95 protein-coding genes and 2 pseudogenes (1 of these 97 only partly in view) are annotated in these 101,090 nt (G+C 70.9%); 49 read left to right on the forward strand and 48 right to left on the reverse strand.

All coding sequences use genetic code 11. The annotated features are described in order from the left end of the window. Window positions 1–676 carry the 5' portion of a hypothetical protein gene (locus H4N64_RS17020; protein WP_186283171.1) on the reverse strand. 107 nt of this gene lie to the left of the window's left edge, so 676 of the gene's 783 nt are visible here — the first part of the coding sequence; its start codon is at window positions 674–676; its stop codon lies off the left edge, out of view. A gap of 541 nt (window positions 677–1,217) precedes the next feature. Here H4N64_RS17020 and H4N64_RS17025 point away from each other — a divergent pair. Both H4N64_RS17025 and H4N64_RS17030 read left to right on the forward strand, forming a co-directional pair. Next, a complete protein-coding gene (locus H4N64_RS17025; protein WP_186283173.1) occupies window positions 1,218–1,835 on the forward strand; it encodes a LysM peptidoglycan-binding domain-containing protein in 618 nt (205 codons plus the stop codon). A 119-nt stretch (window positions 1,836–1,954) separates the two neighbouring features. Next, entirely contained in the window at window positions 1,955–2,569 is a 615-nt protein-coding gene (locus H4N64_RS17030; RefSeq protein ID WP_186283175.1) for a LysM peptidoglycan-binding domain-containing protein, read from the forward strand. Here the strand turns inward: H4N64_RS17030 and H4N64_RS17035 are convergent. Genes H4N64_RS17035 through H4N64_RS17045 form a run of 3 tightly spaced genes read right to left on the reverse strand, consistent with a single transcriptional unit; the run spans window position 2,487 to window position 6,345 of the window. Continuing rightward, window positions 2,487–3,176, reverse strand: a complete 690-nt coding sequence (locus tag H4N64_RS17035) for an ABC transporter ATP-binding protein (RefSeq protein WP_186283176.1) — start codon at window positions 3,174–3,176, stop codon at window positions 2,487–2,489. The genes H4N64_RS17030 and H4N64_RS17035 overlap by 83 nt on opposite strands. Further along, window positions 3,173–5,869, reverse strand: coding sequence for an ABC transporter permease subunit (locus H4N64_RS17040; protein WP_186283178.1), 2,697 nt, complete (start codon window positions 5,867–5,869; stop codon window positions 3,173–3,175). The genes H4N64_RS17035 and H4N64_RS17040 overlap by 4 nt, the downstream gene beginning before the upstream one ends. Continuing rightward, window positions 5,869–6,345: a hypothetical protein gene (locus H4N64_RS17045; protein WP_186283179.1), complete on the reverse strand. Its 477-nt coding sequence runs from the start codon at window positions 6,343–6,345 to the stop codon at window positions 5,869–5,871. The genes H4N64_RS17040 and H4N64_RS17045 overlap by 1 nt, the downstream gene beginning before the upstream one ends. 141 nt (window positions 6,346–6,486) lie before the next feature. Between H4N64_RS17045 and H4N64_RS17050 the strand changes: the two genes are divergently transcribed. The 3 genes from H4N64_RS17050 to H4N64_RS17060 all read left to right on the forward strand — a co-directional run bounded on the left by H4N64_RS17050 (window position 6,487) and on the right by H4N64_RS17060 (window position 9,429). Next, a complete protein-coding gene (locus H4N64_RS17050) occupies window positions 6,487–7,038 on the forward strand; it encodes an MTB12 C-terminal domain-containing protein (protein WP_186283181.1) in 552 nt (183 codons plus the stop codon). Further along, complete coding sequence (locus tag H4N64_RS17055) at window positions 7,007–8,299, forward strand: ABC transporter substrate-binding protein (RefSeq protein ID WP_186283183.1); 1,293 nt, start codon at window positions 7,007–7,009, stop codon at window positions 8,297–8,299. Before H4N64_RS17050 ends, H4N64_RS17055 begins: the two co-directional genes overlap by 32 nt. A 104-nt stretch (window positions 8,300–8,403) precedes the next feature. Continuing rightward, window positions 8,404–9,429, forward strand: a complete 1,026-nt coding sequence (locus tag H4N64_RS17060; protein ID WP_186283185.1) for a helix-turn-helix transcriptional regulator — start codon at window positions 8,404–8,406, stop codon at window positions 9,427–9,429. Here the strand turns inward: H4N64_RS17060 and ctaD are convergent. Then, window positions 9,320–10,999 carry an aa3-type cytochrome oxidase subunit I gene (gene ctaD / locus H4N64_RS17065; protein ID WP_186283186.1) on the reverse strand — a complete coding sequence of 560 codons (1,680 nt, stop codon included), beginning with the start codon at window positions 10,997–10,999 and terminating at the stop codon, window positions 9,320–9,322. The two genes, H4N64_RS17060 and ctaD, sit on opposite strands and share 110 nt — an antisense overlap. Window positions 11,000–11,451: 452 nt before the next feature. On the opposite strand from ctaD, the gene H4N64_RS17070 reads away from it, so the two are divergent. Next, window positions 11,452–11,667 carry an I78 family peptidase inhibitor gene (locus tag H4N64_RS17070; protein ID WP_186283187.1) on the forward strand — a complete coding sequence of 72 codons (216 nt, stop codon included), beginning with the start codon at window positions 11,452–11,454 and terminating at the stop codon, window positions 11,665–11,667. Window positions 11,668–11,754: 87 nt separating this feature from the next. Here the strand turns inward: H4N64_RS17070 and H4N64_RS17075 are convergent, their stop codons facing one another. Beyond that, entirely contained in the window at window positions 11,755–12,768 is a 1,014-nt protein-coding gene (locus H4N64_RS17075; protein WP_186283188.1) for a phosphatase PAP2 family protein, read from the reverse strand. Window positions 12,769–13,007: 239 nt separating this feature from the next. Beyond that, window positions 13,008–14,204 carry a glycosyltransferase family 39 protein gene (locus H4N64_RS17080; protein WP_336246720.1) on the reverse strand — a complete coding sequence of 399 codons (1,197 nt, stop codon included), beginning with the start codon at window positions 14,202–14,204 and terminating at the stop codon, window positions 13,008–13,010. A 261-nt stretch (window positions 14,205–14,465) separates the two neighbouring features. On the opposite strand from H4N64_RS17080, the gene H4N64_RS17085 reads away from it, so the two are divergent. Together H4N64_RS17085 and H4N64_RS17090 are read left to right on the forward strand one after the other, a co-directional pair. Beyond that, window positions 14,466–16,064, forward strand: a complete 1,599-nt coding sequence (locus H4N64_RS17085) for an MFS transporter (protein WP_186283189.1) — start codon at window positions 14,466–14,468, stop codon at window positions 16,062–16,064. A gap of 87 nt (window positions 16,065–16,151) precedes the next feature. Continuing rightward, window positions 16,152–17,330, forward strand: coding sequence for an acyl-CoA dehydrogenase family protein (locus H4N64_RS17090; protein WP_186283190.1), 1,179 nt, complete (start codon window positions 16,152–16,154; stop codon window positions 17,328–17,330). Window positions 17,331–17,365: 35 nt separating this feature from the next. On the opposite strand, the gene H4N64_RS17095 is transcribed toward H4N64_RS17090, so the two are convergent. Next, window positions 17,366–17,803 carry a cell division protein SepF gene (locus tag H4N64_RS17095; RefSeq protein WP_186283191.1) on the reverse strand — a complete coding sequence of 146 codons (438 nt, stop codon included), beginning with the start codon at window positions 17,801–17,803 and terminating at the stop codon, window positions 17,366–17,368. Window positions 17,804–18,117: 314 nt separating this feature from the next. Here H4N64_RS17095 and H4N64_RS17100 point away from each other — a divergent pair, with 314 nt between their 5' ends. The 6 genes from H4N64_RS17100 (at window position 18,118) to H4N64_RS17125 (ending at window position 27,404) form a co-directional block, all read left to right on the forward strand. Then, window positions 18,118–19,287, forward strand: a complete 1,170-nt coding sequence (locus tag H4N64_RS17100; protein WP_186283192.1) for a DUF5685 family protein — start codon at window positions 18,118–18,120, stop codon at window positions 19,285–19,287. A 221-nt stretch (window positions 19,288–19,508) separates the two neighbouring features. Next, complete coding sequence (locus tag H4N64_RS17105) at window positions 19,509–20,417, forward strand: alpha-lytic protease prodomain-containing protein (RefSeq protein ID WP_186283193.1); 909 nt, start codon at window positions 19,509–19,511, stop codon at window positions 20,415–20,417. 155 nt (window positions 20,418–20,572) lie between these two features. Beyond that, a complete protein-coding gene (locus H4N64_RS17110; RefSeq protein WP_186283269.1) occupies window positions 20,573–21,442 on the forward strand; it encodes a slipin family protein in 870 nt (289 codons plus the stop codon). A 277-nt stretch (window positions 21,443–21,719) separates the two neighbouring features. Then, the gene (locus H4N64_RS17115) at window positions 21,720–22,802 is read left to right on the forward strand and encodes a S1 family peptidase (protein ID WP_186283194.1); all 1,083 of its coding nucleotides are present in this window, start codon (window positions 21,720–21,722) and stop codon (window positions 22,800–22,802) included. A 208-nt stretch (window positions 22,803–23,010) separates the two neighbouring features. Continuing rightward, entirely contained in the window at window positions 23,011–26,433 is a 3,423-nt protein-coding gene (locus H4N64_RS17120) for a DNA polymerase III subunit alpha (protein ID WP_186283195.1), read from the forward strand. Further along, on the forward strand, window positions 26,430–27,404 hold the full coding sequence (locus tag H4N64_RS17125; protein WP_186283196.1) for a DNA polymerase Y family protein: 975 nt from the start codon (window positions 26,430–26,432) through the stop codon (window positions 27,402–27,404). Before H4N64_RS17120 ends, H4N64_RS17125 begins: the two co-directional genes overlap by 4 nt. A gap of 10 nt (window positions 27,405–27,414) precedes the next feature. Here the strand turns inward: H4N64_RS17125 and H4N64_RS17130 are convergent, their stop codons facing one another. Then, the gene (locus H4N64_RS17130) at window positions 27,415–27,789 is read right to left on the reverse strand and encodes a cupin domain-containing protein (RefSeq protein WP_186283197.1); all 375 of its coding nucleotides are present in this window, start codon (window positions 27,787–27,789) and stop codon (window positions 27,415–27,417) included. A 98-nt stretch (window positions 27,790–27,887) separates the two neighbouring features. Here H4N64_RS17130 and H4N64_RS17135 point away from each other — a divergent pair, with 98 nt between their 5' ends. Both H4N64_RS17135 and H4N64_RS17140 read left to right on the forward strand, forming a co-directional pair. Next, the gene (locus tag H4N64_RS17135) at window positions 27,888–28,331 is read left to right on the forward strand and encodes a MarR family transcriptional regulator (protein ID WP_186283198.1); all 444 of its coding nucleotides are present in this window, start codon (window positions 27,888–27,890) and stop codon (window positions 28,329–28,331) included. Between the two features lie 184 nt (window positions 28,332–28,515). Continuing rightward, on the forward strand, window positions 28,516–29,388 hold the full coding sequence (locus tag H4N64_RS17140) for an esterase/lipase family protein (RefSeq protein ID WP_186283199.1): 873 nt from the start codon (window positions 28,516–28,518) through the stop codon (window positions 29,386–29,388). A 55-nt stretch (window positions 29,389–29,443) separates the two neighbouring features. Here H4N64_RS17140 and H4N64_RS17145 read toward each other — a convergent pair whose 3' ends face one another. Then, a complete protein-coding gene (locus H4N64_RS17145; protein ID WP_186283200.1) occupies window positions 29,444–30,421 on the reverse strand; it encodes a lytic polysaccharide monooxygenase auxiliary activity family 9 protein in 978 nt (325 codons plus the stop codon). 169 nt (window positions 30,422–30,590) lie between these two features. Here H4N64_RS17145 and H4N64_RS17150 point away from each other — a divergent pair, with 169 nt between their 5' ends. Then, window positions 30,591–31,040, forward strand: a complete 450-nt coding sequence (locus H4N64_RS17150) for a GNAT family N-acetyltransferase (RefSeq protein ID WP_186283201.1) — start codon at window positions 30,591–30,593, stop codon at window positions 31,038–31,040. A gap of 8 nt (window positions 31,041–31,048) precedes the next feature. On the opposite strand, the gene H4N64_RS17155 is transcribed toward H4N64_RS17150, so the two are convergent. Then, the gene (locus tag H4N64_RS17155; RefSeq protein ID WP_186283202.1) at window positions 31,049–31,186 is read right to left on the reverse strand and encodes a hypothetical protein; all 138 of its coding nucleotides are present in this window, start codon (window positions 31,184–31,186) and stop codon (window positions 31,049–31,051) included. Window positions 31,187–31,325: 139 nt separating this feature from the next. Here H4N64_RS17155 and H4N64_RS17160 point away from each other — a divergent pair, with 139 nt between their 5' ends. After that, window positions 31,326–31,937 carry a class I SAM-dependent methyltransferase gene (locus tag H4N64_RS17160; RefSeq protein ID WP_186283203.1) on the forward strand — a complete coding sequence of 204 codons (612 nt, stop codon included), beginning with the start codon at window positions 31,326–31,328 and terminating at the stop codon, window positions 31,935–31,937. Between the two features lie 5 nt (window positions 31,938–31,942). Here the strand turns inward: H4N64_RS17160 and H4N64_RS17165 are convergent, their stop codons facing one another. Both H4N64_RS17165 and H4N64_RS17170 read right to left on the reverse strand, forming a co-directional pair. Beyond that, window positions 31,943–32,443, reverse strand: coding sequence for a ribonuclease FAU-1 family protein (locus H4N64_RS17165; RefSeq protein ID WP_186283204.1), 501 nt, complete (start codon window positions 32,441–32,443; stop codon window positions 31,943–31,945). Further along, window positions 32,424–33,356, reverse strand: a complete 933-nt coding sequence (locus H4N64_RS17170; protein WP_186283205.1) for a GNAT family N-acetyltransferase — start codon at window positions 33,354–33,356, stop codon at window positions 32,424–32,426. The genes H4N64_RS17165 and H4N64_RS17170 overlap by 20 nt, the downstream gene beginning before the upstream one ends. Window positions 33,357–33,426: 70 nt before the next feature. Between H4N64_RS17170 and H4N64_RS17175 the strand changes: the two genes are divergently transcribed. After that, window positions 33,427–33,795 (forward strand): GntR family transcriptional regulator, encoded by a 369-nt coding sequence (locus tag H4N64_RS17175; RefSeq protein WP_186283206.1) that lies wholly within the window; start codon window positions 33,427–33,429, stop codon window positions 33,793–33,795. Between the two features lie 4 nt (window positions 33,796–33,799). On the opposite strand, the gene H4N64_RS17180 is transcribed toward H4N64_RS17175, so the two are convergent. Then, window positions 33,800–34,570 (reverse strand): DUF72 domain-containing protein, encoded by a 771-nt coding sequence (locus H4N64_RS17180; RefSeq protein ID WP_186283207.1) that lies wholly within the window; start codon window positions 34,568–34,570, stop codon window positions 33,800–33,802. 15 nt (window positions 34,571–34,585) lie between these two features. Beyond that, the gene (locus H4N64_RS17185; RefSeq protein WP_186283208.1) at window positions 34,586–35,680 is read right to left on the reverse strand and encodes a DUF5925 domain-containing protein; all 1,095 of its coding nucleotides are present in this window, start codon (window positions 35,678–35,680) and stop codon (window positions 34,586–34,588) included. Between the two features lie 132 nt (window positions 35,681–35,812). On the opposite strand from H4N64_RS17185, the gene H4N64_RS17190 reads away from it, so the two are divergent. Next, window positions 35,813–37,228, forward strand: coding sequence for a GH39 family glycosyl hydrolase (locus tag H4N64_RS17190; RefSeq protein ID WP_186283209.1), 1,416 nt, complete (start codon window positions 35,813–35,815; stop codon window positions 37,226–37,228). A 15-nt stretch (window positions 37,229–37,243) separates the two neighbouring features. Here H4N64_RS17190 and H4N64_RS17195 read toward each other — a convergent pair whose 3' ends face one another. The 7 genes from H4N64_RS17195 to H4N64_RS17225 form a co-directional block, all read right to left on the reverse strand. Then, a complete protein-coding gene (locus tag H4N64_RS17195) occupies window positions 37,244–40,942 on the reverse strand; it encodes a polysaccharide biosynthesis protein (protein ID WP_186283210.1) in 3,699 nt (1,232 codons plus the stop codon). Further along, window positions 40,935–41,735, reverse strand: coding sequence for a polysaccharide deacetylase family protein (locus tag H4N64_RS17200; protein ID WP_186283211.1), 801 nt, complete (start codon window positions 41,733–41,735; stop codon window positions 40,935–40,937). Before H4N64_RS17200 ends, H4N64_RS17195 begins: the two co-directional genes overlap by 8 nt. Window positions 41,736–41,745: 10 nt before the next feature. After that, window positions 41,746–42,735 (reverse strand): glycosyltransferase family 2 protein, encoded by a 990-nt coding sequence (locus H4N64_RS17205; protein ID WP_186283212.1) that lies wholly within the window; start codon window positions 42,733–42,735, stop codon window positions 41,746–41,748. Next, window positions 42,732–43,553 (reverse strand): glycosyltransferase family 2 protein, encoded by an 822-nt coding sequence (locus tag H4N64_RS17210; RefSeq protein ID WP_186283213.1) that lies wholly within the window; start codon window positions 43,551–43,553, stop codon window positions 42,732–42,734. The genes H4N64_RS17205 and H4N64_RS17210 overlap by 4 nt, the downstream gene beginning before the upstream one ends. Before the next feature lie 335 nt (window positions 43,554–43,888). Then, on the reverse strand, window positions 43,889–44,986 hold the full coding sequence (locus H4N64_RS17215; RefSeq protein ID WP_186283214.1) for a GNAT family N-acetyltransferase: 1,098 nt from the start codon (window positions 44,984–44,986) through the stop codon (window positions 43,889–43,891). Window position 44,987: 1 nt separating this feature from the next. Beyond that, the gene (locus tag H4N64_RS17220) at window positions 44,988–45,410 is read right to left on the reverse strand and encodes a hypothetical protein (protein ID WP_222109049.1); all 423 of its coding nucleotides are present in this window, start codon (window positions 45,408–45,410) and stop codon (window positions 44,988–44,990) included. Window positions 45,411–45,552: 142 nt separating this feature from the next. Next, window positions 45,553–46,761 (reverse strand): S8 family peptidase, encoded by a 1,209-nt coding sequence (locus tag H4N64_RS17225; protein ID WP_186283215.1) that lies wholly within the window; start codon window positions 46,759–46,761, stop codon window positions 45,553–45,555. Window positions 46,762–47,022: 261 nt separating this feature from the next. Between H4N64_RS17225 and H4N64_RS17230 the strand changes: the two genes are divergently transcribed. Continuing rightward, entirely contained in the window at window positions 47,023–47,817 is a 795-nt protein-coding gene (locus H4N64_RS17230) for an SGNH/GDSL hydrolase family protein (RefSeq protein ID WP_186283216.1), read from the forward strand. An 18-nt stretch (window positions 47,818–47,835) separates the two neighbouring features. On the opposite strand, the gene H4N64_RS17235 is transcribed toward H4N64_RS17230, so the two are convergent. The 4 genes from H4N64_RS17235 to H4N64_RS17250 all read right to left on the reverse strand — a co-directional run bounded on the left by H4N64_RS17235 (window position 47,836) and on the right by H4N64_RS17250 (window position 53,972). Beyond that, window positions 47,836–49,440 (reverse strand): serine/threonine-protein kinase, encoded by a 1,605-nt coding sequence (locus H4N64_RS17235; RefSeq protein WP_186283217.1) that lies wholly within the window; start codon window positions 49,438–49,440, stop codon window positions 47,836–47,838. Between the two features lie 33 nt (window positions 49,441–49,473). Continuing rightward, the gene (locus tag H4N64_RS17240) at window positions 49,474–50,982 is read right to left on the reverse strand and encodes a nickel transporter (protein ID WP_186283218.1); all 1,509 of its coding nucleotides are present in this window, start codon (window positions 50,980–50,982) and stop codon (window positions 49,474–49,476) included. Next, complete coding sequence (locus tag H4N64_RS17245) at window positions 50,979–52,289, reverse strand: tetratricopeptide repeat protein (RefSeq protein ID WP_186283219.1); 1,311 nt, start codon at window positions 52,287–52,289, stop codon at window positions 50,979–50,981. Before H4N64_RS17245 ends, H4N64_RS17240 begins: the two co-directional genes overlap by 4 nt. Before the next feature lie 147 nt (window positions 52,290–52,436). Further along, entirely contained in the window at window positions 52,437–53,972 is a 1,536-nt protein-coding gene (locus tag H4N64_RS17250; protein ID WP_186283220.1) for a DUF4331 domain-containing protein, read from the reverse strand. Window positions 53,973–54,180: 208 nt separating this feature from the next. Between H4N64_RS17250 and H4N64_RS17255 the strand changes: the two genes are divergently transcribed. From H4N64_RS17255 to H4N64_RS17265, 3 genes are all read left to right on the forward strand, one after another. After that, complete coding sequence (locus H4N64_RS17255) at window positions 54,181–54,723, forward strand: sigma-70 family RNA polymerase sigma factor (RefSeq protein WP_186283221.1); 543 nt, start codon at window positions 54,181–54,183, stop codon at window positions 54,721–54,723. After that, window positions 54,720–55,508: an anti-sigma factor gene (locus tag H4N64_RS17260; protein WP_186283222.1), complete on the forward strand. Its 789-nt coding sequence runs from the start codon at window positions 54,720–54,722 to the stop codon at window positions 55,506–55,508. The genes H4N64_RS17255 and H4N64_RS17260 overlap by 4 nt, the downstream gene beginning before the upstream one ends. A gap of 126 nt (window positions 55,509–55,634) precedes the next feature. Further along, on the forward strand, window positions 55,635–55,904 hold the full coding sequence (locus tag H4N64_RS17265) for a hypothetical protein (RefSeq protein WP_186283223.1): 270 nt from the start codon (window positions 55,635–55,637) through the stop codon (window positions 55,902–55,904). An 81-nt stretch (window positions 55,905–55,985) separates the two neighbouring features. Here the strand turns inward: H4N64_RS17265 and H4N64_RS17270 are convergent, their stop codons facing one another. Next, on the reverse strand, window positions 55,986–57,182 hold the full coding sequence (locus H4N64_RS17270; RefSeq protein WP_260859767.1) for a CaiB/BaiF CoA transferase family protein: 1,197 nt from the start codon (window positions 57,180–57,182) through the stop codon (window positions 55,986–55,988). Window positions 57,183–57,192: 10 nt separating this feature from the next. Here H4N64_RS17270 and H4N64_RS17275 point away from each other — a divergent pair, with 10 nt between their 5' ends. Continuing rightward, window positions 57,193–57,717 carry a TetR/AcrR family transcriptional regulator gene (locus tag H4N64_RS17275; protein ID WP_222109050.1) on the forward strand — a complete coding sequence of 175 codons (525 nt, stop codon included), beginning with the start codon at window positions 57,193–57,195 and terminating at the stop codon, window positions 57,715–57,717. Here H4N64_RS17275 and H4N64_RS17280 read toward each other — a convergent pair. The 3 genes from H4N64_RS17280 to hmgA are packed head-to-tail and all read right to left on the reverse strand — an operon-like array spanning window position 57,678 to window position 60,972. Next, entirely contained in the window at window positions 57,678–58,826 is a 1,149-nt protein-coding gene (locus H4N64_RS17280; RefSeq protein ID WP_186283225.1) for a type ISP restriction/modification enzyme, read from the reverse strand. The two genes, H4N64_RS17275 and H4N64_RS17280, sit on opposite strands and share 40 nt — an antisense overlap. 16 nt (window positions 58,827–58,842) lie before the next feature. After that, on the reverse strand, window positions 58,843–59,592 hold the full coding sequence (locus tag H4N64_RS17285; RefSeq protein WP_186283226.1) for a UTRA domain-containing protein: 750 nt from the start codon (window positions 59,590–59,592) through the stop codon (window positions 58,843–58,845). A gap of 27 nt (window positions 59,593–59,619) precedes the next feature. Next, entirely contained in the window at window positions 59,620–60,972 is a 1,353-nt protein-coding gene (gene hmgA, locus H4N64_RS17290) for a homogentisate 1,2-dioxygenase (protein WP_186283227.1), read from the reverse strand. A 162-nt stretch (window positions 60,973–61,134) separates the two neighbouring features. On the opposite strand from hmgA, the gene H4N64_RS17295 reads away from it, so the two are divergent. The 9 genes from H4N64_RS17295 to H4N64_RS17335 all read left to right on the forward strand — a co-directional run bounded on the left by H4N64_RS17295 (window position 61,135) and on the right by H4N64_RS17335 (window position 71,945). Continuing rightward, window positions 61,135–61,713 carry a hypothetical protein gene (locus H4N64_RS17295; RefSeq protein WP_186283228.1) on the forward strand — a complete coding sequence of 193 codons (579 nt, stop codon included), beginning with the start codon at window positions 61,135–61,137 and terminating at the stop codon, window positions 61,711–61,713. After that, complete coding sequence (locus tag H4N64_RS17300; RefSeq protein ID WP_186283229.1) at window positions 61,710–62,327, forward strand: TetR/AcrR family transcriptional regulator; 618 nt, start codon at window positions 61,710–61,712, stop codon at window positions 62,325–62,327. The genes H4N64_RS17295 and H4N64_RS17300 overlap by 4 nt, the downstream gene beginning before the upstream one ends. A 111-nt stretch (window positions 62,328–62,438) precedes the next feature. After that, a complete protein-coding gene (locus H4N64_RS17305) occupies window positions 62,439–64,691 on the forward strand; it encodes a molybdopterin-dependent oxidoreductase (RefSeq protein WP_186283230.1) in 2,253 nt (750 codons plus the stop codon). A gap of 136 nt (window positions 64,692–64,827) precedes the next feature. Continuing rightward, window positions 64,828–66,228 (forward strand): CitMHS family transporter, encoded by a 1,401-nt coding sequence (locus H4N64_RS17310; protein ID WP_186283231.1) that lies wholly within the window; start codon window positions 64,828–64,830, stop codon window positions 66,226–66,228. Window positions 66,229–66,250: 22 nt separating this feature from the next. After that, entirely contained in the window at window positions 66,251–67,492 is a 1,242-nt protein-coding gene (locus H4N64_RS17315) for an MFS transporter (protein WP_186283272.1), read from the forward strand. A 142-nt stretch (window positions 67,493–67,634) separates the two neighbouring features. Continuing rightward, on the forward strand, window positions 67,635–67,781 hold the full coding sequence (locus tag H4N64_RS45125; protein WP_260859768.1) for a hypothetical protein: 147 nt from the start codon (window positions 67,635–67,637) through the stop codon (window positions 67,779–67,781). Window positions 67,782–67,956: 175 nt separating this feature from the next. Continuing rightward, window positions 67,957–69,306: an ABC transporter ATP-binding protein gene (locus tag H4N64_RS17325; RefSeq protein ID WP_186283232.1), complete on the forward strand. Its 1,350-nt coding sequence runs from the start codon at window positions 67,957–67,959 to the stop codon at window positions 69,304–69,306. Between the two features lie 153 nt (window positions 69,307–69,459). Further along, window positions 69,460–70,848 (forward strand): aldehyde dehydrogenase family protein, encoded by a 1,389-nt coding sequence (locus H4N64_RS17330; RefSeq protein WP_186283233.1) that lies wholly within the window; start codon window positions 69,460–69,462, stop codon window positions 70,846–70,848. A gap of 14 nt (window positions 70,849–70,862) precedes the next feature. After that, window positions 70,863–71,945: a Zn-dependent alcohol dehydrogenase gene (locus tag H4N64_RS17335; RefSeq protein WP_186283234.1), complete on the forward strand. Its 1,083-nt coding sequence runs from the start codon at window positions 70,863–70,865 to the stop codon at window positions 71,943–71,945. 21 nt (window positions 71,946–71,966) lie between these two features. Here the strand turns inward: H4N64_RS17335 and H4N64_RS17340 are convergent, their stop codons facing one another. The 3 genes from H4N64_RS17340 to H4N64_RS17350 are packed head-to-tail and all read right to left on the reverse strand — an operon-like array spanning window position 71,967 to window position 74,412. Continuing rightward, complete coding sequence (locus H4N64_RS17340; RefSeq protein WP_418896270.1) at window positions 71,967–72,962, reverse strand: DMT family transporter; 996 nt, start codon at window positions 72,960–72,962, stop codon at window positions 71,967–71,969. A gap of 51 nt (window positions 72,963–73,013) precedes the next feature. Further along, window positions 73,014–73,724: an ArsR/SmtB family transcription factor gene (locus tag H4N64_RS17345; RefSeq protein ID WP_418896271.1), complete on the reverse strand. Its 711-nt coding sequence runs from the start codon at window positions 73,722–73,724 to the stop codon at window positions 73,014–73,016. Between the two features lie 46 nt (window positions 73,725–73,770). Further along, complete coding sequence (locus H4N64_RS17350; protein ID WP_186283236.1) at window positions 73,771–74,412, reverse strand: TetR/AcrR family transcriptional regulator; 642 nt, start codon at window positions 74,410–74,412, stop codon at window positions 73,771–73,773. Window positions 74,413–74,489: 77 nt separating this feature from the next. On the opposite strand from H4N64_RS17350, the gene H4N64_RS17355 reads away from it, so the two are divergent. The 3 genes from H4N64_RS17355 to H4N64_RS17365 all read left to right on the forward strand — a co-directional run bounded on the left by H4N64_RS17355 (window position 74,490) and on the right by H4N64_RS17365 (window position 76,657). Beyond that, complete coding sequence (locus tag H4N64_RS17355) at window positions 74,490–75,641, forward strand: acyl-CoA dehydrogenase family protein (protein WP_186283237.1); 1,152 nt, start codon at window positions 74,490–74,492, stop codon at window positions 75,639–75,641. Window positions 75,642–75,702: 61 nt separating this feature from the next. After that, entirely contained in the window at window positions 75,703–75,948 is a 246-nt protein-coding gene (locus H4N64_RS17360) for a YiaA/YiaB family inner membrane protein (RefSeq protein ID WP_186283238.1), read from the forward strand. Between the two features lie 85 nt (window positions 75,949–76,033). Then, entirely contained in the window at window positions 76,034–76,657 is a 624-nt protein-coding gene (locus tag H4N64_RS17365) for a TetR/AcrR family transcriptional regulator (RefSeq protein ID WP_186283239.1), read from the forward strand. A 9-nt stretch (window positions 76,658–76,666) separates the two neighbouring features. Here the strand turns inward: H4N64_RS17365 and H4N64_RS17370 are convergent, their stop codons facing one another. After that, window positions 76,667–77,128, reverse strand: coding sequence for a MaoC family dehydratase (locus H4N64_RS17370; protein WP_186283240.1), 462 nt, complete (start codon window positions 77,126–77,128; stop codon window positions 76,667–76,669). A 101-nt stretch (window positions 77,129–77,229) separates the two neighbouring features. On the opposite strand from H4N64_RS17370, the gene soxR reads away from it, so the two are divergent. After that, on the forward strand, window positions 77,230–77,697 hold the full coding sequence (gene soxR, locus H4N64_RS17375) for a redox-sensitive transcriptional activator SoxR (protein WP_186283241.1): 468 nt from the start codon (window positions 77,230–77,232) through the stop codon (window positions 77,695–77,697). A 45-nt stretch (window positions 77,698–77,742) separates the two neighbouring features. Here the strand turns inward: soxR and H4N64_RS17380 are convergent, their stop codons facing one another. From H4N64_RS17380 to H4N64_RS17390, 3 genes are all read right to left on the reverse strand, one after another. Further along, on the reverse strand, window positions 77,743–78,810 hold the full coding sequence (locus H4N64_RS17380) for an RNA ligase (ATP) (RefSeq protein ID WP_186283242.1): 1,068 nt from the start codon (window positions 78,808–78,810) through the stop codon (window positions 77,743–77,745). A gap of 80 nt (window positions 78,811–78,890) precedes the next feature. Continuing rightward, window positions 78,891–79,625: a 3-keto-5-aminohexanoate cleavage protein gene (locus tag H4N64_RS17385; protein WP_186283243.1), complete on the reverse strand. Its 735-nt coding sequence runs from the start codon at window positions 79,623–79,625 to the stop codon at window positions 78,891–78,893. Between the two features lie 57 nt (window positions 79,626–79,682). After that, on the reverse strand, window positions 79,683–80,288 hold the full coding sequence (locus H4N64_RS17390) for a hypothetical protein (protein WP_186283244.1): 606 nt from the start codon (window positions 80,286–80,288) through the stop codon (window positions 79,683–79,685). A gap of 243 nt (window positions 80,289–80,531) precedes the next feature. Between H4N64_RS17390 and H4N64_RS17395 the strand changes: the two genes are divergently transcribed. After that, window positions 80,532–83,327 carry a penicillin acylase family protein gene (locus tag H4N64_RS17395; RefSeq protein ID WP_186283245.1) on the forward strand — a complete coding sequence of 932 codons (2,796 nt, stop codon included), beginning with the start codon at window positions 80,532–80,534 and terminating at the stop codon, window positions 83,325–83,327. A gap of 19 nt (window positions 83,328–83,346) precedes the next feature. On the opposite strand, the gene H4N64_RS17400 is transcribed toward H4N64_RS17395, so the two are convergent. Both H4N64_RS17400 and H4N64_RS17405 read right to left on the reverse strand, forming a co-directional pair. After that, window positions 83,347–84,669, reverse strand: a complete 1,323-nt coding sequence (locus H4N64_RS17400) for a serine-threonine protein kinase (protein ID WP_186283246.1) — start codon at window positions 84,667–84,669, stop codon at window positions 83,347–83,349. A gap of 81 nt (window positions 84,670–84,750) precedes the next feature. Next, on the reverse strand, window positions 84,751–85,986 hold the full coding sequence (locus tag H4N64_RS17405) for an exo-beta-N-acetylmuramidase NamZ family protein (protein WP_186283247.1): 1,236 nt from the start codon (window positions 85,984–85,986) through the stop codon (window positions 84,751–84,753). A gap of 135 nt (window positions 85,987–86,121) precedes the next feature. Here H4N64_RS17405 and H4N64_RS17410 point away from each other — a divergent pair, with 135 nt between their 5' ends. The 3 genes and pseudogenes from H4N64_RS17410 to H4N64_RS17420 all read left to right on the forward strand — a co-directional run bounded on the left by H4N64_RS17410 (window position 86,122) and on the right by H4N64_RS17420 (window position 87,679). After that, entirely contained in the window at window positions 86,122–86,886 is a 765-nt protein-coding gene (locus H4N64_RS17410) for an SDR family oxidoreductase (RefSeq protein ID WP_186283248.1), read from the forward strand. A gap of 23 nt (window positions 86,887–86,909) precedes the next feature. Next, window positions 86,910–87,059: pseudogene (locus H4N64_RS17415) on the forward strand (AMP-binding enzyme); the annotation flags it as partial. Between the two features lie 26 nt (window positions 87,060–87,085). Next, on the forward strand, window positions 87,086–87,679 hold the full coding sequence (locus tag H4N64_RS17420) for a TetR-type transcription factor C-terminal domain-containing protein (protein WP_186283249.1): 594 nt from the start codon (window positions 87,086–87,088) through the stop codon (window positions 87,677–87,679). Between the two features lie 73 nt (window positions 87,680–87,752). Here H4N64_RS17420 and H4N64_RS17425 read toward each other — a convergent pair whose 3' ends face one another. From H4N64_RS17425 to H4N64_RS17435, 3 genes are all read right to left on the reverse strand, one after another. Continuing rightward, window positions 87,753–88,967 carry an acyl-CoA dehydrogenase family protein gene (locus H4N64_RS17425; protein WP_186283250.1) on the reverse strand — a complete coding sequence of 405 codons (1,215 nt, stop codon included), beginning with the start codon at window positions 88,965–88,967 and terminating at the stop codon, window positions 87,753–87,755. A 6-nt stretch (window positions 88,968–88,973) separates the two neighbouring features. Beyond that, entirely contained in the window at window positions 88,974–89,996 is a 1,023-nt protein-coding gene (locus H4N64_RS17430) for a phosphotransferase family protein (protein WP_186283251.1), read from the reverse strand. A gap of 166 nt (window positions 89,997–90,162) precedes the next feature. Further along, entirely contained in the window at window positions 90,163–90,459 is a 297-nt protein-coding gene (locus H4N64_RS17435; RefSeq protein ID WP_186283252.1) for a hypothetical protein, read from the reverse strand. Between the two features lie 250 nt (window positions 90,460–90,709). On the opposite strand from H4N64_RS17435, the pseudogene H4N64_RS46755 reads away from it, so the two are divergent. Then, window positions 90,710–90,873: pseudogene (locus H4N64_RS46755) on the forward strand (NADP-dependent oxidoreductase); the annotation flags it as partial. 5 nt (window positions 90,874–90,878) lie between these two features. On the opposite strand, the gene H4N64_RS17445 reads toward H4N64_RS46755, so the two are convergent. From H4N64_RS17445 to H4N64_RS17460, 4 genes are read right to left on the reverse strand one after another with little or no spacing between them, the layout of a single operon-like run. Next, on the reverse strand, window positions 90,879–91,196 hold the full coding sequence (locus tag H4N64_RS17445; protein WP_186283253.1) for a DUF202 domain-containing protein: 318 nt from the start codon (window positions 91,194–91,196) through the stop codon (window positions 90,879–90,881). Beyond that, entirely contained in the window at window positions 91,193–91,585 is a 393-nt protein-coding gene (locus H4N64_RS17450) for a DUF202 domain-containing protein (protein WP_186283254.1), read from the reverse strand. The genes H4N64_RS17445 and H4N64_RS17450 overlap by 4 nt, the downstream gene beginning before the upstream one ends. Before the next feature lie 10 nt (window positions 91,586–91,595). Further along, the gene (locus H4N64_RS17455) at window positions 91,596–92,105 is read right to left on the reverse strand and encodes an NUDIX domain-containing protein (protein ID WP_186283255.1); all 510 of its coding nucleotides are present in this window, start codon (window positions 92,103–92,105) and stop codon (window positions 91,596–91,598) included. A 39-nt stretch (window positions 92,106–92,144) separates the two neighbouring features. Then, entirely contained in the window at window positions 92,145–93,041 is an 897-nt protein-coding gene (locus H4N64_RS17460; protein ID WP_186283256.1) for a DMT family transporter, read from the reverse strand. Between the two features lie 350 nt (window positions 93,042–93,391). Between H4N64_RS17460 and H4N64_RS17465 the strand changes: the two genes are divergently transcribed. From H4N64_RS17465 to H4N64_RS17480, 4 genes are all read left to right on the forward strand, one after another. Next, the gene (locus H4N64_RS17465; protein WP_186283257.1) at window positions 93,392–94,342 is read left to right on the forward strand and encodes a hypothetical protein; all 951 of its coding nucleotides are present in this window, start codon (window positions 93,392–93,394) and stop codon (window positions 94,340–94,342) included. 48 nt (window positions 94,343–94,390) lie between these two features. Then, complete coding sequence (locus H4N64_RS17470) at window positions 94,391–95,938, forward strand: APC family permease (protein ID WP_186283258.1); 1,548 nt, start codon at window positions 94,391–94,393, stop codon at window positions 95,936–95,938. Between the two features lie 68 nt (window positions 95,939–96,006). Next, a complete protein-coding gene (locus tag H4N64_RS17475; RefSeq protein ID WP_186283259.1) occupies window positions 96,007–96,732 on the forward strand; it encodes a molybdopterin-dependent oxidoreductase in 726 nt (241 codons plus the stop codon). Continuing rightward, on the forward strand, window positions 96,716–97,336 hold the full coding sequence (locus tag H4N64_RS17480; protein ID WP_186283260.1) for a cytochrome b/b6 domain-containing protein: 621 nt from the start codon (window positions 96,716–96,718) through the stop codon (window positions 97,334–97,336). Before H4N64_RS17475 ends, H4N64_RS17480 begins: the two co-directional genes overlap by 17 nt. Before the next feature lie 133 nt (window positions 97,337–97,469). Here H4N64_RS17480 and H4N64_RS17485 read toward each other — a convergent pair whose 3' ends face one another. Together H4N64_RS17485 and H4N64_RS17490 are read right to left on the reverse strand one after the other, a co-directional pair. Further along, window positions 97,470–98,867: a GntT/GntP/DsdX family permease gene (locus tag H4N64_RS17485; RefSeq protein ID WP_186283261.1), complete on the reverse strand. Its 1,398-nt coding sequence runs from the start codon at window positions 98,865–98,867 to the stop codon at window positions 97,470–97,472. A gap of 49 nt (window positions 98,868–98,916) precedes the next feature. Further along, window positions 98,917–99,444 (reverse strand): gluconokinase, encoded by a 528-nt coding sequence (locus H4N64_RS17490; protein WP_186283262.1) that lies wholly within the window; start codon window positions 99,442–99,444, stop codon window positions 98,917–98,919. Between the two features lie 146 nt (window positions 99,445–99,590). Between H4N64_RS17490 and H4N64_RS17495 the strand changes: the two genes are divergently transcribed. Then, window positions 99,591–100,298, forward strand: a complete 708-nt coding sequence (locus H4N64_RS17495) for a FadR/GntR family transcriptional regulator (RefSeq protein ID WP_186283263.1) — start codon at window positions 99,591–99,593, stop codon at window positions 100,296–100,298. Between the two features lie 38 nt (window positions 100,299–100,336). Then, complete coding sequence (locus tag H4N64_RS17500; RefSeq protein ID WP_186283264.1) at window positions 100,337–101,077, forward strand: methyltransferase domain-containing protein; 741 nt, start codon at window positions 100,337–100,339, stop codon at window positions 101,075–101,077. Window positions 101,078–101,090 lie beyond the last annotated feature (13 nt).

Raw genomic sequence — 101,090 nt, forward strand, 5'->3', positions numbered from 1 at the left:
CCACCGGCGCCGCGAACATCAGCACCTGCTGGTGCTTGTTGGCCGCCGCCCGCCACCCCTCGGTCACCTGGAGCGGCTGGTGCGCCTGCCACCAGGCCACCGGCTGACGGCCGTTGGTCCCCGGCTGGAGCACCGCGTGCAGCTGCCCCATGGCGAGCAGCACCGACCATCCGTGCAGCACGGGCGGCACCGACTCGATCGCCGTCACCGGCATGAACCCCTGCTCGATGAGGAGCGGCAGGAAGTCGTCGCCGAGGGCGGTGGACCCGGGCCGGACGATGGGCCCGGTCGGCTCCACGACCAGCGCCGGGTGCAACTCCCCGGCGATCAGGACGAGTCCGCTGGTGACCCCGAGGACCGCCTGCTCGGGTACGACCTTCTCCGGCTCCAGGTCGACCGTGTCGCCGGTGATGGAGCGCACCGCCCCCTGGAGCTGCTCCTCGGTGACCTGGACGACCTGCGAGGGCAGGCAGGTGGCGTGGGCGAAGGCGAGGACGGCGGTCTCGTCCCCGATGAACAGGACGGTGCTGGTGCGCTCCTGTTCGGAGTCGCCCGGGGTGCGACAGGACGTGCAGTCGTAACTGCCGGGGGCGTTCTCTCCGGCGAGCAGCCGGTCGGCTTCTTCGTCGCCGATCTCGGCACGTACCTCGTCGCTGACGTCGAGCATGCGCGGCACGGGTGGCTCCCTCGGGATGTGGTACATGGCGCGGCCGGGTGGCTCCCGGCCCGTGAACCGGGTGGGTCCCGGGCTCATGAAGAAGACAACGGGTGATCTGTGGTGGGAGTCACGCACCAGGGCGAACGGAATCGAACCATCCGTCGCGCAGGGTCACCTCGGGTGCGGAATCGAGTACTCCAGGTCAAGTCCTTGGTTCGTCAAGGTAGTTGGTTCCGTGAAGTGAGTCACAGATCGCCGAGGTGACTGGTCGACAAATCAGGAAATCAGCGAATGAAGTGGGTGGCTGGAAATCGCCGATACCCGCGGTAACGGTGAACTGGCCAGGAATGACGAGGAGTTGGTTGATAACGGGCAGTCACCCTCCCTACATTCCTCCGCCGTGTGCACAGAGCACCGCTCGGGTACGTCCGCCGGCCGCACCACAGCCAGTTCGCAGCACCAACCCCACCGGCGGACGGGGCGGAGCGCGGCCACCGCGACCCAGTGCGCGGAACGCGCCCCGGCTTGGGGGAGCCCGGGTCAGTCGGGAGGGAACTTCATGTCCGAATGTGCCGATACCACTCGCGACAACGCCCGTAAGACGCGTACGACGGCGGTCCTCGCCGGGGCCGCCCTGCTCGCCCCGCTCGGACTGCTGGCCGCGACCGGCAACGCCACCGCGGCGGACGGCGGAGTGTGGGACCGCATCGCCCAGTGCGAGAGCGGCGGCAACTGGCACATCAACACCGGCAACGGCTACTACGGAGGACTCCAGTTCTCCGCGAGCACCTGGCGCGCGTACGGCGGCACCGCCTACGCGTCGACCGCCGACCAGGCGAGCAAGGACCAGCAGATCGCCGTAGCCACCAAGGTCCAGCAGTCCCAGGGCTGGGGCGCCTGGCCCACGTGCTCGGCGCGCGCCGGGGCGTACGGCAGCGCACCCGCCGCCGGTTCGGCGACGACGAAGGCGGCCCCGACGCAGAAGACGCCGGAGCGTTCCTCGGGCCACACCGACCGCGGCTCGTCCCGCGGCGAGCACGTCGTCCGCCAGGGCGACACCCTCAGCGGCATCGCCGCCACGCACGGGACCACCTGGCAGCGGCTCTACGCCGCCAACAAGGCCGTCATCGGCGGTGATCCCGATGTGATCGTGCCCGGTCAGCGCCTCGACATCTGAGCGCGGCTCCCCCTCGCCGGGCACGGGGCCCCGCCCGTCGGTCCGCCGACCGGGTGGGGCCCCTCGGCGCACCGACGCGCCGGAACGGCCCCGCGCGCCGCGCTGCTTAGCGTGGGCCGATGTTGCGCACGCCGATCACGCTCGCCCTCACGGCCGCCCTGCTCCCCGTCCTCGCCCCCGGCGCCGCCCACGCGGCACCACCGCCGCCGACGGTCCCCGGAACGACCGCCATGCGCGTGCCCTACGACTGCGCCGAGGACCAGTGGCCCTGGGGCTGTATCGCCGAGTGCGAGAGCAGCGGCAACTGGCACATCAACACCGGCAACGGCTTCTACGGCGGACTGCAGTTCTGGCAGCCCACCTGGGAGGAGTTCGGCGGTCTGAAGTACGCCCCGCGCGCGGACCTCGCCACCCGCGAACAGCAGATCGCGGTCGCGCAGGAGGTGTTGGCCGTGCAGGGGTGGGAGGCCTGGCCCGTGTGTTCGAAGCGGTACGGGCTCAAGGGCCGGATGCACACGGTGAAGCCCGGTGACACGCTCTCGTCGATCGCCCGCAAGTACCGGATCCCGGGCGGCTGGCAGGCCCTCTACCAGGCCAACAAGCAGACGGTCGGCCACGATCCGAACCGGGTGCAGCCGGGCATGCTGCTGGTCATTCCGAAGGGTTCGGCCCGGTTCGCCGCGCTCTTCGGGCCGCCTCTGCCGAAGCTCGCAGCTCTGCCGCCTCGCCGCTGAACACGACAGCGCCGCGGCGCAGTTCGTACACCAGCACCGGGCGGTCGCGCAGTACGGGCGGCAGCCGCTGCTCGGCGAGGACCACGCACGCGTCCAGCTCGGCCAGGAGTTCGTACGTCCGGGTCGCCACCGCCGGCGACATGCCCTGCGCCGGCTCGTCCACGAGCACCACGCGTGGACGGGCCAGCAGGGCCCGGGAGAGGGCCAGCATGCGCTGCTCCCCGCCGGAGAGGGTGCCGGCGCGGCGGGGGAGCAGTCGCTCCAGGCGAGGGTAGGCGTCCAGGGCCAGTTCGTAGGCGGGGGCGGTGAGTTCGAGGTTCTCGCGCACGGTGAGGGAGCCGAACACCGCCTGCCGTTCCGGGACCAGGCACAGGCCCCGGCGGGCTCGTTCGTACGCCGGTACACGGGTCACGTCGACGCCGTCCCACACCACCGCGCCGCCGGACAACGGCACTGTTCCGGCCAGGGCGCGCAGGGCGGTCGTACGGCCTGATCCGTTGCGGCCGAGGAGGACGGTGAGGCCAGGGGCGGACGCCGCGAGGGTGATGCCGTGCAGGGCCTCCAGGGGGCCGTAGCGCACGCGCGCGTGGCGCAGGGAGATGGTCATACGGGGGTCCCCTGGGCGCCCAGTGTGTCGAGGACGTGGGCCGGGGGGCCCGAGGCGACGATGCGGCCCGCCGTCATGACGTGCACGACGTCGGCGAGGTCGGCCACCAGATCCAGGTCGTGTTCCACGACGAGGAGGGCCGTGCCGTCGGCGGCGAGGGCCTTCAGGATGCGGGCCAGTGCGGTGACCTCGGCGGTGTCCAGGCCTGCCGCGGGTTCGTCCAGGAGCAGTACGCGGGGGCTGCCGGCCAGGGCTCTCGCGAGCTCGACTCGGCGGAGGGTGCCGGTGGGGAGGTCGGCGGCGGGGGCGTCTCTTACCGCGGTCAGGCCCAGCAGGTCGAGGGTTCTGTCCACGGCTTCGGGGTCGGTGATGTGGCCCTGTTCCGCGCCTACGCGGATGTTCTCCGCCACGGTGAGGGAGGGGAAGACGGCCAGTTCCTGGAAGGTGCGGGCGATGCCGAGGCGGGTGCGGGTGTGGGCGGGGAGTCTGGTGATGTCCCGGTCGCCGTAGCGGACTTGGCCCTGGGTGGGGTGGAGGGTGCCTGCCAGACAGTGGAAGAGGGTGCTCTTTCCTGCGCCGTTGGGGCCGACGACGGCGGTGATCCGGCCGGGGGGTACATGCAGGTCCACGCCGTCGAGGGCCCTGAAGCCGCCGTAGGTTGCCTGGAGGGCCCGGGTGGTGAGGGCGGGCACCCGGCCTTCGGCCGGGTGGGCGGGGCTTGTTGGGGCGGCTGCCTCGCGCCGCCGCTCCGTCGGCCGTAGGCTCCTCGTCTCCGTCGTCTCCGGCTCTTGGCCCCGGCCCAGGCTCTCCTGTACTCCCCGCGCGGTCAGCGGCTGACCTCGTCGCAGCATCGCCCGCACAGCCACCCCCCGTTGCGTCAGGCTCGCCCTTCCCCCCAGCCGTAGCCGCGTTGCCGCGCTGCGCAGTGCCTCGTACGGTCCGCCGGGGAAGCGGCCCACCAGTACCGCCAGTACGCCGATCAGGGCCGCCGCCACGCCGCCTCGGGCGCCCGCGTCCAGGCCCACCAGAAGGGCCGCCGCTGCCAGTGCGCCCAGGGTGCTGTCCGCGCCCAGGACCACTACCGCCGCGAACCAGAGCAGACCACGGACGGGGTCGTACGCGGCGTGGTCGAAGGCTCGCAGGCCCATGCCGAGCATGCCGCCGCCCAGGGCGGCCAGGGCTGCGCCCGAGACGAAGGCGAGGAGTTTCAGGGTCGGGACCCGCACTCCTGAGGCCGACGCGCCCGACTCGTGGTCCCGCATGGCCGCCAGGGCCCGGCCTGTGCGGCCCGTGCGCAGGGCGCGAGTCGTCAGCAGGGCCGCTCCCAGCAGGGCCAGCTCCAGGACGTAGTACGCGCGGTCGCCCTCGAAGCCCGCCGGGCGGCCCAGGGAGAGGCCCGCGGTCGCGTACGGCTGGGCGAAGACGAAGCGGCTCACGCCCACGCCCACAGCGAATGTCGCCAGCGCCAGTGCCAATCCCCTGCGGCTGATCGCCGGCCAGCCTGTCAGGAGGCCCAGGGGGGCCACCAGGACCACCGCCAGCGCCAGTGCCGCCAGTTCCGGCAGGTGGGGGAGGCCGGGGAAGCGGCCCGCTGCGAGGAGGGCCGTGAAGAGGGCGCCCAGGCCCGCGTATGCGGCCTGGCCCAGGGAGATCTGGCCGCCTCGGCCGGTGACCACCACCAGGGAGAGGAGGACCACTCCCAGCGCCGGTACCTGGACCGAGGTGTGCAGGTCCGAGCCCGCGAAGCCCAGCGGCAGCAGGAACAGCACGACCGCCACGATCCAGGCGCCCGGCGGCGTCGGCACGCGCGCGGTGGCCGTGCGGGGAAGCGCGTCGCGCGTGCCGATGCGGGGGAGGGCCAGTGCCGCGATCAGCAGGGCCACCACGAAGAGGTTCGCGCCCACCGCCTGGAGCAGCGGTTCGCCCCAGCCCTGCGGGTGCAGGCGCGTCAACTGGCTCTGTGCCACGCCGATGCCGAGCGCCGTCACCACCGCCACCGGCAGGCTCCGCATGCGCGCGGCCACCGCTACGGCCACCACCTCCATCACCAGCAGCGGCAGTCCGTACGGGTCAAGACGGACGTAGGGAGCCAGCAGTACGCCTGTCAGGCCCGCCGTGAACGAGCCGAACGCCCAGCCCGCCGCGGCCACCCGGTCCGCGTCGATCCCGCCGAGCACGGCGAGCCGCCGGTCGTCCACGACCGCTCGCAGCTCCCGCCCGAACCGGGTCCACCGGATGACCGAACCGACCGCGGCCGCCAGCACGACGGCCACCGCCAGCTGCCCCCAGGGGTCCGCCGCCACCAGCAGCTCCGGCGCGTCGTCCCGCGCCCCCTGTCCCCACAGCAGTGCCGCCCCGCCCACCAGCAGCACGAACACCCCGATCGACGCCACCAGCGTCTGCGCCGGGTCACTGCCGAGGACGGACAGCGGACGGAAGACGAACCGTTCCAGCGCCATCCCGATCGCGGGCGCCAGGACCAGCAGGGTCAGCGCGGCCCCGGCCCACAGCGGCCAGCCCCACTCCACCACGCACTGCCGCAGCACGTACGCGCACACCATCGCGATGGCCCCGTGCGCGAAGTTGAGCACGCCGGTCGCGCGGTAGGTGACGACCAGACCGATCCCGGTGAGCGCGGCGGCGCTGCCGACCGAGAGGCCGGCCAGGGTGAGGTCGTAGGTCAGCGCGGACATCAGTCGTCCGCTTCGGCGGGCTCACAGATCGGGCACGGGTCCAGTTCGCCGCTCCTCACCAGCTTCGCGTCCACCGGCACCGCCTCCGCCTTCCCGGCCACCAGCGGACAGTCCGCCCGGTGGAACAGCGTGCCGCCCGGCACCATCAGCCGGTCCCCGCTGACCGCGAGCGGCGCCGTCACCGACTGCCCCGAGGCCTCGGCGTCGGCCGGTTCGGCGGTCACGAGAAGGCCGTACAACTCCTCCACGCGCGCGGCGGCGAGCGCGTTGCGGCCATGGGTGAGCAGCACCGCCCCCGCGACGATCAGCGCGGCGCCGGGGACCGTGCAGGACGCGAGGTAGGGCAGCTGCCGTTCGGCGAACCGCTCGCCCGAGACGCCGTACCAGCCGACGACGCACAGCACCGCGCCCGCGGCGAGGGCGGCCCAGCCGGCCCACAGGACCGGATGCACGGACCGCGGTCGGGCTGTCCCCATGTCTGGCTCCTCTGGCTTCACACGTGCATGTGCCTGGCCCAGCTTCCAAGTCCGCCGATGGACTTGCACTATGCCTTCTGTCAGCTGACCCTGAAAGCACCGGGCGCGCACGGCCCGGACCGACACCCGGTGGTGAGCCAGATGGTTCTCGGGAGCGACCTCGGTCGGCGGAGCACGGGACGCGGTACGGCACTGGCCGCCGCCCTGCTGCTCTTCCTCGCCCCGGCCCTCGCGGCCTGCAGCGACGACGAGGGAGGCGGTGGCGACGCCACCCCGCCCACCCCCACGGCCGAGCAGACGACCAGTGCCCCCGCGGCGACAGCGCCCGCCGACGCCGGGGCGGCCGAGCAGGAGATCAAGCAGAACTGGCAGAAGTTCTTCAACCCCGAGACCTCCCTTGAGGACAAGCAGACCGTCCTGGAGAACGGCGAGCAGATGGCCCCGGTGCTCCAGGCGTTCAGCGGGGACGAGCGCGGCGGACAGGTCGGGGCGCAGGTCACCGAGGTCGCCTTCACCTCGCCCACCGAGGCGGACGTGACGTACACGCTCACCCTGAAGGGCGCCACCGCACTGCCCGACGCGGCGGGGACGGCCGTCGAACAGGACGGCACCTGGAAGGTGTCCGCCAAGACGCTGTGCGCTCTGGTGCAACTGAGCGGCCATGGTCCGGCCTCGCCGGTCCCGGGCTGCTGAGGCCGCGGTCGCGGTGCTGCTGCTCGTCCTGAGCGCGGCCTGCGGCAGCCGGCTGCCGGAGAGCGACTTCGAGGACCGTGGGCGCGGTACGCCTGTGCGGGACAGCGCGCCGATTCGGGTCGGCATCATCACCAGCGCCACCAGCCCGGTCGGCGGCGACGCCTTCACCGGGCCGCGCGACGGGGCGAAGGCGTACTTCGAGCGGCTCAACGTGCGCGGGGGCATCGACGGGCGGCCCGTCGAGGTGCGGCTGTGCGACGACGGCGGCAGCGGCGTCGGCAACAACGAGTGTGTGCACCGGCTGATCGACGAGGACCGGGTCGTCGCCCTGGTCGCCACCACGGTCCTCGACTACGCGGGAGCCTCCCGCGTCTCACGCGCGCGTGTGCCCGACATCGGCGGTCAGCCCATCGGCGCCGCGTACGACACCTGGCCGCACCTGTACGGCATCTACGGCAGCCTCGCACCGAGGAACGGCACGGTCGGCTGGGACGGCAAGCTGTACGGCGGCACCGAGGTCTACCGGTACTTCAAGCGCGAGCACGGCGCCCGCACCGCCGCCGTCGTCTCCTACAACCAGGCCGCGTCCGCCGCCTACGCACGGCTCGTCGAGCGGGGCCTGAAGGCCGAGGGGTACGAGGTCGTCACCGAACAGGTCGACTTCGCGCTGCCCAACTTCCGTGCCGTCGCGGCCGATCTGAAGGATCAGGGCGCCGATCTCGTCTTCGACGCCATCGACAGCCACGGCAACGCCCGGCTGTGCGCGGCCATGGACGACGCCGGCGTCGAGATCACCGCCAAGGTGACGAACGTGCAGAACTGGACGTCCACGGTGGCGGACGACTACAAGGACGCCCCGCGCTGCCGCAACGCCCTGTGGGCGACGGGGTCCAGCCGTAACTTCGAGGACACCGACCACAAGGCCGTACGGGAGTTCCGGGACGCCACAGAGGGCCTGAAGACGCATGCGCAGTGGCAGTTGGAGGGGTGGGCGGCCGCGCGGTGGTTCACGGAGGCCGCGCGGTCCTGCGCGGAAACGGGCGTCACGCGCGCGTGCGTCGACGGCTGGATGAGCCGCAGCCAGGGCTACACCGCCGACGGCCTGCTGCTCCCCGTCCGCTTCGAGCGGCTGGCCGAGCCGCCCGCGACCCGCCGGACGTGTCTGTCGGTGGCCCGGTGGGAGGACGGCCGGGGCTGGGTCTCGCAGGGCGACATGGACAGCACATGCTTCGAGGTTCAGCAGTTGTCCTACACGCCCTGAGCCGGGGACGACCATGACCGGTGTGACAATGAGTTGTCTATTTCTATCTGCGAGTTGAGCATTGCGGACCGTTACTGTCCGGTTGCGCTGGCAGACTCGGCGGTATGTTGGAGACCTCGGCACGACTGCTGCGTCTGCTCTCGCTCCTCCAGGCCCACCGGGACTGGTCCGGCGCTCAACTCGCCGACCGTCTCGGTGTCACCGCCCGCACGGTCCGGCGGGACGTGGAGCGGCTGCGCGAGCTGGGCTACCCGGTCAACGCCAGCCCGGGCACCGGCGGCGGGTACCAGCTGGGCGCCGGCGCCGAGTTGCCGCCGCTGCTCCTGGACGACGACGAGGCGGTCGCCGTCGCCGTGGGGCTGCGCACGGCCGCGGGACAGGGCATCGAGGGCATCGGGGAGACCTCCGTACGGGCCCTCACCAAGCTGGAACAGGTCCTGCCGAACCGGCTGCGCCGCAGGGTCAGCGCCCTGAACGCCTTCACCGTGCCGATGCTGCGCGACCAGCCCGCCACTGTGGACCCCGGCGTCCTGACCGAACTGGCCCATCTGTGCCGGGACACCGAGCGGCTGCGCTTCGAGTACCGGGGCCACGACGGCACGCTGACCCGCCGCAGAGCCGAACCGCACCGCCTGGTGTGCACCGAGCGCCGCTGGTACCTGGTCGCCTGGGACCTCGACCGGGACGACTGGCGCATCTTCCGCGTCGACCGCATCACGCCCAAGCCCCCGCACGGCCCCCGCTTCACCCCGCGCCGCCCGCCCGCCGACGACCTCGCCGCCTACGTCTCCCAGGGCGTCTCCACGCGCGCGTACGCCACCCACGCCCTCATCCGGCTGCTGGTGCCCCTGGAGGAAGCCGCCGAGCGCATCTCGCCCTCGGCCGGCGTGCTGGAGCCCGAGGGACCACGCAGGTGTCTGCTGCGCACCGGGGCCGCCGGCCTCGATGTGATGGTGATCCATGTGATGCTGCTGGGCTTCGAGTTCGAGGTGCTGGAGCCCGTCGAGCTCACGGACGCGCTCAGGACCGCTCGGGACCGGCTTTCCCGGGCTCTGGAGAGAGTTCCGCGAACGTGGGATGGTGCAGATCGAACGCCGGGGACTCCGAGCGGATCCGGGGCAGAGTGGTGAAGTTGTGCCGCGGCGGCGGGCAGGACGTCGCCCACTCCAGCGAACGGCCGTAGCCCCAGGGGTCGTCGACCTCCACCTTCTCGCCGTACTTCGCCGTCTTCCAGACGTTGTAGAGGAACGGCAGCGTCGAGATGCCTAGCAGGAACGCGCCGATCGTCGAGATCGTGTTCAGCGCCGTGAAGCCGTCGGCGGCCAGATAGTCGGCGTACCGGCGGGGCATGCCCTCCGCGCCCAGCCAGTGCTGCACCAGGAACGTGGTGTGGAAGCCGACGAACAGCGTCCAGAACTGGATCTTCCCGAGCCGCTCGTCGAGCATCTTCCCGGTGAGCTTGGGCCACCAGAAGTAGAACCCGGCGAAGATCGCGAAGACGACGGTGCCGAACACGACGTAGTGGAAGTGCGCGACGACGAAGTAGGTGTCGGTGACGTGGAAGTCCATCGGCGGGGAGGCCAGGATCACCCCGGTCAGCCCGCCGAACAGGAACGTCACCAGGAAGCCCACCGACCACAGCATCGGTGTCTCGAAGGACAGCGAGCCCTTGAGCATGGTGCCGGTCCAGTTGAAGAACTTGACGCCCGTCGGCACCGCGATCAGGAAGCTCATGAAGGAGAAGAACGGCAGCAACACCGCGCCGGTGGCGAACATATGGTGCGCCCACACCACCACCGACAGACCGGTGATCGCCATCGTCGCCGCGACCAGCGTCAGATAGCCGAACATGGGCTTGCGGGAGAAGACCGGGATGATCTCGCTGACGATGCCGAAGAACGGCAGCGCGATGATGTACACCTCGGGATGGCCGAAGAACCAGAACAGGTGCTGCCACAGCAGCGCACCGCCGTTGGCCGCGTCGAAGATGTGCGAGCCGAAGCGCCGGTCGGCCTCCAGACACAGCAACGCCGCCGCGAGCACCGGGAACGCCATCAGGATCAGGATCGACGTGAACAGCGTGTTCCACACGAAGATCGGCATTCGGAACATCGTCATGCCCGGTGCGCGCATCCCGATGATGGTGGTGATGAAGTTGACCGCGCCGAGGATCGTGCCGAACCCGGACAGCGCGAGCCCCATGATCCACAGGTCGCCCCCGACACCCGGGGAACGCTCCAGGCTGTTGAGCGGCGCGTAGGCGAACCAGCCGAAGTCGGCGGGCCCGGACGGCACCGCGAGGGAGCCGATCACGATCAGGCCGCCGAACAGATAGAACCAGTACGACAGCATGTTCAGCCGCGGGAAGGCGACGTCGGGGGAGCCGATCTGCAACGGCATCAGCTCGTTGGCGAAGCCCGCGAACGCCGGGGTCGCGAAGAGCAGCAGCATGATCGTGCCGTGCAGCGTGAAGAGCTGGTTGAACTGCTGGTTGTCGATGAGCTGAAGCCCCGGCCGCGCCAGCTCCGCGCGCATCAGCAGCGCCATCACCCCGCCGAGCAGGAAGAACAGGAACGACGTGATCAGATACAGATGGCCGATCTTCTTGTGGTCGGTGGTGGTCAGCCAGTCGACGATCACCCGGCCCTTCCGCTTGGGCCGCACGGGTCGTACCGGCGTCTGCACGGTCTGAGTGCCCATCGCTCGCTCGCCCCTTCGCTCGCCTGCCCCGGGCCCGCTGAAGCCCGCGCCACGCGTGCCCGCGAGCCCACGCCATGATGCTCGTTCCGCAGCGCGCTCCGACAGGGGGCGTGCGAGGGGTCTGTGCCGTGGTGAGGCAATTCCTGTGTGGCGTCAGTTCCCTGGGACCCACGCGGAATCGAGGCGAGAAAGGAGTCCGGGGGGAGTTCTCACGGAACTTTCCGTTGGGCTATTTGGAACAGCCGCCGCGACACGCGGGAATTACGTTCGAATACCTGCGAAAGGCGTAGGGAACCGCTCGTACGTGTGACGGCCCGCTGCGGAGCAGTTGATGTCACTGCGCGGGAAACGCGTGTCGTGATCCTGTGACAAAAGTGTGACCGGAGAGGGACGAGTGACCAAGGTGCCCTCTCGTCTGGCCCCGGCCGCCCGACAGGGCCTAGCGTGGCCGCATGGCACCGATTCCGACACCCCCCGCCGAGCCCCAGGACCAGCCGGACAGCTATGTCGGCCTGCCGGCCGAACACGCCGAGCGGCAGGCCCGCGAACGCGGCTGGTCGACCGTACGGTCGCTGCCGCCGGGCGCGATCATCACCATGGAGTACCGCGTGGGACGGCTGAACTTCGAGGTGCGGGACGGTCTGGTGATCCGGGCCTGGAAGGGCTGAGCCGGTACGACGACGGCCCCGGATCCTCACGAGGAGGATCCGGGGCCGTCGCTGCGGGGGTGGGTGGTGCGTACCGAGCCCGCTGTCCTACGGCAGCTGGCCGCCCGTCAGAGGGCGGGCTGTCGAGGTCGTACCGCGTGTGACGCGGTCGGTCTGCGGTGGTCTGCGGCTGCCGACCGGGGTGACCGGAGTGCGCTCCGAGCGGGCCGTGTGCGGACCCGGCGCCAGATAGACCGGCGCCCGGGGCGAACGGGCCGTGGGGGAGACGTCCTGCGCCGACTCGCGCGGCTTGAGCAGCACCGGGACCTCGACCGGAGCGGTCGGCACGGGAGCCGTACCGGCGCGGCGGGCCCGCATGCGGTCGCGCAGATCGAAGATCCCGGACTCGGCGCGGGCGATCAGCGGCTCGAACCAGGGCAGCGCGAGCAGGATCAGCAGGCCCGCGGCCCAGCCGAGGAGCACATCGCTCAGCCAGTGCGTACCGAGATAGACCGTGGACAGGCCGACGCCCAGCGAGGTCACCGCCGACAGGGCGGACAGCCAGCGGCGGGCCGCCGGGGTCGAGGCCAGATAGGCCAGGATTCCCCAGGTCACCACGGCGTTGGCGGTGTGGCCGCTGGGAAATATATCGCCGCCCAGCCACATCTCGTTGGAGCCGACGGTGGTCGCGTAGTGCGGTCCGAGCCGGCCCATGCCGAGCTTGGCGGCACCGACCGTGACGTTCAGCAGCAGCAGCGAGGTGGCGAGCGCGAGCAGCGGCCGCAGCGTGTGCTGCCGCCAGGAACGCCAGCCCAGCCAGGCCGCGATCATCACGGCGGTGGGGCCGCGCTGGCCGAGCACCACGTAGTAGTCGACGAATGCGTGGATCTCCGACCACTGCTGGTACGGCCGGAAGAACATGACCTGCCAGTCGAGCCGGACCAGCCACGAGGTGATGACCACGGCCCACACGATGGCCCCGTAGAAGGCCAGGGTCGCCGCCAAAAGGGCGACCCGGTGCCGGCTCATCTTCGGCACATCGATGTGGGCCGGCCGTTCCGGCTCACGGTCCAGCCTCGCGAACACCCGGTCCAGACGGGTGAGGTTTCGTTCGGTACGCACCCAATCGACGTTACAGCGAGTGAGCTCAGAACCCCGTCGATTCCGCCGGTTTGTGATGACGATGTGATGTGGGATTCCTCTCAGGGAGCGGCCAATTCCCTACGACTTCACAATCAGCGGACGCCACGCCCTTCAATTCCTTTGATCATTCCAGCGCACGGTTTTATGTGGTTTATGAATTCGTTCACCGAAATCTGGCCCTGAATTTTCTTGGCGATCACCGGGCGTATCTGAACGGGTCACGGCGGACCGGAGCCGTTCAGCCAGAACGCCCCGTAGATCGCCGACGCCACCGCGATCAGCGCCAGCACCACGGCCGACCTGCGCGGTCGCAGCCGGGCCAGGGCCAGGGCGAGGGGCAGCAGCAGCGGGAAGGCGGGCAGCAGCAGGCGCGGTTTCGAGCCGAAGTAGCTCGACGCGCACAGGGCGAGGGCGAGGACGACACCCGCGTACACCAGCAGGGGGAGCGGTTGGCCCTGCCGGACGCAGACGACGTACAGCCACACCACGAGTCCGACGCCGACGATCAGCGCGAGCCCGGCGAGCGCGGAGGGAAACGACGTGAACTTGTCGGCGACGAAACCGGCGAAGGCGTAGCCGCCGTCGAAGCCGTTGCGCCAGCCGGCCTGGACGTCGAGATAGCCGAGCGGGCCCCTGCTGGTGTGGTGGCCGACCCACAGGACGTAACCGGCGGCTCCCAGGGGCGCGAGCAGCATGCCCAGGGCGCGCCGGGTGACGGACGCGCCGTGCGCGCTCGGACCGCCCGTGGGGGAGGGGGCGCGTCCTGACCCGTGCGCGCGGTCGGCGCGCGCGGTGCTTCGATCCCGCACGAACGAGGCAATCCCGGCCGCCCACACCGCCGCCACGACGGCGAGCCCGACCGGGCGGGTCAGCCCGGCCAGCAGGGCCAGGGTGCCGGCGGTCACCCAGCGGCCGGTCAGTACCGCGTACAGCGACCAGGCCGCCAGTGCCGTGAACAGTGACTCGCTGTACGCCATCGACTGCACGACGCCGACCGGCAGCACCGCCCACAGCAGTACCGCGCAGACCCCCACGCGGCGGCCGTACACATGGTCGGCGACCGCGAAGATCCCCCAGGCCGCGGCGAGCGAGGCGAGCGCGGCGACCAGGAACCCGGCGTCCGCGTACGACAGCGGGGTGATCGCCGCGAACAGCCGCTCCAGCCAGGGCAGCAGCGGGAAGAACGCCAGGTTCGAGTGCACGTCGCCATTGGGCAGCCGCACCTCGTAGCCGTACCCCAGCTCGGCGACCCTGGTGTACCAGAGCGAGTCCCAGCGGGCCGTCAGCAGGGTGTACGCGCTCTTGTCGCGCGCCGCGCTCCACAGGGCCAGCGTGAGCAGGCCGAGAGCGCGCACGGCCGCGAACCCGAGCAGGGCCGGCGCCGCACGGTGCACGCGCGTAGAAAGATCGGTCACGGGCTCGATTATCTGGGGCACGCGGAACCGGACGGCCCGCCGGGGCGTACTCGACGAGGGGAGGGAAGTGGCGTACGCCACACGTGTTCAGTCCGGAGTCTGAGAGGTCCGCCACTCGGCACCGGCGCGGACTCGCGTACGCTGACGAGTCACTCGCTTCGTTGCGCGGGCCGGGGACCACCGCTCCTCCCCGGCCGAGTCACGGGGAGTCCCCATCCCGTGAGCCCGCCGAACGCGAGGGAACATCTGGGAGGTACGTACATGTCCGGGACGACCACGGCCGCTGCGCTGCGCCGTCGGGCGGCCGGGGCCGGTGCCAACCGCTGGGTCGTCCTCGTGGTCCTCTGCGCCAGCCTGCTGCTGGTCGCCGTCGACGCCACCGTGCTGCATGTGGCGGTGCCCGCCGTCACCGAGGATCTCAGGCCGGGCGGCATAGAACTGCTCTGGATCGTCGACGTCTACCCGCTCGTCTGCGCCTCGCTGCTGATCCTCTTCGGCACGCTCGGCGACCGGGTCGGCCGCAGACGGATCCTGCTTCTCGGATACGGCCTGTTCGGCGTCGCCTCCGCCATGGCCGCCCTCGCCGACACCGCCCAGGTGCTGATCGTGGCGCGGGCGCTGCTCGGCGTCGGCGGCGCGATGATCATGCCGGCCACCCTCTCGATCCTCCGCCAGGTCTTCCCCGACCGGCGCGAGCGCGCGCTCGCCATCGGTATCTGGAGCGCGGTCGCCGCGGTCGGCGCGGCGGTCGGACCGCTGCTCGGCGGCTTCCTGCTGGAGCACTTCTGGTGGGGCTCGGTCTTCCTCGTCAACATCCCTCTGATGCTGGTCAGCCTGCCCGTGGGCCGGCTGCTGCTGCCCGAGTCCAAGGGCGACGGCCGCGGCCCCTGGGACGTGGTCGGCGCACTGATGGCGGCGGCCGGTCTGTTCGGCGTCGTGCTGGGCGTCAAGCGGCTCGGCGGCGGTCACCTCGACGGCGCCTCCGCGCTGCCCGTGCTGGTGGGCGCGGCCCTGCTGGTCCTGTTCGTACGACGCCAGCGGCGCCGCGAGCACCCCCTGGTGGACCTGCGGATGTTCGCCCGTCCCGCGTTCAGCACCTCGGTGGGCTGCATCGTGCTGGCGATGCTCGCGCTGGTCGGCCTGGAGCTGATCGCCGCGCAGTATCTGCAACTGGTCCTCGGCCTGTCGCCATTGGAGACGGGGCTGCGGCTGCTGCCGCTGACGTTCGCGGCGATGGGGGCGGGGCTCGCCGGAGCGCGGATGCTGCGCCGGTTCGGGCCGCGGCGGATGGTGTGCTCGGGGTTCTGTCTGACGGCGTTCGCCGTGGTGCTGCTGACGGCGATGGGCGGGACGGACGATCCCGCGCTGATGCTGTCCGGGTTCGTGCTGCTGGGCTTCGGTCTGGAGACCACGCTGTTCGGGGCGTACGAGTCGATGCTGAGCGAGGCACCGCCGGAGCAGGCGGGCGGCGCGGCGGCGATCGGTGAGACGTCGTACCAGCTCGGCGCCGGTATCGGCATCGCACTGCTGGGCACCGTGATGAACGCGGCGTACACACCCGGACTCTCCTCCGTGCCCGGCGTGCCCGCCTCGGCGTCCGCCGCCGCGGGGCACTCGCTGGGCGAGGCCTACGAGGTGGCCGGACAGCTGGGCGGCACCGCCGGGGAGACCCTGCGCGATGTGGCGCGGAACTGCTTCGTCCACGGGCTGCATGTGACGCTGCTGGTCAGCGCCGGACTGCTGCTGCTCGGCGCGGTGATGGCGCTGAGGCTGCCGCGGACGATGAGCTGCGAGGCGGCGGCCGGTCCGGTGGAGGTCCCGGCGCCGCGCGAGGTGGCGGACTCCAGGGTGACGGCCTGACCCTGGACGTGGTGGAGACTTGCGTCGTAACGTCGGCCTTCAACCCGTGACTAGCACTGCTAGTTTTGAGCTGCCGGAGGGTCTCCCATGCCGTTGCCCCCGTTCGATCCCGCCGATCCGCTCGGGATCGACGACCTCCTTCAGCCCGAGGACCTCGCGGTCCGTGACACCGTCCGCCGCTGGGCCGCCGACCGCGTCCTGCCGTATGTCGCCGAGTGGTACGAGACCGGCGAGCTGCCCGGCATCCGCGAACTCGCCCGTGAGCTCGGCTCCATCGGCGCCCTCGGGATGTCGCTGAGCGGCTACGGCTGCGCCGGCGCCTCCGCCGTCCAGTACGGGCTCGCCTGTCTGGAGCTGGAGGCCGCCGACTCCGGCATCCGGTCCCTGGTCTCCGTGCAGGGTTCCCTCGCCATGTACGCCATCCACCGCTACGGCAGCGAGGAACAGAAGCAGAACTGGCTGCCCCGGATGGCCGCCGGCGAGGTCATCGGCTGCTTCGGGCTCACCGAGCCGGACCACGGCTCCGACCCCGCCTCCATGCGGACGCACGCCAAACGCGACGGCGGCGACTGGGTGCTGACGGGCCGGAAGATGTGGATCACCAACGGGTCCGTCGCCGGGGTCGCCGTCGTCTGGGCACAGACCGAGGACGGCATCCGCGGCTTCGTCGTGCCCACCGAGAGCCCCGGCTTCTCCGCCCCCGAGATCAAGCACAAGCTGTCCCTGCGCGCCTCCGTCACCAGCGAACTCGTCCTCGACGAGGTACGGCTGCCCGCCGACGCGGTCCTTCCCGAGGTCACCGGCCTGCGCGGACCGCTCAGTTGTCTCTCGCACGCCCGCTACGGCATCGTCTGGGGCTCCATGGGCGCGGCCCGCTCCTGCTTCGAGGCCGCCGTCGACTACGCGAAGTCGCGGGAGCAGTTCGGGCGGCCGATCGGGGGCTTCCAGCTCACCCAGGCCAAGCTCGCCGACATGGCGGTCGAACTGCACAAGGGGATTCTGCTCGCCCACCATCTGGGGCGGCGCATGGACGCCGGCCGCCTGCGTCCCGAGCAGGTCAGCTTCGGCAAGCTCAACAATGTCCGCGAGGCCATCGACATCTGCCGTACGGCTCGGACGATCCTCGGTGCCAACGGGATCTCGCTGGAGTACCCGATCATGCGGCACTCGACGAACCTCGAATCGGTGCTGACGTACGAGGGCACCGTCGAGATGCACCAGCTCGTGCTGGGCAAGGCGCTCACCGGGCTCGACGCCTTCCGGTGAACCCCGAGGGGGCAGGGCCGACGATCGGCCCTGCCTCAGCTCTGGTTGAAGAAACCGTCCGTCCGGTGCGCGGCCGGCTCGCCGTTGATGATCTGCGTGTCGGCCGGGGTCAGCAGGAACACCCGGGTGGAGACGCGCTCGATCGAACCGCGCAGACCGAAGATCAGGCCGGCCGCGAAGTCGACGACGCGCTTGGCGTCGGCGGCCTCCATGGCCGTGAGGTTCATGATGACCGGGACACCGTCCCGGAACAGCTCGCCGATGGCGCGGGCGTCCCGGAAACTGTCCGGGGTGACCGTGCCGATCCGGCGGCCCTTCTCCTCGGCGACGTCGGCCGCCACCTTGACCCTCGGGTCGGTGACCCAGGCATCCCCGGACTCGGTCCCTTCGGAGTAGTCGTCGTCGTAGTAACGCTCGTCATCGTTGTCGTCAACGAGGCCCAGCCAGGCACTCGCCTTGCGCACCGATCCCATGGACGCCTCCTCTCACAGCGGTCTTTTTTGCTTTTCGCATCCCTATGGTCATCCATGATGCGGACGGTGCGCCAAGTGGATAGGCGCCGCGCGGGGGGTTTGTGACGGTACTGGTGCACAGCGAAAACGTCGAGAGCCCAAGTGTGCCAAGGGGCGTGCCCCACACGGCTGCTGACTGTGAGTGAAATATGATTCTTCGCGGCGTATGGGTGATCCACGGGGCGTACGGGTGAAGCGGGAGGGAGCGGAAGGGGCCACAGAGGCGGCCGATACGATGCGGCGGCTCAATGTCGTACGAACCACGGGGGAGCGTCGTGTTCGGAATAGTCAGGCCCTGTCGGCATCGGCTGGGGGAGCGTCTCGCCGGTCAGTGGATGGCTCATCTGTGCGGTCTGTGCCTGGCGTTGCGCGGGGACCACGGGCAGTTCGCGCGGGTGGTGACGAACTACGACGGGCTGCTGATCTCCGTTCTGACGGAGGCTCAGGCCGTCGCGGACGAAGGGCTGCGGCGTACGGCCGGGCCATGCCCGCTGCGCGGGATGCGGACCGCGTCCGTCGCGCAGGGGGAGGGGGCGCGGCTGGCGGCGGCGGTGTCGCTGGTGCTGGCCTCCGCGAAGGTGCGGGACCATCTCGCCGACGGGGACGGCCTGCTGGCGCGCAAGCCGGTGGCGCTCGCCGCGCGCCGGGTCGCCTCCAGTTGGGGTGCCGCGGGGGCCCGTAGTGGTTCCGCCGTGGGGTTCGACACCGGGTTGCTGGTCGACGCGGTGGAGCGGCAGGTCGGGATCGAGGCGCTGGCGGGACCGGGGACGTCGCTGCTGGTGGTGACCGAGCCGACCGAGACGGCGACCGCGGCGGCCTTCGCACATACGGCGGTGCTGGCCGGGCGTCCGCTCAACGCCGAGCCGCTCGCCGAGGCGGGGCGGCTGTTCGGGCGGCTTGCGCATCTGCTGGACGCCGTGGAGGACAAGGAAGCTGACGCTGCGTCGGGTGCGTGGAATCCGCTGACCGCGACGGGGACGTCCCTGTCGGAGGCGCGGCGGCTGGCCGATGACGCGGTGCACGGAATACGGCTGGCGCTGCGGGAGGTGTCCTTCACCGATCCGAAGCTGGTGCATCTGTTGTTGGTGCATGAGCTGCGGCGGTCGGTGGACCGGGCGTTCGGGTCGGTGTCGTGCTCGCACATGGCGGGTCCCTACGCTCCGCCCGGGGGTCCGGGCGGCCCGCCGCTGCCTCCGGATCCGCCTCGGCGGGATCGACGGGGGTTGCTTGCGGGGTGCGCGGTATGGCTGGGATTGGCTTGTACCTGCCAGATGTGCTGCGGGGAGTTCGAGGATCCCTGGTCGCGGCAGCGGCGGGAGGGGCTGTGCACCAGTTGCGATTGCAGTGGATGCGGGGACTGCTGTAGCTGCTGCGACTGTTGCGGGAATTGCTGCGGCGACGACGGCTGTGGTTGCGACGGCTGCGACTGCGGGTGCAGCTGCTGAGGTGGGCTGAGGGTGTTCGGTGCCCGTCAGATCTCAGGTCGTTCAAAGCTTGACGGCCGAAAGGCGCTCTTGCGCCCATCGGGTGGTCGGCCGAATACTCCCCCACAGCGCTTGTCAGGGGCACGGCGTGTTCGGAATCCGGATGACGCCGGCTCCTGGCTGCGCCTCACGGGCCCGAAACCCCACGAGGGCCCCCGACTTCCCATGTGGAGGAACGAAAAGTGAGGATCAAGCGCACCACCCCCCGCAGTGGCATCACGAGACGGGCACGGCTGATCGCCGTATCGACCGGCCTCGTGGCCGCGGCGGCCATCGCGATCCCCAGCGCGACCGCGGCCGACACCCCCACCACCTTCAGCTCCGCCGAGCTGAAGAGTGCGAGCAGTTCTGTGCTCAAGGCCGACGTGCCGGGTACTGCCTGGGCCGTCGACAGCAAGACCAACCGTGTCGTCGTCACCGTCGACAGCACGGTCTCCAAGGCCGAGATCGCCAAGATCCGGCAGCAGGCGGGCGCCGACGCAGACGCCCTCACCATCAAGCACACCCCGGGCAAGTTCCAGAAGTACATCGCAGGCGGCGACGCCATCTATGCGAGTAGCTGGCGCTGCTCCCTCGGCTTCAACGTCCGCAACAGCGCGGGCGCCTACTACTTCCTGACCGCCGGTCACTGCACCGACGGCGCGGGTACGTGGTACTCCAACTCCGCACGTACGACGGTCCTCGGACCGACCTCCGGCTCCAGCTTCCCGACGAACGACTACGGTCTGGTGCGGTACACCAACACCTCGATCACCAAGTCGGGCACCGCGGGCAACACGGACATCGTCCGCGCGGCCAACCCGAGCGTGGGCACCAGCGTCATCCGTGACGGCTCCACCACCGGTATCCACACCGGCAGGGTCACCGCTCTCAACGCGACCGTCAACTACGGCGGCGGTGACATCGTCTACGGCATGATCCAGACCAACGTCTGTGCCGAGCCCGGCGACTCCGGTGGCCCGCTCTACGGCAGCAACGGCACCGCGTACGGTCTGACCTCCGGCGGCAGTGGCAACTGCTCCTCCGGCGGCACGACCTTCTTCCAGCCCGTCGTGGAGGCCCTGAACGCCTACGGGATGAGCGTCTTCTAGAGACACCCCGCTCCACAGCCAGCAGCAAACGAGCCCCCGTACGCAAGTGTCGTGCGGGGGCTCGCCCTTGTCCGTAGCGCGGAGTTACGGTCGAAGGAGACACCAGGTAGGCACCTGACAACCTGATGCGTCCACTTCGGACCCTGGGGGCCGTGATGGTCGAGGAGCTGGTGGCGACGGGAGCGGTGCTCGCGTCGGTCGGAGCGGTGTACGTGATGGCCGCGGCGCGGGTCGTCAAGCAGTACGAGCGCGGGGTCGTCTTCCGGCTCGGCAAACTCCGTTCCGAGGTGCGGGGGCCGGGGTTCACCCTGGTCGTCCCCGTCGTGGACCGGCTGCACAAGGTGAACATGCAGATCGTGACGATGCCGGTGCCGGCCCAGGAGGGGATCACCCGGGACAACGTCACGGTGCGCGTCGACGCGGTCGTGTACTTCAAGGTCGTGGACGCGGCCGACGCCCTGGTGCGGGTCGAGGACTACCGGTTCGCGGTCTCGCAGATGGCGCAGACCTCGCTGCGGTCGATCATCGGCAAGAGCGATCTGGACGATCTGCTGTCCGACCGGGAGAAGCTCAATCAGGGCCTGGAGCTGATGATCGACAGTCCGGCCATCGGCTGGGGTGTGCAGATCGACCGGGTCGAGATCAAGGACGTCTCCCTGCCGGACACGATGAAGCGCTCCATGGCCCGCCAGGCGGAGGCCGACCGGGAGCGGCGGGCCCGGGTCATCAACGCCGACGCGGAACTCCAGGCGTCGAAGAAGCTCGCCGAGGCCGCGCAGCAGATGGCGGACACACCCGCCGCGCTCCAACTGAGGCTGCTCCAGACGGTGGTGGCGGTCGCGGCCGAGAAGAACTCGACGCTGGTGCTGCCGTTCCCGGTGGAGCTGCTGAGGTTCCTGGAGCGGGCGGCGCAGCCCACATATGCGGCTCCGCAGCAAGCGCGTTCTGCAGCGGGCGAGCAACTCCCGCCCGCCGAGCCGGTCTTGGATCCGGACCCCGAAGAGCCTGTTTCAGGACAGGAGTAGACCTTACGCGCCGCATACGAGTTACTCACGCGTAGCGTTTGCACTGCGAACACACCTGGGGTGACTGTGCATGGTCAAGCCCAGGAGAACGAGTCGTGGCGGCCGTGTGTACGTCCTGAAGTCGACCTTGTGTGCCCCCTGTGAGGATCGGAATAGTAGGCGCCGATCAACCGGCACGGACGCGGCTTTTTGCTGTGCGCCGCCTCCGTGTCCGTACGCCTTCCGGTCCGCGAGGTCCCCACAACCTCCGGGCCGACCCCCCACAGGAGGACGTGAGTTGAAGCACCGACGCATACCCAAGCGGTGGGCCGCCGCGGCAGGTGCGGGCATCGCCGCACTGGTGGCCGCGGGAGTCACCTTCCAGACTGCGAACGCCAGCGAGCCCTCGACGACCGCCACGCCCGAGACCCTGTCGGTCACGGCGGCCGGAAAGCTCGCCTCGACGCTGGTCAAGGATCTCGGTACCGACGCGGCCGGCACGTACTACGACGCGCAGAGCAAGAACCTCATCGTGAACGTGCTGGACAAGGCCGCGGCCGACACCGTCGAGGCGGCCGGCGCCAAGGCGCGGGTCGTGGCGAACTCCCTCGCGGAGCTCAAGAGCGCGCGCGGCACGCTCAAGCAGGACGCGACCATTCCGGGCACCTCCTGGGTGACCGACCCGACGACCAACAGAATCGTCGTCACGGCCGACCGTACGGTCTCCGACGCCGAGTGGGCCACGCTGAGCAAGGTCGTCGACGGGCTCGGGGCCACGGCGGAACTCCAGCGCACCAAGGGGGAGTTCAAGCCGTTCATCGCGGGCGGTGACGCCATCACCGACGGCAGCGGCCGCTGCTCCCTCGGCTTCAACGTGGTCAAGGGCGGCGAGCCGTACTTCCTGACCGCGGGTCACTGCACCGAGTCCATCACCGACTGGCAGGACTCGGACGGGAACGAGCTCGGCACCAATGAGGTGTCCAGCTTCCCCGACAACGACTACGGCCTGGTCAAGTACACCGCCGACGTCGAGCACCCGAGCGAGGTCAACCTCTACGACGGTTCCTCGCAGGCGATCTCCGGTGCGGCCGACGCGACCGTCGGCATGGCGGTCACGCGCAGCGGCTCGACGACCCAGGTGCACGAGGGCACGGTCACCGGCCTCGACGCCACCGTGAACTACGGCAACGGCGACATCGTCAACGGCCTGATCCAGACCGACGTCTGCGCCGAGCCCGGCGACAGCGGCGGCTCCCTGTTCTCCGGCGACAAGGCGGTCGGCCTCACCTCCGGCGGCAGCGGCGACTGCACCTCCGGCGGGGAGACGTTCTTCCAGCCGGTGACGGAGGCCCTGTCGGCGACGGGCACCGAGATCGGCTGAACCCCGGCTGTGTGAAGTCCCGCCCCGCGCGCGAGGGGCGGGACTTTTCGCTGTCACGGCACCGTTCTTTGTCATGTCCTCACAGTCCGAGGCGGCGGACGTTTCCGCAGGTGGGAGAGGGTTGAACGGTCATCGTACAGATGTTCGAGTTTTGGTCTATGGTGGGGGTGAGGCAGTCGGGAACTGATGTTCGATATCGGAGGTGTGGATGCCCGGGTTCACGCATCTGCACACCGTCTCCGGGTTCTCCCTGCGCTACGGCGCCTCGCATCCGGAGCGGCTGGCCGAGCGCGCCGCCGAACGGGGCATGGACGCCCTGGCCCTCACCGACCGCGACACCCTCGCGGGCACGGTCCGCTTCGCCAAGGCCTGCGCGAAGGCGGGGGTGCGCCCGCTGTTCGGCACGGAGCTGGCGGTGGAGCGCTTCGAGCCCGTGCGGCCCATGCGAGAGGAAAAGCGCCGCGCCCCCGTCCGTGGAGGCGCCTTCATCGATGAGTCGACACCCCGTGTCGCCTTCCTCGCCCGGGACGGCGCCCGCGGCTGGGCCGACCTCTGCAGAATCGTCACGGCATCGCATACCGGCGAGGGCTCACCGCTGCTGCCCTGGGCCGCCAACCGGGGCGACGGCCTGACCGTCCTGCTCGGCCCCGACTCCGACGTCGGCCGCGCCCTCGCCGCCGGCCGCCCCGACCGCGCGGCCCGGCTGCTGGCCCCCTGGCGGGAGGTCTACGGCGACGCGCTGCGCCTGGAAGCCGTCTGGCACGGTCGCAAGGGCACCGGACCCGGCTCCCTGCGGCTGGCCGCCCGTACCGTCGGTTTCGCCGCCGAGCAGCGAATCCGGCCGGTGCTCAGCAACGCCGTCCGCTACGCCGACCCCGGCCAGGGCCCGGTCGCCGACGTCCTGGACGCCGCCCGCCGGCTCGTCCCCATCGACCCCACCAAGGAACTGGACTCCGGCGAGGCCTGGCTCAAGGACACCGGCGCCATGCTGGGCGCCGCCGAGCGGATCGTGGAGGCCGCGGGCTTCAGGCGCGACACCGCCCACCGGCTGCTGGAGCAGACGCGGGCGACGGCCGCCGAGTGCCTGGTCGACCCCGAGGACGACCTCGGCATCGGCACCGTCCACTTCCCCGAACCGCACCTCGTCGGCGCCGGGCGCCGCACCGCCCAGCGGGTGCTCGCCTCGCGGGCGGCGGCGGGGATGGTGCTGAAGGGGTACGCCGACCAGCGCGCCTACTGGGAGCGGATGCACCGGGAGCTGGACATCATCGCCCACCACGGCTTCGCCACCTACTTTCTGACAGTCGCTCAAGTAGTCGACGACGTACGGGACATGGGCATCCGGGTGGCCGCGCGCGGCTCCGGCGCCGGCTCGCTCGTCAACCACCTCCTCGGCATCGCCCACGCCGACCCCGTCGAACACGGGCTGCTGATGGAGCGCTTCCTGTCCAAGCGCCGGCTGGTGCTGCCCGACATCGACATCGACGTGGAGTCCGCGCGCCGCCTGGAGGTCTACCGCGCGATCATCGACCGGTTCGGCACCGAGCGGGTGGCGACGGTCGCGATGCCGGAGACGTACCGGGTGCGCCATGCGATCCGGGACGTGGGCGCGGCCCTGTCCATGGACCCCGCCGACATCGACCGCATCGCCAAGTCCTTCCCGCACATCCGCGCCCGCGACGCCCGGGCCGCGCTGGAGGAGCTGCCCGAGCTCAAGGCTCTGGCGGGGGAGAAGGAGAAGTACGGGCGGCTGTGGGAGCTGACCGAAGCCCTCGACGCCCTTCCGCGCGGAGTCGCCATGCACCCCTGCGGAGTGCTCCTCTCCGACGCCTCCCTGCTCGCCCGTACGCCGGTCATGCCGACCAGCGGCGAGGGGTTCCCCATGTCGCAGTTCGACAAGGACGACGTCGAGGACCTCGGGCTGCTCAAGCTGGATGTGCTCGGGGTGCGGATGCAGTCGGCGATGGCGCACGCGGTCGCGGAGGTGGAGCGGGCGACCGGGGAGCGGATCGACCTGGACGGGGTGGCGCCGGGCGATCCGGCGACGTACGAACTCATCCGCTCCACCGAGACGTTGGGCTGCTTCCAGATCGAGTCGCCAGGGCAGCGGGATCTGGTCGGGCGGCTTCAGCCGGCCACCTTTCACGATCTCGTCGTCGACATCTCGCTCTTCCGGCCCGGTCCGGTCGCCGCCGACATGGTGCGGCCGTTCATCGAGGCCCGGCACGGGCGGGCGCCGGTCCGCTATCCGCACCCGGACCTGGAGGAGCCGCTGAAGGGGACGTACGGAGTCGTCGTCTTCCACGAGCAGATCATCGACATCGTCGACATCATGACCGGCTGCGGACGCGCCGAGGCGGACCAGGTGCGGCGCGGTCTCTCCGACCCGGAGTCGCAGGGGCGGATCCGGTTCTGGTTCGCGCAGCACGCGGCGGCCAAGGGGTACGACGCGGAGGCGATCCAGCGGACCTGGGAGATCGTCGAGGCCTTCGGGTCGTACGGCTTCTGCAAGGCGCACGCGGTCGCCTTCGCCGTGCCGACGTACCAGTCGGCCTGGCTGAAGGCGCACCACCCGGCCGCCTTCTACGCCGGGCTGCTCACGCACGACCCCGGGATGTACCCGAAGCGGCTGCTGCTGGCCGATGCGCGGCGGCGGGGGGTGCCGATCCTGCCGTTGGACGTGAACCGGTCGGCGGTCGCGCACCGTATCGAACTGGTGTCTGAATCCCCTTCGGTGTGGGGGCTGCGGCTGGCTCTCTCCGATGTGCACGGCATCAGTGAGGCCGAGGCGGCGCGGGTCGCGGACGGGCAGCCGTACGCCTCGCTGCTGGACTTCTGGGAGCGGGCGCGGCCGAGTCGCCCGCTCGCCCAAAGGCTGGCGCAGGTAGGTGCGTTGGACGAATTCGGCGCCAACCGGCGCGATCTGCAACTGCACTTGACCGAGCTGCACCGGGGAGCGCGGGGTGCGGGCGGCGGCCAACTCCCTCTGGCGGGCGGGCGGAAGACCGCGCCCGCCGGACTGCCCGATCTGTCCTCCGCCGAGAAGCTCAGCGCCGAGCTGGGTGTGCTGTCCATGGACGCCTCGCGCAATCTGATGGACGACCACCGGGAGTTCCTGGCGGAGTTGGGCGTGGTCAGCGCGCGCCGGCTGCGTGAGGCGCGGCACGGGGAGACGGTGCTGGTCGCGGGCGCCAAGGCGGCCACCCAGACGCCGCCGATCCGGTCCGGCAAGAGGGTTATCTTCTCCACCTTGGACGACGGTACGGGCCTGGTCGACCTCGCCTTCTTCGACGACTCCCACGACGCCTGCGCGCACACCGTCTTCCACTCCTGGCTGCTGCTGGTGCGCGGGGTCGTCCAGCGGCGCGGGCCGCGCAGCCTCAGCGTGGTGGGTTCCGCCGCCTGGAACCTTGCCGAGCTGGTCGAACTGCGTGCGGAGGGCGGCCTCGACGTGGTCGCGGCGCGGCTCGCGGAGCCGGTGCCCGAAGGGAGCGGCGACTCCACCGGCGGTCGGCGCATCCATATGCCGACGGGATACGAAATGCATCCGTGGGCCGATCTGCGTCCTGCGGGTCAGGAGCCCTCGCAGATACGGAAGTTGTGGCATCAGAGTCCGGGGAGTGCGGGATGACCATTCTCTGCGTACGTTTCCAACTGCCGCCGATGTACGAGGCGGCGCTGCCCGGGCTGCTCGGGTTGCTGGAGGAGTTCACGCCCGTCGTCGAGGCGTTGCCGCCGGACGGGGCGCTGGTCGATCTGCGGGGCGCCGAGCGGTACTTCGGGCGCAGCGCGGTGGAGCTGGCCTCCGTGATCCGGGTGCGGGCGCTCGCCCTGTACGGCGTGGACTGTGTGATCGGGGCCGGGCCGGGGACGATGCTGGCGCGGATGGCGCTGCGGGAGGCTCGGCCCGGGGTGACGTGTGTCGTGCCCGAGGAGCGGGACGGCGTGGTGGAGTTCCTCGCGGACAAGCCTGTCACCGCGCTTCCGGGGGTCGGGGCGGCCACGGCTCGCATTCTGTGCGAGTACGGGCTCGACAGCCTCGGTCGGGTCGCCTCGGCGCCGCTTTCCACGCTTCAGCGGCTGGTCGGGGCGAAGGCGGGGCGCGAGCTGCATGAGAAGGCGAGCGGGGCGGATCGTGGGCGGGTGGTGCCGAACGGCGTTGCCCGGTCTCTTGTCACCGAACGGCCCTTTGAGCGGGACGAGTTGGATCCCGATCGGCATCGGCGTGCGCTGGTCTCGGCGGCGGAGGAGCTGGGGGCTCGGCTGCGGGCGCTGGACAAGGTGTGCGGGACGCTGACGCTCACCGTGCGGTACGCGGATCGCTCCGCGACCTCGCGCAGCCGGGTGCTGAAGGAACCCACCGCGCACTCGGCTGCGCTGACTCGGGTGGCGTACGGCATGTATGAGGGACTGGGGCTGCAACGGGCCCGGGTGCGGGCGCTCGTGCTTCGGGCGGAGGGGCTCGATCCTGCGGAGCAGGCCTCCTACCAGCTCAGCCTTGATCCGGTCGATGAGAAGGTGCGCAGGATCGAGGAGGTCGCGGACCGGGTGCGGGCGAAGTTCGGGCCTCGGGCGGTCGTGCCCGGGGTGCTGGCGGCATGAGCCTCACGGGTCAGTTCGCCCACGGGGGAGCGATACGGGTGCCGTCGGCCAGGTCCGCCGTCAGGCCGATGGATGTGGTGACCCAGGTGAGCGCCGTCTGATCGGTCGGGTTCTCGACGGCCAGCGTCGAACCGGCGTTGATGATGAGTGTGTCTCCCGCCGCGAGGTCGTCCGTGCGGTCGTCCAGAGTGACGCGCAGGTTGCCGATCAGGACGTGCAGGATCTCCTCCTTGTTGACCGTGTGCGCGGGCGCCTTCGTACCCGGCGGGACCTCGCCGCGCCAGGCGCACAGCTCCTTGCTGCCGCTGCGGGGTGTGGCGTACGAGACGAATCGGGCGCCGTGGATCTCGTGGGTGACGGCATCGGACGAGCGGATCACGGGCATGGCTCTCCCCCAGAAAAATGGTCAAGTAGGTTGACTAGTTCGGCCCTCCCTATGGTCAAGCAGCTTGACCGAATCGTCAAGGGTGTTTGAATGCCCCCGTGCAGAACTCCGAGGCCCTCTCCCTGTCCTTCGCCCTGCTCGCCACCGCGGGTGAGCTGGTGCGACGCATCAACGACGGTGTGGTCGCGCGCGGTTTCGAGGGGAGGTCCGCCTACGGGTTCGCGTTCACGCGGATCGCGGCGGGCGGGGCCACCGTCTCCGACCTCGCCGGGCATCTCGGTGTCACCAAGCAGGCCGCGAGCCAGCTCGTGGACGAGCTCGTGCGCAAGGGGTACGTCGAGCGGCGGCCCCATCCGCGGGACGCGCGCGCCCGGCTCCTCGTGCTGACCGAGCGCGGGTGGGCCAATACGCGGGCCGCGGAGGAGGCGGCGGCGGACGTCGTGCGGGAGTGGAGCGCGCTGGTGGGGGAGGAAGAACTGCGGGCGCTGGGGCGGCAGTTGCTGCGCATCGCCCCCAATGGCCCCATCCGTCCCTCCTGGTGACAGGTCATCACTTGCGTAGCAGACCATGGTCGGATGTCACTAACTATCACTGGAAGTTTTACTGACGCGTAACTTCCCCCTTGAACTACTCGTCCGTAACTTGACAAGTGAACCAGCATCCCGTGATCCGGATCACAGGGCGTAAGGCCATCGCAACTCCCTTGAGCCGCAAGGAGATCACCCGATGCTGCCCTGGAAGAGACTGTTCAGACCCCTGACCGCGCTGCTGCTGACCGCCGCGATCGCCGTCGTCCCCGCCGCCACGGGCGCCCAGGCCGCCGAGGCCACTGTGACCTCGGAAAGCGGCTGGAACGACTACTCCTGCAAGCCGTCCGCCGCCCATCCCCGCCCCGTCGTCCTGGTGCACGGCACCCTCGGCAACTCCGTCGACAACTGGCTGGGCCTCGCGCCGTATCTGACCAAGCGCGGCTACTGCGTCTTCTCGCTCGACTACGGCCAACTGCCGGGCGTGCCGTTCTTTTACGGCCTCGGCCCGATCGACAAATCGGCGGAGCAACTGGACGCCTTCGTCGACAAGGTGCTCGCCGCGACCGGCGCCGCCGAGGCCGACCTCGTCGGTCATTCGCAGGGCGGCATGATGCCCCGCTACTACCTGAGGTTCCTCGGCGGAGCGGCCGAGGTGAACGCCCTCGTCGGCCTCGCGCCGGACAACCACGGGACGAACCTGTCCGGCCTGACCAACCTGCTGCCGTACTTCCCGGGCGCCGAGGACCTGCTCTCCACCGCCACGCCCGGACTCGCCGACCAGATCGCCGGCTCCGCCTTCCTCACCAAGCTGAACGAGGGCGGCGACACCGTCCCCGGCGTCCGCTACACGGTCATCGCCACCAAGTACGACCAGGTGGTCACGCCGTACCGCAGCCAGTTCCTTGAGGGGGCGAACGTGCGCAATGTCCTGCTCCAGGACCTGTGCCCGGTGGACCTGTCCGAGCATCTGGCGATCGGGCTGTTCGACCGGATCGCCTTCCATGAGGTGGCCAACGCCCTCGATCCAGCGCGGGCGACGCCCACCACCTGCGCATCGGTGTTCAGTTGAACGCCGCCGGGGCCTGACCGGCCTGAGCCGCCGCTCAGGCCCCGGAGTTCCGGGGTCAGCGGCCGTGTCGGTCGCCGTTCACCGCACGCCGCCGGACCGACATGAACAGGGTCGCCGCGCCGAGCGCCAGCGCCGCCGCGCCGCCCATCGCGATGTACGGGGTGCTGCTGTCACCGCCGGTCTCGGCGAGGTTCTCCGTGACACCGGCCGCCTTGGGCCGGTTGGCGGCGGTCGGCTCCGCCGATGTGCCGGCGTCCTGGTCGCCGTGGCCGTGGTGCTCGATCGTCGACTCGTCGGCGCCGTCCTCGATCTGCTCCTCGGAGGGCGCGGAGGCGGTGGGCGCGGCGGAGTCGCCGGGGGTGGGTCCGGTGCCGCTGCCGCCGCTCGCGCCGCCGAAGGTGACGTCCGAGCAGGAGTAGAACGCCTCCGGGCTGTCCGAGCGCTGCCACACCGCGTACAGGACCTGCTTGCCGGAACGCTTCGGCAGGGTGCCGGAGAAGGTGTAGAAGCCGCCGGACGCGGCCGGGTCGGTGACCGTCGCCACCGGGTTCTTCAGATCCAGATCGTCCCAGGCCAGCGGCTGGGCCGGGTCGTAACCCTCCTTCGTGATGTACACGTTGAAGGTGCCCTTGTGCGGGGCGGTCACGCGGTACTTGAAGGTGTACGAACCGCTGCTCACGCCGGTGGCCGGCCAGTCGGCGCGGGCCAGGTCCAGGCCCTTGAACTCGTCGTTGCCCGCGCTGCACAACTCGCCGTCGGCGATCAGCTCCTGGTGCCGCCCGCCGGCGTCGCCTATCCGGATGCCGTTCCAGTCGTAGAGCGCCTGGGTCCCACCGGCCGCGACGGCCGCCTTGCAGGCATCGGACTTCGGGCTCTCAGGACCCTCCGCGTAGCACTGCGACACCCGGCTGACCGGGTCGCCCATCGAACCGTGCGCGGAGGCGGGCGCGGCGGCCAGCGCGGTCAGAGCGAGCGGCGCGACGCCGACCACGGCGACGGAGGCAGCGGTGGCGACCCTGCGGCGTGCGGGCATGAGGAACTCCTGGGAAACGGTCGTCGGTTGCTTGTCCGGCCCCGTGGGGGCGATCAGCAAGCTAGCCCGAGAAGACCGCGAAATCGCCTGCTGGAGGCGGGTGATGGAGATCCTTATGGTCGCGTTAAGGGAGTGCTCAGACTGCGATCAGACAGGTACGGTCCGAGCCATGGCAGACGACGAGATCCGACCCGCGAACGCCGCCGACGTGGCGGCCGTGAAGAGCGTGACCGACGCCGCGTACCACCACTACATCGAGCGGATCGGCCGTGTGCCGCAGCCCATGGAACGGGACCACGCGGCGAATGTGGCCGCGGGGCGGGTGTTCGTCACGGGAGAGCCCGTGATCGGCCTCGTGGTGGTCGAGGAGCACGAGGACCATCTGTACCTCGACAACATCGCCGTCCACCCCGACGCCCAGGGCACGGGTGTGGGCCGGCGGCTGTTGGAGTTCGTGGAGGCACACGCGCGCGTGCGGGGGCTGCCCGAGGTCAGGCTCTACACCAATGCCAAGATGTGGGAGAACCAGAAGATCTATCCGCAGTTCGGCTACGAGTTCGTCGAACGCCGGGTGGACGGCCCCTACGACCGCATCCATTACCGCAAGCGTCTGGACTGAGTTGTCGGTCAGCCGTCCGGCCACCATGTTCGTGCGATGTCCTTGCGGACCTCCGGGCGTCCCCCGGGGCGCTCGTCGGCCTCCTCGCCTGTCATCCGGCGCGAGTCCGTCTTCTTCAGGGGCTTCTGCACGGTGATGCGGCGCATGGCTGCCTCCTTCAGTGCCTACCGAGTTCCGCGTTCTCACGGAGGTAGACCCTTTCGGCGAGGGTTCCTCATCGGTGGCGTTCTGTCAGTGGCCGTTGTCACGATTCGACTGTCAGTGGCGTGTGTCACTCTCGGCCCTATGGCGAACGACAGCGACAGCACGACTGCGCCGGGTGTCGACTGGGACTCCGCGGCGGCCTCCTTCGACGACGAGCCCGACCACGGCCTGCGCGACCCCGAGGTGCGCCGGGCCTGGGCCGGACGGCTGCGCGACTGGCTGCCCGGGCGGCCGAGCGATGTGCTCGACCTCGGCTGCGGCACCGGCAGTCTGTCGCTGCTCGCGGCCGAACAGGGACACCGGGTCACGGGGGTGGACCGGTCCCCGGCCATGGTCGACCTCGCCCGCGCCAAGCTCGCCGGGCGTGACGCCGCGTTCTTGGTCGGTGACGCGGCGGCGCCGCCGGTGGAGGAGCGGTTCGACGTCGTGCTCGTACGGCATCTCCTGTGGGCGCTGCCAGACCCCGGGCGCGTACTGCGGCACTGGCGGGGCCTGGTGCGCCCGGGAGGGCGGCTCGTCCTCGTCGAGGGCGTGTGGGGGACGGTCAGCCCGGTCGGCATAGCCGCCGACCTGCTCACAGGTCTCCTCGCTCCGCTCGCCTCGCATGTGCGCGTGGAGCGACTGTCCGGCGACCCGCTGCTGTGGGGGAAGGCCGTGGACGACGAGCGGTACGCGGTGGTGGCGACGATGTGAGCGGCTCAGGTCAGCAGCGACTCGAAGTCGCCCTTGAGCGCCAGGGCCTCCAGTTCGTCCAGGGCGGCGACGGCCGCCGCCGCGGCTTGCGGATCGCGCTCCTTGAGACCGCTCTCCTCGAACTCGTCCTCGTCCAGCCGTCGTACGTCCGTGCCGTCGGCCGAGCGCCACAGGTCCAGGTCCAGGTCCTCTACGACCAACTCCGTGCCGGAGAAGGCCGCCGGGCGTGTGATGTCGCAGTACCAGCCCTTGAGCGTGCCGTCCGCGGTGCGGACCTCCTTCACGGAGTACCAGCGGTCCCGCCAGTAGTGCTCGGTGAAGACGTCTCCCCGCTCGAAGCGGACGAAGCCGAAGTCGCGGGTCTCGTCACCGGCCCAGGGGGCGCGGACGGTGATACGGGTGCCGTCGTCCAAGAGGAGCTCCGCCGGGTAACCGATCTTCGTACGGCCGCCCTTGACCAGGACGACGTCCACCATCGCCCCGGGCTCAGCCGAGTTCACGGACATAGCGCACCTCCGTCGCACAGACTTCGTATCCGAACCACTTGTTGATCGCGAGCATCGGCTCGTTGCCGGTGTCGTTGCCCGTGAAAGCCTCCGTGTAACCGGCCGCGCGCGCCCGGTGCAGGGAGTCGTTCTTGGCGAGCCTGGCCAGGCCCCGGCCGCGGAAGGCGCGGGCCGTGCCGGTCATGCCGGTGTTGTACCGGGTGCCCCCGTCCGTGCGGGCGGCGGTGAAGGCGGCGGGCACTCCGTCGACGAGGGCGATCGTGGTCAGCTCAAGGCTCGTGAGCGGGTGCCACCAGGTCTCCTCCAGCCAGGCCTCGTAGTCCGTGAGCTCGGCGGCGCCGGCCTCGCTGGGTTCGTCCGCCGTCGTCTCCGCGTCCAGTTCGAACACCGGGCGCGGATTGTCGGCGAAGTCGGATGCGGGGCGCAGTTCCACGCCGGGCGGCAGGTTTTGGAGCGGCGGAAGCGTGCCGTTCGCGAGGTCGAGCCGCAGGAAGTGCGCGGAACGGCCCGCCCGGTAGCCGTGCGCGTCGGCGAAGGCGCGGTTGCCGGGCTCGTCCAGCACCCAGGCCAGCAGCCGGTTCGCGCCCAGGCAGGCCAGGTACTCCTCGGCGGTGCGGACCAGGAGCGTGCCCGCGCCGCGGTGGGTGCGGTCCGGGCGTACGTACACGTTGACGAAGCCCTGGACCGGCTCGGGGTTCTCGTGGAGCAGGCCGACCTGCGCGGAGCCGATGATCTCGCCGTCCTCCTCGGCGACGAGGGGGCGATAGCGGGCCTCGGGATGGAAGTGGGCCAGATCGTGGGCGAGGGAGTCCGGGGTGATGAGGTAGAAGGGGAGGGCGCTGTGCCGGACGGCGGCGAAACCCTCCAGATCGGCTCGGACTTCGGGCCTGATCTCGCGCACGATGACAGTCATGTGGTCGCACGCTACGGGCGGAGCACGCCGTGTGCCTCTCATTTTCCCGCGGGTACGGGACAATCGGTCCGTGACCTTGAAGATCCACATCGATGACAGCGCGCCGCCGTACGAGCAGGTGCGGGCGCAGATCTCCGAGCAGGCGCGGACCGGGGTGCTGCCGGTGGGGTACCGGCTGCCCACGGTGCGGGGTCTCGCGGGGTCCCTGGGGCTCGCCGCGAACACGGTCGCCAAGGCGTACCGGGCGCTGGAGACGGACGGGGTGATCGAGACCCGGGGCCGCAACGGCACGTTCGTGGCCGCCGCCGGCTCGGCCGCGGAACGGGAAGCCGCGTCGGCCGCTCAGGCGTACGCGGAGCGTGTGCGGCGGCTGGGGCTGGCCGAGGGGGAGGCCCTGGATGCCGTACGAGATGCTCTGCGGGCGGTGTACGAGGACTGAGGGGTCAGTGCGCGGGGACCTCATCGGGTACCCGCGTCACCGTCAGCCCCGCCTTCGTCGCCACCCGGGCGAACGTCACCGCGTCCCTCACCGCCGCCCCCTCCGGGTCGTTGTTGAAGTACGCGTACACATCCCGGCTGTCGGGCCACGTGTCCGCGATGCGGCTCGCCCACGTCGCGAGGGACTGTCGGCCGTAGCGGGGCCACGGCTGGGCCCGGCCCTGGTGGAAGCGGACGTAGCCCCAGTTCGTGGTGCGCCACAGTGGGGTGACCGGGCGGGCCTGGATGTCCGCCCAGCACAGGGCCGCGCCACGCGACTCCAGGACCTCACGCACCGACCGGGTCCACCACGAGTCGTGCCGCGGCTCCACCGCCACCCGTGTGCCGGACGGGAAACAGGCGAGGCAAGCGTCCAGCAGGCCCGGGTCTCCGTGCAGCGTCGGGGGGAGCTGGAGCAGCACCGGGCCCAGGCGGTCGCCCAGACCCGCGGCGTGGCTCATCAGCCGCTCCACCGGCTCCTCCGGGTCCCGCAGGCGCTTGATGTGCGTCAGGTAGCGGCTCGCCTTGACCGCCACCACGAAGTCCCCGGGCACCCGGTCCCGCCACGCCTCGAAGTTCTCCCGTGACGGCAGCCGGTAGAACGCGTTGTTGAGCTCGACCGTCGTGAAGCGTTCCGCGTACTCCTCCAGCCAGAGCCGCATCGGGCAGCCGGACGGGTACAGGACGTCCCGCCAGTCCTTGTACTGCCACCCCGACGTACCGACGTAGAGGGTCATACCTTCATGAAAGCACTACAGGTACAGGCCCGCGTCCGCCCCGCCCCGCGGCTCCGGCAGTGAGGTCGGGGATGTGCCACGGCGCAGCGCGTACAGTTCCGCGAGGGTGGCGCCCTCGCGGCCCACGCCCTCCTCGGCGCCCAGCCAGCCCACCGCCTCCGCCCTGGTCAGCGGGCCGACCTCGATACGGGCCAGACAGCGGCCGGGGCGGACCACGGCCGGGTGGAGGCGCTCCAGGTCCTCGTTGGTGGTGACGCCGACCAGGACATTGCGCCCCTGGCCGAGCAGGCCGTCCGTGAGGTTGAGCAGCCGGGACAGCGCCTGGCCCGCCGTGTGCTTGGCCTCGCCGCGGATCAGCTCGTCGCAGTCCTCCAGGAGCAGCAGCCGCCAGCGCCCCTTGCCGGTGCCGTCCTCCTCGCCGATCGCGATGTCCATCAGATAGCCGACGTCGCTGAACAGCCGCTCCGGGTCCAGCACGCAGTCCACCTGGCACCAGTCCCGCCAGGAGCGGGCGAGGGTGCGCAGCGCGGAGGTCTTCCCGGTGCCCGGCGGGCCGTGCAGCAGGAGCAGCCGGCCCGCGATGTCCTCGGGGGTCGTCTTCATCAGGCGGTCCATCGCGTCCGCCACGGGTGCCGTGTAGTTGGCGCGGATCTCCTCCCACGTGCCCGCGGAGATCTGGCGGGTCGTGCGGTGCGGGCCGCGCCTGGGGGAGACGTACCAAAAGCCCATGGTCACGTTCTCCGGCTGCGGCTCGGGCTCGTCCGCCGCGCCGTCCGTGGCCTGGTCGAGAACCTTCTTGGCGAGGTCCGCGCTGGTCGCGGTGACCGTGACATCGGCGCCGCGGTTCCAGCGGGAGACCAGCAGGGTCCAGCCGTCGCCCTCCGCGAGGGTCGCGCTGCGGTCGTCGTCGCGGGCCATGCGCAGCACCCGGGCGCCCGGCGGCAGAAGCGTCGCGCCGGAGCGTACGCGGTCGATGTTCGCCGCGTGCGAGTATGGCTGCTCGCCCGTCGCGAAGCGGCCGAGGAACAGCGCGTCGACGACATCGGACGGTGAGTCGCTGTCGTCGACGTTGAGCCGGATCGGCAGAGCGTCGTGTGGGTTCGCAGACATGTCGCCATGATCCGCCACGAAGGCCCTTCGCGCACTGGATTTCCCCCGGAGGCCGTTCATCGAAAATGCGCCGGGACTGTTCACCGCCGAAACCTGCCCGCGCGCCCGTCACCCCCGTTACCGTTGCCCTCGATGGGACGACATGGGTGGAATTCGGGGGCACGGCGGTGGCGGCTCACCGCGCTGCTCGGTGTGGGCGCGGCCGCTCTGGCCCTGGTGGTGACCCTGCTCAACACACTGCCCGGCAACGGCGCGAGCACCCAGGGCACCACACGCGACGGCGACAAGGTCCACGGCACCCCGACCGCCACGCCGAACGCCACGAACCCCGAGGTGGGCTGGGGGTTCACCCACACCCGGTTCAGCGCCGACGAGGGCGACGCGGCCGCGGTGGAGCGGGTCGAGCGGCGACTCCCCGAAGGGATACCGCAGATCCAGCACATCATGGGCTGGGGCGCCGACAACCCCGAGCCGGTGAAGGGGCGTTACGACTTCGAGGCGATGGACCGCCGCATCGACTTCGTCCGTGCCTCGGGCGGCACCCCGGTCGTCACCCTGTGCTGCGCCCCGGACTGGATGAAGGGCGGCGAGGCCGGCGTCGACAGCACCGACTGGAGCCAGGCGGCCCTGGAGACCGCGCCGGAGCCCGAGCACTTCGACGACTTCGCCGCGCTCGCGGTGACGGTCGCCAAACGCTATCCGGACGTACGGCACTTCGTCGTCTGGAACGAGTTCAAGGGCTTCTGGAACGACGCCGAGGCCCGCTGGGACTACGAGGGCTACACCGAGCTGTACAACCTCATCCACCGGGCGCTGAAGAAGGTCAACCCGGAGATCATGGTCGGCGGTCCGTATCTGGTGATGGACAGCCTCGATCCGCGCGAGGAGCACGCCTCCCCGACCTTCAAGGGCAGTTGGGGCGCGATGGACCGACGCGTTCTTGACGCCTTCTCCTACTGGAACGAGCACAAGGTCGGCGCGGACTTCGTCGTCGTGGACGGCTCCAGCTACACCCGGGACGACGAACTTCTGCCCGACGAGTTCGCGGCGACCGACAAGTTCACCGCCGTAGGAGAGTGGGTGCGGCGGCAGACCGGTGGGGAGCTGCCGTTGTGGTGGGCCGAGTACTACGTAGAGCCCGCCGACGGCGACGACAACCGGCACGGCTGGTCGGAGACCCGCCGGGCCGCCGTCCACGCCGCCGGACTGATCGCCATGGCCAAGGGCGGCGCCACCTCCGGCTTCTACTGGAACCCCGAGGCCGAGAACGGCACCGAATGCCCCGGCTGCCTCTGGACGCCCACCAGCGGCGAGGACGGCGGGCAGAAGCTGCCCATGTACGACCTGCTGGCCCGGTTCGCCGCCGAGTTCCCGCCGGGCACCGAGTACCGGGAGCTGACCGTCGCCTCGCACGTACGCGTGCTGGCCACGGACAGGACCGCCCTGATCGTCAACACCCTCGACCGGTCCACCGAGGCGACCGTCGACGGCAAGCGCATCAAGCTGCAGGCCTACGAGGTCAGGTGGCTCGACCGCGAAGCCACCTGAACCCCACCGCGGTCCTCAGTTGATCGTCAGGAACCGCTGCACCAGCGCGGCCAGCAGCACCGCCAGCAGCGGCAGCGAGAACCAGAAACTGCCCTGGAGCCAGCGCAGTTGGCGCACGCTCGGCCGCACCGCGACCCTGACCACCTCGCGCGCCGCCAGCAGCACGATCAGCGCGAGCGCCGCCAGCGCCCCGACCACCGACCAGGGCGTCCAGGTCACCTGCGGCCCGATCGGACCGGGATCGGCCTTCGGCACCTCGCCCGCCGGCTGCTTGCGCAGCGCGTACATGGTCACGTCCTCGTTGACGAACACCTTCCTCAGCTCCTGGCGCCGGTCCAGGTTCTGGATGAGCCGAGGCTCCCAGCTCTCCGAATAGCCGACGTCCATCCGCAGATAGGTGACCTGACTGCGGTTGATCATCAGATACGAGTTCGGACCCGCGTCCTTGAGCGCCTTGACCAGGCCCGACACCAGCACCGGGTCCACCGGCGCCGGCGTCGGCAGATACTCGACCTTCTCCATGTCCCGCGCACCCCACGGCATCGACGGCGTCACGACGTTGACCGTGTCGTTGCTCAGCCACAGCAGCCGCACGCTCGGATCGTCATGGGCGTACACGTACTCCATGGCAGCGACCTCGCCGGGCCGGATCCGCTCGAACGGCTCGTTGCCCCAACGGGCCACCAGGAAGCCGCCCATGAGCACCAGGCCCGCCATGAACGCGGCCAGTGGAGCGAGGCTCACCCGGTCCTTGTCGCGCTCCTTCGCGGTGACGCCGGTACGCGGGAAGAGGGCGAGGCCGGTCAGCAGGGCCGCGCCCGGCAGCGCGAACATGAAAACGCGCAGCGCCATTTCGCCGCCGTAACTCTGCATGCCGAAGCCGAGGAACGGGACGAAGGTGAGGACCAGCAGGGACCGCTCGCGGTACTTGTGGTCGCGGCGGCGCCACCAGCCCCAGCAGGCCATGGCCATCACACCGCCGGCCAGCAGCACGCGCGTGTACAGCACCAGTTTGTGGGTGGAACTGCCGCCCTCGATACGGCCGGAGACCGACGAGGAGACATTGGAGCCGACGCCGCCGACGCCGCCGAAGAGCTCGTCGAAGTGCCCCGACCAGTACGGCTCGGCCATGAAGCCGATCCAGGACACCACCATGACACCGAACAGGACGGGCAGCCCGCGCAGTTCGCTGCGGCCGACCAGCACCAGCACCGCCAGCACGCCGAGCATCACGAACGGGGTCAGCTGATGGGCCGGCACGCTCGCCGCGAACAGCCCCATGACCACCAGCAGCAGCACCGCCCGCTGCCGCCGGTCCGTCGGCTCGACCTCCAGCTCACCCGGCCGCACCTTCGTCCAGATCACCCGCGGCGCCCGGAACCACACCAACAGGATCGCCGCGAACACCAGATACAGCACATAGGTGAACCCCTGCGGCGAGAAGTAGTCCTGGCCGACCCAGCCGCTCAGCACGAACACCCAGATGCCGGTCCACCGGGCCCGCCAGCTCGCCCGCATCGAGCGGGTCAGCAGGAACATCGGGACCAGATACAGCAGTTGCATGGTCAGCGGCCACCAGCGGATGACCTCGGTGAGATCCGAGACCCCGCAGGCCTGCGCCACGAACGCGGCCACCGCGAAGAAGCCGGGCCAGCTCCAGCGCGCGTCCAGGTCCGGTACGGCGGACCCGGTGCGGTCGATGTGGTCGAGGAACCCGAGATGCTGCCAGGCCGTGGCGAACCGCGGCTCGGTCTCGATCAGCGCGGGCAGGGCGTGCAGCGATACGACGGTCGCCAGCAGCGTGACCAGCAGCAGCGCCCGGTGCTCGCGGCCCAGCCAGAGCAGCGAGGCGAAGACCGTGACCAGCAGCCCGGCGCCGATCAGCGTCGGCATGGGCAGCACGGAGATCAGCCCGAGCCCGCCCATCTCGTCCAGATCGGCCTCGCCGAGCCGCAGCGCGGGCACCCAGTACAGCAGCAGCGCGGCGGTCAGCAGACAGCCGAGGACCACACCGAGCCGGGTCGGCGACAGCCCCGCCCCCACGGGAGGTTCCTCGGGCTCGCGCGCCTCCTCCCGTACCGCCTCCGGCACCGCCGGTACGACCGCCTTCTCCTCCGCCTCGAAGGGCGCGTCCACCTCCGGCTCCCGCTTCTCCACGGGCAGCCCGACGGCCCACGTCGGCCGGTGCTCGACCCCCTTCACCGCGGGCAGACCGGTGGGCGGGGTGCCAGGTCCGGGACGGACGTCGGGGCGGCGGTCCAGGTGGTCGAAGTCGACGTGGATGCCGAGGGTGAGGGTGTCGCTGTCCAGCGCCCAGACGGGCCCGCGCCCCCGCGCCCCCTCGGCCGGCTCGCGCCTCCCCAGGTCGGCGAGGTCACCGTCGGGCGCCAAGCCCTCGGGGATCTCGGCCGGCGCGGTCATCACGGTCCGGTACAGCTTGGGCGCCGCGATGGCCACGATCACCGCCAGTGCGCAGATCTCGGCGACACCCGCGCCGGTCAGCCCCATCCGGGGGAGCAGCAGCAGGGTCAGCCCGAGCACCAGCGCGCACAACAGACCCTGGAGCCAGGCCAGTCCCGCGGTGCGGCTCTGCGCGCGCAGCACCGCGAAGTACGTCTCCATCACGACCCGCAGCAGCCCGCCGATCGCGAACCAGCGCAGCAGCGGGGTCGCCGCGTCCGCGTACCCCGTGCCGAACACACCCAGGATCCACGGCGCCCCGAAGAACAGGATCGCCGCGACCGGGATCATGATCTTCGCCATGCGCCTGAGCGCGGCCCGGGTGTTGGCGGCGAGCCGGCTCGGGTCGTGCGAGCCCTCGACGGTCAGCGAGGCGCCCATGTTGATGGCGAGCAGATTGACCGTGCCGCCGATCGTCGCGGTGATGTAGAAGTACGCGTTGTCCTCGGAGCTGACCTGCGCGGCCACGATCACGGGGATGAGATAGACCACGGCGAGCGAGAACAGCGAGCCGGTGTAGTCGCCCGCGAGGAACTTGCCGACCTCCTTCAGCGAGGGCGGCTTCGCGTGCTCCTCGGTCGACTTCACATGCCGTGGCACAAGACGCCGGAACACCAGCCAGCCCAGCGGCAGCACCGAGATCGCGATGGCCGCGACCCAGGAGACGAACACCCCGGTCGTCGGGATCGCCGCCGCGAAGGCGACCAGCAGGCCCAGCTTCACCGCGGAGAACGCGGTGTTGCCCACCGGCACCCACAGCGCGCTGCGCAGCCCGGTCAGCACCCCGTCCTGGAGGGTCAGCAGATTCCAGGCGACGACGGCCACCACGAAGCCGAGCCCGTTGACCGGACCGTCCAGGAACCGGTACGAGGGCCCCCACACATCCAGCGTGACCAGGAAGACCCCCGCGGCCAGCGCCACGACCACCGAACTGCCCGCGTATGTACGGAAGATCAGCCGTCCCGTGGCACGGCCCGCGATCGGGATGAACCGGGCCAGCGCGCCGGTCAGGGTCACCGCGGTCAGGCCCGCGAGGAACTTCATCGCGGCGATCGCGGCGGAGCCCTGGCCGACCGCCGACTCGGAGTAGTAGCGGGCCGCGGCCAGCCAGAAACCGAGACCGAGTACCGCGGAGATCCCGGTGTTGAGCATCAGGGCATAGGCGTTGCGGAACAGCTGGCTGCCGCGCCCCGACTGCTCGGGCGCCTGGGCGGCGGGCTGCGCGGCCTCGGTCGTGGTCGTCGTGTCAGACACGGGTTCGGATGGCCTTCCGGCGTATCTGTCGGGCTCTGCGGACCATGGCGTAGCCCTTGGTGAGGGCCAGGTCCCGGGCGAATGTACGGGTGATCGCGCGGCCCTCGACCAGCCGCTGGAACTCCTCGGCGCCGGTGCTGCGCCGCACGGTGACCCGGCGCAGCGCGTACGGCCCCTGCCGGCGCCGGGCGAGGCCGTTGCCGACGGCGAGCGCCTGGGCGTACCCCGTCTCGCGCACCGCCTCGCGGACCCGGCGGCTGGAGTAGCCGTACGGGTAGGCGAACGAGGCGGGGGCCGTGCCGAGCTGGTCCGAGACGATCTCCTTGCACAGGATCAGCTCCCGGCGCAGCGCGTCGTCCGGGAGCTGGTCGAGCTGGGGGTGGGTGTGGCTGTGGCCGCCTACCTCCACTCCGGCGGCGGCCAGTTCGCGGACCTGGTCCCAGTCGAGCATGGTGTCCAGGGCGCCGCCGGTGTCGTACGGGCCGCGCAGCCAGCCGGTGGAGACGAACAGCGTGGCGGGGAAGCCGTGCTTGGCGAGCACGGGCAGTGCGTGCCGGTGCACGCCCTCGTAGCCGTCGTCGAAGGTGACCAGGACCGGGTGTGCGGGCAGTGGGCAGCCGTGGCGCCAACAGGCGGCAAGATCCGTGGTGCTGACCGGGCTGAGGCCCAGGTCGGCGATGACCGCCATCTGCTCGGCGAACGCCTCGGGCGTCACCGACAACCCACGGGTGGCGTCGTTCGGCTCGGACGACACCGCGTGGTACATGAGGATCGGCACGGCGGCGTCACTCATCACCGAGCCGCTACTCATCCCCGCCCCCCTCGATCGCCGCCACCGAGTAGGTGGCGCCGCCCCTGCGCGCCCGGACACTCCCGACGACATACCCACCGGCCGCGGTGAGCACCCCGGCGACGATCGCGCCCGCCCGGCCCGCGCCCCCCGGCCGGGCCAGTACCGCGTCCCGCAGTCCGCGCGCCACCCCGGCGGGCAGCACCCGGGTGGCGTACCGGCGCTCCGACTCAAGTCCCTTGTCCGCGCCGACACTCCGGGCCACCAGCGCCTTCGACAGGCCCTCGGCGTAGGCACGCGTGCGGAAGTACCCGAAGTGCTCGCGTGCCTCGGGTACCCGGTGGTGGATCACCGCACGGTCGTCGATCAACAGGACGGCGTCGGGTCTGGCCCGGGTGAGCCGGATGCACAGCTCCGTCTCCTCGCAGCCCAGCGGCCGCTTGTCGCCGTCGCGTCCGATGCCGGTGGCGAAGCCGCCCGCCGCGTCGAACGCGGTACGCCTGAAGGAGGCGTTGCCGCCGAGGACGTTGCGCACCCGGACCCGGCCCGGTGGCAGGCCGCGGTAGGTGCAGCCGACCACCCAGTCGAACTCCTCCGGGAACCACGCCGGACGGCGGCCCGAGGCCCAGATCGGCTCGGTGCGTCCGCCGACCGCCATCACCCGCGGGTCGGCGTACGACGAGGCGAAGTGCCGCAGCCAGTCCCGCTCGGCCACGGCGTCGTCGTCGAGGAAGGCGATCACCTCGCCGTAGGAGGCGGCGATACCGGTGTTGCGGCCGGCGGACAGGCCGCGGGGACCCGCGTTGGCGAGCACCCGCACGTCCGTGGCCTCCTTGTACTCCTTGGCCAGACGCTCCCTGAGGAGGTCGTTGTGGTCGACGACCAGCAGCGTCTCCAGCGCCGGGCGGGACTGCGCCCGCACCGAGGCGACCGCCGCGAGGATGTCCTCCCAGCGGTCCTCGGTGTACACGCAGATCACGACGGAGATGTCGGGACCGCTCAAGACACCTCTCCCCGGACCGAGTCGAGCATCGGGGAGCGCTCGGCGCGGCGGCGCAGATCCCGCCGGTTGGAGCGTTCCTTCAGGATCACGTTGAGCACCCGGAACCCGTCCCGCACCGCGCGCAGATTGCTGGTGCCGTGGATGCGGAGGTACTCGTGGCTCGGTATCTCCTGCACCTTCAGACCCGCCTTGACCACCCGGATGTTCATCAGGGTCTCCACCTCGAAGCCGGTGCAGTCGAGGTCGATCTTGTCCAGGCAGTGCCGCCAGAAGGCGTTGTAGCCGTAGCACAGGTCGGTGTAGCGGGCGCCGAACTTGCGGTTCACGATCGTGCACAGCGCCCAGTTGCCGAGCTTGCGGATGAAGGTCATGTCGTCGGTGCCGCCGCCGTTGGCGAAGCGGGACCCCTTGGCGAAGTCGGCGCCCGAGACCAGCGCCGAGACATAGCTGACGATCTCCTGCCCGTCGGCGGAGCCGTCCGCGTCGACCATCACGATGATGTCGCCGGAGCAGGCCTCGAACCCGGTGATCAGGGCATCCCCCTTGCCCTTGCCCCGCTGCTCCACGACTTTCACGTCCGGCCACAGTTCGCGGGCCACGTCGACGGTGTTGTCGGTTGAGTTGCCGTCGACCAGCACCACTTCGTGGATCCAGTCCGGCAGGGTCTTGAAGACGTACGGAAGGTTCTCCGCCTCGTTCATGGCCGGGATGACGACGCTCACCGGCGGCGCGATCGCCAGATGCGAGGAGACGGGCCGGTACGCCCCTGCTGTGCGGTACTTCTCGCCCGTGGCCGCCGGGCGCAGAACTGAGTTCATGAGTCTGGTCCCTCTCGTCCGGTGGACCGCCCGCCCCTGGGGCGGCCCGGCTGTGTGTCCGGTTCGAAAGGGGGGTTATTCACTGGCATAACTCACCGGCTCCGCCAAGGCGACAGCCGATTGCGCGGCACGCCTCGGTCGCGCGCACCTCCAGTACGCCGGCCGAGTGCGGCACCCCCCTACCGCGCCCCGCGCCGATGCCACCGCGGCCCTGAGCCCTCCCCTGGTCCGCGTAAGTGGTGGTCCGATGCGGGTGAGATGTACGACGGTATTGACTATTGCGTCCTTATGGCAAGACCTGGAACCAGGCCTCACGTTTTTTGTTGGTTTATCCGTTACTTCCGACCTGAGCGGATCTTTCCCACCCGCTTGAGCAGGCGGTCGGCGGGCTCGAACAGCTCCGGCCGGGACACGACGACATTGCGCAGGGCCCGCACCGGGGCACGGCGTGCCCGATGCCCGAGCGCCACCGGGTGACGCCGGGTCACCCACCCCTCGGCCACGCTGAGCTCGCGTGACTTCAGGGAGTCCTTGTATTCCTTCTGGCCCCGGCCGAGGTCCAGATAGGCGATGCCGTCGGCGGCGGCCGCCTCGGCCATCCGCAGATGCAGCACCAGACCGGGGGAGTACTTCGAGAACGCCGGGTCGTACGCCGGGAACCAGCAGGCCAGCACCCGTTCGGTACGCAGCCCGAAGTGCGCGGCGATCGGCTTGTCCTCCGCGTACAGCACCGACAGGACCCCGGCGAACGACTCGGTGCGGGTGTGGAACAGCTGCTCCACAAGCCGCGTGATCCAGTCCTGGGCGAAGCGGTCGCTGCGCCCGGTCCTGCGGTACTGCGCCGACTTCCAGCCCATCAGGGTGCGCAGCGCGGCCGGGTCCCGCTCGTCGTGCACATACCGCACGCCGGGGTGGTCGCGCCCCAGCTTGCGCTCCTTGGCGAGCGTGGTCCGGGTGAACTTGGGGGAGCGCTCCCGAAGTTGGCCGAGATACACCTCGTACCCCTGGTCCACGTCCATGACCGGCGAGGGGAACGAGCCGGTGGCCTCGGCCCGGAACCCCGTCTGGCCCTCGACGAGGTGGTCGAACTCCCACACCGCGAGCCCACAGGCCCGCAGCAGTTCCCTGGCGTCCCAGGTGAACCCCGGCCGGTGCACCACGCCCTGGGCGTCGGAGACCCCGAGCCCGATGGCCCGGCCCACGCCGGCGGCCGTTCTCTGGTACGGGAAGAACGCGGCGGGCTCGCCCGACTCGCGTACGACCGCGATCCGCACGCCGCTGCGGCAGCGGCCGACGGCCAGCGCGAACTCGGGTGACAGGAACGGGTTCGCCAGCTCGGGCGACCCGTTGAGATGGGCCTTGGACTGCATCGCCGTCCACGCCGTCCGGTCGGCGGCGGTCAGCTCGCCGGGACGGTACACGCTGATGTCCACGTCAGGGATTCCGCCTTCTTTCCGTACGGCCGCGCAGCCGCCGTACCAGAACCAGCAGGAAGATCAGGGAGCTGAGCGCGGTCACGGCCACGATGCCGCCGGTGGCCGACCACTGGTGCGTGGCCAGCATCCCCTGGGCCACCAGCATGTCGACGACGACCGCGCCCGCCAACGAGGCGAGCGTCCGGCCGAAGGGATCGAGCCCGCGCAGGGCGGCGGCGATGGCCGCGGCCGGTGTCGCGAGCAGGAAGAACAGCGTGAGCGGGCCGCGCAGCGGTGAGTCGCTGTCGGCGAGTGCGAGCAGCGCGCCGGCCGCCCCCACGGCCGTCGCGGCGCCCGCCAGCAGCGGCGCCAGGTCCCCCGGTCCTGGTCGCGCGCGCTGGGCGCCGTCCGTTGAAGATGTCTTCAGCCTTAACGTCTGCATTGGCGACTTTGCCCCCCGAAGCGCCGGATGCCGGACTTCAATGTGGCGCAGGCCCGCGGCGGCCGTCAAGACGGCGAGAACGGACAGACAACTGTTCCCCGGAGGCGAGTGGGGCACCTCCGGGGAACAGGTGGTTCGGGCGTTACGGGACGAGCTTCAGGAGCCGGTTCGGGGAGCCGGTGCCCGCGCTGGTGACCTTGCCGGTGGTCGCGCCACTGGTCAGGGCCGAGGCGACCTGGGCCGGTGTGGACGAGGCGTGGTTCGCCAGGTAGACCGCGGCCGCGCCCGCGACATGCGGGGTCGCCATCGAGGTGCCGGAGATGGTGTTCGTCGCGGTGTCGCTGGTGTACCAGCCGGCCGTGATGGAGGAGCCGGGCGCGAAGATGTCCAGGACCGAGCCGTAGTTGGAGTAGCCGGCCTTGGCGTCGGTGCTGGTGGTGGCGCCGACCGTGATCGCCGAGGCGACCCGGGCCGGGGAGTACGAGGAGGCGTTGGCGCTGCTGTTGCCCGCCGCGACCGCGTAGGTCACGCCGCTGGCGATGGAGTTGGCGACCGCGGTGTCCAGGGAGGTGGAGGCGCCGCCGCCGAGCGACATGTTGGCCACCGAGGGCCCGGAGTGGTTCGCCGTCACCCAGTCGATGCCCGCGATCACGCCGGCCGTGGTGCCGGAGCCGCTGTTGTTCAGCACGCGCACCGCGACGATGTTCGCCTTCTTGGCGACACCGTAGGTCGAGCCCGCGATCGTGGTGGCCACATGGGTGCCGTGGCCGTTGCCGTCGGAGGCGGTGGTGTCGCCGTCGACCGCGTCATAGCCGTAGGAGGCACGGCCGCTGATCTGGGTGTGCGTGATCCGGACGCCGGTGTCGATGACGTAGACCGTCACTCCGCTGCCCGCGCTGTCCGGGTAGGTGTAGGTGCCGGAGAGCGGAAGCGAGGTCTGGTCGATCCGGTCCAGGCCCCAGGGGGCGCTCGTCTGGGTGGTGTCGGCGAGCCGGACGCGCTGGTTCTGCTCGACGGAGGCCACCGCCGGGTCGGCGGCGAGTCCGCGGGCCTCGGCCGCGGAGAGGGTGGCCGAGTAGCCGTTGAGGACCTTGCCGAACGTCTTCTTGACCGAGCCGCCGTACTCCTTGATCAGGCCCTTGCCCTCGCTGGAGGACGCCTTGAGGCCGGCGCCCTTCTTCAGCGTGACGATGTAGCTGTCCTTGATGGCCGTGGGGGAGCCGGCGGCAAGGACCTTGCCCTCGGCCGGTGCGGCCTGGGCGGGCAGGGAGGTGAGTCCGCCGACGAGGGCTGCGGTCGCCAGGCCGGTTGCCGCGGCGAACCGGAGCTTCTTGCTGCGCAGTTGTGCCATACGAGGGAGTCCTCCTCATTGGCGACGCGCGCTTGGGTGGGCACGCGTCTGTGGGGTGGATAAAGACTCGGTGCTCTACGTGCGTAGAACAAGAGAGTTGAGGGGTTGTCAACAAAGCTGTCATGGACACGTAATCAAATTCATAGTGAACACATAGGGTGCCGGTCGATTCGTGGTCGAAAGTCTTGACATGAACACTTCCCATCAACACGCGTAGTTGCTACGACAGTTGTGGCAGAGATCCTGCTAAAGGGAGGTTCCATGAGACGTTCCCGAATTGCCGCTTACGTCAGCTCGCTCCTCCTCGCCCTCGGCGCCGTGCTCACCGGCGCGGGCTCGGCCCAGGCCGCCACGGGCCCCTATGTGGCGCTGGGTGACTCCTACGCGTCAGGCGTCGGCGCCGGGAGCTACATCAGCTCCAGCGGCGACTGCAAGCGCAGCACGAAGGCCCACCCGTACCTGTGGGCGGCCGCCAACTCACCCTCGTCGTTCGCCTTCACCGCCTGCTCGGGCGCTCGAACGGGTGATGTTCTGGCCAATCAGATGAGCCCGCTCAACTCCAGCACCGCCCTGGTCTCCATCAGCGTCGGCGGCAACGACGCCGGGTTCGCCGACGTCATGACGACCTGTGTGCTCCAGTCCGACAGCTCCTGCATCTCGCGCATCAACACCGCCAAGGCGTACGTCGACTCGACGCTTCCCGGCAAGCTCGACAGCGTCTACTCGGCGATCCGCTCCAAGGCCCCGTCCGCCCACGTGGTCGTGCTCGGCTACCCGCGCTTCTACAAGCTCGGCCAGTCGTGCCTCGGCCTCTCGGAGACCAAGCGCAAGGCCATCAACGACGCGGCCGACTACCTGGACGCCGCAGTCGCCCGCCGCGCCGCCGCGCACTCCTTCACGTTCGGCGACGTCCGCACCACCTTCACCGGCCATGAGATCTGCTCCGGCAGCTCCTGGCTGCACAGCGTCAACTGGTTCAACATCGGCGAGTCGTACCACCCGACCGCGGCCGGCCAGTCCGGCGGCTATCTGCCGGTCCTGAACAGCGCCGCCTGATCCTTCAGCAGTTTGGTCTCAGTCGCTCGGTGAAGGGGAAGGGGAGACCCCGTCCGTCGGGGTCTCCGTCACACACGTCACCGAGAACGGAACCGAGTTGGAGGTCGTCTCCACCGGATCCCGGACCTCGACGCTGATCTCGTTCTCGAAGGTCCCGCTGTCCGAATTTCCGGCGGATGTCGTCACGAACGCCCGGTCCTGCTTGGTCTTGGTGCCGCCCTCCGGGAACGACAGCGTCTTCCAGCCCTGGTCCATGACATCGCCGTCCCGCGACACCCAGCGATAGCTGACCTCCGCGGGCAGCCGCCCCACCGTGAACGTCGCCGTGAAGGCCGGGGCCTCGGCCTCCGGCGGCGGACAGGAACCCTCGTACTCCGTGTTCGACCCGGCCAGGGACACCTGCACGGACTGCGGCGGCGGGGTCGTCCGCGTCGGAGTCTCGCTCGGCGTCGGTGTCGGGGTGTCGTCGTCGGTCTCGGACGGTGTCGTCTTCGTTCCCGTCTCCGCCTGGCTGGTGGTGTCGCCCTGGGCCCCGTCGCCGCCGTCCTCCCGGTTCAGCAGGGCGTACGTCAGTCCGGCGACCGCCAGCGCGAGCGCGGCGAGGCCCGCGACCAGGACGACGGCGGCACGCCGGTTGCGGTCGGGGCGCTCGGGGCCGGTGGAGGGCGTGGGGGTGGTGGGCGCCGTGGGATAGGGCATCGGCGGGGTCGGCGGCTGCTGATGCGCGGCGACGGTCGGGGCGAACGGCGTCGCCCGTACCGTCCCCGCGCGGGGAGTGCCTCCCGCGCCGACGATCCGCAGCTCCTGCTCCGCCTGCTCCGCCGCCAGCCGCTCGGCGGGGTCCTTGCGCAGCAGTCCCTCGATCACCGGGGCGAGCGGACCGGCCCGGTGCGGCGGCGGCAGCTCCTCGTCGACGATCGCGCGCAGGGTGTTGAGCGGGGTGTCCTGGCGGAACGGGGAGTTGCCCTCGACCGAGGCGTACAGCAGCACCCCGAGCGACCACAGGTCGGACTCGGGGCCGGGCGTGCGGCCCAGCGCCCGCTCCGGGGCGAGGAACTCGGGCGAGCCGATCACCTCACCGGTCATCGTCAGCGCGGAGCTGCCCTCCACCATGGCGATCCCGAAGTCGGTGAGCACCACCCGGCCGTCGTTCGCCAGCAGGACGTTGGCCGGTTTCACATCCCGGTGCAGCACCCCGGCCCCGTGCGCGGCCCGCAGCGCCGCCAGCACCTCGGCACCGATGTGCGCGGCGCGCTGCGGGGGCAACGGGCCCTCGGCGTCCAGGAGTTCCGCGAGCGAGATCCCGCGCACCAGCTCCATCACGATCCATGGCCGGCCGTCCTGCGTGGCCACGTCGTACACCGTCACCACATTCCGGTTCGCCACCCGCGCCGCCGCCCACGCCTCGCGCTCCAGGCGGGCGTACATCCGCTCCACCTCGGCGGCCGGCAGACCGTGCGGGGCGCGCACCTCCTTGACGGCGACCTCGCGGTGCAGCACCTCGTCCCGGGCGCGCCAGACCGTCCCCATACCGCCCTCGCCCAGGGGGGACAGGAGACGGTAGCGGCCCGCGATCACTCGTTCACTGCCCGGTGCGTCGGACACGGGCGCCCCCATTCGCATGCGCGCGAAATCTCCTTTTCCTCACAAAGTAGCTCAACCGAGTGCGGATGCCGCCCCCTTGAGCACCAATCCGGCCCCAAGAGCTACGACGACCAACGCGGACAACAGCGGTGCGGTACGGCGGACCAGACCCGCCAGCGGATGGGCGGCCCAGCGCGGCCGCCGCTCCAGGACCTTGCCGGCCCCCGCCCCCAGCCGTACGACGGCGAACCCCGCCGCGGCGAGGGTGAGAGCGAGCCCGACCCCGTACGCCACGACGAGCAGCAGCCCGAACCAGGCGTGCCCCAGCGCCGCGGCACCGACCAGGACCACGACGGCGGAGGGGCTGGGCACGAGCCCACCGGCGAACCCCAGGAGGATCGTGCCGCGCACGGTGGGGGCGGTGGCGTGGGTGTGCGTATGGCCACCGTGGGTGTGGGTGACCGGGTGCGTGTGCTCGTGGGTGTGGGCGCCGACCAGGACGGGGGTGCGCTCGTGCACGGGCGCGTGGGAGTGCGTGTGCTGGTGGCTCCGGCTGTGCCAGGCCCGTCGTACGAGGGTCGCGCCCGCGGCGGTGACGAGGGCGCCGCTGGCGATGCCCAGCCAGGCGATCACGGACGGCGCCGCCGCAGAGCCCGCGGTGACCAGCAGGCCCAGGGCGACCACGCCCAGGGTGTGGGTGACCGTCACCGAGGCGGCGAGCGGCAGGACGTCCTTCATCCGGGCATGCCCGCCACGGGCCGTGGCCACCGCCGCCATCAGCGTCTTGCCGTGGCCCGGGGCGACGGCGTGCAGCGCGCCGAGGCCGACCGCGATGCACAGGGCGAGCGCGGCGAAACCGACGGTGAGGTCGTTCCGGGCCACCAGCGAGTCCAGGGCCCGCGTCCAGCGGTCGGCGCCACGCGGCAGCACGGAGGCGGCGGGTGCGTCCCGCTCCTCCTCGGCCAGCGCGGGCCCGCCAGGACGCACGCTCAGGGAGGCGGACGCGGTGTCGGCGGGGGAGAAGAGCAGTTCCTCGGGGTAGCCGGTCAGCTCACCGGACAGCGATTCCTTCGGTACGTCGGAGGCGGTGAGCGTCATCCGGTCGCCGCGCGCGGTGATCTCCCGCCAGCCCGGCCCGGACTCCGCACCGGCGGCGCGGAAGCCGAGCTCCAGGCTCTCGGCGTCGGGCAGCGGAGCGCGGAGCAGGCACTCCACGCGCAGGGTGTCGAGGCCGGCCTGTCCGGGCCCCACGCGCGCGTGGCTGTTCTCGACGGTGAGGGGGACGCTCCGGCCCTCGACGGTGAGGGCGCTGTCCCGGGCGGCGGTTGCGCACCGCCGCCCGGCCCATTCGTCGAGGCCCAGCCGATGGATGTCCGGCTCGGCCTGGGTCGCCGGGATCTCCGCGAGATCCTCGACATGCTCCACGCGGAGGGCGCCGGGGGCGGCGACGAGTCCGTCGTAACGGTTGACGGTGAAGTTGCCGAGGGGGTGCGCGCTCGCGGGCGGGGAGGCGGCCAGCACGAGTGCGCCGACGGCCGTGAGCACGGCCGCGCCGGAGGCGACCAGACGACGGAGGGTCACTCGCCCGCCTCCAGATCCTTCAGGGCGGTACGGGCCTCGCGGGCGCCGAGCGGCGAGAAGCCCGGGTTGAGCCGCAGGGTCGCCGACAGATGCTTCTCGGCGTCCCGCTCATGACCGGCGGCGCGCTCGATCATGCCCCGGTGATAGAGGAACGTCGCGTTGCGGTAGCCGGTGGCCGTGGCCCGGCGCGCGTAGGGCAGTGCCTCCTCGTCACGGCCGTTCATGTGCAGGGCCCAGGCCAGGGCGTCGGCGGTGTGCACGGTACGGCGGCGGTCCCACTCGGCGCGGGCCGCGCGCAGGGCGGCGTCGGCGTCGCCGTGGTCGGCGGCGGCGAGCGCGGTGTCGAGGTCGACGTTGACGCCGTTGGCCCGGGCGAGCGCGGTCCAGGCGTCGACGAGGTGGTACTGGTCGCCGGCTCGGTCGTCCTGACCGGCGGCCTCGTACAACTCGCCGAGCACGACGAGCGGCCCGGGGAGCGGGGACCGCGCGACGACGGCCTCCATGCCCTTCACCGCCGCCTCCGGTTCCCCACCGGCGGCCTGCGCACGGGCGCGGCCCTCCAGCGCGGGCAGATAGGTGTCGTCGGCGGCGAGGGCACGCGCGTACTGGAGCAGGGCCTCCTCGTAATCGCCCTGGTTCCAGGCGAGTTGGCCGAGCTGAGTGGCCACGTACGCCACGTCCGAGGGAGCGGTGGCCGAGGAGAGCGCCTGCTCCAGCACGCGCCGCGCGGTCCTCACGTCGCCGCGCAGCTCGTGCACGTACGCGTACCGAGTGAAGACGGGGACTCCCGGCCGACGCTCGTCGGCGACGTCGGCGGCCTCGGCGGCGTCGTCGTAGCGCCCGAGCTCCACCAGCGCGTCGACCCGGCTGGCCAGCGCCCGCTCACTGTAGGGATTGGCCTTCAGCGCTCGCTCCGCGTACTTGAGGGCGTCCGGGAAGTCATGCCGAGCCGCTGCCAGGGCGGCCTGTCCGGCGAGGGCCTGATCATTTCCGGGCTCCAGCGACAGGGACCGCTTCAGTACCCGCTCGGCCTGCGGGTAGCGGGAGGCGTCGCCGTTCATGCGGGCCTGCTCCACATACGCGAGACCAAGGGTCGCCCAGCCGCTGAAGTCCCGAGGTTGCTCGCGCAGATGGCGTTGCAGCGACGACACATTGGCGTCGAGGTCCCCCGAGGCGAGACTCACCGGGGAAACGGCGGGGACGCCGTTCTCCGGAACATCCCCTCCGAACGCGACGGCCCCCGCGGTAAGCGCAATAGCCAACAACCCGGCACACAGCCCGAGTTGGATGTGGGTGCGCGAGATCATTGCCCTCTCCTGGATCACTGACGAAGAAACGGAAGGGATACGCCGGTCAGGGGCGCGGGGCTGCATCCATTTGCGGCTCCGCCGCGTGGGCGCGACCAGCCACATACGAGTCGCGGCCAAGGAAATCCCCGCACCCCAGCGGAGCGCCTAGTACGCCCGCTCCCGCATCCGCCGCCACCAAAGCAACCCGGCCCCGATCAGAACGACACCGATAGCCCCCGCCCCCGCGGAAGCCGCGATCAGCGTGGTGTCGGAGGAACCCCCGGAGGAACCCGCAGGCGACAACGCGTCCCCTAGCTGATTGCGCACGTCGTTCCCACCGGAGGTACCCTTCGCCAGCGGCCCCCGAGACCCCTCCGTCGGCAGCGCCACATACGGGAACGCCTTCTCGAAGTCCTTGTCGTTCTTGTCGACCGCGTCCCCCAAGTCGTTCTTGGAGCCCACGAGTTCACCCTCGACGACCTGAAGCGACGCGTCGATCACGTCATCCGTCAGCCGACGCCCGTTGGGGAACCCGGAGTTGTCACCGTCGAGCACCCCCAGCCGCTTCGGCTCGGCGGCGGGCTTGATGGACGTGTTCAGCCGCAGCTCCTCCGCGGGACGCACATGAGGCGGCTGATTGAGCCCCTTCACGCCCTTGAGGAACACATCGACGAGGTCGTTGCGAGGCTCGGCCGGCGCCGGGATCTTGTAGATCGCCTCGATGAGCTTCGGCAGCTCGGGATTGGTCACGTTCTTCAGGAACTGCGCGTCGTCCCAGGGCGCGCTCGCGTTGAACTTGTCCTTGTCCTTGAGCGGATTGACGACCTCGTTCACGAGCGGCATGCCCAGCCGGGACACCTGAGCGAAGTGCCCCTGCGCGTTCTTGCGCTGGGTGGTCGACCAGATGCCCACGATCGGCTGCTCGGCCGACTCCGTGATCATGTGCGTGGGCACCTGCAACGCGATCGAGTTGACGTTGTACCCCTTGAGCGTGTCGTTCCCGACCTCGCTCAGATTCCCCCCGTACAGCAGGTCGAAGACCCGCAGATCGAGGAAGAACGGGTCATCGGCCTGACCGGCGAACGACGAGGCACCACCGGCCAGTTGATGGACAGCTTGCGAGCGCAGCTTCGCGTAGTCCGGCATGGATGCCTTGCCGACGTTCGACGGCGCCACCGGCACATCGTCGGCGATCTTCGTCCTCGACACCAGGTGCTGGTTCTTCAGCCGCAGCAGATCGATGTCGTAGGACTGCGTGACGTTCAGGTCCGGGTCGTCCAGGCTCTCGACCGGGCCGGTGTTGTACAGGAACGTCTTCTTGTTCTTCACATGCGTCTTGAACGTGAAGCGGTACAGCAGCTCGCCCTGCGCGTCGCCGTTGTTGTCGATGTGGATGTCGTACTGCGCGTCCTCGGCGAACGTGAAGAAGTTCGGTCCGCCGGCCGGCTCCTCGAAGGGGATCCAGTTCGCGACGATCGTCGTCGTGTCCGGCTTGTCGGGGCTGACGAACGCGTACACGTCCGTGTTGTCGTACTGCGGAGTCCCCGAGATCAGCGGGGCCTCCCGGTGGCTGGAGGCGGAGGCCGCCCCCGGTTCCAGCGCGGTCACGCCGGCGGCTGCGAGCCCTCCGGCGGCCAGCGCACCACAGATGAGAGTCGCGACGCTCGCGCGTCCCGCGCCGCTCCTGGAGATAGGTGTCATGCCGTCCGTCCTCGGTTCAACTTGCCTGACGCACCGGGATTCGGAGCGGGGCGCGGAGCGGATTGGTCCGACCTGAAAACTGATTTGGCGCCCCGCCGACCCGCGTTTTCGGCTTCCTGATCCGTAACCCCATCCGGAGGTGGGTGCGTTGCGAATACCTCGTGGGACGGGACGGCCCAGATGCGGTCTCGCGGGAGGGGGAGACGAGTTGGAGGCGGACGAGCTTTTGGTGCTCGTGGCTGGTGGGGACCAGAAGGCATTCGAGGAGTTGTACGGGATCGTGTCGGGGCCGGTGTTCGGACTGGTGCGGCGGGTCGTGCGGGACCCGGCCCAGTCGGAGGAGGTGGCGCAGGAGGTGCTGCTGGAGATGTGGCGGTCCGCGGGGCGGTTCGACCCCGGCCGGGGCAGCGCCCTGTCGTGGATCCTCACCCTCGCCCATCGCCGGGCCGTGGACCGGGTGCGCAGCGCCCGTGCGGCCGGCGAACGCGAGCAGCGCGAGGCACGGCGGGCCCATCACCCCGCCTTCGACCAGGTGTCCGAGGAGGTCGAGGCGGGCCTGGAGCGTGAGTGGGTGCGCCGCTGCCTCGACCGGCTCACCGCCCTGCAACGGCAGTCCGTCACCCTCGCCTACTACGACGGCTACACCTACCGTGAGGTCGCCGAGCGGCTCTCCCTGCCGCTGGGCACGGTCAAGACCCGGATGCGCGACGGGCTGACCCGGTTGCGCGAGTGCCTGGGAGGTGCCGCATGAGCCTCTTCCGCCGCGGGGACCTGCACTCCCTCGCCGCCCCCTACGCCCTCGACGCTCTGGAACCGGGGGAGCGCGTGCGCTTCGAGAAGCATCTGAAGAACTGCGAGCGCTGCGCCGCCGAGGTACGGACCCTGTCCGAGGACGCGGTACGACTGGCCTGGTCGACGTCCGCCCCGGCGCCGGCCGCGATGCGCGAACGGGTCCTGGCCGCCGTACGGACGACCGCTCAGGAGCCCGTGCGGGCGCGGGAGCCGCAGTTGCCGCCGCATGTGTGGGGGATGCGGCCGCCGCCGAGCCGGGTGCGGGAGCGGCGGCCCCTGTTCGTGCCCTTCGCGACCGCCACCGCCGCCGCGGCCCTCGTCGTAGGCTCGCTGTTCGCGGTGCAGGCGAATCGGACGCAGGACGAGCTGGACGCCCAGCGGGCGCAGGCGCGTGAGATCGCCCACGTTCTCGCGGCTCCCGACGCACGTGCGAGCACCGGACAGGACGCCGAGGGCCGGAGTATCGGAGTGATCGCTTCCGTATCGGAGGGGCGTGCGGTCGTCACCCTCGGCGGATACGACGACCCTCCGGGGCGCCGCGTGCATCAACTGTGGCTCATGCGCCCGGGCGCGCAACCGCGCTCCCTCGGGCTCTTCGAGGGCGACACGCCCTTGGTCGCGTCCGGCCTGGACAAGTCCGCTACGTCACTGGCCGTGACCGTCGAGCCGGACGGAGGCTCGCCGCAGCCCACTACCCAGCCGGTAGTCCAACTCGCCCTGAAATCGGTTGGATTCGGAGAGTGATCGACGACGAATCGTCAACGCCCTTACGGGGAAGGTGAATCCTGTGACCGCGATACACGAGTGCCCCGAGGGGGCGATAGGGTTACCCTGCCCGGGCCGGGTGGACTCGTACGGGTGGGGAGTGACATGGAACAGATAACAGTGCGCAGCAGGGCGAGGGTCCCTGCGATCACCTGCGGGAGCAGCGCGACCAGTTCGCGCCTCGACCGCCATCTCTCGGTGCTGGCGGGTCCCGCCGTGCCGCAGCAGAAGACGGCCGAGGCGACCTCGCTGATGCGTGAGCTGACCGCCCGTGAGCCCGTGAGTCAGCACAGCGACCGGGGTGCGCGAGTCCGTCGCGTCTCGCTCTTCGCGCCCCTGCGTCGACTGCGCCGCTCGCTGTTCGGCGGCCACTAGGCGCTCCGCTGCAGGTGCCGCGATCTGCCGTCGGTCTTCTGCGGCGCCGTCGCGACCTGCTCAGACGTTCCGGCCCCGCGCTCAGGCGGCCACTCCGTCCCGGCGCAGCGCTGCGATCTCGCCGTCCGTCATCCCCACGGCTCGCAGCAGCGCCTCGGTGTGTTCCCCGAGCGCGGGCACGTCCCCCATGCGTGCCGCCTCCCCACCCGGCAGCGTGATCGGCGGCAGCAGCGCCCTGAGCGGCCCCACCGGCGAACCCACCTCCCGCCACCGCTCCCGGGCCGTCAGCTGCGGATGGTCCGCGACCTCGTGCAGATCCCTGAGCCGCGCGCACGCAAGACCCGCGCCCTCCAGCCGCGCCAGCGCCTCGTCGGTGTCGAGCGCGCCCAGCGCCTTCGCGACCAGCTTGTCCGTGCGTTCCCGGTTCACCACCCGAGCAGCATTCGTCGCATAGGCCGGCTCGGTCCCCAACTCGGGCCGCCGCAGCACCTGTTCGGCCAGTCGCCGCCATTCCCGGTCGTTCTGCACCGACAGCAGCACCCGTCCCCCGTCCGCCGTCGGATAGGCGTCGTAGGGCGCGATGACGGCGTGCGCGAGCCCGGTGCGCGCCGGTGCCGTGCCGCCGTGCATCGCGTGGTGCAGTGGATGCCCCATCCACTCCGCCAGCGACTCCAGCATCGACACCTCCACAGGCCCGCCCCGCCCGGTCATGCCCCTGCGCACCAGCGCCGCGAGCACCCCGGAGAAGGCGTACATGGCCGCCGCGATGTCCGCCGCAGGGATCCCCGCCTTCACCGGCTGTTCGGGCGTCCCGGTCACCGACACAAGGCCGGCCTCGCACTGCACGAGCATGTCGTAGGCCCGCTTGTCCGCGTACGGGCCGCCGGCGCCGTACCCCGAGATGTCCACGGCTACCAGGCGTGGGTGCGCGGCGCACAGCGTGGCCGCGTCGAGGCCGAGCCGGGCGGCGGCGCCCTGGGCGAGGTTTTGCACGAAGACGTCCGCGTCGCGCACGAGTCGTCGTACGACGTCCAGGCCGCGCGGGTCCTTCAGGTCCAGGGCGATGGACTCCTTGCCGCGGTTGCACCACACGAAGTGCGAGGCGAGACCCGCGGCGGCGGTGTCGTAGCCGCGCGCGAAGTCGCCGCCGTCGATCCGCTCGACCTTGATCACCCGGGCGCCGAGATCGGCGAGCTGCCGGGTGGCGAAGGGGGCCGCGACGGCCTGTTCGACGGCGACGACGGTGATGCCTGTAAGGGGCAGCGGCTGTGATTCCATGCGGGCGATCATGCCCCGTGGACGTCAGCCTTCGCCATGGGTGTACCGGCGTACGGCAAGCGGCGCGGCGACGGCGATCAGCAGGGCGCTCCAGGCCGGCGACCCGGCGACCGGGTGGGCCACCGGCCAGGTGATCTGGGCGCGTCCCGAACGGACGGGCCGGGGGCCGAGGCCCGCGTACAGCCGGGCCGACATCGCCGCGGCGGCCGTCCGGATCGCTGACGCGGAGGGGCTCGACTCGGTCTCGATGCGACGGGTCGCGGCCGAGGTCGGCTGCGGCACGATGTCGCTCTACAACTACGTGCCGCGCAAGGCGGACCTGTACGAGCTGATGGTCGACGAGGTCAGCGCGGAGTACGAACTGCCGGACGACCCCGGGCTGGCCGAGCGCGTGCGCTCCGTGGCGTGGTCGGCGGAGCGGGAACTGAGCGTACGGGGCGCCTACATGATGAGCCGGGTCATGACGGGGGAGTACCCGCGCCTGGCGGCTGAGGCTCAGACGATCACGAACTGGCCCTCCGGGCCCTCCTCGTGATGGTCCAGGACCGAGGCCGGCCCCCGGGCCGCCTCGGGCACGGGGAGCACCCCCGCCTTGCGCAGCTCCGCCGCACTGATCGCAGCGTTGATCGTCAACTCCTTCTGCCGTGGCCGCAGTTCGGCGAGCAGGGCCAACACCGTGATCAGCTCAAGGAGTTCGGAGGTCCAGGTCTGCGGCCAGGTCGGCGGGCGGATCGCCGCCAGGGTGCCCGGTTCCGTCTTTTCGGCGGTGCGGGTGGTGAACCACTGCTCCAGGACGCGGACGCCGCCCACCTCGTAGTCCCAGGCCTCCGGCGGCACCGGGGAGACGCGGCCCTCGTCCAGGTGCAGGGTCTCCTCCTCGCGGTCGTAGTGCAGGGTCAGGGGGCGGGAGGGGAGCGGGGCGCGAACGTACGGGCGGCGGCCTCCGGGGAGTTTGGGGCGGTCGCCGTCGCGTCGCATCAGCCAGAGGATGCGGTGGCCCAACTCCACGCCCTTCGCCCAGAGTTCGGGGTCCTCGGTGAGGGGGACGGTGAGGTCGTGGCGGGTCGTGGCGATGGTCCAGGCGAGGACGTCGGCGGGGGTGGGGGACAGGCCGAGCCGTGTGGTCAGGTGGTCCATCAGGCCCGGGGCCAGGTTCGGTTCCGTGCCGCCGGGGCGGCGGTAGAGGGGGCGGATTCGGCCCGGACGCAGGAGGGGGAGCAGGGAGGTGGCGAGGAGCTGGTCGGGGGTCTCGACCAGGAAGGTCTGGTGTTCGTCGGCCACCCGCCACAGCTCCGGTCGGGCCGCGTCGATCAGGCGGTGGTCGGGGATCAGCCACTGCTCGTCGAAGGGGGCGTGCAGCACGCGGACCGGCTCCGGGCAGGGGCCCGAGGCGCGGACCAGTTTCTCCGTACCCCCTGGGTGGCCCGGCAGTTGACCCACCGCCGAGTGCAGGGTGCGTGAGCGCGTCGGCTCCAGCAGCGCTTCCCGGTCCGGGCCCTCGGCCTTGACGAAGGCGTCCCAGCGGGCCTTCAGACAGGCCGCGTCGGGGCCCGTCGGCCACCCCCGGCCCAGCCGAAGCGGTGCGACGGACCACGGCATGAGGTCCGCCAGCGGCGGAGCGTCGTCGTGCGTCACGGTGGGCATGGTACGACGTGGCCGTCTACGTCGCGTCGAGGGTCACCGTGAAGGAGAAACGGTCGCCTCTGTAGTTGATGACCGCCACATCCAGAACACGTCCGTCCGAATCGTACGTAATGCCCGTATAGTGCAAGATCGGGCTCAGCAACGGTACTTCCAGCAACCGAGCCGTCTCCGGATCCGCCAGCCTCGCCTCCACCGTGTCCGTGATACGGCTGATGTCCGCCAGGACGACGTCCCGCAGCACCTTCGTCATCGGCCACCGCTCCAGATCGGCCGGATCGATGCGCGCGGCGAGTTCGGGGCGGACGTAGTTGCGGGCGTGGTTCGTCGGCTCGCCCGTCTTCTCGTCGCTGCGCAGCCGGTGGTACGTCGCCACCTCGCCCAGATCCGGGAAGTACTCGGCGAGTTCCACCGGTACCGGCCCCTTCCCGTGGTCCAGCACCCGCGTCGCCATCCCCGACTGCTGCGCCACGATCGCGTCCACCGACCCCAGCAGCCGTACCGGCGCACCCCGTTGGACATGCGGCTCGATGAACGTGCCCCGCCGCCGGTGCCGGGTGATCAGCCCCTCGTCCTCCAGCTCCTTCAGCGCCTGCCGCATGGTCAGCACGCTCACGCCGTAGTGCTCGGCCAGCTGCTCCTCCGTGGGCAGGCGCAGCGGGTCCTGGGGCCGGCGGCCGAGTATCGAGGCGCGCAGCGACTGCGACACCTGGTACCAGAGCGGCAGCTTGCGGTTGAGGACGATGGAGTCCGGGGCGAAGGAGGTCACGGGGCCATCCGTACCGGCAGGAGTTGATCAGTGCAAGGGGCGGAAGTGCCGTTCGAGACCCTGCCACACGTCGTCGTAGCGCTGTTGCAGATGCTCCGCCTCCGCCGCGTGCGGGGTCAGGGTCACCGGCCACCGCGTCTCGAACATGAAGGCAAGTCCGTCGTCGACCTTCTGCGGCTTCAGCTCGGCGGCGCTCGCGCGGTCGAACGTCTCCCGGTCCGGGCCGTGCGCCGACATCATGTTGTGCAGCGAGCCCCCGCCCGGCACGAAACCCTCCGCCTTGGCGTCGTAGGCGCCCTCGATCAGGCCCATGTACTCGCTCATCACGTTCCGGTGGAAGTACGGCGGCCGGAAGGTGTCCTCGCCCACCAGCCAGCGCGGCGCGAACACGACGAAGTCGACGCCGGCCAGGCCCGGGGTGTCGGACGGGGAGGTGAGCACCGTGAAGATCGACGGGTCGGGATGGTCGTACGAGATCGTCCCGATGACATTGAAGCGGCGCAGGTCGTACACGTACGGCACGTGGTTGCCGTGCCAGGCGACCACGTCGAGCGGGGAGTGGCCGTACGTCGCCCGCCAGAGGTTGCCGCAGAACTTGTTGACCACCTCCACCGGGCCCTCGACGTCCTCGTACGCGGCGACGGGCGCCCTGAAGTCGCGGGCGTTCGCGAGGCCGTTGGCGCCGATCGGGCCGAGGTCGGGGAGCTGGAAGGGGGCGCCGTAGTTCTCGCAGACGTAACCGCGGGCCGTCTCGTCCAGCAGCTCCACCCGGAAGCGCACCCCGCGCGGGATCAGCGCCACATGCCCCGGCTCGGCGTGCAGCAGCCCGAACTCGGTGCGCAGCAGCAGCCCGCCCCGCTCCGGGACGATCAGCAGCTCGCCGTCGGCGTCGCTGAGGACGCGGTCCATGTCGGCCGTGGCGTGGTAGAGGTGCACGGCCATGCCGGTGCGCTGGGTCGCGTCGCCGTTGCCGCCGAGGGTCCACAGGCCGGCCAGGAAGTCGGTGCCGGGGGCGGGGTCGGGCAGGGGGTTCCAGCGCAGCCGGTTCGGGTCCGGCACCGACTCGGTGAAGGGCGCCGTGCGGATCGGGCCGTTGTCGACGCGCGTGAACGCCGGGTGGGCCGCCGAGGGGCGGATCCGGTACAGCCAGGAGCGGCGGTTGTGGGCCCGCGGCTCGGTGAACGCCGTACCGCTGAGCTGCTCCGCGTACAGCCCGAGCGGTGCGCGCTGCGGTGAGTTGCGGCCCTCGGGAAGGGCGCCGGGCACCGCCTCGGAGCTGTGCTCGTTGCCGAAGCCCTGGAGATACGACAGCCCCTCCGCGGCCTTCCGCGATCCCCCACGCTCGAACACGCTCGCGCGGGAGGTGCCCCCATCGCTCATGATCGCTCCCTTGCCGTCCGGAATCCTATGTATAACCGTAGGATTCCGGCTCGGTGGGCGCAAGAGGTGCACCCCAGGTACGCGGTTTCTCCTCACTGCGGACGACCAGAACCAGACCCCAGGGGGATCCGAGTGTCGGACCGGTGTTCTACGCTCCCCGGCATGTCGTGGACGCGGGCGCTGCTCGCCGCGCTCGCGGTCTGTGTCCTGCTGCTGACCGGATCCGTGGGCTGCGGCTCCAGTGGCACACAGGAACAGAAGATCGGCGAGTCGCCCTCGCCGGTCGGCGAGCTGCTCGACGACTCCGACGAGGAGGGCCGGCTCTACCGCGAGGTGGACGAGGAGCAGGCACCCGAGGTCGGCATCGAGGTGCAGCCGAACTCGTCCGACAGCTGGGACGTCCGTCTCACCGTCCGCGACTTCCGCTTCTCGCCCGCCGGCACGAAGGAGAAGCCGGTGGCCGGACAGGGCCTGGCGCACCTCTATCTCGACGGCCGCCTGATCGCCCGCCTCCGCACCCCGGAGTACCGCCTCCCCGCCGAACTCGTCCCGCGCGGCACGCACCACGTCACCGCCCGCCTGTACGCCGACGACGGCACGGTGTGGGCCGTGGACGGCGAACCGATCGAGAGCACGGCCGACATCACGGCCTCGGAGGCCGACCCGACGATGAGTGCAGGGGCCACCGGAGTCCGTACTGGAGGGCAAGGTTCACCGGACCGCGCCGGAAAGGCATCATGAAGCCCGTGCCCCACGCGACCTCGCTCCGCCGCGCGCCCGTACAGCGGCGCAGTGCCGAACGGCTCACCAGGATCCTCGACGCCTGCGCCGACCTCCTCGACGAGGTCGGCTACGACGACCTGAGCACCCGCGCGGTCGCCCAGCGCGCCGGAGTCCCCATCGGCTCGGTCTACCGCTTCTTCGGCAACAAGCGACAGATGGCCGACGCCCTGGCCCAGCGCAACCTCGACCGCTACGCCGAGCGCGTCACCGAACGCCTGGCGGGCGGCGCCGTCCGCGACTGGCGCGCGGCCATGGACGCCGTACTCGACGAATACCTCGTGATGAAGCGAACGGCCCCCGGCTTCGCCCTCGTCGACTTCGGCAACCAGATACCCGTGGGCGCCCGCCGCGCGGAACCCAACCATCGAGTCGCCGACCGCCTCACCGACCTCCTCTCCGGCTACCTCGACCGCACCCCCGACGAGGATCTGCGCCGCGTGTTCCTCGTAGCCGTGGAAACCGCCGACACCTTGGTCCACCTCGCCTTCCGCGTCTCCCCGGAGGGAGACGAGCGGATCATCGAGGAGGCACGGGAGCTGCTGCGGGCTTATCTGGCGCGGGCCCTGGACTGAACCCTCCGCGAATTTCCGACCCCACCCCCGCCACCCCCTCCCCAGCATCCATACCGGTCGGTATGCTCGGCCCCACGTCCGTGCGCCACCGTCGCCGCCCCGGGAGGACCCGTGTCCCGCACCGCCCTGCGAATCTGCCCCCTGTGCGAGGCCACCTGTGGTCTGACGCTCACCATCGAGGGGACGCGTGTCACCGGCTCCCGAGGCGATCGGGACGATGTGTTCAGCAAGGGGTTCATCTGTCCCAAGGGGGCGTCCTTCGGGGCCGTCGACGGTGACCCGGACCGCCTCACCGGGCCGCTCGTACGCAAGGACGGGGTGTTGCGCGAGGCCAGCTGGGAGGAGGCCTTCGACGCCGTCGCCGTGGGGGTTCGGTCCGTCGTCGAGCGGTACGGGCCGCACTCCGTGGGGATCGTCCTCGGCAATCCCAACGTGCACACCATGGCCGGCGCCCTGTACCCGCCCGTCCTGATCGGCGCCCTCGGCACGCACAGCCTGTTCAGCGCGTCCACGGTCGACCAGATGCCCAAGCATGTCTCCAGCGGGCTCCTCTACGGCGACGCCAACGCCATCCCCGTTCCTGATCTCGACCGCACCGATCATCTCCTCCTCATCGGCGCCAATCCTCTTGAGTCCAACGGGAGTCTGTGCACCGCCCCCGACTTCCCCGGCCGGCTCAAAGCCCTCAAGGCCCGTGGCGGCACCCTCACCGTCATTGATCCGCGCCGCACCCGTACCGCCAAGCTCGCCGACCGGCACATCGCGATCCGGCCCGGCGCCGACGCGTTGCTGCTGGCGGCGATGGCGTACGTGCTGTTCGAGGAAGGCCTGGTGAACCTAGGGGAGTTGGAGCAGCACGTGCAGGGCGTCGAGGAACTCCGGGCGGAAGTAAGGGACTTCACCCCCGAAGCCGTCGCCGGCGCCTGTGACGTCGACGCCGACACCATCCGCACGCTCGCCCGCGAACTCGCCGCCGCCCCCACCGCCGCCGTCTACGGCCGCATCGGCAGCTGTACCGTCACCCACGGCACCCTGGCCAGCTGGCTCGTGGACGTGCTCAACATTCTCACCGGCAACCTCGACCGGCCCGGCGGCGCCCTCTTCCCACAGGCGGCCACCGACAAGACGCCCCGGCCCGCCGGACCCGGCCACGGCTTCCAGCTCGCCCGCTGGCACTCCCGGGTGAGCCAACACCCTGAGGCGAAGGGCGAGTTGCCGATCTCCGCGCTCGCCGAGGAGATCGACACCGCCACCGAAGAGGGCGAGCCCGTCCGGGCGCTCATCGCCATTGCCGCCAACCCCGTGCTCTCCGCCCCCGACGGCGACCGCCTCGACAAGGCGCTGGACTCCCTGGACTTCATGGTCAGCGTCGACCCGTATCTCAACGAGACCTCGCGCCACGCCCATGTCGTCCTGCCGCCGCCCCCGCCCTCCCAGAGCCCGCACCACGACTTCGCCTTCAACACGCTCGCCGTGCGCAACCAGGTCCGCTACAACCGTGCCGCCGTCCCGCTGGAGCCCGGCCGCATGGCCGAGACGGAGATCATGGCCCGCCTCGTCCTCGCCGCGAGCGGAATGCACGGCGCCGATCCGGCCGCAGTCGACCAGATGGTCATCGACCAGACCCTCGGCAAGGCGGTCAAGGAACCCCACTCCCCGGTCCACGGCCGTGACCCGCGCGAACTCGCCGATCGGCTCACCGGCGACACAGGCCCCGAGCGACGGCTCGACATGATGCTCCGCCTCGGCCCCTACGGCGACGGCTTCGGCGCCCGACCCGACGGGCTGACCCTTCAGAAGGTGCTCGCTCATCCGCACGGCATCGATCTCGGGCCGCTTCGGCCCCGGCTGCCGCAGCCGCTGAAGACCAGGAGCGGCAAGGTCGAGCTGCTGCCCGAGCCGATCGCCGACGATCTGCCGCGCCTCAGGGAAGCCCTGCGGCACCGCCCCGACGGGCTCGTCCTCGTCGGCCGCCGTCATCTGCGGTCCAACAACAGCTGGATGCACAATGTGCCCGCCCTCACCGGCGGCACCAACCGCTGCACCCTCCACATCCACCCCGACGACGCCGAACGGCTCGGCGTGCGGGACGGGGCGGCCGTACGACTGAAGGGGGCCGGGGGAGAGGTGACCGCGCCCGCCGAGGTCACCGACGCCGTGCGTCCGGGGGTCGTCAGCCTGCCGCACGGGTGGGGGCACGACCGGCCCGGGACCCGGATGAGCCATGCGCACAAGGACCCCGGAGTCAACGTCAACCAGCTCCTCGACGGCAGCCTGCTCGACCCGCTGTCGGGCAACGCCGTCCTCAACGGAGTACCCGTCGAGGTCGCCCCCGCGGCCGAAAAGCTCAGCGCTCTGACCTGAGCAAAGCTCTGACCTGGAGTTTTGCGCTTATTGCTCGCACGTCAACATCTTGTTAACGCGGCTTGAAGAGACCTAACGTCGTCGCACCGCCGGCCCTGGTGGGAGATGTTCAAGGGCGAACGTTAGGTATCCACTCATGCTGACCATCCTCGGCTTCGTCATGATCGCGACCTTCCTGGTCCTGATCATGATGAAGAAGATGTCGCCGATCGCGGCGCTCGTGCTGATCCCGGCGCTGTTCTGCGTCTTCGTCGGGAAGGGCGCCAACCTCGGTGACTATGTCATCGACGGCGTCACCAGCCTCGCCCCCACTGCGGCGATGCTCATGTTCGCGATCGTCTACTTCGGTGTGATGATCGATGTCGGCCTCTTCGACCCGATCGTGCGCGGGATCCTGAAGTTCGCGAAGGCCGACCCGATGCGGATCGTCGTCGGTACGGCCGTCCTCGCGGCGATCGTCTCCCTCGACGGCGACGGCTCGACCACCTTCATGATCACGGTCTCGGCGATGTACCCGCTGTACAAGCGCCTGAAGATGAGCCTGGTCGTGATGACCGGTGTCGCCGCCATGGCCAACGGCGTGATGAACACCCTGCCCTGGGGCGGCCCCACCGCCCGCGCCGCCACCGCGCTGAAGCTGGACGCGAGCGACATCTTCGTCCCGATGATCCCGGCGCTCCTGGTCGGCCTGCTCTTCGTGTTCGTCCTCTCGTACGTGCTCGGTCTGCGCGAGCGCAAGCGGCTCGGCGTGCTCACCCTGGACGAGGTGCTCATCGAGGAGAAGGAGACCGAGACCGTCCTCGTCGGCTCCGCCGGCTCCGGCGACGGCAAGACCGCCCTGCCCGCCACGGGCGGCGCCGGCTCCGGCACCGACGCGGACGCCGAGGACGAAGGCTTCCAGGGCCTCGACCCGAACCGCGCCACCCTGCGCCCCAAGCTCTACTGGTTCAACGCGCTGCTCACGGTCACCCTTCTGACCGCCATGATCATGGAGTGGCTGCCGATCCCGGTGCTGTTCCTGCTCGGCGCCGCCCTCGCCCTCACGGTCAACTTCCCCCGCATCCCCGACCAGCGGGCCCGGCTCGCCGCCCACGCCGACAACGTCCTCAACGTCTCCGGCATGGTCTTCGCCGCCGCCGTCTTCACCGGCGTCCTCCAGGGCACCGGCATGGTCGACAGCATGGCCAACTGGATGGTGGACGTCATCCCCGACGGCATGGGCCCGCACATGGCCCTGGTGACCGGACTGCTGAGCCTGCCGCTCACCTACTTCATGTCGAACGACGGCTTCTACTTCGGCGTCCTGCCGGTCCTCGCCGAGGCCGGTGCCGCGCACGGAGTCTCGCCGCTGGAGATGGCCCGCGCCTCGCTGATCGGCCAGCCGCTGCACATGTCGAGCCCGCTCGTCCCGGCCGTGTACGTCCTGGTCGGCATGGCCAAGGTCGAGTTCGGCGACCACACCAGGTTCGTGGTCAAGTGGGCCGCGGCCACATGCCTCGTCATCCTCGGGGCAGGAATCCTCTTCGGAATCATCTGATACGTACATGGAGGACGTCATCGTGAGGCCCGGTGGGAACCGCGGCTGGCTGCTCCGCCTCGTCATCGCCTTCAGCTTCGCGCAGGCGGCGGTGTCGATGGCCCGGCCCGCCGTCTCCTACCGGGCCCTGGCGCTGGGCGCCGACGAGCGGGCGGTCGGCGTCATCGCCGGTGTGTACGCGCTGCTCCCGCTGTTCGCCGCCGTGCCCCTCGGCCGCCGTACCGACCACGGCCGCTGCGCGCCCCTGCTGCCGGTCGGCGTGGTCCTGATCGCGGGCGGCTGCGCGCTGAGCGGCATGGCCAACTCCCTGTGGACGATGGCCCTGTGGAGCGGGGTGATGGGCCTCGGCCACCTCGCCTTCGTCATCGGCGCCCAGTCCCTGGTCGCCCGCCAGTCCGCCCCGCACGAACAGGACCGCAACTTCGGCCACTTCACCATCGGCGCCTCCCTCGGCCAGCTCATCGGCCCCATCGCGGCGGGCGCGTTGATCGGTGGCCACGACATGGCGGGCACCAGCGCGCTCGCCCTGCTGGTCGCGGGCGCGGGCGCGGCGGTCGCGCTCAGCTCGCTGTGGCGAATAGAGCACCGTCGTACGACGCCCAAGTCCCGTACCGGACAGGGTGACCGCGTCCCCGTCCACCGCATCCTGCGCACCCGGGGTGTGCCCGCGGGGATTCTGATCAGCCTCTCCGTGCTGTCCGCGACCGACGTCCTCACCGCCTATCTGCCGGTGGTCGGCGAGGACCGGGGCATCGCGCCGTCGGTCATCGGCCTGCTGCTCAGCCTGCGCGCCGCGGCCACCATCGCGTGCCGGCTGGTGCTGACCCCGCTGCTGCGCCTGCTCAGCCGCTCCGCCCTGCTGACCGTCACCTGTCTGCTGGGGGCCGCGCTGTGCGCCGCCGTCGCGCTTCCGGTGCCGGTGTGGGCGCTGGCCCTGATCCTCGCCGCGCTCGGCTTCTGCCTCGGCGTCGGACAGCCGCTGTCCATGACGACGGTCGTCCAGGCCGCCCCCGACGGCGCCCGCTCCACCGCCCTCGCCCTGCGCCTGACCGGCAACCGGCTCGGCCAGGTCGCCGCGCCCGCCACGGCGGGCCTGGTCGCGGGCGTCGCGGGAGTGGCGGCGCCGTTCGTGATGCTGGGGGTGCTGCTGCTGGCGTCCGCGGGCGTCGCCGTGCGGTCACCGGGGTCCGGGAAGGGCGAGGGCGGTGCGGCCGCCGCATCCCGCAGGTCCCGGGCGGCTGCGAGCCGTAAGAGCGACGACTGACGGGTCGTAGGGCGCGGCTTCCCGGGTTCGCCGGAGCGCGCACCGCCGCCCTCGCGGCCCTGATCCTCGCAGGCACGGCCGCCGGGGCGCCCGCCGCCGTCGCCCAGCTGCCCGGTGACTACGGGACGTCGAGATCCACAAGGTGGGCACGCCCTTCGACGATCAGAGCAACGAGCCCAAGGTCTGCGACTTCTACCTCGCCGCCTTCGACTTCGACCCCGGCGAGATGGTCACCTTCGCCCATCTCGTGGAGGTCCGTGAGGCCCCGAACGCCGCCACTCGATGCTGAATTCGGCCGTCCGCTTTCTCATCTGCTGGACGGCCGTGCCCGATCCCGCCCATTCCCTTCCCCCGGCCGCATACATTCCGTTAACTTCCGTGACCCACAGGCCCCGTACGACCCGCACGGGGTATCAAGCCGCGGAGCACCAGGGCCGCCGACGTAGCCCCCGGGGGCACCCCTCATGACACGCGCCATCTCTCTGCACGACGTGAGCAAGAGTTACGCCAAGGGCGTCCGCGTGGTGGACCGGCTCACGTTGGACATCGGGCCCGGCGAATTCCTCGTCCTGCTCGGCCCCTCGGGCTGCGGCAAGTCGACGGTGCTGAGAATGATCGCCGGACTTGAGGAGATCGACGAGGGCGAGCTGCGGCTCGACGGTGAGTACGCCAACGATCTGCCGCCGTCCGGCCGGGACATGGCGATGGTCTTCCAGAACTTCGCCCTCTACCCGAGCATGACCAGCCGCGACAACATCGGCTTCCCGCTGCGCATCGAGACGCCCGGAGAGGACCCCCGCCCGCGCGTGGACGCCACCGCCCGCATGCTCGGCATCGAGGATCTGCTCGACCGGCTGCCCGCCCAGCTCTCCGGCGGCGAACGCCAGCGCGTCGCCATGGGCCGGGCCATCGCCCGCCACCCCTCCGCCTTCCTGATGGACGAGCCCCTGTCCAATCTCGACGCCAAGCTCCGCAACCACCTACGGGCCGAAATCACCAAGCTCACCCGCGAGTTGGGCGTCACCACGGTCTACGTCACCCACGACCAGGCCGAGGCCATGTCGCTCGGCGACCGGGTCGCCGTGCTGCGCGGCGGGGTGCTCCAGCAGATCGGCACCCCGCGCGAGGTCTACGCCCTGCCCCGCAATGTCTTCGTCGCCGCCTTCATCGGCATCCCGCGCATCAACCTGCTGCGCGGAGTCGTCCGCGCCCCGCTCGACGGGGCGATGACCATCAGCCTCGGCAAGCAGTACCTGCGGCTGCCCGAACCCCTCTCCCGGGACCACCAGTTGCTCCGGGTCCAGCAGGGCCGTGAGGTCATCGTGGGCCTGCGCTCGGAGTCCGTGCGGATCGCCAAGCCGGCCGCCGCCCGGCCCGGGGAGGTACTGATCACCGGTCTGGTCGAGCATGTCGAGTTCCAGGGCCACGAGGTGCTCGTCCACTTCAACACCGGCTCCCGCCCGGCCGTCGTGCCCGAGCTTGAGGCCCCGCGACCGCTGCGCCGGGTCAGGCGTCGCAGACGGGAGGGCGGCACGGTGCTGGACCGGCTCCGGGAGCGGGCCGGGATGCTGCGGGCCGGTCCCGTGGTGGTGCTGGAGGACCCGGAGCCCGGTCCCGACCGCTCGTCCGAAACCGCGCCGCCCGAGGGCCGGCTGCCCGGCGATCTGATCGTCCGGACCACCCCCGACATCGACCTCCGGCCGGGTATGCAGGTCCCGCTCCTCGTCGACATCGCCCATCTGTTCGTCTTCGACCAACACGGCGAACGGATCTGCCCGGCACCGGCGCGGCTGCCCGATCTGGAGGAATTCTGAGGATCTTCCGGGCAGGGTGAGCTGTGCCATGCGGGGCACCCCTGGTGCCACAAAACTAACAGCGCTAGTTTGAGCTGCGGTTCGAAGGTACCGGTCAGGGGCGGGCGCGACCAGCCCCCACAAACCGCACGCAGCACCCCCGGAAGGATCGCGATGAAGGCACACGACGGCTTCTACATCGACGGAGCCTGGCGCCCCGCCGTCGGCCGGGACACGATCGACGTCGTGAACCCGGCAGACGAGCAGGTGATCGGCCGGGTGCCCGCGGGCACGGCCCTGGACGTCGACACCGCCGTACGGGCCGCCCGCGCCGCGCTGACGGGCTGGGCCGCAACCCCGCCCGCCGAGCGCGCCGCCCGCCTGACGGCCCTGCGGGACGCACTCGCCGCCCGCAAGGACGAGATCGCCGAGACGGTCACCGCGGAACTCGGCTCGCCGCTCGCCTTCTCGCAGGCGGTCCACGCCTCCGTGCCGATCGCGGTCGCGGCCTCGTACGCCGAACTCGCGGCGACGCACGCCTTCGAGGAGAAGGTCGGAAACTCCACCGTCCTGCACGAGCCGATCGGCGTGGTCGGCGCGATCACCCCCTGGAACTACCCGCTCCACCAGATCGTCGCCAAGGTCGCCCCCGCGCTCGCGGCGGGCTGCACGGTCGTCCTGAAGCCCGCCGAGGACACCCCGCTGACCGCCCAGCTCTTCGCCGAGGCGGTGCACGAGGCCGGGGTCCCGGCAGGCGTCTTCAACCTGGTCACCGGTCTCGGCCCGGTCGCGGGCCAGGCCCTCGTCGAGCACCCGGGCGTCGACCTGGTCTCCTTCACCGGCTCCACCGCCGTCGGCAGGCAGATCGCCGCGACGGCCGCCGCCGCGATCAAGAAGGTCGCCCTCGAACTCGGCGGCAAGTCCGCCAACGTCATCCTGCCGAGCGCCGACCTCGCCAAGGCGGTGAACGTCGGCGTCGCCAACGTCATGTCCAACTCCGGGCAGACGTGCAGCGCCTGGACGCGGATGCTGGTGCACCGGGACCAGTACGACGAGGCCTTGGAGCTCGCTGCGGCCGCCGCCGCGAAGTACGGCGAGCGCATCGGCCCGGTGGTCAGCGCGCGGCAGCGGGAGCGGGTGCGCGGCTACATCGACAAGGGCGTCGCCGAGGGCGCCCGCCTGGTCGCGGGCGGCACCGAATCCCCGCGCGAACAGGGCTACTTCGTCAGCCCGACGGTCTTCGCCGACGTCACCCCCGAGATGACCATCGCGCAGGAGGAGATCTTCGGCCCGGTCCTGTCGATCCTGCGGTACGAGGACGAGGACGACGCCCTGCGCATCGCCAACGGCACCGTCTACGGCCTGGCCGGTGCCGTGTGGGCCGGTGACGAGTCGGAGGCGGTCGCGTTCGCCCGCCGGATGGAGACCGGCCAGGTCGACATCAACGGCGGTCGCTTCAATCCCCTCGCCCCCTTCGGCGGTTACAAGCAGTCCGGCGTCGGCCGGGAGCTCGGCACGCACGGTCTCGCCGAGTACCTCCAGACCAAGTCCCTCCAGTTCTAAGGGAGTTCACACCCATGGTTCGCGCCGCTGTCCTGCCCGCCGTGGGCGCTCCTTTGGAGATCGCCGAGATCGACCTCCCGGAACCGGGCCCCGGCCAGGTCCGCGTCCGGCTCGCCGCCGCGGGCGTCTGCCACTCCGACCTGTCCCTGTCCAACGGCACGATGCGTGTGCCGGTCCCGGCGGTCCTCGGCCACGAGGGCGCGGGGACGGTGGTCGCGGTGGGGGAGGGCGTCACGCACGTCTCGCCGGGCGACGGAGTGATCCTCAACTGGGCCCCTTCCTGCGGCAGTTGCCCCGCCTGCGCACTGGGCGAGGTCTGGCTCTGCGCCAACGCCCTGAACGGCGTCGCCGATGTCTACGCCCACCGCGCCTCCGACGGCACCGACCTCCACCCCGGCCTGAACGTCGCCGCGTTCGCCGAGGAGACGGTCGTCTCGTCGTCCTGTGTCCTGCCCGCCCCGGACGGCGTCCCGCTCACCGAGGCGGCCCTGCTGGGCTGCGCGGTCCTCACCGGCTACGGCGCCGTCCACCACTCCGCGCAGGTGCGCGCAGGGGAGACCGTGGCCGTGTACGGCGTCGGCGGAGTGGGCCTCGCCGCGCTCCAGTCGGCCCGTATCGCGGGCGCCTCGCGGATCGTGGCGGTGGATGTCTCCCCGGCGAAGGAGGAACTGGCCCGCGCGGCCGGAGCCACGGAGTATGTGATCGCCTCGGAGAACACCGCGCGCGAGATCCGGGGCCTGACCGGCAAGCAGGGCGTGGACGTGGCGATCGAGTGCGTGGGCCGCGCCTCCACGATCCGCACCGCCTGGGACTCCACCCGCCGGGGCGGCCGTACGACGGTGGTCGGCATCGGCGGCAAGGACCAGGAGGTCACCTTCAACGCCCTGGAGATCTTCCACTGGGGCCGCACACTCTCCGGCTGCGTCTACGGCAACACGGACCCGTCGCGAGACGTCCCGATCCTGGCGGAACACGTCCGCGAGGGGCGCCTGGACCTCGGGATGCTGGTGACGGAGCGGATCGGTCTTGAGGGCATCCCGGCGGCCTTCGAGAACATGCTGGCGGGCAAGGGCGGCAGGGCCCTGGTGACGTTCTAGTCGGCCCGACGTCTGCGCGGGCTAGTCGGCCCGACCGGTATTGGGGCACGAGGCCGGTTCAGTGGCGATCGGCGGGCCGGGGGTGGCACCCCCGGCCACACCGGCCTCCCCCGCACGGGAGGACGCACGGGACGACGGACGGGACCGCGACACCGCCACCCCCAGCAGACACAGTGCCCCGCCCGCCAGCGTCAGCACCCCCGGCACCTCGCCCAGCGCCAGCCACGACATCAGGACGACCAGCGCGGGCACCGCGTACGTCGTCGCGCCCATCCGGCTGGCGGTCGTACGGGCCAGGGCGTACGCCCATGTCGTGAAGGCGAGCGCGGTCGGGAAGACGCCCAGGTAGACCATGTTGAGCGTCGCCGACACCGGCGCCTCGGCCGCTTCCGACACCAGCTGACCGGCGAACGGCAGACACGCCACCGCGCCGACCAGACACCCGAACGTCGTCACCTGCAAGGCGCTCGCCCCCGCCAGCGCCGGCTTCTGCGCGACGACACCCCCGGCGTACCCCACAGCCGCCAGCAGGCACAGCACCACACCGAGCAGCGAGGACCCGCCCCCGCTCGACATCGAAAGACCCACGGTCACCGCACCCGCGAACGACACCGCCATGCCCGCCAGCAGCCGCGGCGGCATCACGTCCCCCAGCAGCCGGGCCCCGAGCAACGCGACGAGGATCGGCCCGATGTTCACCACCAGCGCCGCCGTACCGGCGTCCACCCGCTGCTCGCCCCAGTTCAGGGCCACCATGTAGAACCCGAACCACAACAGCCCGGATATCGCGATCCCACGCCACGCCGTACGTGGCGGCCACCCCTCCCGCCGTACGAGACAGATGGTCCCGAGCACCAGCGCCCCGGCCAGCAGCCGCCCCAGCGCCAGCCCGCCCGGCGAGTACGCGGCGCCCGCGCTGCGGATCGAGACGAAGGCGGAGGCCCACAGCACGACGGTGACCGTGGCGGCCCCGGCGGCGAGCAGCTCCGTACGACGGGCGAGGGAGGCGTTCATCATGCTCCAGAGGCTAGGAAGGAAGCGGGCGCGGGCGCTCGCGGATTTCGGACCTCAGCGCAGTGACTCGGCCGGGATGCCGAGGAGCTCCGCCAGCGCCCGCTCCCCGGTCGGCGTCACCTTCACCGCCCGCTCGGACCCGATGCGCACACACCACCCGGCGTCCAGGGCGTGCCGGCACACCGCCGCGCCCGCGACCCCCGCCAGATGCGGCCGCCGCTCGGTCCAGTCGAGGCAGGCCCGGGCGAGCGGGCGTCCACCCCCACGTTCCAGCCGGATGCCGGCGGAGTCGAACCACGCCACCCCCGCGTCGGTGAGCGCGAACCCGGTGTCCTGGCGCAGCAGCCCGCGCGCCGTGAACGCGTCGGTCACCGCGATCCCGAGCCGCCCGGCGAGATGGTCGTAGCAGGTCCGCCCACGAGCCATGGCGGACCCGGCACTGGACTGACGCAGACTCCGAGGCCGCACGACGGCCCTGGGCGCGACCTGGGCGGCGAGATCCTCCACGAGCTGCGCGGCCCGGGCGTCCGCGAGCCGCACATACCGATGCCGCCCCTGCCGCTCCTCGACCAGCAGCCCACCGGCGACGAGCTTGCCCAGATGCTCACTGAGCGTGGACGCGGCAACTCCCGCATGCCGAGCCAGCTCCCCGGCGGTCCAGGCCCGCCCGTCGAGCAGGGCGAGCAGACAAGCGGCCCGAGTCTCATCGGCGATGAGTGAGGCGAGCCGAGCGAGGTGGGGTGCGCGGGGGTCGGGGGCGGTCATGGGGTCCAGCATGAGGGCTGGACACTTCGGTGGCTGCCGAACTGTCTCAGGCGGACGGCGCGACCCCCTGGTACTGCCGCTCCAACCCGTCCAGCAGCGCGGCGAGCCCCGTCTCGAAGGCCCGCTCGTCGATCTTCTCCTGCCGCTCCGCAAGAAGATGCGCCTGCCCCAGATGCGGATAGTCCGCGGGGTCGTACGCACTGACGTCGTCGACGAACCCCCCGGCGAACGACCCCAGCGCGGACCCCATGATGAAGTACCGCATCAGGGCCCCGATCGACGTGGCCTGCGCCGGTGGCCAACCCGCCTCCACCATCGCCCCGTACACCGCGTCCGCGAGCCGTAGCGCGGCAGGCCGCCGTCCGGGCCCGCGCGCCAGCACCGGCACGATATTGGGATGGTTCCGCAGGGCCGCCCGATACGAGACCGCCCAGTCGTGCAGCGCGGTGCGCCAGTCCCGTCCGTCCTCGAACATCGACAGGTCGACCTGCGCGCTCACCGAGTCCGCGACCGCCTCCAGGATCTGGTCCTTGGTGCGGAAGTGGTTGTAGAGGGACGGCCCGCTCACCCCCAACTCCGCGGCGAGCCGCCGGGTGGAGACGGCCGCGAGGCCCTCCGTGTCCACGAGCACCCGCGCCGTCTCGACGATCCGGTCGGTGCTGAGAAGGGGCTTGCGCGGTCGGGCCATGGCGCACATAGTAGGGCTGCCACTGGAAACTAGCAGTGCTAATTTAAATGTACGGCATTCAATTGGGGTGACTCGGTATGAACCTGGAGCTCAACGAGGAGCAGACCGCCGTACGGCAGCTCGCCCGGGACTTCGTGGCCCGCGAGATCACCCCGCACGTCGTCGCCTGGGACCGCGCCGAGGAGGTCGACCGGGGCATCGTGAAGAAGCTCGGCGAGGTCGGCTTCCTGGGCCTGACCGTCGACGAGGAGTACGGCGGCTCCGGCGGCGACCACCTCGCGTACTGCCTGGTCACGGAGGAACTCGGCCGTGGGGACTCGTCCGTGCGCGGCATCGTCTCCGTCTCCCTGGGCCTGGTCGCGAAGACGATCGCCGCCTGGGGGAGCGAGGAGCAGAAGCGGCGGTGGCTGCCGGGCCTGACCGCCGGCGACTACGTCGGCTGCTTCGGCCTCACCGAGCCGGGCACCGGATCCGACGCCGGCAACCTCGCCACCCACGCGGTCCGTGACGGCGGGGACTACGTCATCAACGGCACCAAGATGTTCATCACCAACGGCACCTGGGCCGATGTCGTGCTGCTCTTCGCCCGCTCCACCGACGCCCCCGGCCACAAGGGCGTCTCCGCCTTCCTGGTCCCCACGGACACGCCCGGGCTGACCCGCCGCACGATCCACGGCAAGCTCGGCCTGCGCGGCCAGGCCACCGCCGAACTCGTCCTGGAGGACGTGCGGGTGCCCGCATCCGCGATGCTCGGCGAGGAGGGCAAGGGCTTCTCGGTCGCCATGTCGGCGCTGGCCAAGGGGCGGATGTCGGTGGCGGCGGGCTGCGTGGGTCTGGCCCAGGCCGCGCTGGACGTGGCCGTGAAGTACGCGGGGGAGCGGGAGCAGTTCGGCAGGACCATCGCCCACCATCAGCTCGTACAGGAGCTGATCAGCGACATCGCCGTGGACGTCGACGCCGCCCGGCTGCTGACCTGGCGGGTCGCCGACCTGATCGACCGAGGGCAGCCCTTCGCCACCGAGTCCTCCAAGGCCAAGCTCTTCGCCTCGGAGGCCGCCGTCCGCGCCGCCAACAACGCCCTCCAGGTCTTCGGCGGCTACGGCTACATCGACGAGTACCCGGCGGGCAAGCTGCTGCGCGACGCCCGGGTGATGACCCTCTACGAGGGCACGAGCCAGATCCAGAAGCTGGTCATCGGCCGTGCGCTGACCGGGGTTTCGGCCTTCTGAGTACGACCGCTGAGTACTTCGACGGATGTGGCGCGGCCCACGTCCGTCGAAGCTTGTCCCCATGAGTGACACACCGGTCAAGCAGAACACGGCCGCCTTCTACGGCCAGTCCGTCGCCTCGTTCGCCGCCGCCATGGCGGCCACCGCCATCGGCATCTACCAGCTGGAGGCCGACCCCTGGGTCCGCGCCTTCCTCGGCATAGCCGTCCTCTACCTGGTCACCTCCGCCTTCACCCTCGCCAAGGTCATCCGCGACCGTCAGGACGCCTCGACGGCTCATTCCTACGGTCCGTTCGAGAAGCTCTGATCGGCCACCCCGGGTGGCTGCTCTAAGCGACCGCTCACCGTCGGCGGTATGGTGGTGACTCTGTCATCGAGAGGGGCGAGCAGCGATGAGTACGGCGGAGGAGACGGCCGGCGGCGAGGGGTCGGCGTGGGGCGAGGTCACGCCCGACGCGGCCCGGCGGCTGCTGATCGCCGCGGTGGAGGCCTTCGCCGAGCGTGGCTATCACGCCACGACGACCCGGGACATCGCGGGCCGGGCCGGGATGAGCCCGGCGGCGCTCTACATCCACTACAAGACCAAGGAAGAGCTGCTTCACCGGATCAGCCGGATCGGCCATGAGAAGGCGCTGGAGATCCTGCGTACGGCGGCGGCGCGCGAGGGCACCGCGACCGAGCGGCTCGCGGACGCGGTGAGCTCCTTCGTGCGCTGGCACGCCGGGGGGCGTACGACCGCGCGTGTGGTGCAGTACGAGCTGGACTCGCTCGGCCCCGAGGCCCGGGCGGAGATCATCGGGCTGCGCCGGCAGGTGGACGCCGAGGTCCGCGGGATCATCGAGGACGGGGTGGCGTCCGGCGAGTTCGACGTGCCGGACGTCAAGGGCACCACGCTCGCCGTGCTGTCGCTCTGCATCGACGTGGCGCGCTGGTTCAACGTGAACGGATCCCGGACTCCGGACGAGGTCGGCGAGCTGTACGCCGACCTCGTGCTGCGGATGGTGGGCGCGAAGTAGGCCAGGGTCCTACAGGTAGTACCGCGCCACGGACTCGGCGACGCACACGGGCTTGTCGCCGCCCTCGCGCTCCACGGTGAACGCGACCGTCACCTGGACGCCGCCGGTGACGTCGTCGACTCCGGTGATCGTCGCGGTGGCGCGCACTCGCGAACCGACCGGCACGGGGGCCGGGAAACGGACCTTGTTCGTGCCGTAGTTGACGCCCATCTTCATGCCCTCGACCTTGATCAGCTGCGGGCCGAAGAGGGGCAGCAGCGACAGGGTGAGGTATCCGTGGGCGATGGTCGTCCCGAAGGGGCCGGTGGCGGCCTTCTCCGGGTCGACGTGGATCCACTGGTGGTCCCCGGTCGCCTCCGCGAAGAGATCGATCCGCTTCTGGTCGACCTCCAGCCAGTCGGTGTGGCCCAGCTGCTCGCCGACCGCTGCCTTCAGCTCGTCGACGGAGGTGAAGCTCCTCGGTTCTGCCATGTCCCTGGCCTCCCAAAAGTCTAAGCGACTGCTTAGCATGCTCGGACGGAGGCCCCGTGTCAACGGATCTGCCGTTCGCCGGGGTGGGTAGGCTTCGAGGGGTGCCCAAGATTCCCGAGAAGATCCATGAGCTCACGGTCGGCCAGCTCGCCGCGCGCAGTGGCGCCGCCGTCTCCGCCCTGCACTTCTACGAGGCCAAGGGCCTGATCACCAGCCGCCGCACGGCGGGCAACCAACGCCGCTACGGCAGGGACACGCTGCGCCGGGTGGCCTTCATCAGGGCGGCCCAGAGGGTCGGCATCCCCCTGGCGACGATCCGCGAGGCACTGGCGGAACTCCCCGAGGAGCGCACCCCGACCCACGAGGACTGGGCGCGGCTGTCGGAGACATGGCGAGCGGAACTGGACGAACGCATCACGCAACTGAACCGTCTGCGAGACCACTTGACGGACTGCATCGGCTGCGGCTGCCTCTCCCTGGACACGTGCGTCCTGTCCAACCCGGACGACACGTTCGGCGAACACCGAAGCGGCTCGCGCCTGCTGGTGGAACGCCGCCGCCGCCGCTGACGAGGCCCGTTCACGGGTAGGGGCGGCGGGGGCGATCCCGCTACGTCACTCGTACTCCGTGCCGCCCTTCCGGGTCAGGTACGCCGGGCTGACCGCCTTTGCGATCGCCCGGCCGCCGGTCACCGGGCTGTACCGCTCCACCGCCGGACGTAGGACCACGCCCTCCCGCAGGTGCAGCTCCCGTCCGGAGACCGTTTCCCGGCCGGTCGCCAACTCCAGGACCCGCTCGCTGTCGTACGGCCCTTCGTACAGGCGAGGCACCAACGGCAGCGCATCGCCGAGAACGTCCGCCGCGTTCAGCCACCGCACCGAGCCGTCGACCTCCGCCGACACATCGAACACCGCGTACCCCAGCGTGTCCCGCCGGCCGTCCGCCCCGTACGTCAGGTCCTGGACCCCCGCCCCGTACACCTCCCCGAAGATCCCGACCCGCCGAGCCCCCAGCCGCTCCGCGACACGAGCCGCCACCTCCGCGACCCCATGCCCGCGCACGGCCCGCCAGTACAGATTCCGGGCATCCTCCTTCAGCGCCAGCGACTTCGACCCGAAGCCCTTGGAGGACACGTACACCCGCGACTCGTCCGCCACGTACGTCACCAGGCACGCCGACCCGTGCAGCTTCTCCGTGAGCACCACCGGCTCACCCGCCGTGAAGATCCCCGGATACCGCTGGATGTTCTCGATGTCCACCCACGGCAACAGATCCGGCGCCGACTCCACGTCCCCGGACATCGTCGGCGGAATGGGCGGCACCCACTTGGTGATCCCCAGCCGCTCCGCGAGGTCGGTGCCGTCCGACGCCGCCCGCACCAGATCCACGCCCGTCAGCGCCGACGGCCGGCACACGATCCCCTGCGACAGCTCACCACGCAGCCGAACCGCCTTCACCCGGTCCGAGTTGCTCCCCGCCAGCCGCCCCGTGAGTCCCAGCTCCTCGACCAGCGCGGCCGGCAGCACGGACTGCTCGGGGATGTACACGGCCACCTCGCCGGTACGGTACGCACCCTTCGCCACGACCGCCCGGTACAGGCCCACCTGGGCAAGTTCGAGGGCGTCGGCGTTCGGATGCTCATGGACGGTCAGCACTTCGGCGGTGACGCGCAGCGTCGACATCGGTGACTCCTGGGTTCCTTCGGTCAGCTGTGTTTCATCGCCTCCAACTGTCCGTAAGGGAAAGGGGTGGAGCGACCGGATTAGCGCCTGGTAGCGTCCCGGGCGCCCGCGTACTCGATCAACGCCTCCGCCACCAACCGCGCGTTGGACACCGCCCGTTCCCCGGACGGCAGCAGCAACACGTCCTCCAGGCCCACCCGCGTCGCAAGCCCCAGCCGCCCCGCAAGACGCAGTACCGGCCACGCCCCGCCGTCCTCGCCGTGCAGCAACACCGGCCGGCCGAAAGCGGGTCCCAGCTCGGCAAGCAGACCCCGCGCACTGTCCTCGGCCGTCTCCGGAGATGTGTCCGTCACCTCCGCCAGCACCCGCAGCACCTTCGGCCCGAGCGGCGAGCGGGCGAACCGTGCCGCTCCGTCGGTCCCCGACCAGATCCCGGCCTCGACCCCGACCCCGAGGTCGATCAGCACGGCGGCCACCTCCTCCGCCCCCGGTTCGTGCCAGTTGACCGAGGCGTGATCGGGCAGCACCGTCCAGGCCCGTATACGAGACAGTCGTAGCGAGGGATCCGGCTCCGCCCAGGCACCCGTCGTCACCCCGGCCGGCACCGACACCCGCGCCCGTATCGCCTCCAGCGTCGCCGCGACGACTCGCGGGGACAGGCTGTCCTGTCCACAGGGCGTCTTGGGATGAACATGCACGTCGGTGGCACCGGCCGCCACCGCCTCGGCCGCGGACTCCGCCATCGCCTCCGGCGACAGGGGCACCATCGCACCGTCGGCCGCTCCACGGGCCCCGTTCAGACAGACCTGCACCATGCCGAGATGATCCCTCGGCATAGGGGGGTGCGGCATCCCCGGCGCACCCCCGTCGTACTAGGCCGACACCAGCAGCCGGCGTTCGCGCCGGGCGGCCGCCAGGGCCTCCGGCGTCAACACGGGACGCGGGACCACGATCCCGCAGCGCGTGCAGACCGGGCCCGAGGAGGGTTCATGGGCCAGGTCGTACTTCCAGGTCAGCCGCTCCCCGCCGCACACCGGGCACTCGGCACCCGGGTCGCGCTCCAGGGCGGAGATCAGCCTGCGCAGCACCTCGGCCAGCGGCTCACGGGGGTGGACCCGCGGGTCGTCGCACCACGCGACTCCGAAACCGCCCCAGGTCAGCCGGTGCCAGTCGTCGACACTCCCCGGCCTGCGCAGTCCGTCGTGCTTCTCCTTCTTGCGCCGGTGGGCGAACTCGACCTCATAGGCGAGCCACACCGAACGCGCTTCCTCCAACTCGTCCAACGCGGCCACGAGCCGCGCCGGATCGGGAGACCTGTCCTCGGGACCGAACCCGGCCCGGGAGCACAAGTGGTCCCAGGTCGCCCTGTGTCCGTAAGGGGCGAACCGCTCAAGGCACTTGCGCAGCGAGTAGCGCCGTAGCGCCAGATCACAGCGCGGGTCTCGCACCTGTCTCGCCAGACTCCGGAAACCGGCCATCGCCCTGCACCTCCGTCACACTGCACCTGTACTTCGGTCACTTCGGCGTCGTGTCGCACGGACTTCGTACGACGTTGACGAATAGACGTATCGACACGCGATTCGGCTCCATCCGATTTCCGATGGCCCCCATCAGCCGGTCGGCGCGCCTCCCCCAACGCTCCGGAAAGTGACGCATGTTCACCTTCAATCCCGGGGATACCGGCGGTAACGTCCGGCCCACCCCCGTCGGTAGGAGCTGCCATGCCACGGCGCATCCCTCGCACCGCGCTCGACAGACTGAGAACTCCCGGCAGATTCCCCGGGTTCCTGAAGACGGCATCCATATGCGTGCTCATTGCCGGTCTTTTGTCCCCGCTTTCCCAGGCGGTCGCCGCGGAGGAGGCGGACGCGGGGGCGACGGCGGTGACCGATCACTGCGGCAGCCAGTGCTCCGACATCCTGCCGCCCGGCGAGAACGGCAACGCCACGCTGGCCCAGATCCTGCTCAACCAGGCCTTCGGCAGCATGCCCGCGCACGCCTCCGACCAGCTCGGTCCCTATGCGAACCTCGCCACGGGCCACCCCACCCTCACCAACGCCACGATCACCAACTTCTTCAACGACGCCTCGTTCGGGGTCCCCGCCGATCAAGTCGCCTCCACCGTCAGGCCGGCCGGACGCAGCGATGTGACGATCGTCCGCGACAAGAAGACCGGTGTGCCGCACATCACCGGTACCACCAGATACGGCACGGAGTTCGGTGCCGGCTATGCGGCGGCCGAGGACCGGCTTTGGCTCATGGACGTCTTCAGGCACGTGGGCCGGGGCCGGCTGACCTCCTTCGCGGGCGGCGACCCCGCCAACCAGGGCCTTGAGCAGGAGTTCTGGCGCCACGCGCCGTACACCGAGGCCGACCTCCAGGCCCAGATCGACAACGCCGTGGCCGGCAACGGGGCGCGCGGACAGCAGGCCCTCGCCGACGTCAACGCCTACGTCGCCGGCATCAACGCCTACATCGACGCCTCCGACAGCGGCCGCTACTTCCCCGGCGAGTACGTCCTGACCGGGCACAAGGACTCCGTCACCAACGCCGGAACCATCGAGCACTTCAAGCCCACCGACCTGGTCGCGCTCGCCTCCGTCATCGGCGCGCTGTTCGGCTCCGGGGGCGGCGGCGAGGTCAACAACGCGCTGTCCCTGCTGGCCGCCCAGGAGCGGTACGGCGTGGCCGAGGGCACCGAGGTCTGGGAGTCCTTCCGGATGCGCAACGACCCCGAGGCCGTCGTCACCGTCCACGACAAGAGCTTCCCGTACGCCGAGAAGCCCGCGAACCCGCAGGGCACGGCGTTGCCGGCCGCCGGATCGGTGATCGAGGAACCCCTGGTCCACGACCGCACGGGCAGTGCGGCCACCGTGACCGCCGCCGACACCTCGGCCACGGCGACGAAGACAGCGATGAGCTCGGCCCGGCGGGGCATGTCCAACGCCCTTGTGGTGAGCGGCGAGCACACCGCCAGCGGCCACCCGGTCGCCGTCTTCGGCCCCCAGACCGGCTACTTCGCACCCCAGCTCCTGCTCCTCCAGGAGATCCAGGGCCCGGGCATCAGCGCCCGCGGCGCCTCCTTCGCGGGTCTGAGCATGTACGTCGAACTCGGCCGCGGCCAGGACTACTCATGGAGCGCGACCACCTCCGGCCAGGACATCATCGACACCTACGCCGTCGAGCTGTGCCAGGACGACCACCACTACCTCTACCGCGGCACCTGCACCGCGATGGAGAAGATCGAGCAGAAGAACGCCTGGAAGCCGACCACCGCCGACGACACCCCCGCGGGCTCGTACACCATGCGGGTCTGGCGGACGAAGTACGGACCCGTCTCGCACCGCGCGACCGTCGACGGCAAGCGCGTCGCCTACACCACCCTGCGCTCGTCCTTCCTGCACGAGGCCGACTCGATCATCGGCTTCCAGATGCTGAACGACCCCGACTACCTCAAGAGCCCCGAGACATTCCAGACGGCGGTGCAGCACATCAACTTCACCTTCAACTGGTTCTACGTCGACTCCGAGCACACCGCCTACTACAACAGCGGCGACAACCCGGTCCGGGCGACCGGCGTGGACGCGGAGTTCCCGGTGTGGGCGCAGCCGTCGTACGAGTGGCGGAACTGGAACCCGACGACCAACACCGCGGACTACACCCCGCCGTCGGCCCACCCGAACTCCATCGACCAGGACTTCTACATCTCCTGGAACAACAAGCAGGCCGCCGACTACACCACCGCCCCCTGGGGCGACGGCTCGGTCCACCGCGGCAACCTCCTCGACGACCGGGTGAAGAAGCTGATCGCCCAGGGCGGGGTCACCCGTGCCTCACTCGTGAAGGCGATGGCCGAGGCCGGGCTCGCCGATCTGCGCGCCGAGGACGTCCTGCCGGATCTGCTGAAGGTGGTGGGCAGCTCCCCGGTGACCGATACGGCGGCGAAGGCGGCCGTCGACAAGCTGTCCGCGTGGCTCGCGGCGGGCGCGCGGCGCACCGAGACCTCGGCGGGCTCGAAGACGTACGCCCATGCCGACGCGATCCGGATCCTGGACGCCTGGTGGCCGCTGCTGGTGCAGGCCGAGTTCGAACCGGGCCTCGGCAGCGAGCTGTTCACCGCCTTCACCCGCAACCTGCCGGTCGACGAAGCCCCGTCGGCCGCCCACGGCCCGACCGGCGCCCACGCCGGCAGCTCCTTCCAGTACGGCTGGTGGAGCTACGTCGACAAGGACCTCAGGTCGGTGCTCGGTGAGCCGGTCCAGGGTCCGCCGGCCCGCGAGTACTGCGGGAACGGCAACCTGAACTCCTGCCGGGACAGCCTGATCAGCACCCTGAAGACGGCCGCGGGCAAGACCGCCGCCCAGGTCTATCCCGGCGACGAGGGCTGCTCGGCGGGCGACCAGTGGTGCGCCGACTCGATCGTGCAGCGCCCGCTCGGCGGCATCAACCACGCCCGGATCAGCTGGCAGAACCGGCCGACCTACCAGCAGGTCGTGGAGTTCACCTCGCACCGGTGACAGGGGAGTCGGCGGCGGGTCAGTGCACGCGGCCCGCCGCCAGCACCAGTTGGGCCAGCTCCCGGTGCACGATGTCGCTGTGCGCCCCGGCCGGGGGACCACCGCGCCGGACCACGGCCGCCGCGTCGACGTTCACGCACCCCGCCGCGGGCAACGGCCCGCGCAGCGCGTCGGCGAGCTTGAGGTTCTTGGTGCCGGGCACCGCCTGCACCCCGTCGAAGCCCATCGCCCCCCACTTGGCGCCCAGCGCCCTCCCGATGTCGAAACCATGGAACTCCCGGTCGTGGCCCGCCATCCGGGAAGCCAGCGGATACATCGTGCCCAGAGCGTCGTCGTGCCGCGAGAAACAGCACACCAAGGGCCCGTCGATACGGTTGTGCTGCCCCTGGAGCACCCCTCCCGCGCGCGGGTCGTGCGGCAGCCGGGCCGAGAACGCGTAGTGCGAGAAGGCCCCTTGGAGCAGCGTCACGGACTTCACCGTACGCACCCCCTTCGGCAGCCCGCGCAGCGCGAACGACACCAGCCGCCCGCCGAAGCTGTGCCCGACCAGATGCACCCGCACCTGGGGCGACCGCGTCGCGAGCTGACCGATCACCCGCCCGAGCCCCCGCTCGCCCACCGTGCCCGCCCGCCGTTTCATCGCGTAGTACGTGGCCTGACGCAGCAGTTCATGCGCCCCGTCCCAGGGGTTCGGCAGCGAGAAGGAGGCGTCCGGTGCCGCGTCCGGCGATTCGAGCCGCGCCAGCGCCCGCGCGAACTCCTCGCACCGCTCGGCAGCGGTCCCCTCGAACATCGTCGGCCCGTCCTGCGGCACCCCTTCCGCCAGCGTGTCCGCCGCGAACAGCGCCTGCGGACCCGGCGGCACCAGGTCGACCAGCAGCCGCACCAGCCGCCCGAACTCCTCCAGCTCGGCCTCCTCGCGCGACTGCTGCTCCAGCAGCCGGGCGAGCTGGTCGATCACGGTGGCCCGTCCTGGGAACGTCTCCAGCAGCGCGTGCCGGGTGTCCTTGTCGAGCACCGGACGCGGCGGCAGCTCGGCCGCCACGGCACGCGGGAAGTCGGGGATCGGCTCGTCCGAGAACCGCATCGACGGCCACACCACGCCCACGTACCCGAGACGGGCCGTCGGCGCGAGCTGCGGGACCGGCGCGAAGAAGCGGTCGTAGAGCCGCGTGGCACCGGAGCGGTCGTTGTTCCAGCCGTGCGCGAACACGAGCAGATCATGTACCTCGTGGTGGGCCACCCCGGCGAGCAGCCGGTCCCTGGCACGGGTGTCAGGGTCCCCGTCCGCGTCGAAGGTCAGTTCCCAGTAGGGAGATACGCTCACTGCCGGTCGTGCCATGACGGGCTCCTCCGTCCCCCGAAGCGGTGCGATGTGGGCGTATCGTCCCGCCACGGGGCAGAGTTGGCCATACAGCGCGGGTCATCTGTAGAGGAGGTATTCCTTTCGAATCCCCCGGAACGCGGCGAGCTCGTCCTGCCAGCCGGCCACCACCTCGTCGGTGTTCGCACCCGCGTCGATCGCGGTGCGGACCTGAGTGGAGCCGGTGAGCTTGTCGATCCAGTTGTCGGAGCGCCAAGCGAAGCCGCTGTAGGTCTTCTTGGCGGTCACGAGGAGCGCGATTCCCGTGCGGATCGGGTCGAAGGCGGCCCGGTCGTGTACGTGGATCTGGACACCGCCGATCGTCTTGCCCTGGAACTTGGAGAAGGTGGGCGCGAAGTACGCCTCCCTGAAGTGCACGCCGGGCAGGCCGAGTCGGTTGACCTCGGCGGCCCAGCGGCCGTCGACGCCCTCCGCGCCGAGGAGTTCGAAGGGACGGGTGGTGCCCCGGCCCTCGGAGAGGTTCGTGCCCTCGAAGAGACAGGTTCCCGAGTACACCAGGGCCGTGTCCGGCGTCGGCATGTTCGGGCTCGGCGGGACCCAGGGCAGATCCGAGGCGTCGTAGAACTCCGAGCGCCGCCAGCCCGTCATCGTCACGGTGTCCAGGGGGACCGGGGTGGTGAGGAACTCCCCGTTGAACAGCAGGGCCAGTTCGGCGACCGTCATCCCGTGCGCCTGCGAGATGGGCTGCCGGCCGACGAACGTGGCGAACTCCTTGTGCAGTACGGGGCCGTTCGCTGCGCGGCCTGTCACCGGGTTGGGCCGGTCCAGCACGACGAAGCGCTTGCCCGCGAGCTGGGCCGCCTCCATGCAGTCGTAGAGCGTCCAGATGTAGGTGTAGAAGCGGGCGCCTACGTCCTGGATGTCGAAGACGACGGTGTCGACGCCGGACGCGGTGAAGATGTCGGCGAGGGGCTTGCCGCTCTTGAGGTACGTGTCGTAGACGGGGAGGCCTGTTGCCGGGTCGTCGTAGCGGCCCTCGGAGCCGCCTGCCTGGGCGGTGCCACGGAAGCCGTGTTCTGGGCCGAAGACGGCCCTGAGATCCACCTTTTCGTCCTCGTGCATGACGTCGACGATGTGGCGGACGGTTCGGGTGATTCCGGTGGGGTTGGTGACGATGCCGATGCGCTGGCCGCTGAGCTGGGCGTAGCCCGATGTCTGGAGGCGCTCGAAGCCTGTTTGCAGGCGGCGGCCGGGATTGCCTGCGGCGGCTGCGGAGGTGGTGGTTGCTGCCAAGGCCGGGGTTGCCACTAGGAGAGTTCGTCTCGTCAGGCGCATGAGGGGCACGGTAAGGGGTGAGCCGCAGATCGATACAGCCCCGCGCCCCCAAGCCGGCACTTCCCTGCTCTTCTCTCATACATACCGACCGGTTAGTCTGACGATGTTCGCCTGAGTCGCGATCGAAGGAGACCGATGGTGGAAGCCCTGCAGGACGCCGGAGTCGTTGTCACCGGAGCGGGCGGAGGGATCGGGGCCGCACTGGCCAAGCGGTTCGCAGCCGCCGGAGCCCGGGTCGTCGTGAACGATCTGGATGTCGCCAAGGCCGAAGCCGTTGCCGACGAGATCGGGGCGATCGCCGTGCCGGGGGACGCCTCCGCCGTCGTCGGGGCCGCCCGTGACGCGCTCGGCGGGGACATCGACGTGTACTGCGCCAACGCCGGCGTCGGTTCCGGAGGGTCCGAGGCCGCAGGGGAGGACGTCTGGGCGCTGGCCTGGGACGTCAACGTCATGGCCCATGTCCGCGCCGCCCAGGAACTCGTCCCGGGGTGGCTGGAGCGCGGGCGCGGGCGGTTCGTCTCCACCGTGTCCGCCGCCGGGCTGCTCACCATGATCGGGGCCGCGCCCTACAGCGTCACCAAGCACGGCGCGTACGCCTTCGCCGAGTGGCTGTCGCTGACCTACCGCCACCGCGGGATCAAGGTGCACGCCATCTGTCCGCAGGGTGTGCGCACCGACATGCTCGCCGCCACCGGAAGCGCGGGTGACCTGGTGCTTCAGCCGACCGCCATCGAGCCGGACGACGTGGCCGACGCGCTGTTCAAGGGCATGGCGGAGGACCGGTTCCTGATCCTTCCGCATCCCGAGGTCGCCGGGTTCTATCAGGGCCGGGCCGGGGACCCGGACCGCTGGCTCGGGACCATGAACCACATCCAGCAGAAGTGGGAGGCCGCGCGGTGAGCGTCTCCTACGCGGACAAGCCGGACCCGGATGAACTCGCGGTGTACTGCAAGGAGAGACTGGCCGCCTACGAATACCCGCGCCACGTGGAGATACTGCCCGCCTTGCCGAAGGCGGCGAGTGGGAAGATCCTCCGGCGGGAACTCCGTTCCCGCGCGCACGACAGCCAGTGAGAACTCGGAAGGCAGGTGGCGGCACAGTGCCCAGGACGACGGACGGAGACGGTACCCCCGTCCCACAGCGGCTGCTGGCCGCCGCCACCCGGCTCTTCGCCGAGCGGGGCTACGACCGGACCTCGGTACAGGAGATCGTGGAGGCGGCCGGCGTCACCAAGGGCGCGCTGTACCACTACTTCGGCTCCAAGGACGACCTGCTCCACGAGGTGTACGCGCGCGTGCTGCGCGTTCAGCAGGAGCGTCTGGACGCCTTCGCGGGCGCCGACGAGCCGGTGGAGAAGCGGCTGCGCGCCGCGGCCGCCGATGTCGTCGTCACCACGATCGAGAACCTCGACGACGCGTCGATCTTCTTCCGCTCGATGCACCATCTGAGCCCGGAGAAGAACAAGCAGGTGCGCGCCGAGCGCCGGCGCTACCACGAGCGCTTCCGCGCGCTCATCGAGGAGGGCCAGCAGGCCGGTGTCTTCTCCACGGCGACCCCGGCCGACCTGGTGGTGGACTACCACTTCGGCTCCGTCCACCATCTGTCGACCTGGTACCGCCCCGACGGTCCGATGGGCCCCCAGGAGGTCGCCGACCACCTGGCCGACCTGTTGCTTCGGGCGTTGCGGCCCTGAATGGCGGATCCGTCCCACCGGCGACGACGCCGACCCGGCGTTTTGGGCTCCCGGTGGGACGGATCCGCCGGTCTCAGATGTACTTCTTCAGCTCCCGACGCGCCAGCGACCGCTGGTGCACCTCGTCCGGGCCGTCCGCGATCATCAGCGTGCGGGCACCGGCGTACAGCTCGGCCAGCGGGAAGTCCTGACTGACGCCACCCGCGCCGTGCAGTTGGATCGCGCGGTCGATGATGTCGACGACCGTGCGCGGAGTGGCGATCTTGATGGCCTGGATCTCGGTGTGGGCGCCCTTGTTGCCGACGGTGTCCATCATCCAGGCCGTCTTCAGCACCAGCAGCCGAAGCTGCTCCACCGCGACCCGCGCGTCCGCGATCCAGTTGTGCACCACGCCCTGCTGGGCCAGCGCCTTGCCGAACGCCGTACGGGACACGGCCCTCTTGCACATCAGCTCGATCGCCCGCTCGGCCATGCCGATCAGCCGCATGCAGTGGTGGATACGGCCGGGCCCGAGGCGGGCCTGCGCGATGGCGAAGCCGCCGCCCTCCTCGCCGATCAGGTTGGCCACCGGCACGCGCGCGTGGTCGAAGATCACCTCGGCGTGGCCGCCGTGCCAGTGGTCCTCGTAGCCGAAGACCTGCATCGCGCGCTTGACGGTGACGCCCGGGGTGTCGCGGGGCACCAGGACCATGGACTGCTGGCGGCGGATGTCGTCGCTGTCCGGGTCCGTCTTGCCCATCACGATGAAGATCTTGCAGTCCGGGTTCATCGCCCCGGAGATGTACCACTTGCGGCCGGTGATGACGTACTCGTCGCCGTCCCGCTCGATGCGCGTGGTGATGTTGGTGGCGTCGGCGGAGGCCACCTCGGGCTCGGTCATCGCGAACGCCGAGCGGATCTCACCCGCCAGCAGCGGCTCCAGCCACTGCTTCTTCTGCTGCTCGTCGCCGAACTGGTACAGCACCTCCATGTTGCCGGTGTCCGGCGCCGCGCAGTTCAGCGCGGTCGGCGCCAACTGCGGGGAGCGGCCGGTGATCTCGGCGAGCGGGGCGTACTGGAGGTTGGTGAGTCCGGCGCCGTACTCGGTGTCCGGGAGGAAGAGGTTCCACAGGCCCTGCCTGCGCGCCTCGGCCTTCAACTCCTCGACCACGGCCGGGGTGTCCCAGGGTGAGGCCAGCGCGGCCCGCTGTTCCTCCGCCACCGCCTCGGCCGGATGGACGTACTCGTCCATGAAGGCGAGCAGTTTGCCGCGCAGCTCCTCGGTGCGCGCGTCGAACGCGAAGTCCATGTCCGGTCAGCCTTCCTGAAGAGTGGTCAGACCGTGCTCGATGAAGACGGGCACCAGGTCGCCGATGCGGTCGAAGCCGCGCCCGACCGTCTGGCCCAGCGTGTAGCGGTAGTGGATGCCCTCCAGGATCACGGCGAGCTTGAACCAGGCGAAGGCCGTGTACCAGGAGACCGCGGAGACGTCGCGCCCCGAGCGCGCGGCGTACCGCTCGATCAGTTCGGCCGGATCCGGGTGGCCCGGAGCCTCGGCGGTGGTGGAGACGGGGGAGTCGGGCATGTCCAGCGGCATGCTGTACATCACCAGCAGGCCGAGGTCGGTGAGCGGATCGCCGAGCGTCGACATCTCCCAGTCGAGGATGGCCTTGATCTGGTCGTCACCCCCGATCAGGACGTTGTCCAGCCGGTAGTCACCGTGGATCACCGTCGGCGCGGGGGAGACGGGCAGTTGACGTCCGAGGGTGGCGTGCAGTTCGTCGATGCCGGCCAGCTCACGGTTGCGGGAGGCGTCCAACTGCTTGCCCCAGCGGCGCAGTTGGCGGTCCAGGAAGCCCTCTGGGCGGCCGAAGTCGGCGAGGCCCACCTCGGCGGGGTCCACCGCGTGCAGGTCCACCAGCGTGTCCACGAGCGAGAGCACCGCCTGACGGGTGCGCTCCTCACCCAGCGGGGCCAGCTGGTCGGCGGTGCGGTACGGGGTGCCGTCGACGAACTGCATGACGTAGAACGGCGCCCCGAGCACCTTCTCGTCCTCGCACAGCAGCACCGGCTCCGGCACCGGCACGTTCGTCGGGTGCAGCGCGCTGATCACCCGGTGCTCGCGCTTCATGTCATGCGCGGTGGCGAGGACATGGCCGAGCGGAGGACGCCGTACGACCCACTTCGAGGTGCCGTCGGAGACGGTGTAGGTGAGGTTCGACCGTCCACCCTCGATCAGCCGCCCGGTCAGTGGGCCGTGCACCAGGCCGGGGCGCGCGCGCTCCAGCAGGGCGCGCAGCCGGTCGAGATCGAGTCCGGGCGGGTGGTCGGGGCTCATCGATGCTCCTACGGGCAGGTGAACGAGACCAGACCAATGATGCCGACCGGTCGGTATGTCGTCCAGTGCTCGACCCCAACGTGATCGGAGCCACGATAGGCCGACAGCTCCCCGCGCGGTGGCGCCGGGAGCTGTCGGAGGGTGCCTTTCGGCCGGTTCGCCACGTTCAGTGGTCGTCCCAGTGGCCGCTGTGGGCCGCGTGCCGGTGGCCGTCGTGCAGATAGTCGACGTGGTCGCCGTGCAGCACGCTCTCGTGCCCGCACGCCTCTCCGTGCTGGTGGTCGTGGCCCTCGTGGGGTGTGTGGCCGCCCGGCTCGCACTCGTCCCAGTGCCCGCCGTGCTCACGGTGCAGATGCCCGCCGTGCGCGTAGTCCACGTGATCGCCGTGCGGCACCTCGGTGTGTCCGCAGCCGGGTCCGTGGGCGTGGGCGTGGGAGGCGTGTTCCTGGTGGAGGGTGGTCATGGTGCTCACCTTCGGAGGTGCGGGTGATGACGACGGACAGGCTGCCACGCGAAGGGCGCATATCCGGTCATTCGCCTTGCGTGGCGTACTCACGCTACGGCGGCCCCGAGGCGCTCGCACACGGTGAGGCGGCCGACCCCAAGGTCGGTCCCGACTCGACGGCGCCCTCCAAGCCGTCTTCCCGGTGGTGCCCGGCTGGGACGTCTCCGATGTGGTCGTTCAGCCCGGGCTGTCCGTCACGGAGTTCGCCGGCCGGCTGGTGTCCATCGCCGACCCGGACGTGTTCGGGTACGGCGGCCGCTACTACTTCGTGCGCCCCGACGCCGAGACCTGCTGCGGCTGACCGAACCGGCCGAACAGGGCGTGGTCTCCGTGCCTGTCTCCGAGACGTACCCGCTGGAGCGGGCGGCGGAGGAGTCCTAGAAGATCAGCAGCGCCCCGCACACCGCCAGCGCGACCGTGCACAGCACCGCCGCCGTCGCGTGCCGGGGCGCGAGCGCCGCCGGTTCCGGGCTCGTCGCGAGGGCGTGGATACGGCGGTTGGCGACCGCGAGGAACCCCAGCCACAGCACACAGCACAGGGCGCACACGACGATCCGCGGCGCCGAGACCCCGCCGTGCAGGGCCGTCTTCACGGCGAGCACCGCGGCGACGGTGCCCGCCAGGGTCGTACGACGCCATGCCAGCCGGGTCCGCTCCGGCTGGAGCCCCGGGTCCCGTGCCGGCGGCGAGGTCACCCCTGCCACCCGACGAGCACCACCACGACCATCGCGAGCGCCACGACCGCGACCACCACGCTCAGCACCGCCGGGAACCGCGAGACCGGCAGATCCTCGCCCCGGCGCATCGCCCGCTCGCAGCGCACCCAGTGGTTGACCGCGCGCAGGGAACACAGCACGCCCGCCGCGAGCAGCGCGAGGGCGAGCCCGACCCGCCAGCCCCAGCGCAGGTCCGGCAGGAACTGGTCCACCGCGAAACCGCCGCCGATCAGCGCCAGCGCGGTCCGCAGCCAGGCCAGGAAGGTGCGCTCGTTCGCCAGCGAGAACCGGTAGTCCGGAGTGCCGCCCTCCCGCCGGATCTCCTCGGGCGCGAACCACAGCCGGACGTTCCGTACGAATTCGATCACGCCCCGGACCCTACGCCCGGTGTGCCCGCAGCCGCTCGTACGCGGCAAGACCGTCCGGCACCCACTCCCAGTCCGCGAGGTGCGCCTCCACCTCCGGCTCCGGCAGGAAGGCGTGCCAGGCCACCTCCTCCACCTGCGGGCTCACCGGCAGCTCGCAGCGCACCTCGTACACGGCCGACCACCAGCTGTGCCCGGCGCCGTCCTCGTAGAGGAACTTGAAGAGGAACCCCGGCTCCGGCAGCCCGGACACCCCCAGCTCCTCCTCGGCCTCCCGCAGGGCCGCCTCCTCGTAGGACTCGCCCGCGCCGACGACTCCGCCCACGAACATGTCGTACAAGGAGGGGAAGACCAGCTTGGTCGGGGTGCGGCGGTGCACGAAGAGGCGGCCGTCGGCGTCCCTGGCCTGGATGAACACGCATCGGTGCCGCAGGCCCTCGGCGTAGACGCGGCCGCGCGGGGCCTCGCCGATGACCTGGTCGTTCTCGTCGACGATGTCGAGGATCTCGTCAGCTGCGCTCATGGGGCCCATCCAAGCAGGGCCCGGTCGTCAGCGCCTGTGTCAGACGCTCGGCTGGAGGCTGTGCGCCGGTTCCCGGACCCTCGCGCCGGACGGCATCGCCGGGTGCAGGCCGAGCAGGACGATGCCCGCGACGATCGCCGCGAGCCCGGCGGCCTCCCAGGCCAGGGCGCCCACGTCGGTGCGCAGCCGGTCGCCGAGGAAGCCGACCCCGCAGGCGATGCCGGCCAGCGGCTGGGCGGCGGTCAGGGCGGGCAGCGACATCCGCAGCGAAGCGGTCTCGAAGGCGCTCTGCACCAGCACCAGACCGGTGACACCGAGCGCCAGCACGGCGTACGGCTGCCAGCCGGTGAGCACCTCGGTAAGGCCGCCCTCGCTGAAACGCTCGCCGGTCACCCGGGTGAGGGCGTCCTGGACGCCGTAGAGAAGACCGGCCGCCGTGGCGAGCAGGACCGGTCCTGAACCGAGCCGCGAGCGCTTGGCGTAGCCCGTGAGCAGCAGGGCCGCGCCGACCATCACGCCGATGATCAGCCACTGCCGGAACGGGTCCGTCAGCGCGGTGCCGCCGGTCGGCTCGCCGGCCACGATGAAGGCGGTCACGCCGCCCGCGAGCAGCAGCAGACCCAGCCAGCCCTGGCGGCCCAGGGACTGCTTGGTCTGGCGTCGGGACAGGGCCATCGCGAAGAGCAGGTTGGTCGCGAGCAGCGGCTCCACCAGGGACAGCTCGCCCTGGCCGAGCGCGATGGCGCCGAGCGCCATGCCGACCACCATCAGGCCGATACCGCCGAGCCAGCGCGGTACCTTCACCAGGTCCAGCAGGATGCGCGGGGAGAGGAAGTCGCTGAGGGGCGCCTTCTGGGCGGCGTTCTGCTGGAGGACGAATCCGAAGCCCAGGCAGCAGGCGGCGCTCACGGCGAGAATCAGAACCTGAAGCGACACGCGGCGTTCCTCGATCGTTGGGCCGGGGCTCGGGGGGCGTACTGCGTAGTGGCCGACTGTAGCGTCCCGGGAGCCGGCGCGCCCCTGGGAGCGATGGACTTCCCGCCATGGTCCGTGCTCGGCACCGAAAAAGCCATGGCGTACGCCACAGGTCCGGTCCAATTCGGGTCCTGGACGTCGTACGGACCCTGCCAACACGTAACAAGTGCCCCACCAGGCACAGGAGTTGACGCGAGTAACGCACCGATGGCACTTGACGCGAAGTATTGGCGGGGGGTTGGCTGTGCGTGATCGCTCGATGGCAAAACGAAACCAGACGACGACCCGCGTCGCGTGAGGATGTTCCAGCGGTGTCTCCACCCCCGCCACCCCTGGGCCGCGGCCGCAAACGTGCGGCCCACAGCCTGGACGGCGCCCTCGACGACCTCGAACTCACCGCCGCGCGGGCGGCGTTGGCGCAGGGTCGGTGGCAGAGCGTCCGCTCCCTGCTCGCGCACACCGCCGACGACTGGGACCGCCGCGGCCATCGGGTCACCGTCCTCGCCCAGGAGGCCCACAGCGCCCCCTGGGCCCGCGAGTGGCTGCTCGCCGAGCCCGAGTCGGCCGAAGCCCGGGTTCTGCTCGCCCTCGCCCAGGTGCAGCGCGCCCTGCGCGGCAAGGAGAAGCCGGACCGAGCCCGAGAGGCCTGCCACACCGCGGCCGCGCACGCCCCGGCCGACCCCACCCCCTGGCTCGGCCTGCTCATGCTCACCCGGGGCACCGGCACCGAGGAGGAGGCGCTCAAGCTCTTCGAGGAGGTCCGCCTCCGGCATGCCGACCACCACCACGCCCACCATCTGATGGTCGCCCGGCTCGCCGAACGCCACGCCGCCGCGGGCCCGGACCCACTGCACGAGGTCTACGACTTCGCCAACGGCGCCGCCGAGCGCGCCCCCGCCGACTCCCCGCTCGCGGTCCTGCCGGTCATCGCGCACGCCGAGCGCTACCGCGTGCTGGCCGCCGCCGGGCACGAGTCCCCCGACCCGGCCGCCTCCGGGCACTGGGTCGGCCGCCGGGCCCGCCAGGTGATGAAGGCCGCCTTCGACTGGTGGCTGGAGTGGGAGCACGAGGGCCACCCGCGCCGCCTGGTCGACCTGAACTTCCTCGCCCACGCCAAGTTCTGCGAGGGCCGGGGCGCCGAGGCCGCCGCCCTGTTCCACCGCATCGGCGAGCACGCCACCCCGGCTCCCTGGTCGTACCCGGACCGCGATCCCTACCCCGCCTTCCGTGCCGCCCGCGACAGCGCGCTCGGCACGGTGTGACGCGCACCCGCCCTTCCACCCCCGTAACCCCCGAAAGGACGACCCGCGATGACGACGGGCAGTTCGAGAACGACCAGTCCCTCCACCGACAGCGGCGGCATCAGCACGTTCAAGGGCCAGGACCGGGCCCTGCGCGCCGACCGGCTCGGCACGACCGGTCTGCTGCTGTCCGTGCTCGCCGCGACGGCACCCCTCATGGTCGTCGCCGGTGTCATGCCCACGACCTTCGGGGTGATGGGCATCGTCGGGCAGCCGCTCCTCTTCGTGATCCTCGGCGTGGTGCTCGCCCTCTTCAGCGTCGGGTACGCCGAGATGAGCCGGCACGTGCACAACGCCGGCGCCTTCTACGCGTACATCTCCCGCGGCCTCGGGGGCACCGCCGGCTCCGGCGCGGCCCTGGTCGCACTGGTCGCCTACAGCGCCCTCCAGGTCGGCATCTACGGCATCTTCGGCTTCGAGGTCTCCGGCCTGTTCGCCACCTACCTGGAGATCGAGCTCGCCTGGTGGATCCCGGCGCTGCTGGCCGTGCTGTTCGTCGGCGCGCTCGGCTGGCTGAAGATCGACCTCAACGCGCGCCTGCTCGGCGTCCTGCTCCTCATCGAGGTCGCGCTCGTCGTGATCTTCGACGTGGCTGCCCTCGGCGACCCCGGCCCCGAGGGCCTGTCGCTGCACGCCTTCAACCCGGACACGCTCAGCGGCGCCGGTATCGGCACCGCCCTGTGCTTCTGCGTCGCGGCCTTCCTCGGCTTCGAGCAGGCGCCCGTGTACGCCGAGGAGACCAGCCGCCCGCACGTCCTCGTGCCGCGCGTGATGTTCCTGGCCATCGGCGGCATCGCCGTCTTCTACACGGTCAGCTGCTGGGCGATCACCGTCGCCACCGGCCCCGACGCGGTCGTCGGCACCGCCCAGGAACAGAGCGCCGGAATGCTGTTCTTCCTCACCGAGGGCGTGCTCGGGGAGACCTTCACCGATGTCCTGCACGTGCTCTTCGTGACCGGCATGTTCGCCGCGATGGTCAGCTTCCACAACGTCGTCGCCCGCTACGCCTTCGCCATGGGCCGCGAGGGCCTGCTGCCCGCCGCCTTCGGCCGCACCAGCAGCGCGAGCGGCGCCCCCGGCACCGGCTCCCTGCTCCAGACGGTGATCGCCCTGGTGGTGGTGGCCGCCTTCGCGCTCGCCGACGACAAGCCGACCGGCGACCCGACCGCGGCCGTGCTGCACCTGTTCACCTGGATGGGCAACGTGGGCGCGCTCGGCGTCACGCTCCTGATGGCCATCGCCTCGGTGTCCGTCGTGGTCTTCTTCGTCCGCCGCGGCGCCGCGGGCAGCCAGTTCTGGCGGCTGGCCGCCGCCGGACTCGCGACCATCGCGCTGCTCTTCATCGTCGTCTACACGGTCAAGGACTTCGACGTCCTGGTCGGCTCGGGCCCCGGCTCGTCCCTGAACTGGATCCTGCCCGGCATCATCGCCCTCGCCCTGGTCGTCGGCCTGGTCCAGGGCCTCGTCCTGCGCTCCCGCAACCCCGAGGCGCACGCCCGCATCGGCCTGGGCAACGAGGCGTTCCAGCTGGAGAAGGCGGCGGAGACGTCGCACTGAGATTACGGAACTCTGACGGGCACCCGCGGCCCCTGGCCCGCCCGCGCCGTGGGTGCTCGAATGAACAGGTGAACTCCGAACAGCCCGAGGAAGGCGGTATGCCGATCGGCCGCCGCGTCCTCCTCGGCACCCTGGGCCTGGGCGCCCTCGGCGTGGTCACCGCGCCCGTCCTGCAACGCGGCATGGAGTCCTTCCTCGCCGGTGCCGCCGAGAAGGACCCCACAGGCCTGACAGGACTGCTCCCCAACGGCGGCGGCTTCCGCTACTACTCGGTCGCCTCCTCGGTGCCGCGCAAGAACGCCGGGAACTACCGCCTCACCGTCGACGGCCTGGTCGACCGCCCGATGTCGTACACCCTGGCCGATCTGCGCGCCCTGCCGCAGACCCGCATGGTCCGCGACGTCCAGTGCGTCACCGGCTGGCGGGTCCCCGGCACACCCTTCGAGGGGGTGCGCCTGTCCCGGCTCCTGGACGCCGCGGGAGTGCGCCCCTCGGCCGGGGCGGTCCGCTTCACCTGCTTCGACGGCGTCTACACCGAGAGCCTCACCCTCGACCAGGCCCGCCGCTCCGACGTCCTGGTCGCCCTGCGCATGCAGGACAAGGACCTCGGCCACAGCCACGGCGGTCCGGTCCGCCTCTATGTGGCCCCCATGTACTTCTACAAATCGGCCAAGTGGCTCTCCGGCATCACCGTCACCGAGGACGTGCGCCCGGGCTACTGGGAGGAGCGCGGCTACGACGTGGACGCGTGGGTCGGCCGTTCGAACGGACGCGACGATGAGCCTACGAGCTGAGGCCCCGCCCGCCACGAGGCTCCGCCGGTTCGACCGGACGACACGGTGGGTCCACCGCACGACGGCCGCGCTGATGCTGACATGCGTGGCCACGGCGGCCTGCCTCTACGTCCCCCAACTCGCGGAGCTGGTCGGCAGACGCGAGCTGGTGGTCCGCATCCACGAATGGACGGGTCTGGCTCTCCCCGTCCCGCTCCTGGCGGGCCTGGCCTCCCGAGCCCTACGAGCCGACCTCGGCCGGCTGAACCGCTTCGGCTCCCACGACCGCCGCTGGCTGAGAGCGGCCCTGCGCCGCGACCGCACCCCCGGCTCCCGCCCGGCGGCGAAGTTCAACGCGGGCCAGAAGATCTACGCGTCCTGGATCGCCGGCGCCACGCTGGTCATGCTCGGCACCGGCCTGATGATGTGGTTCACCCACCTCACCCCGCTGATGTGGCGCACCAGCGCAACCTTCGTGCACGACTGGCTGGCCCTGACCATCGGCATCGTCCTGGCAGGCCACATCGGCATGGCCCTGGCCGACCCGGAGGCCCGCCGCGGCATGCGCACGGGGTCGGTGAGCCGGGAGTGGGCGGAGCGGGAGCATCCGCTGTGGCGGCCGTGAGTCACGGGCACTCGGATTCCCGGCGGACCCTCCCGCTCACGTACTCCTCCAAGTCCCTTGCCCGGGAAGTCACCTGGGCCCGCCCTCTCCTCGGTGTCGAGGACAGGGCGGGCCCAGGAGTGCCGTACGGCCGCTAAATCACCAAGGACAACAGCAGGACGATACCGCCCGCGACCACGGAGATGATCGTCTCCATCACCGACCAGGTCTTGATGGTCTGCCCGACGTTCAGCCCGAAGTACTCCTTCACCAGCCAGAAACCGGCGTCGTTGACATGGCTGAAGAAGAGCGAGCCGGCGCCGATGGCGAGGACCAGCAGGGCCGTCTCACCGGTGGACATGCCCGCCGCGAGCGGCGCGACCAGACCCGCCGCCGAGACCGTCGCGACCGTCGCCGAACCGGTGGCGAGACGGATCGCCACCGCGATCAGCCAGGCCAGCAGCAGCGCGGGGATCGACCAGTCCTCGGAGATGTCCAGGACCATCTGACCCACACCGGAGTCGATCAGCGTCTGCTTGAAGCCACCGCCCGCGCCGACGATCAGCAGGATGCCGGCGATGGGCGCGAGGCCCTTCTCGACCAGACCGGAGACCCGGTCCTTGCCGAACCCGGCGGGCCGCAGCAGCGTGAATATGCCGAGCAGCACGGCCGCGAGCAGCGCGATCAGGGGGGAACCGATCACGTCGAAGACACGCTGCGTGGTGTTCTCGGGGTCGTCGATGATGATGTCGACGAGCGCCTTGGACAGCATCAGGACGACCGGCAGCAGGATCGTGGCGAGCGTGGCGCCGAAGCCGGGACGCTTCTCCAGGTCCTCGGACGCACGCTGCGGGATCATCCCGTCGGGGGCCGGGACGTCCACCCAGCGGGCGGCGAAGCGGGAGAAGACCGGACCGGCAATGATCACCGTCGGGATCGCGACCAGGACGCCGAGCCCCAGCGTGACACCCAGGTTGGCCTGCACCGCGTCGATCGCGACCAGCGGACCGGGGTGCGGCGGGACCAGACCGTGCATCACGGACAGACCGGCGAGCGCCGGGATGCCGATGCGCATCAGCGAGTAGTTGCCGCGCTTGGCGACCATCAGCACGACCGGGATCAGCAGCACCACGCCGACCTCGAAGAACAGCGGCAGACCGATCACGGAGGCGATCAGCACCATCGCCCAGGGCATCGACCGGCCGCCCGCCTTGGCGAGGATCGTGTCGACTATCTCGTCGGCGCCGCCGGAGTCGGCGAGCATCTTGCCGAGGATCGCGCCGAGGGCGATCAGCACGCCCACACCGGCGACGGTGGTGCCGAGCCCGGTGGTGAAGCTGGTGATGGCCTTGTCCAGCGGCGCCCCGGCGAACGCGCCCAGCGCCAGCGACCCGATGGTCAGCGACAGGAAGGCGTGCAGCTTGAACTTGGTGATGAGCAGGACGATGACGGCGATGCCCGCCAGCACGGCGATGCCCAGCTGAGCATGACCGGCCGAGGTGATCGGCTCGACGGCGTCCGCTGCCAGCACCTCGACGTTGAGTCTGGTCACGGGAGTATCCCTTGCGGTTTACGGGGGGTTGGGGAGGGGGCGTGGGGGGTTACGGCGTCGGGGCCGACGGTGCGTCGAGGGCGTCCAGCGCGGCCATGGCGCGCGCGGTGATCTCCTCGGGCGTGCCCGAGACGTCCACCACGACGCCCGCCTCGTCCGCCTGAAGCGGCTGGAGCGTGGCGAACTGGGAGTCCAGCAGGGCCGTGGGCATGAAATGGCCCTGCCGCTGCCGCATCCGGTTCTCGATCAGCTCGCGGTCGCCGGCGAGGTGCACGAACACCACCCCGGGAGCGGCGGCTCTGAGCCGGTCGCGGTACGACCGCTTCAGCGCGGAGCTGCTGACCACCCCACCAAGACCCGTCCGCTCGTGCGCCCAGGTGCCGATGGCATCGAGCCAGGGCCACCTGTCCTCGTCGTCGAGCGGGATGCCGGCCGACATCTTGGCGATGTTGGCCTGCGGGTGGAAGTCGTCGCCCTCGGCGTACGGGACGCCGAGCCGGGCGGCGAGCAGGGGACCGATCGTGGTCTTGCCCGTTCCGGCGACGCCCATCACGACGACGACGTGGGGGGTACGCATCACTGCCTCGCTGTCTTCCTCGACATACGACGTCGACTTCTGACGTCGGCCGGGACACTGAAACTCATTAGGTACGACGAATTCAAGAGGCTGTGACAAATAAGTCTGACTTTTTCTTCCCGTGAGCCGCCCCGTACGCTGTGAGCATGAGCACAACGGGCCGGGGGCTGCACGGACATGTACTCGAAACCCTCGGCCCCGCGATCACCGCGGGTGAGTACCCGCCGGGCAGCGTGCTGCGCACCGACGAGCTTGCTCAGCAGTTCGATGTGTCACGCTCCGTGATGCGCGAGGCGGTGCGCGTACTGGAGTCGATGCACCTGGTCGAGTCCCGCCGCCGGGTGGGCGTGACGGTCCGCCCCAAGTCCGAGTGGAACGTGTACGACCCCCAGGTCATCCGCTGGCGTCTGGCCGGTGCCGACCGCCCCCACCAGCTCCGCTCGCTCACCGTGCTGCGCTCCGCCGTCGAGCCGGTCGCCGCGGGCCTCGCCGCGAAGAACGCCACCGCCGAGCAGTGCGCCGAACTCACCGAGTGCGCCCTGGGCATGGTGGCCAACTCCCGCGGCCATCAACTGGAGGGCTACCTCTTCCACGACATCGCCTTCCACCGGGTCATCCTGAACGCCTCCGGCAACGAGATGTTCGCCCGCCTCGGAGACGTCGTCGCCGAGGTCCTCGCGGGCCGCACCCATCACGAGGTCATGTTCGAGGACCCCGACCCCGCCGCCGTCACCCTGCACGTCCAGGTCGCGGAGGCGGTCCGCGCCCGCGACGCCGCCCGCGCCGAACACCTGGTCCGCGAGATCACCGTCGGCGCGCTCCAGGAGCTGGACATCCTGGCGCCCGGAAAATAGGCGCGCACCGGGCCGGCCGAGGACGGTACGGTCCCGAAGTGCTTGATGAAGACGGCTACTTCGGAGAGAAGATCGCGGCCGGATACGACGACGGCTCGGCGGACATGTTCCGACCGGACGTCGTGGACCCGGCAGTTGACGTCCTGGCCGGTCTCGCAGGGGACGGCCGGGCGCTCGAACTCGGCATCGGCACCGGCCGGATCGCCCTGCCGCTCGCCGCCCGTGGCGTGCCGGTGCACGGCATCGACATGTCCCGGGCCATGGTCGCCCGACTCCGGGGGAAGCCCGGCGGGGACGGCGTCGGTGTGACGATCGGCGACTTCGCGACGACCCGGGTGGAGGGCCAATTCACCGTGGCCTACCTGGTGTTCAACACCATCAACAACCTCACGACACAGGACGCCCAGGTCGACTGCTTCCGCAACGCCGCCGCCCACCTGGCCCCCGGCGGCTGCTTCGTGGTGGAGGTCGGCGTGCCCGAGCTGCGCAGACTGCCGCCCGGGCAGAGCGCCGTACCGTTCCGCATCACCCCGACCCAGTGGGCGTTCGACACCTACGACCCCGCCACCCAGGCCATGAGCTCCAACTACGTCACCATCGTCGACGGACGCGCCGAGCACTGGTCGCTGCCGTTCCGATACGTCTGGCCGGCCGAGCTGGACCTGATGGCCCGGCTCGCCGGACTGCGGCTGCGCGACCGTTGGGAGGACTGGAACCGGGCGCCCTTCACCGGCGAGAGCACCCGGCATGTGTCGGTGTGGGAGAAGCCGGGCCCCTAGGCCCTGGCCTAGT

Origin of the sequence: Streptomyces cupreus, from assembly GCF_014257025.1 — a bacterium.
GTDB lineage: Bacteria > Actinomycetota > Actinomycetes > Streptomycetales > Streptomycetaceae > Streptomyces > Streptomyces cupreus.

Excerpts from the sequence above, each read along its gene's own strand:
- H4N64_RS17025 (WP_186283173.1), top strand. The coding sequence starts at position 1,218 with ATGTCCGAATGTGCCGATACCACTCGCGACAACGCCCGTAAGACGCGT.
- H4N64_RS17030 (WP_186283175.1), top strand. The coding sequence starts at position 1,955 with ATGTTGCGCACGCCGATCACGCTCGCCCTCACGGCCGCCCTGCTCCCC.
- H4N64_RS17035 (WP_186283176.1), bottom strand. The coding sequence starts at position 3,176 with ATGACCATCTCCCTGCGCCACGCGCGCGTGCGCTACGGCCCCCTGGAG.
- H4N64_RS17040 (WP_186283178.1), bottom strand. The coding sequence starts at position 5,869 with ATGTCCGCGCTGACCTACGACCTCACCCTGGCCGGCCTCTCGGTCGGC.
- H4N64_RS17045 (WP_186283179.1), bottom strand. The coding sequence starts at position 6,345 with ATGGGGACAGCCCGACCGCGGTCCGTGCATCCGGTCCTGTGGGCCGGC.
- H4N64_RS17050 (WP_186283181.1), top strand. The coding sequence starts at position 6,487 with ATGGTTCTCGGGAGCGACCTCGGTCGGCGGAGCACGGGACGCGGTACG.
- H4N64_RS17055 (WP_186283183.1), top strand. The coding sequence starts at position 7,007 with ATGGTCCGGCCTCGCCGGTCCCGGGCTGCTGAGGCCGCGGTCGCGGTG.
- H4N64_RS17060 (WP_186283185.1), top strand. The coding sequence starts at position 8,404 with ATGTTGGAGACCTCGGCACGACTGCTGCGTCTGCTCTCGCTCCTCCAG.
- ctaD (WP_186283186.1), bottom strand. The coding sequence starts at position 10,999 with ATGGGCACTCAGACCGTGCAGACGCCGGTACGACCCGTGCGGCCCAAG.
- H4N64_RS17070 (WP_186283187.1), top strand. The coding sequence starts at position 11,452 with ATGGCACCGATTCCGACACCCCCCGCCGAGCCCCAGGACCAGCCGGAC.
- H4N64_RS17085 (WP_186283189.1), top strand. The coding sequence starts at position 14,466 with ATGTCCGGGACGACCACGGCCGCTGCGCTGCGCCGTCGGGCGGCCGGG.
- H4N64_RS17090 (WP_186283190.1), top strand. The coding sequence starts at position 16,152 with ATGCCGTTGCCCCCGTTCGATCCCGCCGATCCGCTCGGGATCGACGAC.
- H4N64_RS17095 (WP_186283191.1), bottom strand. The coding sequence starts at position 17,803 with ATGGGATCGGTGCGCAAGGCGAGTGCCTGGCTGGGCCTCGTTGACGAC.
- H4N64_RS17110 (WP_186283269.1), top strand. The coding sequence starts at position 20,573 with ATGGTCGAGGAGCTGGTGGCGACGGGAGCGGTGCTCGCGTCGGTCGGA.
- H4N64_RS17120 (WP_186283195.1), top strand. The coding sequence starts at position 23,011 with ATGCCCGGGTTCACGCATCTGCACACCGTCTCCGGGTTCTCCCTGCGC.
- H4N64_RS17125 (WP_186283196.1), top strand. The coding sequence starts at position 26,430 with ATGACCATTCTCTGCGTACGTTTCCAACTGCCGCCGATGTACGAGGCG.
- H4N64_RS17130 (WP_186283197.1), bottom strand. The coding sequence starts at position 27,789 with ATGCCCGTGATCCGCTCGTCCGATGCCGTCACCCACGAGATCCACGGC.
- H4N64_RS17140 (WP_186283199.1), top strand. The coding sequence starts at position 28,516 with ATGCTGCCCTGGAAGAGACTGTTCAGACCCCTGACCGCGCTGCTGCTG.
- H4N64_RS17145 (WP_186283200.1), bottom strand. The coding sequence starts at position 30,421 with ATGCCCGCACGCCGCAGGGTCGCCACCGCTGCCTCCGTCGCCGTGGTC.
- H4N64_RS17150 (WP_186283201.1), top strand. The coding sequence starts at position 30,591 with ATGGCAGACGACGAGATCCGACCCGCGAACGCCGCCGACGTGGCGGCC.
- H4N64_RS17155 (WP_186283202.1), bottom strand. The coding sequence starts at position 31,186 with ATGCGCCGCATCACCGTGCAGAAGCCCCTGAAGAAGACGGACTCGCGC.
- H4N64_RS17160 (WP_186283203.1), top strand. The coding sequence starts at position 31,326 with ATGGCGAACGACAGCGACAGCACGACTGCGCCGGGTGTCGACTGGGAC.
- H4N64_RS17165 (WP_186283204.1), bottom strand. The coding sequence starts at position 32,443 with ATGTCCGTGAACTCGGCTGAGCCCGGGGCGATGGTGGACGTCGTCCTG.
- H4N64_RS17170 (WP_186283205.1), bottom strand. The coding sequence starts at position 33,356 with ATGACTGTCATCGTGCGCGAGATCAGGCCCGAAGTCCGAGCCGATCTG.
- H4N64_RS17180 (WP_186283207.1), bottom strand. The coding sequence starts at position 34,570 with ATGACCCTCTACGTCGGTACGTCGGGGTGGCAGTACAAGGACTGGCGG.
- H4N64_RS17185 (WP_186283208.1), bottom strand. The coding sequence starts at position 35,680 with ATGTCTGCGAACCCACACGACGCTCTGCCGATCCGGCTCAACGTCGAC.
- H4N64_RS17190 (WP_186283209.1), top strand. The coding sequence starts at position 35,813 with ATGGGACGACATGGGTGGAATTCGGGGGCACGGCGGTGGCGGCTCACC.
- H4N64_RS17200 (WP_186283211.1), bottom strand. The coding sequence starts at position 41,735 with ATGAGTGACGCCGCCGTGCCGATCCTCATGTACCACGCGGTGTCGTCC.
- H4N64_RS17210 (WP_186283213.1), bottom strand. The coding sequence starts at position 43,553 with ATGAACTCAGTTCTGCGCCCGGCGGCCACGGGCGAGAAGTACCGCACA.
- H4N64_RS17220 (WP_222109049.1), bottom strand. The coding sequence starts at position 45,410 with ATGCAGACGTTAAGGCTGAAGACATCTTCAACGGACGGCGCCCAGCGC.
- H4N64_RS17225 (WP_186283215.1), bottom strand. The coding sequence starts at position 46,761 with ATGGCACAACTGCGCAGCAAGAAGCTCCGGTTCGCCGCGGCAACCGGC.
- H4N64_RS17230 (WP_186283216.1), top strand. The coding sequence starts at position 47,023 with ATGAGACGTTCCCGAATTGCCGCTTACGTCAGCTCGCTCCTCCTCGCC.
- H4N64_RS17235 (WP_186283217.1), bottom strand. The coding sequence starts at position 49,440 with ATGCGAATGGGGGCGCCCGTGTCCGACGCACCGGGCAGTGAACGAGTG.
- H4N64_RS17245 (WP_186283219.1), bottom strand. The coding sequence starts at position 52,289 with ATGATCTCGCGCACCCACATCCAACTCGGGCTGTGTGCCGGGTTGTTG.
- H4N64_RS17250 (WP_186283220.1), bottom strand. The coding sequence starts at position 53,972 with ATGACACCTATCTCCAGGAGCGGCGCGGGACGCGCGAGCGTCGCGACT.
- H4N64_RS17260 (WP_186283222.1), top strand. The coding sequence starts at position 54,720 with ATGAGCCTCTTCCGCCGCGGGGACCTGCACTCCCTCGCCGCCCCCTAC.
- H4N64_RS17265 (WP_186283223.1), top strand. The coding sequence starts at position 55,635 with ATGGAACAGATAACAGTGCGCAGCAGGGCGAGGGTCCCTGCGATCACC.
- H4N64_RS17270 (WP_260859767.1), bottom strand. The coding sequence starts at position 57,182 with ATGGAATCACAGCCGCTGCCCCTTACAGGCATCACCGTCGTCGCCGTC.
- H4N64_RS17275 (WP_222109050.1), top strand. The coding sequence starts at position 57,193 with ATGCCCCGTGGACGTCAGCCTTCGCCATGGGTGTACCGGCGTACGGCA.
- H4N64_RS17280 (WP_186283225.1), bottom strand. The coding sequence starts at position 58,826 with ATGCCCACCGTGACGCACGACGACGCTCCGCCGCTGGCGGACCTCATG.
- hmgA (WP_186283227.1), bottom strand. The coding sequence starts at position 60,972 with ATGAGCGATGGGGGCACCTCCCGCGCGAGCGTGTTCGAGCGTGGGGGA.
- H4N64_RS17295 (WP_186283228.1), top strand. The coding sequence starts at position 61,135 with ATGTCGTGGACGCGGGCGCTGCTCGCCGCGCTCGCGGTCTGTGTCCTG.
- H4N64_RS17300 (WP_186283229.1), top strand. The coding sequence starts at position 61,710 with ATGAAGCCCGTGCCCCACGCGACCTCGCTCCGCCGCGCGCCCGTACAG.
- H4N64_RS17310 (WP_186283231.1), top strand. The coding sequence starts at position 64,828 with ATGCTGACCATCCTCGGCTTCGTCATGATCGCGACCTTCCTGGTCCTG.
- H4N64_RS17325 (WP_186283232.1), top strand. The coding sequence starts at position 67,957 with ATGACACGCGCCATCTCTCTGCACGACGTGAGCAAGAGTTACGCCAAG.
- H4N64_RS17330 (WP_186283233.1), top strand. The coding sequence starts at position 69,460 with ATGAAGGCACACGACGGCTTCTACATCGACGGAGCCTGGCGCCCCGCC.
- H4N64_RS17335 (WP_186283234.1), top strand. The coding sequence starts at position 70,863 with ATGGTTCGCGCCGCTGTCCTGCCCGCCGTGGGCGCTCCTTTGGAGATC.
- H4N64_RS17340 (WP_418896270.1), bottom strand. The coding sequence starts at position 72,962 with ATGATGAACGCCTCCCTCGCCCGTCGTACGGAGCTGCTCGCCGCCGGG.
- H4N64_RS17345 (WP_418896271.1), bottom strand. The coding sequence starts at position 73,724 with ATGACCGCCCCCGACCCCCGCGCACCCCACCTCGCTCGGCTCGCCTCA.
- H4N64_RS17350 (WP_186283236.1), bottom strand. The coding sequence starts at position 74,412 with ATGGCCCGACCGCGCAAGCCCCTTCTCAGCACCGACCGGATCGTCGAG.
- H4N64_RS17355 (WP_186283237.1), top strand. The coding sequence starts at position 74,490 with ATGAACCTGGAGCTCAACGAGGAGCAGACCGCCGTACGGCAGCTCGCC.
- H4N64_RS17360 (WP_186283238.1), top strand. The coding sequence starts at position 75,703 with ATGAGTGACACACCGGTCAAGCAGAACACGGCCGCCTTCTACGGCCAG.
- H4N64_RS17365 (WP_186283239.1), top strand. The coding sequence starts at position 76,034 with ATGAGTACGGCGGAGGAGACGGCCGGCGGCGAGGGGTCGGCGTGGGGC.
- H4N64_RS17370 (WP_186283240.1), bottom strand. The coding sequence starts at position 77,128 with ATGGCAGAACCGAGGAGCTTCACCTCCGTCGACGAGCTGAAGGCAGCG.
- H4N64_RS17380 (WP_186283242.1), bottom strand. The coding sequence starts at position 78,810 with ATGTCGACGCTGCGCGTCACCGCCGAAGTGCTGACCGTCCATGAGCAT.
- H4N64_RS17385 (WP_186283243.1), bottom strand. The coding sequence starts at position 79,625 with ATGGTGCAGGTCTGTCTGAACGGGGCCCGTGGAGCGGCCGACGGTGCG.
- H4N64_RS17390 (WP_186283244.1), bottom strand. The coding sequence starts at position 80,288 with ATGGCCGGTTTCCGGAGTCTGGCGAGACAGGTGCGAGACCCGCGCTGT.
- H4N64_RS17395 (WP_186283245.1), top strand. The coding sequence starts at position 80,532 with ATGCCACGGCGCATCCCTCGCACCGCGCTCGACAGACTGAGAACTCCC.
- H4N64_RS17400 (WP_186283246.1), bottom strand. The coding sequence starts at position 84,669 with ATGGCACGACCGGCAGTGAGCGTATCTCCCTACTGGGAACTGACCTTC.
- H4N64_RS17405 (WP_186283247.1), bottom strand. The coding sequence starts at position 85,986 with ATGCGCCTGACGAGACGAACTCTCCTAGTGGCAACCCCGGCCTTGGCA.
- H4N64_RS17410 (WP_186283248.1), top strand. The coding sequence starts at position 86,122 with ATGGTGGAAGCCCTGCAGGACGCCGGAGTCGTTGTCACCGGAGCGGGC.
- H4N64_RS17425 (WP_186283250.1), bottom strand. The coding sequence starts at position 88,967 with ATGGACTTCGCGTTCGACGCGCGCACCGAGGAGCTGCGCGGCAAACTG.
- H4N64_RS17430 (WP_186283251.1), bottom strand. The coding sequence starts at position 89,996 with ATGAGCCCCGACCACCCGCCCGGACTCGATCTCGACCGGCTGCGCGCC.
- H4N64_RS17435 (WP_186283252.1), bottom strand. The coding sequence starts at position 90,459 with ATGACCACCCTCCACCAGGAACACGCCTCCCACGCCCACGCCCACGGA.
- H4N64_RS17455 (WP_186283255.1), bottom strand. The coding sequence starts at position 92,105 with ATGAGCGCAGCTGACGAGATCCTCGACATCGTCGACGAGAACGACCAG.
- H4N64_RS17470 (WP_186283258.1), top strand. The coding sequence starts at position 94,391 with ATGACGACGGGCAGTTCGAGAACGACCAGTCCCTCCACCGACAGCGGC.
- H4N64_RS17480 (WP_186283260.1), top strand. The coding sequence starts at position 96,716 with ATGAGCCTACGAGCTGAGGCCCCGCCCGCCACGAGGCTCCGCCGGTTC.
- H4N64_RS17490 (WP_186283262.1), bottom strand. The coding sequence starts at position 99,444 with ATGCGTACCCCCCACGTCGTCGTCGTGATGGGCGTCGCCGGAACGGGC.
- H4N64_RS17495 (WP_186283263.1), top strand. The coding sequence starts at position 99,591 with ATGAGCACAACGGGCCGGGGGCTGCACGGACATGTACTCGAAACCCTC.